Origin of the sequence: Echinicola rosea (assembly GCF_005281475.1) — a bacterium.
In the GTDB taxonomy this organism is placed as follows: domain Bacteria; phylum Bacteroidota; class Bacteroidia; order Cytophagales; family Cyclobacteriaceae; genus Echinicola; species Echinicola rosea.
The window spans coordinates 5,757,399-5,872,741 of the sequence record NZ_CP040106.1; the positions used below are offsets into that span (position 1 = coordinate 5,757,399).

At 41.4% G+C, this 115,343-nt stretch carries 99 protein-coding genes and 4 pseudogenes (2 of these 103 cut by a window edge); 55 read left to right on the forward strand and 48 right to left on the reverse strand.

What is annotated here, in order from left to right; genetic code table 11:
* From FDP09_RS22400 to FDP09_RS22435, 8 genes are all read left to right on the forward strand, one after another.
* Positions 1 to 50, forward strand: the end of a protein-coding gene (locus FDP09_RS22400; protein WP_137404693.1) for an AAA family ATPase. The gene continues 1,429 nt to the left of window position 1, outside the view; only the last 50 of its 1,479 coding nucleotides appear in the window; its start codon lies beyond the left edge, outside the window; its stop codon occupies positions 48 to 50.
* Positions 34 to 660: a retron system putative HNH endonuclease gene (locus FDP09_RS22405; RefSeq protein WP_137404694.1), complete on the forward strand. Its 627-nt coding sequence runs from the start codon at positions 34 to 36 to the stop codon at positions 658 to 660. Before FDP09_RS22400 ends, FDP09_RS22405 begins: the two co-directional genes overlap by 17 nt.
* Positions 661 to 662: 2 nt before the next feature.
* On the forward strand, positions 663 to 1,706 hold the full coding sequence (locus FDP09_RS22410) for a virulence RhuM family protein (protein WP_137404695.1): 1,044 nt from the start codon (positions 663 to 665) through the stop codon (positions 1,704 to 1,706).
* A 114-nt stretch (positions 1,707 to 1,820) separates the two neighbouring features.
* Positions 1,821 to 3,812 carry a Piwi domain-containing protein gene (locus tag FDP09_RS22415; RefSeq protein ID WP_187328752.1) on the forward strand — a complete coding sequence of 664 codons (1,992 nt, stop codon included), beginning with the start codon at positions 1,821 to 1,823 and terminating at the stop codon, positions 3,810 to 3,812.
* Positions 3,812 to 4,222, forward strand: coding sequence for a Fur family transcriptional regulator (locus FDP09_RS22420; protein WP_137404697.1), 411 nt, complete (start codon positions 3,812 to 3,814; stop codon positions 4,220 to 4,222). The genes FDP09_RS22415 and FDP09_RS22420 overlap by 1 nt, the downstream gene beginning before the upstream one ends.
* A gap of 570 nt (positions 4,223 to 4,792) precedes the next feature.
* Complete coding sequence (locus tag FDP09_RS22425; RefSeq protein ID WP_137404698.1) at positions 4,793 to 9,139, forward strand: CusA/CzcA family heavy metal efflux RND transporter; 4,347 nt, start codon at positions 4,793 to 4,795, stop codon at positions 9,137 to 9,139.
* Positions 9,140 to 9,150: 11 nt separating this feature from the next.
* On the forward strand, positions 9,151 to 10,341 hold the full coding sequence (locus tag FDP09_RS22430; RefSeq protein WP_137404699.1) for an efflux RND transporter periplasmic adaptor subunit: 1,191 nt from the start codon (positions 9,151 to 9,153) through the stop codon (positions 10,339 to 10,341).
* A gap of 215 nt (positions 10,342 to 10,556) precedes the next feature.
* Entirely contained in the window at positions 10,557 to 11,354 is a 798-nt protein-coding gene (locus FDP09_RS22435) for a cation transporter (RefSeq protein ID WP_137404700.1), read from the forward strand.
* A gap of 227 nt (positions 11,355 to 11,581) precedes the next feature.
* Here FDP09_RS22435 and FDP09_RS22440 read toward each other — a convergent pair whose 3' ends face one another.
* Positions 11,582 to 12,781, reverse strand: a complete 1,200-nt coding sequence (locus FDP09_RS22440; RefSeq protein ID WP_137404701.1) for an IS256 family transposase — start codon at positions 12,779 to 12,781, stop codon at positions 11,582 to 11,584.
* Positions 12,782 to 13,314: 533 nt separating this feature from the next.
* Between FDP09_RS22440 and FDP09_RS22445 the strand changes: the two genes are divergently transcribed.
* From FDP09_RS22445 to FDP09_RS22635, 38 genes and pseudogenes are all read left to right on the forward strand, one after another.
* Positions 13,315 to 13,686: a metal-sensitive transcriptional regulator gene (locus tag FDP09_RS22445; protein ID WP_014773317.1), complete on the forward strand. Its 372-nt coding sequence runs from the start codon at positions 13,315 to 13,317 to the stop codon at positions 13,684 to 13,686.
* Between the two features lie 132 nt (positions 13,687 to 13,818).
* A complete protein-coding gene (locus tag FDP09_RS22450) occupies positions 13,819 to 14,085 on the forward strand; it encodes a thioredoxin family protein (protein WP_137404702.1) in 267 nt (88 codons plus the stop codon).
* Between the two features lie 447 nt (positions 14,086 to 14,532).
* On the forward strand, positions 14,533 to 14,889 hold the full coding sequence (locus FDP09_RS22460) for a heavy-metal-associated domain-containing protein (protein ID WP_244940520.1): 357 nt from the start codon (positions 14,533 to 14,535) through the stop codon (positions 14,887 to 14,889).
* 83 nt (positions 14,890 to 14,972) lie between these two features.
* Positions 14,973 to 17,369, forward strand: coding sequence for a heavy metal translocating P-type ATPase (locus FDP09_RS22465; protein WP_137404704.1), 2,397 nt, complete (start codon positions 14,973 to 14,975; stop codon positions 17,367 to 17,369).
* 28 nt (positions 17,370 to 17,397) lie between these two features.
* Positions 17,398 to 17,784: a heavy-metal-associated domain-containing protein gene (locus FDP09_RS22470; protein WP_014773322.1), complete on the forward strand. Its 387-nt coding sequence runs from the start codon at positions 17,398 to 17,400 to the stop codon at positions 17,782 to 17,784.
* On the forward strand, positions 17,781 to 18,470 hold the full coding sequence (locus tag FDP09_RS22475; RefSeq protein WP_014773323.1) for a cytochrome c biogenesis CcdA family protein: 690 nt from the start codon (positions 17,781 to 17,783) through the stop codon (positions 18,468 to 18,470). Before FDP09_RS22470 ends, FDP09_RS22475 begins: the two co-directional genes overlap by 4 nt.
* A gap of 901 nt (positions 18,471 to 19,371) precedes the next feature.
* Positions 19,372 to 19,749 (forward strand): ArsR/SmtB family transcription factor, encoded by a 378-nt coding sequence (locus tag FDP09_RS22480; RefSeq protein WP_088161967.1) that lies wholly within the window; start codon positions 19,372 to 19,374, stop codon positions 19,747 to 19,749.
* The gene (merTP, locus tag FDP09_RS22485; RefSeq protein WP_088161966.1) at positions 19,746 to 20,351 is read left to right on the forward strand and encodes a mercuric transport protein MerTP; all 606 of its coding nucleotides are present in this window, start codon (positions 19,746 to 19,748) and stop codon (positions 20,349 to 20,351) included. The genes FDP09_RS22480 and merTP (FDP09_RS22485) overlap by 4 nt, the downstream gene beginning before the upstream one ends.
* Positions 20,352 to 20,398: 47 nt before the next feature.
* Entirely contained in the window at positions 20,399 to 20,746 is a 348-nt protein-coding gene (locus tag FDP09_RS22490) for a heavy-metal-associated domain-containing protein (protein ID WP_088161965.1), read from the forward strand.
* 1 nt (position 20,747) lies between these two features.
* Positions 20,748 to 21,044: a hypothetical protein gene (locus FDP09_RS22495; protein WP_002978236.1), complete on the forward strand. Its 297-nt coding sequence runs from the start codon at positions 20,748 to 20,750 to the stop codon at positions 21,042 to 21,044.
* 19 nt (positions 21,045 to 21,063) lie between these two features.
* On the forward strand, positions 21,064 to 21,675 hold the full coding sequence (merB, locus tag FDP09_RS22500; protein WP_088161964.1) for an organomercurial lyase: 612 nt from the start codon (positions 21,064 to 21,066) through the stop codon (positions 21,673 to 21,675).
* A 30-nt stretch (positions 21,676 to 21,705) separates the two neighbouring features.
* Complete coding sequence (merA, locus tag FDP09_RS22505; RefSeq protein WP_088161963.1) at positions 21,706 to 23,358, forward strand: mercury(II) reductase; 1,653 nt, start codon at positions 21,706 to 21,708, stop codon at positions 23,356 to 23,358.
* Between the two features lie 509 nt (positions 23,359 to 23,867).
* The gene (locus FDP09_RS22510) at positions 23,868 to 24,491 is read left to right on the forward strand and encodes a caspase family protein (protein WP_137404705.1); all 624 of its coding nucleotides are present in this window, start codon (positions 23,868 to 23,870) and stop codon (positions 24,489 to 24,491) included.
* A gap of 224 nt (positions 24,492 to 24,715) precedes the next feature.
* Positions 24,716 to 25,150, forward strand: a complete 435-nt coding sequence (locus tag FDP09_RS22515; protein WP_229683492.1) for a DUF6943 family protein — start codon at positions 24,716 to 24,718, stop codon at positions 25,148 to 25,150.
* A gap of 178 nt (positions 25,151 to 25,328) precedes the next feature.
* A complete protein-coding gene (locus FDP09_RS22520; RefSeq protein WP_137404707.1) occupies positions 25,329 to 25,970 on the forward strand; it encodes a DUF6266 family protein in 642 nt (213 codons plus the stop codon).
* 259 nt (positions 25,971 to 26,229) lie between these two features.
* A complete protein-coding gene (locus FDP09_RS22525; RefSeq protein WP_187328753.1) occupies positions 26,230 to 26,418 on the forward strand; it encodes a hypothetical protein in 189 nt (62 codons plus the stop codon).
* Between the two features lie 221 nt (positions 26,419 to 26,639).
* Entirely contained in the window at positions 26,640 to 27,074 is a 435-nt protein-coding gene (locus FDP09_RS22530; RefSeq protein WP_229683493.1) for an HYC_CC_PP family protein, read from the forward strand.
* A gap of 102 nt (positions 27,075 to 27,176) precedes the next feature.
* Complete coding sequence (locus tag FDP09_RS22535; RefSeq protein ID WP_137404708.1) at positions 27,177 to 31,001, forward strand: efflux RND transporter permease subunit; 3,825 nt, start codon at positions 27,177 to 27,179, stop codon at positions 30,999 to 31,001.
* The gene (locus FDP09_RS22540) at positions 30,998 to 32,230 is read left to right on the forward strand and encodes a TolC family protein (RefSeq protein WP_137404709.1); all 1,233 of its coding nucleotides are present in this window, start codon (positions 30,998 to 31,000) and stop codon (positions 32,228 to 32,230) included. The genes FDP09_RS22535 and FDP09_RS22540 overlap by 4 nt, the downstream gene beginning before the upstream one ends.
* 1 nt (position 32,231) lies before the next feature.
* Positions 32,232 to 34,022: an efflux RND transporter periplasmic adaptor subunit gene (locus tag FDP09_RS22545; RefSeq protein ID WP_137404710.1), complete on the forward strand. Its 1,791-nt coding sequence runs from the start codon at positions 32,232 to 32,234 to the stop codon at positions 34,020 to 34,022.
* Between the two features lie 187 nt (positions 34,023 to 34,209).
* Complete coding sequence (locus FDP09_RS22550) at positions 34,210 to 34,725, forward strand: DUF3347 domain-containing protein (RefSeq protein WP_137404711.1); 516 nt, start codon at positions 34,210 to 34,212, stop codon at positions 34,723 to 34,725.
* A 97-nt stretch (positions 34,726 to 34,822) separates the two neighbouring features.
* The gene (locus FDP09_RS22555) at positions 34,823 to 35,260 is read left to right on the forward strand and encodes a hypothetical protein (protein ID WP_229683494.1); all 438 of its coding nucleotides are present in this window, start codon (positions 34,823 to 34,825) and stop codon (positions 35,258 to 35,260) included.
* Positions 35,261 to 35,284: 24 nt separating this feature from the next.
* Positions 35,285 to 35,983: a hypothetical protein gene (locus FDP09_RS22560; protein ID WP_178371494.1), complete on the forward strand. Its 699-nt coding sequence runs from the start codon at positions 35,285 to 35,287 to the stop codon at positions 35,981 to 35,983.
* 10 nt (positions 35,984 to 35,993) lie between these two features.
* On the forward strand, positions 35,994 to 38,348 hold the full coding sequence (locus FDP09_RS22565) for a multicopper oxidase domain-containing protein (protein ID WP_137404713.1): 2,355 nt from the start codon (positions 35,994 to 35,996) through the stop codon (positions 38,346 to 38,348).
* Positions 38,349 to 38,358: 10 nt separating this feature from the next.
* A complete protein-coding gene (locus tag FDP09_RS22570; protein WP_073094959.1) occupies positions 38,359 to 39,672 on the forward strand; it encodes an APC family permease in 1,314 nt (437 codons plus the stop codon).
* A complete protein-coding gene (locus FDP09_RS22575; RefSeq protein ID WP_137404714.1) occupies positions 39,669 to 40,382 on the forward strand; it encodes a PepSY domain-containing protein in 714 nt (237 codons plus the stop codon). Before FDP09_RS22570 ends, FDP09_RS22575 begins: the two co-directional genes overlap by 4 nt.
* Positions 40,382 to 40,969 (forward strand): annotated as a pseudogene (locus tag FDP09_RS22580) (DUF2911 domain-containing protein). The gene FDP09_RS22575 and the pseudogene FDP09_RS22580 overlap by 1 nt, the downstream one beginning before the upstream one ends.
* An 18-nt stretch (positions 40,970 to 40,987) precedes the next feature.
* The gene (locus tag FDP09_RS22585; RefSeq protein WP_137404715.1) at positions 40,988 to 43,045 is read left to right on the forward strand and encodes a copper-translocating P-type ATPase; all 2,058 of its coding nucleotides are present in this window, start codon (positions 40,988 to 40,990) and stop codon (positions 43,043 to 43,045) included.
* A 108-nt stretch (positions 43,046 to 43,153) separates the two neighbouring features.
* Complete coding sequence (locus tag FDP09_RS22590; RefSeq protein ID WP_041738740.1) at positions 43,154 to 43,354, forward strand: hypothetical protein; 201 nt, start codon at positions 43,154 to 43,156, stop codon at positions 43,352 to 43,354.
* Positions 43,355 to 43,556: 202 nt separating this feature from the next.
* A complete protein-coding gene (locus tag FDP09_RS22595; protein WP_052331439.1) occupies positions 43,557 to 44,243 on the forward strand; it encodes a site-specific integrase in 687 nt (228 codons plus the stop codon).
* 91 nt (positions 44,244 to 44,334) lie between these two features.
* Positions 44,335 to 44,703, forward strand: coding sequence for an ArsR/SmtB family transcription factor (locus FDP09_RS22600; RefSeq protein ID WP_137404716.1), 369 nt, complete (start codon positions 44,335 to 44,337; stop codon positions 44,701 to 44,703).
* Complete coding sequence (locus FDP09_RS22605) at positions 44,700 to 45,089, forward strand: metal-sensitive transcriptional regulator (RefSeq protein ID WP_015266976.1); 390 nt, start codon at positions 44,700 to 44,702, stop codon at positions 45,087 to 45,089. The genes FDP09_RS22600 and FDP09_RS22605 overlap by 4 nt, the downstream gene beginning before the upstream one ends.
* 35 nt (positions 45,090 to 45,124) lie before the next feature.
* Positions 45,125 to 45,328, forward strand: coding sequence for a hypothetical protein (locus FDP09_RS22610; RefSeq protein WP_015266975.1), 204 nt, complete (start codon positions 45,125 to 45,127; stop codon positions 45,326 to 45,328).
* Between the two features lie 44 nt (positions 45,329 to 45,372).
* Positions 45,373 to 45,972, forward strand: a complete 600-nt coding sequence (gene merTP / locus FDP09_RS22615) for a mercuric transport protein MerTP (protein ID WP_221444440.1) — start codon at positions 45,373 to 45,375, stop codon at positions 45,970 to 45,972.
* The gene (locus FDP09_RS24110) at positions 45,973 to 46,185 is read left to right on the forward strand and encodes a GDCCVxC domain-containing (seleno)protein (protein WP_137404718.1); all 213 of its coding nucleotides are present in this window, start codon (positions 45,973 to 45,975) and stop codon (positions 46,183 to 46,185) included.
* Positions 46,186 to 46,335: 150 nt separating this feature from the next.
* Positions 46,336 to 46,725 carry a hypothetical protein gene (locus FDP09_RS22625; RefSeq protein ID WP_041738738.1) on the forward strand — a complete coding sequence of 130 codons (390 nt, stop codon included), beginning with the start codon at positions 46,336 to 46,338 and terminating at the stop codon, positions 46,723 to 46,725.
* Positions 46,726 to 46,911: 186 nt separating this feature from the next.
* Complete coding sequence (locus tag FDP09_RS22630) at positions 46,912 to 47,106, forward strand: DUF4391 domain-containing protein (protein ID WP_041738736.1); 195 nt, start codon at positions 46,912 to 46,914, stop codon at positions 47,104 to 47,106.
* Between the two features lie 84 nt (positions 47,107 to 47,190).
* On the forward strand, positions 47,191 to 48,420 hold the full coding sequence (locus FDP09_RS22635; protein WP_137401357.1) for an IS256 family transposase: 1,230 nt from the start codon (positions 47,191 to 47,193) through the stop codon (positions 48,418 to 48,420).
* Positions 48,421 to 48,619: 199 nt separating this feature from the next.
* On the opposite strand, the gene FDP09_RS22640 is transcribed toward FDP09_RS22635, so the two are convergent.
* The 18 genes from FDP09_RS22640 to nadA form a co-directional block, all read right to left on the reverse strand.
* Entirely contained in the window at positions 48,620 to 49,603 is a 984-nt protein-coding gene (locus FDP09_RS22640) for a GTP pyrophosphokinase (protein ID WP_137404719.1), read from the reverse strand.
* A 404-nt stretch (positions 49,604 to 50,007) separates the two neighbouring features.
* A complete protein-coding gene (locus tag FDP09_RS22645) occupies positions 50,008 to 51,267 on the reverse strand; it encodes a tyrosine-type recombinase/integrase (protein ID WP_187328754.1) in 1,260 nt (419 codons plus the stop codon).
* Positions 51,268 to 51,924: 657 nt separating this feature from the next.
* A complete protein-coding gene (gene ric / locus FDP09_RS22655; RefSeq protein ID WP_137404721.1) occupies positions 51,925 to 52,650 on the reverse strand; it encodes an iron-sulfur cluster repair di-iron protein in 726 nt (241 codons plus the stop codon).
* Positions 52,651 to 52,837: 187 nt separating this feature from the next.
* Positions 52,838 to 53,278, reverse strand: a complete 441-nt coding sequence (locus tag FDP09_RS22660; protein ID WP_137404722.1) for an RrF2 family transcriptional regulator — start codon at positions 53,276 to 53,278, stop codon at positions 52,838 to 52,840.
* A gap of 1 nt (position 53,279) precedes the next feature.
* Positions 53,280 to 55,529 (reverse strand): nitric-oxide reductase large subunit, encoded by a 2,250-nt coding sequence (locus FDP09_RS22665; protein ID WP_137404723.1) that lies wholly within the window; start codon positions 55,527 to 55,529, stop codon positions 53,280 to 53,282.
* Positions 55,530 to 55,565: 36 nt separating this feature from the next.
* Positions 55,566 to 56,051 carry a hypothetical protein gene (locus FDP09_RS22670; RefSeq protein WP_137404724.1) on the reverse strand — a complete coding sequence of 162 codons (486 nt, stop codon included), beginning with the start codon at positions 56,049 to 56,051 and terminating at the stop codon, positions 55,566 to 55,568.
* Positions 56,052 to 56,655: 604 nt separating this feature from the next.
* Complete coding sequence (locus tag FDP09_RS22675; RefSeq protein ID WP_187328755.1) at positions 56,656 to 57,321, reverse strand: ABC transporter permease subunit; 666 nt, start codon at positions 57,319 to 57,321, stop codon at positions 56,656 to 56,658.
* Between the two features lie 94 nt (positions 57,322 to 57,415).
* Positions 57,416 to 58,132: an ABC transporter ATP-binding protein gene (locus FDP09_RS22680; RefSeq protein ID WP_137404726.1), complete on the reverse strand. Its 717-nt coding sequence runs from the start codon at positions 58,130 to 58,132 to the stop codon at positions 57,416 to 57,418.
* Positions 58,125 to 59,369: a nitrous oxide reductase family maturation protein NosD gene (nosD, locus tag FDP09_RS22685; RefSeq protein WP_226333987.1), complete on the reverse strand. Its 1,245-nt coding sequence runs from the start codon at positions 59,367 to 59,369 to the stop codon at positions 58,125 to 58,127. The genes FDP09_RS22680 and nosD overlap by 8 nt, the downstream gene beginning before the upstream one ends.
* A gap of 10 nt (positions 59,370 to 59,379) precedes the next feature.
* Positions 59,380 to 59,799 carry a hypothetical protein gene (locus FDP09_RS22690; RefSeq protein WP_187328756.1) on the reverse strand — a complete coding sequence of 140 codons (420 nt, stop codon included), beginning with the start codon at positions 59,797 to 59,799 and terminating at the stop codon, positions 59,380 to 59,382.
* Between the two features lie 16 nt (positions 59,800 to 59,815).
* Positions 59,816 to 60,403 (reverse strand): hypothetical protein, encoded by a 588-nt coding sequence (locus FDP09_RS22695; RefSeq protein ID WP_226333989.1) that lies wholly within the window; start codon positions 60,401 to 60,403, stop codon positions 59,816 to 59,818.
* 7 nt (positions 60,404 to 60,410) lie between these two features.
* Positions 60,411 to 62,435, reverse strand: a complete 2,025-nt coding sequence (gene nosZ / locus FDP09_RS22700) for a Sec-dependent nitrous-oxide reductase (protein WP_187328757.1) — start codon at positions 62,433 to 62,435, stop codon at positions 60,411 to 60,413.
* A gap of 27 nt (positions 62,436 to 62,462) precedes the next feature.
* The gene (locus FDP09_RS22705; RefSeq protein WP_137404728.1) at positions 62,463 to 62,963 is read right to left on the reverse strand and encodes a c-type cytochrome; all 501 of its coding nucleotides are present in this window, start codon (positions 62,961 to 62,963) and stop codon (positions 62,463 to 62,465) included.
* A gap of 59 nt (positions 62,964 to 63,022) precedes the next feature.
* Complete coding sequence (locus tag FDP09_RS22710) at positions 63,023 to 64,255, reverse strand: hypothetical protein (protein ID WP_137404729.1); 1,233 nt, start codon at positions 64,253 to 64,255, stop codon at positions 63,023 to 63,025.
* A 100-nt stretch (positions 64,256 to 64,355) separates the two neighbouring features.
* Entirely contained in the window at positions 64,356 to 65,045 is a 690-nt protein-coding gene (locus tag FDP09_RS22715) for a hemerythrin domain-containing protein (RefSeq protein ID WP_137404730.1), read from the reverse strand.
* Between the two features lie 204 nt (positions 65,046 to 65,249).
* On the reverse strand, positions 65,250 to 65,666 hold the full coding sequence (locus FDP09_RS22720; protein ID WP_137404731.1) for a 6-pyruvoyl trahydropterin synthase family protein: 417 nt from the start codon (positions 65,664 to 65,666) through the stop codon (positions 65,250 to 65,252).
* Positions 65,650 to 67,185, reverse strand: a complete 1,536-nt coding sequence (locus tag FDP09_RS22725) for an L-aspartate oxidase (protein WP_137404732.1) — start codon at positions 67,183 to 67,185, stop codon at positions 65,650 to 65,652. Before FDP09_RS22725 ends, FDP09_RS22720 begins: the two co-directional genes overlap by 17 nt.
* 2 nt (positions 67,186 to 67,187) lie before the next feature.
* Positions 67,188 to 68,114: a quinolinate synthase NadA gene (gene nadA, locus FDP09_RS22730; protein WP_137404733.1), complete on the reverse strand. Its 927-nt coding sequence runs from the start codon at positions 68,112 to 68,114 to the stop codon at positions 67,188 to 67,190.
* A 283-nt stretch (positions 68,115 to 68,397) separates the two neighbouring features.
* On the opposite strand from nadA, the pseudogene FDP09_RS22735 reads away from it, so the two are divergent.
* Together FDP09_RS22735 and FDP09_RS22745 are read left to right on the forward strand one after the other, a co-directional pair.
* Positions 68,398 to 70,521: pseudogene (locus FDP09_RS22735) on the forward strand (ribonucleoside triphosphate reductase).
* Between the two features lie 143 nt (positions 70,522 to 70,664).
* Complete coding sequence (locus FDP09_RS22745) at positions 70,665 to 71,375, forward strand: anaerobic ribonucleoside-triphosphate reductase activating protein (RefSeq protein ID WP_308421176.1); 711 nt, start codon at positions 70,665 to 70,667, stop codon at positions 71,373 to 71,375.
* Positions 71,376 to 72,337: 962 nt separating this feature from the next.
* On the opposite strand, the gene FDP09_RS22750 is transcribed toward FDP09_RS22745, so the two are convergent.
* The 7 genes from FDP09_RS22750 to ltrA form a co-directional block, all read right to left on the reverse strand.
* Positions 72,338 to 72,760 carry a cytochrome C gene (locus tag FDP09_RS22750; RefSeq protein WP_137404735.1) on the reverse strand — a complete coding sequence of 141 codons (423 nt, stop codon included), beginning with the start codon at positions 72,758 to 72,760 and terminating at the stop codon, positions 72,338 to 72,340.
* Positions 72,747 to 73,031, reverse strand: coding sequence for a hypothetical protein (locus FDP09_RS22755; RefSeq protein WP_222840310.1), 285 nt, complete (start codon positions 73,029 to 73,031; stop codon positions 72,747 to 72,749). The genes FDP09_RS22750 and FDP09_RS22755 overlap by 14 nt, the downstream gene beginning before the upstream one ends.
* Before the next feature lie 4 nt (positions 73,032 to 73,035).
* A complete protein-coding gene (locus FDP09_RS22760; RefSeq protein ID WP_137404736.1) occupies positions 73,036 to 74,028 on the reverse strand; it encodes a cbb3-type cytochrome c oxidase subunit II in 993 nt (330 codons plus the stop codon).
* Positions 74,012 to 75,835, reverse strand: coding sequence for a cbb3-type cytochrome c oxidase subunit I (locus tag FDP09_RS22765; RefSeq protein WP_187328758.1), 1,824 nt, complete (start codon positions 75,833 to 75,835; stop codon positions 74,012 to 74,014). The genes FDP09_RS22760 and FDP09_RS22765 overlap by 17 nt, the downstream gene beginning before the upstream one ends.
* 95 nt (positions 75,836 to 75,930) lie before the next feature.
* Positions 75,931 to 76,368: an RrF2 family transcriptional regulator gene (locus FDP09_RS22770; protein ID WP_137404737.1), complete on the reverse strand. Its 438-nt coding sequence runs from the start codon at positions 76,366 to 76,368 to the stop codon at positions 75,931 to 75,933.
* Between the two features lie 3 nt (positions 76,369 to 76,371).
* Positions 76,372 to 76,857: a hemerythrin domain-containing protein gene (locus FDP09_RS22775; protein ID WP_137404738.1), complete on the reverse strand. Its 486-nt coding sequence runs from the start codon at positions 76,855 to 76,857 to the stop codon at positions 76,372 to 76,374.
* Between the two features lie 365 nt (positions 76,858 to 77,222).
* A complete protein-coding gene (gene ltrA, locus FDP09_RS22780; RefSeq protein ID WP_137404739.1) occupies positions 77,223 to 78,503 on the reverse strand; it encodes a group II intron reverse transcriptase/maturase in 1,281 nt (426 codons plus the stop codon).
* Positions 78,504 to 79,138: 635 nt separating this feature from the next.
* On the opposite strand from ltrA, the pseudogene FDP09_RS24120 reads away from it, so the two are divergent.
* Positions 79,139 to 79,969, forward strand: a pseudogene (locus FDP09_RS24120) (IS1595 family transposase); the annotation flags it as partial.
* A 43-nt stretch (positions 79,970 to 80,012) separates the two neighbouring features.
* Here FDP09_RS24120 and FDP09_RS24125 read toward each other — a convergent pair.
* The 4 genes from FDP09_RS24125 to FDP09_RS22800 form a co-directional block, all read right to left on the reverse strand.
* On the reverse strand, positions 80,013 to 80,606 hold the full coding sequence (locus tag FDP09_RS24125; RefSeq protein ID WP_244940521.1) for a hypothetical protein: 594 nt from the start codon (positions 80,604 to 80,606) through the stop codon (positions 80,013 to 80,015).
* A 339-nt stretch (positions 80,607 to 80,945) separates the two neighbouring features.
* The gene (locus FDP09_RS24130) at positions 80,946 to 81,623 is read right to left on the reverse strand and encodes a recombinase family protein (protein WP_229683542.1); all 678 of its coding nucleotides are present in this window, start codon (positions 81,621 to 81,623) and stop codon (positions 80,946 to 80,948) included.
* Between the two features lie 12 nt (positions 81,624 to 81,635).
* Positions 81,636 to 81,785 (reverse strand): hypothetical protein, encoded by a 150-nt coding sequence (locus FDP09_RS23920; protein WP_187328759.1) that lies wholly within the window; start codon positions 81,783 to 81,785, stop codon positions 81,636 to 81,638.
* Positions 81,786 to 81,983: 198 nt separating this feature from the next.
* Complete coding sequence (locus tag FDP09_RS22800; protein ID WP_137404742.1) at positions 81,984 to 82,454, reverse strand: JAB domain-containing protein; 471 nt, start codon at positions 82,452 to 82,454, stop codon at positions 81,984 to 81,986.
* Positions 82,455 to 82,806: 352 nt separating this feature from the next.
* Between FDP09_RS22800 and FDP09_RS22805 the strand changes: the two genes are divergently transcribed.
* Complete coding sequence (locus FDP09_RS22805; protein ID WP_137404743.1) at positions 82,807 to 83,961, forward strand: IS256 family transposase; 1,155 nt, start codon at positions 82,807 to 82,809, stop codon at positions 83,959 to 83,961.
* A gap of 50 nt (positions 83,962 to 84,011) precedes the next feature.
* On the forward strand, positions 84,012 to 85,241 hold the full coding sequence (locus FDP09_RS22810) for an IS256 family transposase (protein WP_137401357.1): 1,230 nt from the start codon (positions 84,012 to 84,014) through the stop codon (positions 85,239 to 85,241).
* Positions 85,242 to 85,471: 230 nt separating this feature from the next.
* Here FDP09_RS22810 and FDP09_RS22815 read toward each other — a convergent pair whose 3' ends face one another.
* The 3 genes from FDP09_RS22815 to FDP09_RS22825 form a co-directional block, all read right to left on the reverse strand.
* On the reverse strand, positions 85,472 to 85,783 hold the full coding sequence (locus FDP09_RS22815; RefSeq protein WP_137404744.1) for a nucleotidyltransferase family protein: 312 nt from the start codon (positions 85,781 to 85,783) through the stop codon (positions 85,472 to 85,474).
* Entirely contained in the window at positions 85,780 to 86,256 is a 477-nt protein-coding gene (locus FDP09_RS22820) for a nucleotidyltransferase substrate binding protein (protein WP_137404745.1), read from the reverse strand. Before FDP09_RS22820 ends, FDP09_RS22815 begins: the two co-directional genes overlap by 4 nt.
* A gap of 694 nt (positions 86,257 to 86,950) precedes the next feature.
* On the reverse strand, positions 86,951 to 87,286 hold the full coding sequence (locus FDP09_RS22825) for an ATP-binding protein (protein ID WP_222840311.1): 336 nt from the start codon (positions 87,284 to 87,286) through the stop codon (positions 86,951 to 86,953).
* A 505-nt stretch (positions 87,287 to 87,791) separates the two neighbouring features.
* Between FDP09_RS22825 and FDP09_RS24390 the strand changes: the two genes are divergently transcribed.
* The 3 genes and pseudogenes from FDP09_RS24390 to FDP09_RS24135 all read left to right on the forward strand — a co-directional run.
* Positions 87,792 to 88,106 carry a DUF6922 domain-containing protein gene (locus FDP09_RS24390; RefSeq protein ID WP_373289264.1) on the forward strand — a complete coding sequence of 105 codons (315 nt, stop codon included), beginning with the start codon at positions 87,792 to 87,794 and terminating at the stop codon, positions 88,104 to 88,106.
* Positions 88,107 to 88,117: 11 nt separating this feature from the next.
* Positions 88,118 to 88,405, forward strand: a complete 288-nt coding sequence (locus FDP09_RS22830; RefSeq protein ID WP_137404746.1) for a nucleotidyl transferase AbiEii/AbiGii toxin family protein — start codon at positions 88,118 to 88,120, stop codon at positions 88,403 to 88,405.
* Between the two features lie 1,534 nt (positions 88,406 to 89,939).
* Positions 89,940 to 90,137 (forward strand): annotated as a pseudogene (locus FDP09_RS24135) (IS1595 family transposase); the annotation flags it as partial.
* 64 nt (positions 90,138 to 90,201) lie between these two features.
* Here FDP09_RS24135 and FDP09_RS22835 read toward each other — a convergent pair.
* The 12 genes from FDP09_RS22835 to FDP09_RS22890 form a co-directional block, all read right to left on the reverse strand.
* Positions 90,202 to 91,650: a sialate O-acetylesterase gene (locus FDP09_RS22835; RefSeq protein ID WP_137404747.1), complete on the reverse strand. Its 1,449-nt coding sequence runs from the start codon at positions 91,648 to 91,650 to the stop codon at positions 90,202 to 90,204.
* A complete protein-coding gene (locus FDP09_RS22840; protein WP_137404748.1) occupies positions 91,647 to 93,320 on the reverse strand; it encodes a ribulokinase in 1,674 nt (557 codons plus the stop codon). The genes FDP09_RS22835 and FDP09_RS22840 overlap by 4 nt, the downstream gene beginning before the upstream one ends.
* Complete coding sequence (locus tag FDP09_RS22845; protein WP_137404749.1) at positions 93,320 to 94,822, reverse strand: sodium:solute symporter; 1,503 nt, start codon at positions 94,820 to 94,822, stop codon at positions 93,320 to 93,322. Before FDP09_RS22845 ends, FDP09_RS22840 begins: the two co-directional genes overlap by 1 nt.
* Before the next feature lie 67 nt (positions 94,823 to 94,889).
* On the reverse strand, positions 94,890 to 95,819 hold the full coding sequence (locus tag FDP09_RS22850) for a dihydrodipicolinate synthase family protein (protein ID WP_137404750.1): 930 nt from the start codon (positions 95,817 to 95,819) through the stop codon (positions 94,890 to 94,892).
* 2 nt (positions 95,820 to 95,821) lie between these two features.
* Positions 95,822 to 97,159 carry a DUF3748 domain-containing protein gene (locus FDP09_RS22855; protein WP_187328760.1) on the reverse strand — a complete coding sequence of 446 codons (1,338 nt, stop codon included), beginning with the start codon at positions 97,157 to 97,159 and terminating at the stop codon, positions 95,822 to 95,824.
* A gap of 164 nt (positions 97,160 to 97,323) precedes the next feature.
* Positions 97,324 to 99,291 (reverse strand): FG-GAP repeat domain-containing protein, encoded by a 1,968-nt coding sequence (locus tag FDP09_RS22860; protein WP_137404752.1) that lies wholly within the window; start codon positions 99,289 to 99,291, stop codon positions 97,324 to 97,326.
* A gap of 10 nt (positions 99,292 to 99,301) precedes the next feature.
* On the reverse strand, positions 99,302 to 100,792 hold the full coding sequence (locus tag FDP09_RS22865; protein WP_137404753.1) for a sulfatase-like hydrolase/transferase: 1,491 nt from the start codon (positions 100,790 to 100,792) through the stop codon (positions 99,302 to 99,304).
* Between the two features lie 8 nt (positions 100,793 to 100,800).
* Positions 100,801 to 101,982 (reverse strand): exo-alpha-sialidase, encoded by a 1,182-nt coding sequence (locus FDP09_RS22870; RefSeq protein ID WP_137404754.1) that lies wholly within the window; start codon positions 101,980 to 101,982, stop codon positions 100,801 to 100,803.
* A 55-nt stretch (positions 101,983 to 102,037) separates the two neighbouring features.
* Entirely contained in the window at positions 102,038 to 103,531 is a 1,494-nt protein-coding gene (locus FDP09_RS22875) for a sulfatase (RefSeq protein WP_137404755.1), read from the reverse strand.
* A gap of 2 nt (positions 103,532 to 103,533) precedes the next feature.
* Positions 103,534 to 105,006 carry a RagB/SusD family nutrient uptake outer membrane protein gene (locus tag FDP09_RS22880; RefSeq protein ID WP_137404756.1) on the reverse strand — a complete coding sequence of 491 codons (1,473 nt, stop codon included), beginning with the start codon at positions 105,004 to 105,006 and terminating at the stop codon, positions 103,534 to 103,536.
* A gap of 13 nt (positions 105,007 to 105,019) precedes the next feature.
* Positions 105,020 to 108,124, reverse strand: a complete 3,105-nt coding sequence (locus tag FDP09_RS22885; RefSeq protein WP_137404757.1) for a SusC/RagA family TonB-linked outer membrane protein — start codon at positions 108,122 to 108,124, stop codon at positions 105,020 to 105,022.
* Positions 108,125 to 108,151: 27 nt separating this feature from the next.
* On the reverse strand, positions 108,152 to 109,756 hold the full coding sequence (locus tag FDP09_RS22890; protein ID WP_137404758.1) for a fucose isomerase: 1,605 nt from the start codon (positions 109,754 to 109,756) through the stop codon (positions 108,152 to 108,154).
* Positions 109,757 to 109,982: 226 nt separating this feature from the next.
* Between FDP09_RS22890 and FDP09_RS22895 the strand changes: the two genes are divergently transcribed.
* Entirely contained in the window at positions 109,983 to 110,873 is an 891-nt protein-coding gene (locus FDP09_RS22895) for an AraC family transcriptional regulator (protein ID WP_137404759.1), read from the forward strand.
* A 277-nt stretch (positions 110,874 to 111,150) separates the two neighbouring features.
* On the opposite strand, the gene FDP09_RS22900 is transcribed toward FDP09_RS22895, so the two are convergent.
* The 3 genes from FDP09_RS22900 to FDP09_RS22910 all read right to left on the reverse strand — a co-directional run.
* A complete protein-coding gene (locus tag FDP09_RS22900; RefSeq protein WP_137404760.1) occupies positions 111,151 to 112,002 on the reverse strand; it encodes a hypothetical protein in 852 nt (283 codons plus the stop codon).
* 60 nt (positions 112,003 to 112,062) lie between these two features.
* Positions 112,063 to 113,613, reverse strand: coding sequence for a DUF1254 domain-containing protein (locus tag FDP09_RS22905; RefSeq protein ID WP_137404761.1), 1,551 nt, complete (start codon positions 113,611 to 113,613; stop codon positions 112,063 to 112,065).
* A gap of 397 nt (positions 113,614 to 114,010) precedes the next feature.
* On the reverse strand, positions 114,011 to 115,343 hold the 3' portion of the coding sequence (locus tag FDP09_RS22910) for a sulfatase-like hydrolase/transferase (RefSeq protein WP_137404762.1). 350 nt of this gene lie beyond the right edge of the window; 1,333 of the gene's 1,683 nt are visible here — the last part of the coding sequence; its start codon lies beyond the right edge, outside the window; its stop codon occupies positions 114,011 to 114,013.

Genomic DNA, 115,343 nt, shown 5'->3' on the forward strand with positions numbered 1-115,343 from the left:
TAAGACTTGAAATAACAAAAAGGAATAAGCTCAATGAGAAAGATAAATAAAGATTCTCCATTGGCTTCCTTTACTGATTTTAAAGACAAGAACCCTGGAGCCGATTGGAATATTGATTTTAGTAAACCTGGTTGTGCCAGACATCCAACTTATTTGGAGACCAGAGCTACTATCCTAATTAATGAACAGGATTGTCTTTGTGGCTACTCTGAAATCCCCATAGAGGATGAGCGAGACTGTCATATTGATCATTTTCGAAAGCGGAATATGTTCCCTGAGCATACTTTCAACTGGGATAACCTTGTAGCTGCATGTAATGATGAAGATTTTGGTGCAAAATACAAGGATAATAAATCAGGTATACAGAAAACTGATTATGCCAGATTCTTTGATCCTGTTGTAGATTCTGTTCAGGATTATTTCTATTACAATGAGAGAGGAGAAATAGAACCACATCCAACATTATCTGATCCTGTCTTACAGGCAAAAGTTCAAAAAACTATAGAGGTCTTTAATCTACAAGACAAAAGTCTGGTAAATAGACGAAAAACAGTAATAGAGCAAATAAAAGCGTATGCAGATCTTACAGAAGAAGAGATTTTTAAGGCTTTGAAATTTGGTGGGTTCATAAGTTTAATTCAACAATACACGAGTGTTTAAATATGGAAAACAGTCTTACACCAAATCAAAGCGAATTTCTACTCTATGTCTCCCAAAGTGGAGATATTAAGGTAGATGTATTGCTGCATGATGAAACAGTATGGCTCACCCAAAAGGGTATGCAAGAGTTGTTTGAAAAAGCAAAGTCCACCATATCAGAGCATATCAAAAATGTATTTGAAGAAGGGGAATTAAACGAAGAAGTGGTTGTTCGGGATTTCCGAACTACCAGTCCTCATGGTGCCATTGAAGGTAAAACTCAGGAAAATACGGTTAAGTATTACAATCTGGACGTTATTATTTCAGTTGGCTATCGGGTCAAATCGCAACGGGGTACACAGTTCCGTATCTGGGCTACTAAAGTATTGCGGGAATACATTATCAAAGGCTTTGCTATGGACGACCAACGCCTAAAGCAAGGTTCTGCACTCTTTGGCAAAGATTACTTTGATGAATTACTGGAACGTATCAGAGAGATACGAGCCAGTGAAAGACGCTTCTACCAGAAAATAACCGACATCTATGCGCAATGCAGCATAGACTATGATCCCAAAGCTGAGATAACACAGACTTTTTACAAAACTGTACAAAACAAACTCCATTGGGCTATTACTGGCCATACAGCAGCCGAAATTATCAAAGAAAGAGCCAATGCAGCTAAACCTTTTATGGGTTTAACTACATGGAAAAATGCACCACAAGGTAAAATCCTAAAAACAGATGTTTCGGTAGCTAAAAACTACCTCAAAGAAAAGGAACTCCGTGAACTCAACCGGATTGTGACCATGTACCTCGACTTTGCCGAGCTACAGGCTGAAAGGCAGGTTCCGATGAAGATGGCTGATTGGGTAGCTCGTTTAGATGCATTCCTTCAATTCAATGAGTATAATGTATTAAAAGACGCAGGTAAAATTTCAGCCACTATTGCCAAGCAATTAGCTGAAAAGGAATATAATAAATTCAGAGTAGTTCAGGACAAGAATTTTGAATCCGACTTTGATAAGGAAGTAAAGCGAATTACTAAAAAGGGAAAAAACAAAAAATGATGTAAAATGCCTAAACACTGTTTCAACATACTAACATTCAATCACCCGAGCGAATCGCTCACCTTCTATTTTTCCGAGAAGGAGCAAGAAGGAACCACACGAATCCATAAATCATTGGTTCCTGATGAGGTCATTGATAAGTATGGAGAGCAGGAGCATTACTACACATCGTTTTGCCAAGTAAAAGAAGGATTCATTCCGGTCACTAAGCCAACTACACCAACCTTTGAGAAAATCACTACCGAAGAAGGAATTGAGAAAACCGTTCCGGTTTCCAATTCCGCATTGTCTTCATCTATTCTCAAACGCTACTACAATTCATTAATCCATAACCATTTCAAAACTAAGGGCTGTTTGGTCAAACCTAATTTTGTAAGCGATACAGAAGTTTGGTTGCCAAGCGATACACAAGACAAGGAGGGGATATACAAAACGTTTGACCGTTTTTCTTTAAAAGTGCAGTTCAGGACAGTTTCCAGCAGCCTTGAATTGTTGGTCACATTTGAAGGCAAGTCAAAGATTTTCAAAACACCTGTCTCAGAATTATTTGAAGAAGTACCAGTAAGGGCATTCAATTGGGTAGTATATGAAAAAGGGTTATACCGCTTTGATGAATTGCCGGATGATGGAAAAAGAAATTACGACAAGGTTTATCCTGTTTGGAATTTTGAAATCAGGGATGCTTTGCATCAGGAGACAGAAGCACCGGACAAGACGAACAAATACAAGAAGTTCAAAACGGCCATTGATAAATTCTACAGGGAGCAGCTTAATACTGACGAGTTCAAAACTATCATTCCGCTTTCATCTAAAGGGTTTATTCCAGTAGATGAAGTCCGCATCGGCTCAATAGAAAAGTCCAGCAACAAACTCGTATTTGGAAACCAAAAGCTTCATCACGTACCGTATTATGGCATTACTGAAAATGGCCCTTTCGAGTTAAGCCCATCATCTAAGATTCATTTCTTCTTTATTCTCCATGAGGATGATAAAGAGGTAGCAACAAAGATTCACAACTACTTTAATGGCAAACTCAACGGCTTTAGAGGGCTATCAAAGTTCATTCATACACCATACCACCCAGATAAAGACCTTGCAATTTATTTCAAAAAAAGAGATGATCCCTGGTCAGATATATATGAACAAATCATTAATAAAGATTTTGACACAGACACACAATACCTAGCAATCTATATTAGCCCTATTAGCAAAAACATTCCTGATAAGTCCCGCAGACTTGTTTACTACAAGCTGAAAGAGCTTCTGTTAAAAAAAGGAGTTTCATCTCAAGTAATAGACCCCGAAAAAGTGATTTCCAATGACAAGTATCATTTCAGCTTGCCAAACATAGCGATTGCCATTCTCGCAAAGCTCAATGGCACTCCGTGGAGGTTGGACACAAAGCTGAAGAATGAATTGATTGTTGGAGTTGGAGCATTCAAGCACACAGAAGTTGACATTCAATATATCGGTAGCGCATTCAGTTTCTCCAATACAGGGAAATTCAACCGCTTTGAATGTTTTCAGAAAGACCAAACAAAAGAGTTGGCAGGTTCAATCCTAAGAGCGGTTAAAGACTATGTGAATGTAAATACAGGAATCCGAAGGCTTGTAATTCACTTCTACAAAGACATGAGTAGAGAAGAAGTAGAACCGATTGAGAACGGCCTAAAAGAATTAGAATTGAACATTCCGGTCTTTATCGTCACCATCAACAAAACGGAATCATCCGATATTGTTGCCTTTGATTTGGACTGGAAAGATTTGATGCCTGTAAGTGGAACATTCATCAAATTGGGTTACAACAGATTTTTACTATTCAACAATACCAGGTATTCAGCATCAGAGTTCAATTTCAATGATGGATTTTCATTTCCGGTAAAGCTCAAAATTAATTGCTCCAATCCTGAATTGGTGGATGATTACAAAACAGTCAAAGAGCTTATCGATCAAGTGTATCAATTCAGTCGCATGTACTGGAAATCAGTAAGACAACAAAATTTGCCCGTAACAATCAAGTACCCTGAAATGGTGGCAGAAATGCTCCCCTACTTTGAAGGCAACGAGATTCCTGATTACGGTAAAAACAATCTTTGGTTCTTATAATGGATAGAGTGGAAGAAATATTTCGAATAAAGAAGGTAAAGCCCACAGCGGTGAGAGTTGTAGTATTGCGCCATCTGTTGGAGCAGAACCAGGCACAATCACTTAAAGAAATAGAAGAATCACTAATTCAAACCGATAGAAGCTCCATATTTCGTACGTTAAAAACCTTTGAAGAACATAAAGTAATCCATAGTATCGAAGATGGTTCCGGCATGACAAAATATGCAGTATGTGTTGAAGGTTGTAATTGTGACCCGGAAGATCTCCACTATCACTTTTATTGCACATCATGCAATCTTACCTACTGCCTTTTGGATTATCCTATTCAGACTGTGAACCTTCCAAAAAATTTCAAAATGGAACAAGCTAATATGGTAATCAAAGGTCTGTGTGATAAGTGCAATCGTTAACCTTTGCAACCCGGTTGCACTCCCTTTTGGGTAGGTTTGCGGCTGATGAAATTATTTACCTGCATATTAGTTGTAATTATCTTGATTTTATCAATTACTCCCATAGTAGGTGTTCATTGTAATGTTTCAAATTGGACAACTAATATTGAGATAAATTCAGATCAAGAAGATAATGAAACTGAAGGGGACGAAACTTGCCCCCTCCTTTGCGGTTGCCAATGTGGCCATAGATACCTCATTTCTATTACCAGCAGCAGAATGGTTAGCAATCCGGTTCTAGTTAATAACATAAAGTTGCCAGAAACTTACAGGGAGGGCATTTCTTTTGACTTAATTCATTCTATCTGGCATCCCCCAAAAATTTCTTAACAAGTTATTGATATGCTTTAACCATAGGCTATTAACCGATATGGTTTAACAGCTATTGGTTATCGAACTACAATATCAATAATCATTGATCTCAAACCTTATTATATATCACAGAAGGTCAGGTCATTCATTCAACTAACATTTACCGATATTAAAAGCATTGAAGCTTTTTCATTCAAAAAGCCTGATAAAAAGTAAAATATGATCAATCAGATAATATCATTCTCAATAAAGAATAAGCTAATTATAGGCATGCTTACCATTGCCCTCATTGCTGGAGGAATATGGAGCATGACCCAGGTACCGCTTGATGCCGTGCCTGACATTACCAATAACCAGGTACAGGTTATCACACAAGCACCCAATTTGGGTACCGAGGATATAGAACAGTTTGTTACTTACCCAATAGAAGTGGCCGTATCTAATCTGCCTGGGGTCATAGAAATTAGATCCGTATCCAGGTTCGGCCTTTCAGTAGTGACCATTGTCTTTGAAGACGACATGGGAACCTATTTGCCGCGACAGCTGGTGAGTGAAAAACTCACTGAAGTAAAAGAAGAAATACCCGAAGGATTCGGGGAAACCTCTATGGGCCCCATTACTACCGGTTTAGGAGAAGTATATCAATATACCTTAAAAGTTGATTCCGCCTTTAAGGACAAATACAGCATTAGCGACCTGCGCACCATGCAAGATTGGATTGTACAAAGACAGATGGCAATGGTGCCCGGAGTAATAGAGGTTAATGCCATAGGAGGGACTATAAAGCAATATGAAGTGGCGGTCAATCCCGATGAACTTAAAGCCATTGACTTAACGATTACAGACATATTTGAAGCGTTGGAGCTCAATAATGAGAATACAGGCGGAGCCTATATTGAGAAAAACCACCAAGCCAATTTTATCCGTGGAGAGGGATTAGCCCGAAGCCTCTCGGATATTGAAAAAATTGTTGTAAAGACGGTAGATGGTATTCCCATTCAAATTAAGGATGTGGCTAAAGTCCAGTATGGATCAGCCGTTCGATATGGTGCACTAACACAGGACGGAGAAGGAGAAGTGGCTGGAGGCCTTGTAATGATGCTCAAAGGTGCAAATTCCAATGAAGTGGTTGAAAATGTAAAGGAGCGAATGACACAAATTCAGCAGTCATTACCTGAAGGGGTTGTTATAGAACCGATCCTTGACAGAAGCGAGTTAATTTCTGAGACAACTGGTACAGTAGCCACTAACCTTATTGAAGGAGCGCTGATTGTAATATTTGTGTTGGTTTTCCTGCTTGGCAACTGGCGTGGTGGATTGATTGTGGCTTCAACTATTCCATTGTCCTTGCTCTTTGCCTTCATTCTTATGAATGTTTTTGACGTATGGGCCAATCTGATGAGCCTTGGGGCAATTGACTTTGGTATAATAGTCGATGGAGCGGTGATCATTGTAGAGGGCACGGTTTTCTTCCTATATCAGCGGATGCGAAAGGGAAAGGAGATCAACGCCAAAGAGCGTGACGAGACTACTTACACAGCTTCAAGCAAAATGATGAATGCTGCCTTTTTCGGCCAACTCATCATTCTCATTGTTTTCATACCCATACTCTTTCTGGAAGGTGTAGAAGGTAAAATGTTTAAACCCATGGCTTTCACATTCATGTTTGCCATGATGGGTGCCATGATCCTTTGCCTTACTTATGTGCCTATGATTTCCAGTCTTTTTATTCGAGTCCCCCAAAAAGAGAAAAAATCATGGGGCGATAAGATTGTTATTTGGCTGGAAGATAAATATGAAAAAGCACTGGGTGGTGTCCTAAAAAGAACCGCAATTATCATCGGCTCTTCGGTAGTCCTTTTTGCCCTGGCTATTTTTACTTTTACCCGAATGGGTGGTGAGTTCATCCCACAGCTCGATGAAGGGGATATTGCTTTTCATGCTATCCTTAAACCCGGCAGTTCCCTTTCAGAAACTATCGAAACTACTACCAAAATAGAGCGGATCGTAAAATCCAATTTCCCGGAGGTAGAAAAAATCGTGAGCCGAATTGGAGTTGCAGAAGTCCCAACCGACCCCATGCCTTTTGACTTTGCAGATGTTTTTGTGATTCTTAAACCTGAAGATGAATGGAGCTCTGCTAGTTCAAAAGAGGAGCTTGTTGAAAAAATGAAGGAAAAGGTCAGCCTGATTCCTGGTGTAAATTTTGAATTTACACAGCCCATAGAAATGCGCTTTAATGAATTGCTCGAAGGCGTCCGGGAAGATGTAGCCATTAAATTGTATGGGGAGGACATAAATATACTGGCAGAAAAAGCACAGGAAGTTTCTGAAATAATAGAAGGAACTCAGGGCATCGGGGACATGCGTGTGGAGGCGACAACCGGTCTCCCACAGATAACAATTAAGTATGAAAGAGACGAACTTGCGCAGTATGGAATGAATATAAATTATATCAACAACCTAATCCAAACTGCTTTTGCGGGCGGCAAAGCCGGAGTTATCTTTGAAGGTGAAAAACGTTTTGATCTGGTGGTACGCCTGGATTCGGCACATCGTACCAATATAGATGATCTCAAGAACCTATACATTAACACACCTGATGGCACACAAATACCTTTAAGAGAAGTAGCCAATATCAGCTATGAACCCGGTCCAATGCAGATCAGCCGGGACAATACGAACAGGAGGATTTATGTGGGAGTAAACGTACGTGGCAGGGACGTAAAGTCATTGGTACAGGAAATTCAGCAAAAGCTAAACAATCAGTTAGAGCTGCCTGCAGGATATTACATCAGGTATGGAGGGGCTTTCGAAAACCTTGAAAGGGCAACCGCCCGCTTGAAGGTTGTAGTACCTATTGCTTTGGCATTGATCTTCATCCTGATCTTTTTCGCATTGCGCTCTTTTATGCAAACGACCATGATCTACATGGCCATTCCCTTAGCAGCCATTGGTGGTGTATTTTCACTTTGGCTCAGGGACATGCCTTTCAGTATATCGGCAGGGATTGGGTTTATTGTACTTTTTGGGGTAGCTGTTCTTAATGGATTGGTATTGATTAGTGGATGGAATGAACTTAAAGAAGAAGGGGTAACTGACTTAAACGAGCGGATTAGGCAGGGCGCCAGGCGAAGGATTAGGCCTATTTTGCTGACTGCATTAACAGATGTACTTGGTTTTTTACCAATGGCCATTTCCACTTCTGCAGGTGCTGAAGTACAACGCCCGCTGGCAACAGTTGTTATAGGAGGAATGATAACGGCAACTTTACTTACGCTTTTTGTTTTGCCAATTCTGTACCGGTGGACAGAAACCCGGTCTTTCCGTCCATCGTTTGGTAAAGGTGCGGTTGCTATTATTGTATTTGGCCTCTGTGCTTTTGCTTCAACGCCATCACATGCACAGCAAACAGATAGCCTGCCTGCTATTACAATGGAAGAAGCGGTAAATAAGGCCATAGCCAATTATCCAAAAATAAAGTCCGCAAGATTGAAGATAGAGCAGCAGGAGACCCTTAAAAAAACAGCTTGGAACTTAGGCAACACACAGATATTTACTGCTGGCGAAGAGATCGGAAAAAGCGGCCAGGGAGTTTATACCACCATTGGTATACAGCAGCAGAACATAGATATTTTTAGTATAGCTCCCAAGTTAAAGGTACAAAAGCAAAAAGTGGTTTTAGCGGAAGCAGCTTTGAACCTCAGTGAACTTGAGCTAATGCAACAGGTAAAACAAGCTTACGCTGCAGCTTACATTGCAAGAAAGAACCTGGAACTATATAATCAATTAGATTCGGTTTACCAGGAATTTCAAAAGGCAGCGCAGATCCGCTATGAAGTGGAAGAAACCTCCAGGCTCGCTTATTTGGCAGCAAGCAATCAGGTGAAACAGGTAACCCTGCAAAAAGAACAGATGGAATATGATTACATCACTGCTGTGGGCAAGCTTAACCTTTGGCTGGTGAGTGATACCTTATACACTGTTACCTCTTCCGGACAAGAGTCTTTAACTATGCCTCTCCTGTTAAATGATTCGATAAGTACCCATCCCATTCTTCAAATAGCATCACAACAGATCAAGGTGGCGGATGCGGAAAGAAAGGCTGCTGCGGCAGGTCTCCTGCCAAAGTTAAACGCTCAGTATGGAGCTCAGGAGGTAGAAATGCAATCCGGATTTTATCAGTTCCAGATTGGTGTTTCCATTCCTTTGTTCTTTTTACCACAACAAGGCAGGCTACAATCTGCTAAAATCCAACAGCAGATCGCAGAGCAGGAATACCGACAGACACAGTTTGAGTTGCAGGCAGGATACCAATCGCTGCTACAGCAATATTGGAAATGGCTGGCCTCCTGGCGTTTTTATGAAGATGAAGCCTTGCCACTGGCCCGTGAGCAAAGGCAGGGAGCTGTTCTGGCTTACAAAGAAGGGGCGATTGATTATGTCTCTTTTATTCAAAATCTGAAGGAAGCAGTTCAGGTAGAAGTAAAGGCACAGGAAGCCCTGAATCAATACCTGGAATCAAAGTTTCAATTGGAGTACTATCTCAATACATCTAACAAATAAAAAGCATAAAAATGAAATTTAATATAACGCAATTTATAATAGTCCTCGCTGCAGTTGCTTTCACGGTGGCCTGTGGTGGAAAAGAAGAATCAGGTGAAAAAGAAGCCGCCCATCACGAACACGAAGAAGGTAGTGAAATTGTAGAACTGTCCGCTGAGCAATTTGAAGCGCTGGATATGAAGGTAGACACACTGCCACTTAAAAATCTCTCCTCAATAGTGCAGGCCAATGGCCAACTGGAAGTGCCGCCTCAAAATGAAGCTACCGTAACGGCCATTATCGGGGCCAATGTTTCTTCCATAAAAGTGATCGAGGGAGATGAGGTAAAGAAAGGGCAGGTATTGGCTTATCTCACGCATCCAAACCTCACCCGCTTGCAAGGCGATTATTTGGAAGCCTGGAACAACCTCCAATTCCTGGAGCAGGATTATCAGCGACAGAAAAGGCTTTATGAAGAAGAAGTGGGCTCAGGCAAAGCTTTTCAACAAACACAGGCCGACTATCGCTCCACCCAGGGAATGGTAAAAAGCCTGGAATCCCAATTGCGCCAGTTCGGGATGAATCCTGTCCGCATCAAGGAAGGCAATTTTTATGACCAGGTGCCGGTAATAAGCCCAATTGCTGGTTCAATAGTAAGCGTAGAAGTTAAAACGGGTCAGTTTGTACAGCCTGAAAAAGTTCTTTTTGAAATTGTAAACATTGACCACATCCATGCAGACCTTATGATCTTTGAAAAAGATGTGCACAAGGTAAAAGAAGGTCAACGGGTAAGGTTTACCGTAGAGACTTTACCGGGAAAAGAACTGTACGCTGAGATATACTCCGTAGGCAAAAAATTTGAGCAAGATCCCAAGGCGGTACACGTACATGCAGAGATTGAAAACAAGAGCGGGAATCTAATACCCGGCATGTATATCAAAGGTCAGGTACTAACTGACAGCGCGGAAACGTATGCGCTGCCTGAAAGTGCAATCATACGTGAAGGGGATCAATTCCTCGCTTTCCTGGCCGAACGGGAAACAGAAGGCGAAAGCGGGCACTGGATGTTTACCCCAATAGAAGTAGTAACAGGCGTCTCAAACAATGGGTGGATAGCAGTGAAGTTCCTTCAGGAAATTCCGGACGGGGCATTGTTTGCTATGAACAATGCCTATTACCTGATTTCCGAAATGAAGAAGGGGGAAACAGGAGATGACGACTGATAGCTTAAAAGGTAGTACAACATTAAAGTAAAAATCAAAAGAAAGAATAATCAAGATACTTCAATTAAGATGGCACAAATACTAGAACAAACTAAAAGTAATATCAAAGTGCAGGTTACAAATGCAATTCCTGTGTATTCATTTAATTGGTAAGTGTAAATACCGGGAAAATATAGAATAAACTATAACTATTGACAATTAAACGTTTGTAAGACATGTTTAAAACTATTTTTAAAATATCTAAAATGGACTGCGCTTCCGAAGAACAGCTAATTCGAATGAAACTGGATGGCAGGAATGAGATTAAAAATCTTGATTTCGACATACCCAATAGAAAATTAACGATTGTTCATACCGGAGAAAGCAACGAGATTAATAATCTCCTGAGAGAATTAAATCTTGGATCAGAACTTGTTTCCAATACAGAAACAGATGAACCTGTCAATATAATCCAAACCAATAAAAAGGAAAGAAAAATGCTTTGGACAGTTTTAATTATCAACATTTCTTTTTTCGTCATTGAAATAATAACAGGTTTCATTACCAATTCAATGGGTTTGGTAGCCGACAGTTTGGATATGCTTGCAGATGGTATCGTTTACGGACTTGCCTTACTTGCAGTGGGTGGAACAGTTGCAAGAAAAAAGAACATTGCAAAGTTTGCAGGGTATTTTCAAATCGTTCTTGCTCTTATCGGATTTACGGAAGTAGTCAGACGGTTTATCGGCATAGAAAAAATGCCTGACTTTCAGACAATGATTATCGTTTCAATTTTCGCTTTGATTGCGAATGTAATTTGCTTGTTTTTGCTGCAAAAAGGCAAGAGCAAAGAAGCACATATGCAAGCAAGTATGATTTTTACTTCAAATGATGTAATCATTAACACAGGAGTAATAACAGCAGGACTTTTAGTGAATTGGCTCAATTCATCCTATCCTGACTTAATCATAGGAGCAATTGTATTTATCATTGTAGCAAGGGGAGCATACAGAATATTACAACTTGCTAAATAGCCAACCCTCATAAGCACACCCATTTTGCAGCCACTCAATTCTACCCACGAACCAAAGCTGCATAAAGAGTGTGCTTATTTCCAACCCCAAAAAATTGAATTAAAAAATTTCCTTCCTTTCTGAAAATAAAAAAATACCGAGCAATAGCAGGGCTAAAGTCTAATTTGATTTTACCGACACTATCCCAAAAAGTGTGTAAACTAAAATTTCAATTAGTGGGGTCAGGTTTAGTTTAGCCTGACCCTTTTTCCAAATATAAGCAGAAAACTATTAAGGATTATTCCCCAGTCCCTGATCGGCATTGTCCATTTTTTGGTGGCTTCGCGCAGGGCAAGGAATACCGATTTGATAACTGCCTCATCAGTTGGGAAGGACAGCTTGTTTTTGGTGTATTTTCTGACCTTTCCATTGAGGTTTTCTATCAGGTTGGTGGTATAAATGATCTTCCTTATTTCCACGGGATAGTCAAAGAAAACGGTCAGTTCATCCCAGTTGTCTCTCCAGCTTTTAATGGCATATGAGTATTTGCTTTCCCATTTTTCGGCAAAATCTTCCAGGGCGGCCCCGGCAGCTTCCTTATTTGGAGCGGTATAGACCTCTTTCATATCCTTGGTGAAGGCCTTTTTGTCTTTCCATACCACATATCTACAGGCGTTCCTGATCTGGTGTACTACACATATCTGGGTGACCGATTCGGGGAAGGAGGCCTTGATCGTATCGGTAAAGCCGTTAAGGTTATCGGTGGCCGTGATCAGGATGTCCTCGACACCCCGTGCCTTCATATCGGTGAGTACGCCCATCCAAAAGGCCGCTGATTCGTTTTTTCCCAGCCAGAGCCCCAGGACCTCTTTTAATCCGTTGGTCTTTAGCCCTACCGCAATGTAAACGGTCTTGTTGACCACCTTGGAGTTCTCCCGTACCTTGAAGGATATCCCGTCCATCCATACGATCAGATAGACCGGGTCGAGCGGACGATTCCGCCAGGCCACAATATCCTCGGACACCGCATCGGTAACCCTGGATATGGTAGATGCCGATACGTTGATGTCATAGAGCTCTCTGATCTGTTCTCCTATGTCATGGTTGGACATCCCTTTGGCATACATGGAGATGATCACGTTCTCCACACCTTCTGCCATGCTTTTCCTTTTGGGTACCAGTGCCGGCTCAAAACTGCCGTCCCTGTCCCTGGGGACATTGATATGTGACTCCCCAAAACTGCTCTTTATCTTTTTGGAAGTGTGTCCGTTGCGTGAGTTGGGATTGTCTGACTGTTCGTTTTTTCGGTATCCAAGATGGCTGTCCAGTTCTCCTTCTAGCATCTTTTCCACTGCCCGCTTTTGGAGCTCACCTAAAAAAGTTTGCAGTTCTTCTCCGTTCTTGAACTGCTTTAGGAAATCGTCGTTTAAAAGGTCTTCTTTTTTCATCTTCAATCAATGTGCGTTTAAAGTTAAACATTTATTCACACACTGATCGGTATAGTGCCTGCCGCAGGCTCCTCAAAATATCAGTGCGATTGTACCAATCACACTGATATTTTCGAGGTCTATCCTTTTACTGGTAAGCCCGATTTGTGGACTTACACAGTTTATGAGATACTCCCATTTTACCTCTCCACCCTTTTGCCATTGGTGGTATTGTTTTCGCCTTCGTAATGCGAGGAGCAGTCAGGATTTTGAAATTTGCGTATTAGATTTTCCATAACCCTCCCTGCACCCATGTGCTTCCAGTAGGTTCATTCCGTTCGTTCGTGCCTCACTCTCTTCATTCACCCACTTCCAGCACCGCACAGCAAGAGTAGCCCGTTATTCCATTCCGCTACGCTACATTCCATACCGTGCCACACTTGCCGTTTCCAACGCAGGCCCCGATGAAAATTATGAAACTGGACAAGATATTAATGTTTGCCTACCACCCTGCTTTGGAGGTAAATTTGTAACGTATAAACAAAAAGAATGAAATGAACCTACCGAAAGACTTAACAAAGGACATTATCACCAGGCTCAAGAGCATTGAAGGCCAAACCCGTGGATTGATAGCCATGCTGGAAGAGGATAAAGACCCTGAAAAGATACTAACACAATTTAAAGCCATTCAGAAGGCTTTGGACAAATCCCACTTTTTACTGCTTGACGAGGCATATAGAAAGGCCCTGGCTATAAAAATTGTTGAGACAATGGACGCTTGTCCCGGAAATTGTGGTAACGAAGACCGGATTGAATTCATCAGAAAGCAGTTTCCTAACCTGGAAATGGACGATCTCACCGAAAAGATGAAGGAGATAGCAGAACTCAAGAAGCGTATTGATGCTCGCAATGAGCAGAGTTCTTAACCCGCTCATACGTTCCTACAAAAAATCTTCAATTTTCTTTTGGAGACCACCCCCGTCCCACCCCTACTTTTGAATTGTTCTTTTCCGGATAAGAACCTAAACAATTTAATAAACAATAAAAGAAGGAATATTATGAAACGCCAAATAGAAATATTTACTGCCAATTGTCCTGTTTGCGATCCTGTCGTTCAAATGGTAAATGACTTGGTTTGTGATAACTGTGAAGTTACCACTTACGATTTAGTGAAACAATGCGAAGACAAAACCTGCCTGAGCAAAGTAGAAGAATATGGTGTAAAGAGATTGCCCGCAATAGCCGTGAACGGAAAATTGCTGGATTGCTGCCAAATCAGTGCCCCTACGAAAGAAAGTTTGGTTGCAGCAGGGATTGGTAAATAGAATACCATGCGAGGTATGGCTTGTTTAAATAAATTCCCTCCTGCCATACCAGGTGGGGATAATCATTAAAAAATACTTGCTATGAAATCTTTAAATTCAGAATTACAAGCGTGTATTGACAACTGTAATGAATGTATCACCGCTGCCCGTATTTGCCTTGACAAACATTTGGGCGAACCAGACATGAAGAAGTGCCATCAGCTTTGCCTGGATTGCACTACACTTTGTGCGGCCTGTGTCCAAATGATGGCATCACAGTCAGACTATTCAAGCCGCGTTTGTGCTATTTGTGCCGAACTATGCAATGCTTGCGCAGATGAATGTGATAAATTCGATAGCGAGGCCTGCAAGCAATGTGCAGAAAAATGCCGCCAATGTGCGGAAACATGTAAAAAAATGGCTGCTTAAGCCGATAAAAAGGTTTTACAAAACAAAACTATGAATTCCATGATAAAAAAATCAAAGGCTGTCCTCCTAATATGTTTCGGCTTCGGCATACTGCTGATAAATTTTGAAGTAAGAGCACAGTCACAGGAGAAACAAAATTCACCAAAAATGGAAAATACAGAAGCTAAAACAGAGGTCCTTCAATTAACAGTGGAAGGAATGAGTTGCCAGGAAGGATGCGCCAATGGCATTGATAATATGCTCAGGCAGCAGGATGGCATTATTAAAAGCAAAACGATGTTTGATTCCAGTTCATCTGAAATCCATTATGATAAAAGTAAAATTTCAGAAAAGCAGGTAATAGCCCTTATTGAAAAAAGAGGCTTCAAAGTAAAAACAAAAGAAGATAGTAAATAAATGGCTGGTATTCCTGCTATAATCGTAGTTGTATAAAGCTCTTCCTTATATAGGTTAAGTCCTAAACTATTAATAACAAAAAAATGGCAACTGAAACAGTTCAAATGAAAGTTTCCGGGCTGATGTGCTCATTTTGTACAATGAGTGTGGAGAAAGCTTTAAAAAGATATCCGGCGGTGAATAACGTACTCGTAAATCTCGTTCATGGCATTGTGCTGGTGGAGGCAGATACGGCACGAATGAGCCGCGAAGAACTTGCGCAGGCAGTTGAGAAATTGGGCTATAGTGTGTCGGCCACAGAAGTGCAGCAATACAAAACGGATGAAGATGTCTTTCAACTGGTAAAGCAAAGAGGAACCATCGGTATGATCCTTTCTGTCATTGTCCTTTTGGTGGACCCGTTGAATATATTTGGCTTGCCAGCTATTTACACGATCTGGTTCAGTTTCGCAGTGGCAACAGTAGTACTTTTATGGGTCGGGTACCCTATTTTGCGTAAGACACTGATGGCTATTCGTCAGCGGGTGATTAATGCCAACGTGTTACTATCGGCCGGAGCATGGGGTTCGTTTATTATTGGCACGCTTTCTCTCTTTTATCCTGCCTGGCCAAACTTCCTGCCCGTTGCATCCTGGCTAATGTCATTGCACCTTTTCTTTGCCTATTTTAAACTGGACACCCGTAAGAAAGCATCAGAAGCTGTTCGAAAGCTCCTTTCTCTTCAACCACCAAAAACAAGAGTAATTCGGGGCGGGCAGTATATTGAAGTGTTAACCAAAGATGTTTCTGTCGGAGAAATGGTGGAAATTCGCCCTGGAGAACGTCTACCACTTGACGGAGAAGTAGTGGAAGGGATTGCCAGTGTAGATGAATCCAGCTTTACGGGAGAATCCTCTCCCGTTACAAAAGAGAATGGCTCCTCTGTTATTGGCGGTACGCTGAATTTAGATGGTGCCCTCCAGGTTCGGGTGACAAAAATAGGGCAGGATAGTTTTCTTAACCAGATTGTCCGGCTTATGAGCCAAATATCAGAACGTAAGCCTCCTATTGAACTTTTGGCTGATCGCTTGATGAATTATTATGGTCCAGTTGTTTTTATAGTGGCAGGGATGGCCTTTGCAGGCTGGGCACTTCTAACAGGAGATTTCACAGCAGCCACTCTGGTTTTGCTCACCACGATAATCATGGGTTACCCTTGCGCTTTGGGCATAACCACTCCTATGTTGGCAGCTATTGCAGGCGGGAAAGGTATATCCATTGGGCTCTTGGTAAAAGCAAGTGAAGTATTTTATGGGCTCTCCAAAATAGATACTATAGTTTTTGATAAAACCGGTACACTCACCTATGGCAGGCCTACCGTTACAGATGTGGAAGCCTTTAATGCATCGTATGTAGAAGTTCTTACTCTGGCCGCCACTGTTGAAAGCCAGTCCGAACATCCTTTAGGACAGGCCATTACTTTTTTTGCCCAACGGGAAGGAGCTGGAAAATTTAAAACACAAAGTTTTCGTGCTGTTCCGGGTAAAGGAATAATAGCCTCCGTTAAAGATAAAGAGGTATTGATTGGCAAACCTTCATTTATTGAAGAAAATAATATTAACCTCTCAGATATTGTAAAGGATAAAATAAACAGCCTTGGAAAAGATGGAAAAACTGTTGTTGTACTCAGCAGGCAAAATGAAGTGATTGGCTTAATAGCACTTCAAGACACACCACGTAAGGGTGCCAAAGAAGTAATCACAAAATTAAATCAGCGCAATATAAAATCTGTAATGTTAACAGGCGATTCCCGTCCGGTAGCAGAAGCCATTGGTAAACAGTTGGGTATAGATCAGGTGCAGGCAGAACTCCTTCCTGGCGATAAAGTGTCGGCTATTGAAGCTTTACAAAGAAATGGGCAAAAAGTAGCTATGGTAGGAGATGGTATTAATGATGCTCCGGCACTGGCACAATCAGATGTAGGGATTGCCATTGGAGCAGGTACGGATGTTGCCATAGAATCTGCAGGAGTGATTCTTATTGGTGATAAATTGATGGATGTTCTGAATGCACTTATTCTTGGCAAGGCAAGTTATAGAATAATGACAGGCAATGTGATTGTAGCTGTTTTATTTAATATTGTTGGTATGGGATTGGCCGCTTTTGGGTTTATCACTCCTATGTTTGCTATCATTATTATGATCTTAAGTATTTTTGCAATTCTGCTAAATACATTAAGGATTAGAACCTTGAAACTTGAAACTTCAAAGGAAGAGCATGCTGCTTCAGTTGCAGAGATAACATTTAAAATTCCGAATATGGTCTGTGAGGGTTGTGCAGAAACAATAACATCAGCCCTCAAAGGTTTGCCGGGTATACAAGAGGTTAAGCCAAAAGTACTTCAAAAACAGGTGTATGTACGCTATGAATCCGGAAAACTACAGCAGCAGGAGATGAAGGATGCTATCGGTAATGCAGGTTTTACTGCCGTAGAAGTTTAATAGTGGATTAAAATTAACCTTTATTATTATGTATAAAATTAACGACCTAAAAGCAAAGAAAATCAATCGGTTTATCCATTTACTTTTCTTTTGTTCTTTGTTTGTTCTCCTTGCTTCTGCCTGTAACTCGCAAAACGAAAAAAAGCAGGAACAGACTGAGCAAAAAAGTTCTGTCCAAAACCTTACTAAAACGACTATCCCTATTGAAGGTATGACCTGCAATGCTTGTGTTGCAAGTATAAAAAAGAAGCTTAATTCCATGGAAGACCTAGAGGAAGTGGAAGTAAGCCTTGAGCATCGAAATGCCACTGTTTTTTATGAGGAAGGTAAAATTTCTCCCCAACAAATTCGGGATGCTATCAATGAAATTGGGTATAAAGCAGGTGAACCAATAACTGAAAAGGATACGAAATGACACTGGAAAGTTTTTTTGAAAATTTTGGAGGAGATCTTTCTGAAGTATCTTTATTAAGCTTTACCATTGCTTTTTTGGCAGGAATCGTGTCCAGTGGGGTTTGTCCCTGTACGCTACCTGTAGGATTGGGCATGGCAGGTTTAGTTAGCAGCAATTCCGAAAAAAGAGCTAGCTATGGTTTTTTAATTGCAGGTGCTTTTTTCTTTGGAATTGTACTAAGCCTGACTTTATTAGGTGCTTTGGCAGGCAGGTTTGGAGTTATATTATCCGAAACCTTTGGACTCTATTGGGCTTTAGCTATGGTTATTATTTCCATTATCGCAGCTATTGCCGCTTTCTATGGCCCCCGATTAAATGTGACAAAACTGGCATCGATTCGAAAGCCAGGAATAGGAGGTTCCGTGTTATATGGCTTTATTTTTAGCCTCGGTACTTCTGCTGCTCCGTTACTACTGTTGTTATCCGTTGCTGCCGCTACCGCAGATCCTTTTTATGGGCTTACCCTCGCTTTTTCTTTCGGCTTGGGAAGAGGCTTACCATTTTTATTAGTTGGATTGTTTGCCGGTGCAGTATCACGTCTGGCTCAGCTTACATGGCTCAGACGCAGCATTCAAATTATCAGTGGAAGTGCTTTATTGTTTGTTGCTTTTTATTACGGAAGGGTTTTTATAGAACTGATGCCCTAAAAACCCCTCCTGCTAATCCCATGTGCTTCCAGTAGGTTCATTCCGTTCGTTCGTGCCTCACTCTCTTCATTCACCCACTTCCAGCACCGCACAGCAAGAGTAGCCCGTTATTCCATTCCGCTACGCTGCATTCCATAACGTGCCACACTTGCTTTTCCCAACGCACCCCCCAACGCAGGTAAAGCGGTGTTCGTCAGTCGTTCCGTTTTGCTTCACACACTCTCTCCTTCCTCACTCGCAGCTATTTCAGCCCCCCAAACTCCTTCTAAGGTGTTCGCTACACTCACAATATTTTTAATTGGGGGTCTGCCGCTGCTTATTGTTTTTGCTCGCCTGCGGGTCGCTGCGGGCTGATCGGGCTGTCATGTTTTTTGCTTTCCCCAATGTGCTTTCAGTCGCTTCGTTTCAGTCATTCGTTCCTCATTCCTTCAACTCAGCCACTTTCAGCACCGCTCACAAGAATAGCTCTTTCACTTCACTACACGAGCCAACGCACCGTCATTCCGCAATCTGCCTGCAATCCCCCTCCAATGGGTTTGTACTGCAATCAAAAAATACAAACCCTACCAAAACTATTGCAGGCAGTTATTGCTCCATTCCTTTCCAACAATCATTTCGTTCCGTTCAGTCGCTACCCTTGCCTTTGCCGACCCTGATGCAAAAAAACACGCCAGCCCTGCCGTAAACGGTAGGCGTCTGCCGCCCTCATTCTTCGGGCTTTTGCAGCCACCACCCTTGCTCCGCTCGCAGGCGGCTCGCAGAAATGGCTTCGCCTTGGTTTACCTGCGTTTCCACTCCACCCCATACAAACTGAGTCTCTTGGTTTAATTATTAAGTATTTGCTTAAATAAGAAAACTATTTGTATTTTTGCTGCGTTATTAAATCCTAAACAAGGAAATTATGGAAAACAATCAATCGTGTATCCGTGTGTTTGCCGACAAGGTTCAAATAGACAATTGTAGAGTAATACTTCAAACCAACGACAAGGCATTCAGTCAACTGAGTGGACTTTTAGCATTGGCAGGAAACGAAGTAAGGTTAAAAATCTTATTTCTCTTAGAAGAAGAAAACGAACTTTGTCCTTGCGACCTTTCAGACATTCTCGGAATGAGCATCCCTGCCGTTTCGCAACACCTCAGAAAACTAAAAGACGGAAACATCATTGAAGGTAGAAGAGAAGGACAAACCATTTTCTACTCTTTGAAACAGGAGCAACTTACTTTACTTCGTCCATTTTTTAAACACATCATAAACAATTCAAAAAAGGAAACAGTATGAACAAGAAAAACAACAGACTTGTCGGAGCGGGAGTGCTTTCGGCAGTAGCAGCATCACTTTGCTGCATTACACCAGTATTGGCTCTTATTTCAGGAGCTTCAGGAGTGGCATCTATCTTTTCATGGATGGAACCAGCAAGACCTTATCTAATCGGTATCACCGTTTTGGTATTGGGCTTTGCTTGGTATCAGAAACTCAAACCACGAACAGCCGAAGAAATCCAATGTGATTGCGAAGAAGACGAAAAAAAACCCTTTATGCAGACCAAAACATTCTTGGGAATTGTAACCGTGTTTGCAGCCTTGATGCTCGCTTTTCCAAACTATGCACACATTTTCTATCCTTCAAACGACAACAAGGAAGTTGTAATCGTCAATGCTTCTGACATCCAAACGGTAACTTTTGATGTAAAAGGAATGACTTGCAATGGTTGTGCTTCACAAGTAGAAAATGATGTGAACAAATTGCCAGGCATTGTTAAGGTAGATGCGATTTATGAAGAAGCGACTGCCAAAGTAGAATTTGACCAAACCAAAGTGAGTCTTGCTCAAATTGAAGAAGCCATCAACGGTACAGGTTACAAAGTGGTTGGCAAGAAATAGTATTTTTTTGCCCCTCGTATTTAAGAACTTAATTAAATAATTATACTATGAAAAAGAATTTAATTCTATTGAGTGCTTTGTTCCTAATTGGAATTGCTCAGCTTAATGCTCAATGTTGCAAACCGAATGACAGTAAAGCACAAACAGCAAATACAAACCAGCAAGAAGGTAAAACCCTGAAATTGAAAATAACGGGAATGACTTGTGCAGGTTGCTCCAACCACATTTCAAATGCCCTCAAAGAAGTGGACGGCATTATTGAACACAAAGTGGAATATCCAGGCGATTTGGCAACTATCCAGTACGACCCAAGCAAAAAAAATCCTGAAGCTATCAAAAAAGTAATTGAAAAAACAGGTTATAAAGCCGAAATCATTAAAGAAAATTCTAAATAATATGAAAACTGTAAAATTAATTTTAGGCATTGTTACTATCGGGATGATAGTAGCTAGTTGTAATAAAGAAGTACAGGAACCGGAAGTAAAACCAACAAATTCTTCAACTCCCGGTACTAATTCTTCCACCCCAACAGGTACTTCGACCATTTCTTACACAGATTTGAGTGCGGAACAAAGCACCATTGCAATTGGGGCAACCACAAAAGTAACAGCTACAGCAACAGGAGATGGTCTTTCTTATATCTGGAGTGCATCAGATGGCGATATTATAGGAAGTAAAGCATGTTTGCAGTAAAACCCCAAATAGAAAACTTATGAAAAATCAACGAAAATATATTGACGGTCAATTAAACGACATTCTTTTTTCTGAATTTAAGATAAAGAATAGCGATTTTATTTTACGAATATTTCAAGAATTGATGCTAGGCAGTTCTATATCTAAAAACAGATTTTATAAACTAATAAAAGTGTCCAAAGATAAAGCGGACGCTATTTTGAATAAACTGGGCGAAACCGATGTACAAGGAAATATTATTGCATTTTCTGGTCTATCTACAGTTCCTACCAAACATCGCTTTATTGTAAATGGTAAGATGTTATACACATGGTGTGTAGTAGATGCCATTCTGTTTGCTGAATGGTTAGATGTGGAAGTCAATGTTCATTCGTCCGACCCAATTGATAGTTCTCTCATAGAATTACAAATAAACGGAGGTCAGCTATTATGGACAACTCCTTATCCTTTATTTATTTCTTGGGTAGAATCTGTTGACACCTGCAATATTAAAGGGTCGCTATGTAATCACGTTTCATTTTTTGCAAGCGAAAGAACAGCAAAACAATGGTTAAAAAATAATCCTGATGGAAAAATATTGACGCTTGAGGATTTCTTTGAGCCTAAAAACATAGGAATGAAATGTTGTTAAGTATAGTCCTAAATAAATTAAAAAAATAAGATGAAAGAAGAAAAAATAAAATTGGAAATTGCAGGTATGACCTGCGACCATTGTGCCACAGGAATAAAAAAAATGCTTTCACAAAATGAGGGTGTTAAAGAAGCCAATGTGAGCTACCCAAAAGCTACTTGTGAATGTTCTTTTGACCCTACCAAAACAAGTAAAGAAGAAATCATCAATACCATTAACGGCACAAAAAACTATCGTGTAAAAAGTGAAATTTCTGAAAATGGAAATAGTAGGAATAATCAATTTGATTTAATCATTATCGGTGGTGGTTCGGCTGCATTTTCGGCAGCTATCAAAGCCGAAAGTTTAGGTTTATCGACCTTAATGGTAAACGGTGGTTTGGACTTTGGCGGTACTTGTGTCAACGTGGGTTGTGTGCCTTCTAAAAATCTTATTCGTGCAGGCGAGTCGGCTTATCACGCTACACATTCCAACTTTGAAGGCATCAAGCCAAAAGGAGTTGATATTGATTTCGCTCAAATCATCAAAGACAAGAAAAAATTAGTAGCCACACTTCAAGAGAAAAAATATATGGATGTGGTAAGCGATTTTGAAAACCTGACTATGCTAAAAGGTTGGGCAAAATTCAAAGACAACAAAACCATTTTGGTTGATGGCAAGGAATACAAAGCCTTCAAATTTTTAATTGCTGCGGGAGCTACGACCAACATTCCGACTATTGAAGGATTGGACAAAATTGACTACTTGACCAACGTTTCCCTTTTCGACTTGGAAGAAAAACCCGAAAGCTTGACCATTATGGGAGCAGGTTACATAGGTTTGGAAATTGCAATGGCGTACAATCGTTTAGGCGTTAAAGTCCGAATCATTGAATTTACCGACCGTGTTCTACGGACACAAACCCCAGACATCAGTGAAGCATTGGAAACCCAAATGCGAAAAGAAGGCATTGAAATCTTACCTAATTTCAGAGCCGTGAAATTCGAGAAACAAGCGAATGAAACCATCATTCACTGTAAATGTCCTGACGGTTCATTTACGCAAATTATAGAAAAAGGTAAGGTAGTAATTGCCACAGGCACAAAAGCCAATACAAGCCAATTAGGGTTAGATAACATTGGTTTGGAACTCACCAAAAGCGGACATATCGCTGTAAATGAAAAAATGGAAACCAATCTACCTAACATTTACGCAGCAGGTGACGTAACCAACACCCCTGCATTTGTTTATACAGCCGCTTTTGAAGGTAAAATTGCCGTTGAAAATGCGTTCTCAGGAACAGATAATAAAGCCGATTATTCTTCTTTACCTTGGGTGGTGTTTACTGACCCACAAATTGCAGGGGCAGGTTTAGATGAAGCACAGGCAGAATCAAAAGGCATTCCGTTTGAAGTGTCAAAATTGGAATTGAAAGACGTACCGAGAGCCATAGCAGCCAACGACACAAGGGGTTTCATCAAACTCATTCGTAACTCGGAAACTGACAAACTTATAGGTGCAAGAGTAGTCGCACCCGAAGGTGGAGAACTCATACAACAATTAAGTATGGCAATCAAATACGGAATAATGGTGAAAGACTTAGCAGACAGTTTCTACCCTTATTTGACTTTGGGAGAAGGTATAAAATTAGCAGCAATAACTTTCGGAAAAGACGTATCAAAATTAAGTTGTTGTGCAAGCTAAATCAAATTCCTTCAATTCTATGTTTTCGATTCCCATTCATGCATTGCCTAGCTATTCAAATAGTACTGGTTCATAGAATTGGCATTTAATAGCCATAAATAGTCAATAATCACTCAAACATAAAGCAAAGTTACAGGCATGCGGATGCGAGAGCTGCAAGGGTTCGCTACGCCTGTTAGGAAAAAAAATCTCCACCCTACGGGTAGTATTTTTTTCCCACAGCCCTTGCTGCAATCGCACCGTCCTGTAGTGTGAGGGCATTATGTTTAAGTTATTATTCAGAGTCCGTTTCGGCAGCCGGTGGTTGTTGGCGGGCGTTCGCACCTCAGGCCTTCCGTTCCATGCAGGCATTCAGCGTTGTGGTATCACAGATTATACGCTGCGTGTTTTTTGGTTCGAGTTGTGCCTTTCAGAGCTTCCCTTTTAGGGGGGCTCATTTTTTTTTGAAAAATTATTCTAAAAAATCAGATTTTACTTTTTTTCAAAGTATTTATAAGAAAACATATAATATGATTGACTACAAAAAACTCGATGTAGAATACGACCAGATAATAATCCTCGACCTGCTATCTGAAAATGAAAGAACTGATTGGAAAATTACAGAAGAATTGAGAGACGTTCTAAAAGGTGAAAGATTCTCAGTACATCCAATTTACCTATCCAACAAACAAGAATTGCTTGATGCTCTGGAACAACTTACTACACAAGCCAAAGCAGGTAAAAGATACATGCTTCATTTCGTAGGTCATGGCAACAGTGATTGTATCGGGTTCAAACACAACCATGAATTGATTCCTTGGTCTCAGTTAGAAGTACCACTTCAAAATCTCAACAAAGTTTCTGATGAAACCCTTGTCTTGAACATGACTACTTGTAAAGGGCTAAATGTAATTAAAGCAGTTGACCACATGAAAGTTGAAAAACCCTTCTTTGGTATAATCGGATACAGTGCAGATCTCGATTACTGTGTTGGTATATCAGCTAACAAAATTTTCTACCTATCCATGTCTAATGGTATACAAATCAACAAGGCAATCGAGAAAGTTAAAAAAGAAACGGGGGATGATAATTTCCATTGCATTACGGCACAGGGCTACTCTGCAATTAAAAATAAAATAGAGCAGCAAAGATAGGCGGGTTCGCACATGGCCAACGCTCATTCGGACAGTCAAGGTCAAGCCCTTCGGGTTTTGAAAAAAATCTCCACCCTGCAGGTAGTATTTTTTCCAAAAACCTTGACAGCCGACCTCCACCCGCCTTATTCAAAGCTTTCTCTTTTCTTTTTTCCCTTTTTTTCTTTTCTCTTTTGAAAAAATGTATGCGAAGCGCAGCGAGCAAAATTCTAATGGCTCACTGTATGAAATCGTTTCGCATCAAAACCCATCGACCGGAAAACAGCTACAATCAGCCGCACTTCTTCATCCTGAACAGAGGACTAAACAGCGGAAAACCGCTCAACCTACCTTGCCCGAATTGCTTTGTTTGTCTTACCGACAACCTTGAGGACAGGGAATTTCTCTACTGGCTCTGCTTCGGATTGTGGAAGTCAAAATCCTTCTATCATTTTCTGAAAGGTTCCGTAATTCCATTCGTGACAATTGATGAAACCCGAAAGCTGATCCGGGAAAGTTCAACTAAGGCAAGCTGTAAAGCCCAGGCATTTCAAAAGGCTATTCATGCCCTACGACTACTCGACACCAATGAGCAAAAAATCAAGGTTGCTTTAAAGACGATTGATACTGCCCGACAAGCCATATTTTATGACTTGATGAAAGATTCAGGCGCAGGATAAATCCTTGACCTGCCAAAAGAACAGGGCAACAAAAGCAAAATAAAGCACATAAACGCAACAACACCAAAGAGAGAACTACCGCCTAATTCTTGAAGTAATTTAGTTGGCGAAGGGCAAATCCATGGTAAGTCCGTGTCAAGTCCAAGCAAATGTTTAACCCCTAAAAAATCGTAAAGAGATGGGAAAAATTAATCAGGGTATTCTCGGTGGTGTATCAGGCCAGGTAGGGAATGTAATCGGTGGAACTTGGAAGGGCATCGATTACCTGCGCATCAAACCTTCCAGTGTAGCGAACCCAAGAACTGAAGGTCAAGTTGACCAGCGTTCTAAGTTCTCAACCGTCTTGCAGTTCTTGCAACCTATGACAGACTTCCTGAGAGTCGGTTTCAAGTTGTATGCTAACAAAATGACCCAGTTCAATGCGGCCATGTCTTACAACCTGAACAATGCGATTACCGGAGCTTATCCAAACTTCATGATTGACTATGCAAATGCATTAGTTACTCGCGGTAATCTAACCGGAGCGTCAAACGGTGCTGCCAGTTCTCCAAGTGCTGGAAACGTGGAAGCAACCTGGACAGACAATTCAGGAAGTGGTAGTGCATTGGCAACAGACAAAGCTCTGATTGCTCTTTTGAATACTACCAGAGGAGAAGCAGTGTTCACCACTGCGGGACCAGCAAGGTCTGCCGGATCAGCGACCATTCCAGTGCCTCCTGAGTACTCAGGAGAAGACGTTGAAGTCTTCTTAGGGTTTATATCAGAAGACGGAACTAAAGTCGCTAACAGCGTTTATTTAGGCTCTGTAACAGTTGCGTAAAGCGATTGGTGTTTTCGATAAAAACCGCTTCCTTTGTGGAGCGGTTTTTTTATGTCCGCTCCACTCTAATTTTCCTTTCTTATCCCTTATTTTGCTAATACTCAGCATTTTTTGTTGCTAATTCGTTTCTACTACTTTAGTAACACACTGAAATACAGTATGTTAAAAGCAATTCAAATATTTTGCATCGGTATTGTACCGGTTTGGAGCTGATGAGCGTTTCTATCTTGGGGGCAGATACAATACAGTGAGTGGCAAGATGCGTGAAAGTGCATCAGAGAACCTCGATATCAGCCGGATCAACTTTGGTGGAGGCTGGTATTTTTCAAAGAACGTTTTAACAAAAGTTGAGTACATGAAGCAGCAATATGAAGGCAGTGCCTGGACAGGGCGTTTTGCCGGGGCTGAGTTCAGTGGAGTCGTGGTTGAAGCGGTGATTAGTTTCTGACGGAACTCCCGTGTGGGTGACTCATCCACACGGGATTCTTTTTACTGCTGTGTAAAAGATAATGACTACAAAAATAAGTGTCAGGAGACTAAGATTTTTCAAGGGAAATACAGCATGAAAATTCACATATTGAAGTATTTGAAATACAAACCGTCAATTTTGATGTTAAAATCGAACATTCTGAACTAAATTTCGTAAATTCGTACTAGACTTTCTCCAAAGTGCAACGTTTTAGAAAAATATCGGCCATCCTGCTTTCCATCCTGGTGCTGCTCAGTTCCACGAGCTACACCTTTGGTATGCATTTTTGCATGGGACAGTTGGAGAGCATTGCACTTTTTTCCGGGGCTGAGCCCTGCGAAATGGCCACTCAAAAATCACCTTGTGCCAATGATAAGCATGATCCGGATTGCGAACACCAGCAGGTGACTAAAAAAGGTTGCTGTGAAGACCAGACTTTAGTAATTGAGGGTCATGAAGACCTTACGCAAGTGACCAAAGTTGCGGTTCCTGATTTTCAAATGATCGCAGTTATCTACGTTGTGGTTTCGTTTCTTTTTAGTGACACTACCGTTGATCACTATACGTTTAACGACTATTCCCCCCCACTGATTGAACGTGATATACCAGTACTCGTTCAATCCTTCCTTATTTAAGCATTTCATTCAATTGATCGTGATCAAGGCTTAGCTCTTTAGAGCCTTGGGGCATTATTGCTATGCCTTTTTAAATCAATTCAAAAGTTGAATGTAAATAACATGCTTAATAAAATCATTAAATACTTTCTTGAGAACAAGTTAGTTACCGTTCTCATCTTAATTGGCTTCATTGCCTGGGGCATTGTGACCGCCCCTTTCGGTTGGCAGATAGGTGCGTTACCTTCTGATCCCGTTCCGGTAGATGCTATTCCGGATATAGGAGAAAACCAACAGATTGTCTTTACCCAGTGGCAGGGCCGATCACCACAAGACATAGAAGACCAAATTTCCTATCCGCTGACTACCTATTTATTAGGTATTCCGGGCGTAAAATCTATACGGAGTTCTTCTATATTTGGCTTTTCCAGTATCTTCATCATTTTCAGTGAAGATGTAGAGTTTTACTGGTCACGTTCACGTATCCTTGAGAAACTAAGTTCCTTGCCTTCCGGCTTATTACCGGAAGGGGTTCAGCCCGCACTCGGGCCTGATGCCACTGCGCTGGGCCAGGTGTATTGGTATACCATTGAGGGCAGAGATAAGGATGGAAACCCTACGGGAGGATGGGATTTACACGAAATCCGTACCGTACAAGACTTCTACGTCAAATATGGATTAAACGCAACAGAAGGCGTTTCGGAAGTGGCTTCTATTGGTGGCTTTGTACAGGAATATCAGATTGATGTGAACCCTGATGCCCTTAAAGCCTATGATATCCCATTGCATAAAGTAATGCAGGCGGTACAGAAATCAAATAAAGACGTAGGGGCTAAAACCATTGAGATCAACCAGGCAGAATATCTGGTGCGTGGTTTGGGCTACATCAAAAAAGTAGAAGACATTGAAAAGGCCGTGGTGGCCGTTCAGGAAAATGTTCCCGTCCGTATTAAAGACATTGGTGTAGTCACCCTGGGGCCATCCACCCGTAGAGGTCTGTTGGATAAAGACGGTGCTGAAGTGGTAGGTGGAGTAGTGGTGGCGCGCTATGGGGCCAATCCCTTGCAGGTCATTAACAACGTCAAGGATAAGATCAAAGAAATAGCCCCGGGACTGCCGAAAAAAACGTTGGCAGATGGAAGGGAAAGCCAGCTGACCATTGTTCCGTTTTATGATCGTTCCGAGCTTATTTATGAAACATTGGGAACCCTGGAAGAAGCCATTTCGCTTCAGGTGCTCATTACCATTTTAGTAGTGATCGTGATGGTGTATAATCTCAGGGCTTCATTTCTCATTTCAAGTATCCTGCCGATTGCGGTATTAATGGTGTTTATCGCCATGCGCTATTTTGGTGTGGATGCCAATATAGTGGCCTTGTCTGGAATTGCCATTGCCATTGGTACGATGGTGGACTTGGGAGTTATACTTTCCGAAAATATTATCAAGCATATAGATGAAGCTCCTCCCGGTCAAAAACTGATAGATACCATTTATAATGGAGCTTCAGAAGTGGGTACCGCTATTCTCACCGCTGTTTCTACCACCATTGTCAGCTTCATTCCGGTCTTTACCATGCAAGCTGCTGAAGGAAAGCTCTTTGGACCTTTGGCATTCACCAAGACCTTTGCCCTGGTAGCTGCGCTGTTGGTGAGTCTATTGATCATGCCTACCTTGGCACATTGGTTCTTTGGATTCAAAATCAATAATAAGTTTCTTAAGAAATATGGTGGCTATGCATTAGTACTATTTGGAATTATAGGGCTCTTTACCGGTCAGGTATGGGGTGGAGTACTGCTGGTACTATTTGGTGCAATCGGAATTGTAAAGAATTTTTTTGACACTAAAAAGGAACGCTTTTCCAAGCCTGTATTATTTCTCTTCAATTATGCCGAGTTGATCATTGTACTTATTGGGGTAACCTGGCTTTTAGCTAAATATTGGCTACCACTAGGAGCTTCAAAGTCTCTGCTACTCAACTTTATTTTTGTGACCTTATTGGTAGGATTTATCCTGGGGTCGTTCACGCTTTTAGAATATTACTACAAATCTATATTAAAATGGTGCCTGGATAATAAAGTAACTTTTTTATTGATACCTACTTTCTTGATTTTGCTTGGCGCTAATGTTTGGTTGGGTTTTAATAGCATTTTCGGGTTTATTCCTAAAGCATTGGACAATCTCGGCTGGGATGTCCGGACAACTACAGTTTGGTCAGGCCTGACCCATACTTTTCCAGGTGTGGGGAAAGAATTTATGCCGTCCCTAGATGAAGGAAGTTTTTTGCTCATGCCAACATCCATGCCACATTCCGGTATTGAGTTCAACCGTAAAGTAGTTGGTCAGTTGGATATGCTCTTGACTAACATCCCGGAAGTAGAATTAACGGTAGGCAAATTAGGACGGGTAGAGTCTGCCCTTGATCCGGCACCTATTTCCATGTATGAAAACATCATCAACTATAAAACGGAGTACATGCTCAGTGAAAAAGGGCACAGGCTAAGGTTCAAAGTTGATAAGGAAGATCGCTTTATACTCAATAGCGGTGATAGCCTTTCTAATGAAGAAGCCATTAACCGAGGTGTTGTTTTGGAGGAACTCATCCCTGATGATAACGGGAATTATTTCCGCAACTGGCGGCCGCAAATTGAATCTCCAGATGATATCTGGAATGAAATTGTTAAGGTCACCAAAATACCGGGAGTAACTTCAGCACCTAAGCTGCAGCCTATTGAAACCCGCTTGGTGATGCTACAAACAGGTATGCGAGCCCCCATGGGTATCAAAGTATATGGTCCGGATCTGAAAACGATAGAAGACTTTGGGCTGCAACTGGAGGAAGTGCTTAAAAATGTTCCTTCGGTAAAAGCGGAAGCCGTGTTTGCCGACAGAATTGTAGGTAAGCCCTATCTTCATCTTAACATCAACAGGGATGAGATTTCACGCTATGGGCTGAATGTGGAAGATGTACAGCAGACCATTGAAACTGCCATTGGAGGAATGAAAATTACTTCTACCGTGGAAGGACGCGAACGTTTTCCGGTGAGGGTACGTTACCCTCGTGAACTTAGGGACGATCCCGAAGCATTGGGCAAAATATTATTGCCCACCCCAACGGGTGCACAGATACCGATCAGCCAGGTGGTGGACTTTGAGTATATACGTGGCCCACAGGCGATCAAAAGTGAGGAGACTTTTTTGGTAGGTTATGTATTATTTGACAAAAGGGACGGATACTCAGAAGTGGGAGTGGTCAATGACGCACAGGCGGCTATCGAGGCCAGGATAGATGCTGGGGATTTAATTGTTCCTGCCGGTATCAGCTACAAGTTCTCCGGCAGTTATGAGAATCAGGTAAGGGCTGAAAAAAGGCTTGCTATTATCGTTCCATTGGTTCTGGGGATTGTCTTTTTGATACTCTACTTCCAGTTTAAATCAGTAGCCACTTCATTGATGGTATTTACTGGTATTGCCATGGCCTTTAGTGGAGGTTTTATCATGCTATGGTTGTATGGACAAACCTGGTTTGCTGACTTCTCCCTATTCGGTACTAATTTCCGAGATCTTTTCCAAATACAAACGATTAATCTAAGTGTGGCTGTGTGGGTCGGGTTTATTGCCTTGTTTGGTATAGCCACGGATGATGGAGTATTAATGGCTACTTATTTAGACCAAAGTTTTAATCGTAATAAAACAGACAATCTGAAAGGAATAAGAGCAGCGACAGTGGAAGCTGGTCAACGAAGAATAAAACCTGCCGTAATGACCTCTGCCACCACTATCATTGCCTTGCTACCGATTCTTACCTCAACGGGTCGTGGGGCAGACATTATGATCCCTATGGCAATTCCAGCCTTTGGAGGTATGCTCTTCGCTGCAGTCACCTACTTTATAGTACCGGTTTTATATGCTATGAGAGAGGAAAGAAAACTTAAAAAGACACTATTATGAAGATCATTATAAATATTGTAATACTCGTTTTTCTCGGAACTAGCCTGAGTCAGGCGCAGACTCTGGATGACTATTTTAAAATAGCAGCAGAAAACAATCCGGGATTACAGGCGAAATATCGGGAATTTGAAGCGGCCATACAGAAAGTGGAGCAGGTAAATACTTTACCGGACCCTAATTTCTCTTTTGGTTATTTCATTTCACCGGTGGAAACGAGGGTAGGGCCACAAAAGGCAAGGTTTTCCCTGACCCAGATGTTTCCCTGGTTTGGGACGCTACGGGCACAGGGAAATGCCGCAGCTTTAATGGCAGAGGCAAAATATCAAGCCTTCTTAGACGCTCGGAATAGGTTATACTACCAGGTGGCAGCGGCCTATTATCCGCTTTATGAACTTAATCAATGGAAAGAGATTGAGCGCGAGAATATTGAAATACTGGAATCTTATAAAACCATTGCCAATAAGAAGTTTGAAAATGGAGCGGGTACTATGGTGGACGTCTTGCGCGTAGATATTATGTTGAAGGATGCCACAACCAACCTTTCCATTCTGAACGATAAGGAAGCGCCTCTGCTGACCCGGTTTAATAAACTGCTCAACAGAGAGGAAAACGCATTGGTAATCGTAGAGGATTCTCTCGTTGCTCAAGCCTTGCCTGATAATTTCAGAAAGGACTCTTTGCTTACGAACAACCCTGTACTGGAAGAACTGGACTTAAAAATAGCCTCCAGTGAGGCAAGTGAGGAGGTCGCTTACAAACAAGGGCTTCCAAAATTTGGTGTAGGATTGGATTATGCTATTGTGGGAAACAGACCTGAAGTGGAACTTCCCGACAATGGTCAGGACATTCTAATGCCTATGGTTTCTGTCAGCATTCCCATTTTCAGGAGTAAATATAAAGCCGCTGTTAAAGAAGCACAGCTCATGCAGGAAAGCTATTCACTCCAAAAAAAGGACTTTGCCAATACCCTAACGTCAAACTACGAAATGGCCTGGTTTGAAATTCAACAACAGCAAGAATTGATTGAGCTATACGATCAACAAATTCAGGAATCCAATCAGGCTTTAAATCTATTATTTACGGCTTACAGTAATTCAGGAAATGAATTTGAAGAGGTACTGCGTATGCAACAGCAGCTCTTAAAATATGAAAAGATGAAGGCAACGGCCGCAACGCAGTACCAAATTGCCCTGGCCAAACTCAATTACTTAACTGCAAAAACATATTAAGATGAACACGAATAAAAAAATAGTAATCGTAGCACTGTCAACACTGGCAATAGGTTTATTGCTGGGTTGGTTGATTTTTGGTGGTTCATCATCCGAAAGTAAAATGGATGATGAGCACCAGCACACTACAGAAATAGCTGGCGAGACCGTGTGGACTTGCTCAATGCATCCTCAGATCCGTCAGAGTGAACCCGGAGACTGCCCTATCTGTGGCATGGACCTTATTCCTTTGGAGGATGATCAGAATGAAGTACTTGACCCTATGGCAGTAAGTATGTCGCCTACCGCCATGCAACTGGCTGATATCAGAACGGCTGCTGTAGGAACCATGGATCCGGTTAAGTCGGTTAGGCTGAACGGAAAGGTACAGGAAGATGAGCGACTGGTTTTTTCTCAGTCTTCCCATATACCGGGCAGGATAGAAAAGCTGATGGTCAATTTCACAGGTGAGTTCGTAAGGAAAGGGCAGGCCATTGCTTATATATACTCTCCAGATTTGGTTACTGCACAGGAGGAATTATTTGAAGCACAAAAAATTAAAGATACACAGCCGCAATTGTTTAATTCCGCCAAAGAAAAGCTCAAAAATTGGAAACTTTCCGACAGTCAGGTAGAGCAAATTCTCAAAGTGGGGACACCGAAAGAGGAATTTGCTGTTCAAGCTGATGTTTCGGGTTATGTAACTGAGAAAATGGTAAATCTGGGTGATTACATCCGAAAGGGAGAGGCTATTTATGAGATTGCAGACCTTTCAAAGGTATGGGTATTGTTTGATGTTTATGAATCGGATATGCCCTGGATCAAAAAAGGTGATAAGGTAAACTTTACAGTGGCCTCTCTACCGGGAGAGACATTTGAAGGTAAGATAACCTTCCTGGATCCTGTTATTGATCCTAAGACAAGAGTAGCAAAAGCAAGGGTAGAAGTGCCCAACAAAGACAATCAGCTAAAACCTGAAATGTTTGCATCCGGTACGGTAGAAGCTACATTGCCGAAAAAGTCAAATAACATAGTGGTTCCCAAAACTGCTGTTATGTGGACAGGCAAGCGTTCGGTAGTTTATGTAAAAAATACCACTAGTAGTGGAGTAAGTTTCATGATGCGTGATGTGACGCTTGGGCCGGGTTTAGGTGACAGCTTTATTGTGGAGAGTGGCCTTGAAGAAGGTGAAGAGATAGCAGTCAATGGCACCTTCAGCATTGATGCAGCAGCACAACTAAGCGGAAAGGCAAGCATGATGAATCCTGAAGGAGGCCCGGCAATGACAGGGCATAACCACGGGGGTATGGATACGCCAGCTTCGTCAGGCCAGGTCAAGAAAAAAGAGACTAAGCCAGTGTCAATTAGTCAGAAGGCGAAAGAAGCATTGCGGCCCCTTTATACTGAATACCTCAAATTTAAGGATGCCTTAACGGCTGATGAATTTGATCAGGCTCAAAAAGCCGCTTCCGATCTCAAAACAACACTGGATAAGGTGAATATGTCTGCTTTTACCGGTGAGTCACACAATGCCTGGATGAGCTATAGCAGTGACCTGAAAAATGCATTGCAACATGTTCAGCACCTTAAAACGATAGCCGAACTACGCACTACATTTCAGCAGGTATCTGAAGGAATGATTGCCATGACCAAAGCCTTTAATCCATTGGATCAGACACTGTACGTTCAGTTTTGCCCAATGGCAGATAATAACAAAGGAGCTAACTGGCTAAGCACCGAAGAGGAGATCCGCAATCCCTACTTCGGGGAATCTATGCTCACTTGTGGGGAGGTAGAGGAAAATATCAAGTAAAATGAAAGAATGCTGTAAAACAGGGGATGAAAAAGCCCCTTCAAAATTAAAAATGTGGACTGGACGAATCGTCTGGGGTATAGTAATTCTTATTGTGATTTGGATAGCCACCATACAAATTTTGAATCTTTAATATTAATGTTTAACCCGGCCTGTCGGTTGACAGGCTATCAAATTGAAAACAAAAATGAAAAACACAATTCTAATAGTTTCAATGGCTTTAGTAAGCTTTGGAGTATTTGCGCAACACGATCACGGTAGTCATGATGAAAAAAAGGAAATGAGCCAAAAGATGGAGCCTATGTTCAAAGACAAAAAATTGGGTATTGCTTACGGCCATTATATCCACTTGAAAGAAGCCCTGGTCGCTTCACAGATGAATGAGGCCAAAAAGGCTGCAACCAAACTGGAAGCGTCTTTAGGCTCCGAAGATAACTGGCAGGAAGCTAAGGCGGAGGCGGCAAAGGTGGTTTCAGCTACTACTTTGGATGGCCAGCGCAAAGCTTTTGCTTCGTTGAGTAATGAAATGGCCTCTTTAGTAAAAAGTGGTGAACTTTCTATGGGTGAAGTGTACCTGGAGTATTGCCCCATGGCAAATAACAATGCCGGTGCCTATTGGCTATCCAATCAAAAGGAAATCAAAAACCCATACTTCGGTGACAAAATGCTGAAGTGCGGGAGTGTAAAAGAGACAATAAACTAATAACTAATATAAGCCCTGTTGGAGAGTGGCCCTTGTGCAGGTTGTCATGCATACAATCCTGCCGCCACTCTTCCATCAGGCACCAAACGGAAAAGTCATGAAGAAGAAAAGCAAAAAGGACAACCCTAAGACATCTACCCGGAATCTGGTCTATGCCTACCTGACCATTGCGGCATTAGTAGTGACAGCCACAGCATTGGTGTACTGGATTAACTATCAGCAGCTAAAGCCTTCTGTCAGCTATATCCAGGATGAATTTGAGCGACCCGTTGAACCAAGCCTGATATGCATGGTGAATGACGCCTACATGGGCAAGCCGCAAATCCCGGTACCGGTCAATGACAAAACCTATTATGGTTGCTGTGAAATGTGCGTGGATAAGCTTAACAACCTGGAAAGCGCAAAGATCGCGATTGACCCCTATAGTGGTAATCCTGTAGATAAATCAGAAGCATTTATAGTAGTGACTAACCAACAAGGTGCAGTTGCCTACTTTGAATCAGAGGCCAATTACAACGCATTGAAGAAAAACTAAAAACAATCCTGTAACCCCAAATCTATGAAATTGACAATGAAAAACATTCTAAAAGCAGTTGTATTGGTACTTTTCACTTCAGCAACCGCATTGGCCCATGACGGCCACAAAAGCAAACAAGACAGCACCGCCCAACAAGCGGATACTGTGATGACCACCCCCACCAGCGAGGCAGATCAAAGTGAACATGAACATACCAGTGAGGCAGTGAGCCACGATGCGCATGAGAAAGATGCACACCACGAAAAAAAGGTCACGGCTGATTTGGCAGATTTCCCCACAATCCATCCACTGATTGTCCATTTCGCTATCGTATTACTGATTGTGGGGGCCATTCTGGCGGTTGTCAACATCTATTTCATCAAAAAGGAATTGGCGTGGACAGCCTTTGCCCTGGTGCTGGTAGGTTTTGTAGCTGCGTACTTGGCCGGCAGAAACTTCCATCCGCATACGCACGGCCTCACTGAACATGCCAGGCTCGTATTGGAACAACACGACTTCTGGGCTGACTGGACAATCAATCTTGGGTTTATCGGCCTGCTATTGCAAGGAATCAACCTATTCATTTTCAAATCGAAAAGGTGGGCAATGGCTATTGTGGCAGTGGTGTTATTGGGTGCAGCTTATGCTGTGGCACAGGCAGGACATTACGGAGCACAATTAGTACACATAGAAGGTGTAGGACCGCAAGGTGATTTTTTGGAACTGGAGCATGAACATTAAACATCAGATAATGAAAAAATTCCCTAATATAATTTTAGCAATTTTCGCATTTGCCTTGTCTTTTTTATTATCAGGGCTAACTAATGCGCAAAACCTCACTGAAAAATCAGTCGAAGGCAACACTGATAATCTTCCTGTAAGAGAATATGCCATTTCCATAAATGAGCTGGCAGTGAACAAGGCAGGCAAAGAAGTCATGGGAATGGCCATTAATGGCAGTGTCCCGGGACCCACACTTACTTTTACTGAAGGTGAATATGCCGTAATATATGTAAAAAACGAGATGGATGAAGAAACTTCCATTCACTGGCACGGTTTGTTGTTGCCAAATTTTTATGACGGGGTTCCTTACCTCACCACTCCGCCCATCGCGCCTGGGGAAACACAGAAGTACGAATTTCCCCTGAAACAAGCCGGTACCTATTGGTATCATTCACATACCATGCTGCAAGAGCAGAGTGGTGTTTTTGGCTCTATCGTCATCCATCCTAGAAAAGAAAACCTGGCCTATGACAAAGAGCTCGTTATAATACTTTCGGACTGGACGAATGAAAAGCCTATGAACGTACTCCGTTTTCTGAAACGAGGAACCGAATGGTACAACTGGCGAAAAGGTACGGCCACACCCCTCAACCGCGTTATTGCCAGAGGTGCAATGGGAGCCCAGTTAAATTTCTGGAGGCAGAGAATGGAAAGTGCAGACATTGCCGATATATATTACCCGACCTTTTTAGTTAATGGTGAACAAGTTCAGGAATATTCCAATTTCAAACCCGGAGAAAAGGTTAGGCTTAGAATTATTAACGGGGCAGCTTCTACCTCGTTTTGGATGACGTTTGGTGGTGAAATGCCGACCTTAGTTGCGGCCGATGGACTAAATGTTGAGCCGGTCAAGCGCAATAAAACATTTATTGCCATTGCGGAGACCTACGATTTTATTGTAAGTATTCCGGAAAGTGGAAAGATGGAATTTCGGGCCACCGCTCAGGATGGTTCGGGAACAGCCTCTGCTTTTTTGGGCCAAGGTGAAGTTTTAGCAGCCGAAGATGTTCCCCGCCCTGATAAAATAGGGATGATGATGCAAATGGCAAAAATGGACATGCGCATGGGGGCTCCTGCCCTAAAATTTAATCCTAAAAAGGACGATCCCCAAAAAATGATGGAGAACTGGGGAATGCAAATGAAAGGCGACAAAAACCCGGATAATGATATGCCGGGTATGAATATGGCCGGAAATAAGGAAGAGGTCTCCCAAATGGATCATTCCTCAATGGATATATCTGATGATAAAAACTCCAAAATGGATCCGCCAAGTGCTCCCATGGCTGAAATGCCCGGGATGGAAAACATGGATATGTTTTCAGAATACAATTACAATTATCTGAAATCACCTGAAAAAACGGTTTATGGTAAGGATGTTCCAGTCAATGAAATCCTCCTCAATCTTACAGGGAATATGAACCGCTACATCTGGAGCATGAATGGTATTCCCCTATCTGAAACAGATAAAATAAAAATCAAAGAGCGGCAAATTACCCGAATCACACTTAACAACCTGACGATGATGCACCATCCCATGCACCTGCATGGTCATTTTTTCCGTGTCATCAACGAAAGCGGTGATTACTCGCCCCTGAAGCATACGGTGAATGTGCCACCCATGCAAAAAGTAACCATTGAGTTTTACGGGAACGAATATGGAGATTGGTTCTTTCATTGCCATATTCTCTATCATATGATGGGAGGTATGGCACGGGTAGTCAGCTATGATACACCGGAAGACCCTAGAATGAAACCCTTTCCAATTTCCAAACTGATTCACGAAACCAACCGCTTCTATAGTTGGGGAATGGCAGATGTTGCCTCACATAATACAACAGTCAATCTGACCACTTCAAACATTCGCAATCAATTCAATTTATCAATGGAATACGGATGGAATCAGAACCTGGAAGCTGAATTTTCTTATGAGTATTATCTGTACGATTATTTGAGGGTTTTTGGAGGTATTAATGTTGAGAATACCACCAGGAATAGTTTGGATGATATGAAGACAATTGCCGTGGCTGGTATCCGGTGGTTTACACCTTATATGTTCAATGTTGACCTAAGGATAGATAATGAGCTTCGGCCTAGAATTGGAATCGGTCGATCGCTGATGATATTTCCGAAGTTATCAATTTTTGGCTATTACGAATATCAAATTGATGCAGGATTGGTAAACGGTCTGGAGGCCGGCCAAAATTACAAAGAAGAAATTGTATGGAGTGCCGGTGCACAATACATGCTTTCTAAGAATTTTTCACTGATGACAAGCTATGACAACCGCTTCGGAGCAGGGGGCGGATTATCTGTCATGTTTTAATTAGGAAGTTATGGAAGAAAGTTATAAAAAAGGAAGTTTAAGTTTATTAGGATCAATTGCTTTAGGCACTGGTGTAATGATCGGTGCAGGAATCTTTGCATTATTGGGCCAGGTGGCTGAACTGTCAGGGACCTGGTTTCCTTACATTTTCGTTTTGGGAGCTCTCATTTCAGCATTTAGTGCTTACTCCTACATCAAAGTTTCAAATACGTATCCTTCGGCTGGGGGGATAGCCATGATTTTGAAAAAAGCTTATGGTAAATCAACAATAACAGCTTCTGCATCATTATTAATGGCACTATCCATGGTAATCAACGAAAGCCTGGTTGCCAGAACTTTTGGCTCTTATACCCTACAACTGTTCGAAGTTGAAAACAAGGAACTTTGGATTCCCATATTGGGTGTTGCTCTTTTGGTTAGCGCTTTTTTGATTAACATATCTGGCAACAAGCTGATAGGAAAGTCATCACAGTTCATGTCATTTATCAAAATTATCGGAATTCTGATTTTTGCCATAGGAGCTCTCTGGGCAGTGGGTTTTTCTCTGGAAGGGTTGATACCAAAAGCCATCAAAAACACTGATTATTCAGCAACCAGTTATATTGGGGCTTTAGCACTTTCCATTTTGGCCTACAAAGGATTCACTACAATAACTAATAGTGGTGGCGAAATTACAGAACCTCAAAAAAATGTTGGCCTGTCTATTATTATTTCTTTGTTGATATGCACAGTGGTGTATTTTCTGGTTGCTTTCGCTGTAAACTCAAGCCTTACAATCTCTGAAATTATTCAAGCCAAAGATTACTCCCTTGCTGAAGCTGCCAGACCTGCTTTTGGAGATTTTGGTCTTCATTTTACCGTTGCTATTGCCATAATAGCTACTATTTCGGGAGTGATTGCCAGCATTTTTGCAGTCTCTCGTATGACGGCTATGCTTACAGATATGGAACTTATTCCACATAGTCATTTGGGCATGTCAGGCCGAATACAGAAGCATATGTTGGTGTATGTGGTGTTTATCGCTATCATCCTGACTATTTTCTTTGATCTGTCCAGAATTGCTTCCATAGGAGCCATTTTTTATTTGGTGATGGACATCATTATTCATTGGGGTGTATATAAGTATTTGAGGAAAGAGGTGAAAGCCAATGGAACAATTGTACTCACAGCGATGGTGTTGGATTTCATCGTATTGGCAGCTTTCTTATGGATCAAGGCATCATCTGACCTTTTGGTTCTTATTGTTTCTGCATCTGTGATGCTAATAGTTTTTGCAGGTGAAAAATGGTTCTTAAGTCGAGCAGATAAATCTACCCAAAAATGAAACGAAACAGAAACTACTACATCCGAAAAACACACCGGTATCTGGGGATTTTTATAGGCATTCAGTTTATTGGGTGGACGGTCAGCGGCCTCTATTTCAGTTGGACGGATATTGACGAAATCCATGGAGACCAGTTCCACCATGAGCATGTCACGACCCATTCACCCCGGAACCTGATCAGTCCGGCACAATTGGATTCAACGCGTGGTATTTCATCCCTTGAGCTTCGCTACATCAATCACCAACCGCATTATTGGGTCAACGATAGTCTGCTCTACAATGCCCAGACCGGACAAATCAAAAAGGGCATAACCGAAACGGAGGCGGTCGAAATCGCACAGAACCATCTTGTAAAAAACCTGGAAATCCTGAAAACAGAATGGATTACTGAAACCGACAACCATCATGAATACCGTGGCAGGCCGCTACCAGCCTGGGCTGTCCACTTTGATCATCCCGAAAAACTGGTAGCGTACATTGATGCCTCCAATGGCCGCTTTGAGCGGGTAAGGCACAACAGTTGGCGTTGGTTCGATTTTCTCTGGATGTTTCACACCATGGATTATGCCGGGCGGGACAACTTTAACAATTGGCTGCTCAGGGCATTTTCAGTCTTTGGCCTTTTTACAGTGCTATCAGGCTTTACACTTTACGCAGTATCCTCTAAAACTTTCTTAAAAACCACTTCAAAACTTAAAAAGAATAAATGATGAACAAACTAATTTACACACTTGCACTGGGATTGCTGATCGTATCCTGCCAAAACAAAAAAGGTGAAAATGGTGGTCACGAACACCATCAGCCGGAAGCCGCAACCTCTACGGTCGACCAATCGGATAATTCGAAAAAGAGCATCCCTCAGGAAGCGCATGGCAATGTGGGTGATGCCCACGTTTCTGTGTACTACCACTCACCTGCGGTTCGAAGTAGGGTCATTTGGGGCGGCCTGGTACCTTTTGACGAAGTTTGGGTTGCGGGTGCCCACAGTGCCACCAGCATAGAATTTTCCAAAGCAATCGAGATAGAAGGTACGACCATACCCAAAGGGAAATATGCATTCTTTACTATCCCCGGACAGGAACGCTGGACGTTGATCCTAAACAAAAACTAGGAGCAGCACCTTGCTGATGATTACGATCAGGCAGAGGATATTATCAGGATCGAGGTAACACCTGAAACAGAAATGCCGCTATCAGAACGGCTTACTTATACCATTGAAGACAAAAGAGAGGGTTCGGGCGCTATCCGCATGTCTTGGGAAAAGCTAAGTGTTTCCCTTCCATTTAAAACAGATTAACCACTAAAATTTTTACTCATGGAAAAGCATAATCACGAACATCACAAGCACCATCACCACGATGATGACCACCAAAAGAGCCAATCATCAGATGATCAAACCGTCAACAAATCAGACCATCAGCATGGACACCACGACCATCATGCCATGATGATCGATGATTTCAAGAAGCGTTTTTGGATTTCTCTGGTGCTCACGGTACCGATCCTGGCATTATCTCACATGATCCAGCAATTACTGGGATTTGAGCTGACCTTTTTTGGTGATCAGTACTTCCTTTTTGGGCTTTCCACTATTGTCTTCTTTTATGGGGGCTGGCCTTTTCTCAAAGGACTTTGGGATGAGCTGAAAGACAAAAACCCGGGCATGATGACCTTGATTGCAGTGGCCATTACCGTGGCTTACGTATACAGCTCGGCCGTGGTGTTTGGTTTGGAAGGGATGGACTTCTTCTGGGAGCTGGTCACACTGATTGTCATCATGCTGCTGGGGCACTGGATCGAAATGAAATCGGTAATGGGAGCATCAAGGGCACTTGAATTGCTGGTGCAAATGATGCCTTCCGAAGCGCACCTGGTACATGGAGACCAAATCAAGGACATCAAAGTGGATGAACTGAAAAAAGAAGACATCATCCTAATAAAAGCCAATGAGAAAATACCTGCGGACGGCACAGTGGTGGATGGAGAAAGTCATCTGGACGAAAGCATGCTCACCGGTGAAAGCAAGCCGGTGAAAAAATCCAAAGGAGACCAGGTAATTGGCGGATCGGTGAATGGCAGTCAATCCATCAAGGTAAAGGTGTCCAAAACCGGCAAAGAGAGCTACCTAAACAAAGTGATCACCTTGGTGGAAGAGGCTCAGAAAGCCAAATCCAAAACCCAAAATCTGGCCAACATTGCCGCTAGATGGCTCACGTTCATTGCCATTGGTGCCGGCACGATTACACTAGTAACCTGGATCAGTCTGGGCAAACCGTTGGACTTTGCCCTGGAGCGGATGGTGACCGTCATGGTCATTTCATGTCCACACGCACTGGGTTTGGCCATACCACTAGTTGTAGCCATTTCCACTGCTGTTTCAGCAGGAAAAGGCTTGCTGATCCGCAACCGTACTGCTTTTGAAAATGCCCGGAAGATTACCGCAATGGTGTTTGACAAAACAGGCACGTTGACCGAAGGCAAATTTGGTGTCTCACGATATGAGAGCCTTTCTGATGATATGAACAAAAATGAACTGCTGTCCTTTGCCGCTTCGCTGGAGCAGCAATCGGAGCACCCAATTGCACAAGGCATTGTGAAAGCAGCGAAAGAGGCAGGCCTGGCATTGAAAAAGGTAGAAAATTTTGAATCATTAACGGCCAAGGGCATTCAAGGCAAGATCGAGGGACAAAATTGGAAAGTAGTCAGCCCCGGCTACCTGAAAGAAAACGACATAAATATCCCCGATCAGGCAGGATCTGATGAGGCAGAAACCATCGTGTATGTGCTGCAAGAGAATCTAATAATAGGCTTCATAGCCTTGTCCGACCAAATCAGGGAAGAAAGCCCTAAAGCCATCGAAACGCTTCGGGAAAAAGGCATGAAGCTATACATGGCTACCGGGGACAATGAGAAAACCGCCAAGGCAGTCAGTGAAAAACTCGGGCTGGATGGCTACTACAGTGAGGTACTGCCCCATCAAAAAGTGGAAATCATCAAGAAACTCCAAAAAGAAGGCCACTTTGTAGCCATGACGGGTGATGGTGTGAATGACGCCCCTGCACTGGCACAGGCTAATGTGGGTATTGCAGTAGGTTCCGGTACCGATGTGGCTGCTGAGACAGCCGACATCATATTGGTCAACAGCAACCCAAAGGACATTGCCAATCTGGTACTATTTGGCAGAGCCACCTACAACAAGATGATCCAGAACCTCGCCTGGGCAACAGGCTATAACGCTATCGCATTGCCACTGGCCACAGGCTTTATTCCAGGCCTGGTGATCAGTCCTGCTATAGGCGCAGTATTCATGAGCCTGAGTACGGTCATAGTGGCCATCAATGCGCAATTGCTGAAACGAAAAATTAAGAACTGACTACCCCTGCTCAGATTTGGGAAGACCAGGTAAAATCTGCTGTGTTGATTATTTGAACCAGTTCATGCAGTAAATAGACACTATGAAAATGAAAAACTCACTTTTTAAATGCCTGAAAATTATAACCAACAATATGAAGATTTAGAGGACAAACTTAGAATGATCGATCTGGAGGAAGATAACCTCCTCAAAAAATCAGAGCTGAGCTTTCAAAGGGTTCTAATTGCCATTAACAGGTTACAGAATGTCTTAACTAAAAACCTTGTAGATTCTCAAGCCGGTGAAATACTCTTCTTTAAGGAGATTTAACCCAAATACGCCTGCAAACTCATTTACAATCTCAACGTGTTCAATTTTGGAACTAACAAGCCCAATAGGGATTAAGATTAGGCGCAAGTATTATCAAAACGAATTAGATAAGCTCACAGGCTTCTTTGACAATATCTTGGAGTTTTACCTACGCAATTAAAAACCCAAAGACCACCAAAAGCCGCTTGGAAACAATGGAGTGATGAGGCACCTAGAGAGGTTCTGGAAGATGGTGACCATGGCTGTAAAAATGGAATGGGTAAGCCGGGATCCCTTTGAAAAGTATCTGCTCAAATTTCATCGAGTTGATAGGGATTTCCTTAATCACGAAGAGTTGGAGGCAGTAGAAAACAAGGACTTCAAGATTGTGCGTTTGCAGTGGGTCAGGGATCTGTTTGTGTTCAGTTGCTATACCGGACTGGCCTACATCGATGCGATGAACCTGACACCATCCAACATCACGATTGGCATTGATGGGGAGTACTGGCTTTCCACCTGCCGCCAGAAAACCGACCAACCTGTCAGGGTTCCCATCCTTCCCAAGGCCTGGGAGATTATTGAGAAATACAGAACCCACCCAAGGGCTTTGCAAAAAGGATCTGTATTCCCTATGATCTCTAATCAAAAGCTTAACTCTTATCTGAAAGAAATAGCCGACCTGTGCGGGATTGAAAAGAACCTCACCTTTCACCTGGCCAGGCATACATTTGCCACCACCGTTACTCTTTGCAATGGTGTCCCGTTGGAGACTGTGAGCAAGATGCTGGGTCATTCAAAAATCACCACTACTCAGGTTTACGCTAAAGTGGTGGAGAAGAAGGTAAGGGAAGACATGCACACTCTCCGGGAGAAGCTGGCAGCACCAAAATTGATGAGAAGGGCGAAGTAGCCCTTCGAAGTAGCCCTTTTTTGTATTTAAGTGATTACTTAAATACATTTAATTCCTTAGCTTTGTTAAGCAAATGCTTAAATACGAAGTTATGAATACATGTATCCGTGTCTTTGCCGATAGCGACCAGATCAATAGGTGCAGGGAAGACTTGAAGAGTAAAGAAGAAGGCTTTTTAGAACTGGCAGATGTACTGAACCTGGCTGGTAATGCGGTTCGCCTCAAAATCCTGTATCTCTTGAAACAGGAAAATGAACTTTGTCCGTGCGACTTGTCAGACATCCTAGGCATGACAGTGCCGGCCATTTCCCAACATCTGAAAAAGCTGAAGGATGCAGGAATCGTGACAACCAAAAAATCCGGACAAACCATCTTCTATTCAGTAGAAGCGCACAGTCAGCGGATCATTTCATCAGTGCTCGATTTGTTTAATCTCCCAAATACAATTCCTGCCCTATGATACCCAGTGATCTTACCCAAAGCATAAAGGTTTCCTTAAAAACTGCTACCGGGCAGTTGGGATATATCCTCAGTAAAATTGACGATGAGGACCAGGTGGAAAACATACTTCTCCAGTTGAAGGCGGTACAATCCACCCTTACCAAGACTACTTATGAATTATTGGATGATACCTACAGAAAAGCATTAGCAGAAAGAATCTCGTCAGCTTACCAGAACTGCCCCGGTAACTGTGGTAATGAAGAAACAATAGAAAAGCTGAGAACACTATTTCCAGAGCTTAAACTCGAAGAAGTGCCTGAAAAACTAAGGGAAGCCCGGACGGTGGAAGAAGAATTGAAGAAATTTTTATCCGAACGTTTGGACACCCCCTCCCCCCGTGACTGAACTTTGGAGAGATGTTTCAATAAAATAGTATTGATATGAAAAGTAAACTCATGATTTTGGCCACAGCGGGTATTCTCGCCATTGGTGGCCTTGCTTACGGGATCAACTCATCCCCAAAAGCTTGTCCTTTGGAAGGTACTCCAGATTGTCCAAAAGTTAGCTGCCCTTTGGCAGGCACTCCGGAATGTCCTTATGATTTGAAAGTGGCGGAAATACCCGCCTGCTGCAAGAAAAAGTAACCGGGAGGGCGCAGAGCCCTTCTTTTTTTGAAATGAAAAAGTATATGAAAAATTCGCTTTTAACCAGCGGTATTATGGCTGCACTCTTAAGTTCACTTTGCTGCATCACCCCGGTGCTTGCACTAGTGGCCGGTGCAAGCGGGATTGCCTCCACTTTTTCCTGGCTGGATCCTGCACGGCCCTTTTTTGTGGGCATTACGGTTGTAGTGTTGGGTTTTGCCTGGTACCAAAAACTTAAACCAAAGGCCAAAGGTGAAATAGAATGTGCGTGTGAGGAGGACCTACAGCCCTCCTTTTGGAAAACAAGGAAATTCCTTGGGATAGTCACCGTTTTTGCGACCCTGATGCTCACATTCCCGCTTTATGCTCACATTTTCTACCCTAAATCTGAAAAGCAAGTGATCATCGTTGATAAGTCAGACATTCAGACCGTAAATTTTCAAATCAAAGGCATGACTTGCCAGGGTTGCGCAGATCATGTTGAACATGAGGTAAATAAGCTCAGCGGTATCCTTAAAGTAACCGCATCCTACGAACAGGGCAATGCCATTGTAGAATTTGACAATACCAAAACAGGCATCCTTGAAATTGAGCAAGCTATCAACTCGACCGGATATTCCGTGACCAATAAAACAGAGAAATAAATGGAAATCATATTAGAATCAACCATCACCTGCCCGGAATGCGGGCATCAAAAAGAAGAAACCATGCCCACTGACGCCTGTCAGTATTTTTACGAATGTGAAAATTGCCACCAGGTACTAAAACCGAAGGAAGGGGATTGCTGCGTGTATTGCAGCTATGGCTCAGCACCTTGTCCACCAGTACAATTGGATTCTGATCAAGCATGTTGCTAGCGTAGACAATGCTTTATCTGACATACATCATGTTTTAACATGTACAATGTCATAGCACCCTCAATAACCGTTGCGTACTTTTGAGTCATATTGAAGGGAATACCAAATAGATGCCCCTTCAATGGATGGCATTTTACATCAAAAAGGCTCATGAAGCGCAACTTATATATAGTCCTGCTCATTGCAATGCTCCTCCCTGGCAAAGGGATGGCAGTGTTTCAGCACTTTTGTGGGGGCGAACTGATCAGTTTCGAGCTTTTTCTAAAACACCACGAACCATGCTGTGACGATCACAGCAACCCTTGTGATGGCTGTGAGGACCAGGAAACCATCTTCTCTCTTGATGATTTCAGAGCACCTCATTCTGACATTCCGGTCATTGCTTTTTCACCTGCGGCATTGGCTCAGCCATCTTTCCATTTGCCTTCTACACAATTTTTCGAATCAAGAACATACACAAATCCTAAAAAGGCTCCCCCGGCTGGTCAGGGCGGTATCGCTCTATCCTGTTCCAGTCATTTCTTATTTAGATACATCTGATTATCAGTTAGTTGCCTGGGTTACGAAACCTTCGAGCAATGTCGGAAATGGTTCTGTAAAATATAGCTGTTCCGGGATATTCGAACAGCATTAGAACACGATCTATCCGACAAAACTATCATCAAGTTTCTTTAATCAGACTTTCAATAAAATAATTTCTGCGTGCAATTGTCCGGCAATCGCTCCATGCAAATCAAACCTCTACCGGATCTGGTTGCTTATCGAAAAAAAATAACAGCATTGGAAAAGGAAATTTCAAAGTTAAAATCGGCCATAGCCAAGAGCAAACAGTTCAATCAAAAAGTGGAATTGAACCAACAGCTAAAAGCCGCTGAAAAGGAGCTGGAGTGGCTATTTGCAGATGGGAAAGGATCAAATTGATGGAGTTCGGAATTCCGAAGAGACTGTAATCTAAACTCTGTCTGAGACTTTGAAAATCAATTAAAGTTTATAAGATAGAGTGTTATGAGCGAAGAACAAGAATCAGCATTTAAGAAGAAAGTACTTGACCAGTTTTTATCAGGAGAGTCCCTGTTCGGCAAGAACGGTGCGCTGTCTCCGATGTTGAAGGAGTTTTTGGAGGAAGCCCTCCAGGCTGAGATGGACGAGCACCTTCGGGATGAAGATGCAGGCCACAGTGCAGGCAACAAACGTAACGGCAAGGGCAGCAAGCGTGTGAAGAGCAACTTGGGAGAAGTGGAGATCGAGACGCCCCAGGACCGTCACAGCAGCTTTGAACCTAAAATCGTCGAGAAGCGCCAGCGTATCCTTGCCGATAACCTTGAGAAGCAGATCATAGGGATGTACGGGCTTGGCAGTAGCTTACGTGACATCTCCGGGTACATCAAGGAAATGTACGATACGGAGGTCTCCACGCAGGTGATAAGCGATATTACCGACCGTGTCGTCCCGAAAGTCAAGGAGTGGCAGAACAGGCCGTTGGAAGAGGTCTATTGCATTGTATGGCTTGATGCCATGCACTTCAAGGTACGTGAGGAAGGGAAGGTACGCCATAAGGCCCTATACAATGTATTAGGGATCAACCGTGAGGGGAAGAAGGAGGTACTGGGCATGTACCTTTCCGAAAGCGAGGGGGCGAACTTCTGGCTACAGGTACTCAGCGATCTACAGCACCGTGGAGTACAGGATATCCTGATCGCCTGTACCGATAACCTTAAGGGCTTTCCCGAGGCGATCGGGTCGATTTTCCCGAAAACAGAGATCCAGCTCTGCGTGGTCCACCAGATCCGGAACAGCCTGAAGTACGTGGCCAGCAAAAACCAAAAGGAGTTTGCCGGTGACCTGAAGAAGATCTATAAGGCCGAGACAAAGGACCTGGCCGAATCGGCATTGTTGGAACTGGAAGAAAAGTGGGGGAAGAAATACCCCATAGTGATCCGTTCCTGGAACGACAACTGGGAGAGGCTGAGTGCCTTCTTTGCCTATACACCGCCCATCAGGAAGCTGATCTATACCACCAATGCGGTGGAAGGCTTCCATCGGCAGGTAAGAAAGGTGACCAAGACCAAAGGGGCATTTACCAGTGACATGGCACTTCTAAAGCTGGTCTATCTGGCCACGCAGCGGATCGAGAAAAAATGGACGACCCCTTTACAGAACTGGAGCTTGACAGTCCAGCAGTTGGCCATTAAATTTGAGGGGAGGCTCCGGTTGGACATCAATACGGAAACCTAATTATTTAGTGAGAATTTTTTCCCTTCCCGGGGGCTAGCCCCCGGGAAGGGAAAGGACAGAGTTGAGATAACACTCCCATTCCGAAAGTTAGTCATGAAAAGATAACTGGTTTGAAGTTCATTTTAAGACATCCGCTTTTCCCTCCATTTATTATGCCTTTCAATAAATAGATTTTTAACCGTCATTTTTCATAAGACATTTAATCTAAGGTATCAAAAATACCTTGTTGGTGTTCAGATAAAATTGTTTTAAATTTTTCAATATTGGACTTATATAAACAATAGCGGATTTTAGTATAAGGATTCAAATGCTGATTTATACTTTTTTCAATAGTATCCACATGAGACAGGTTTTCTTGCAAAGCTTTGTTCAAAGCACCTTCTGTAAAATCACTTTTCAATAATAGAATTTCTTGAACAAAACCATCAACCTTAAATTCTGAAAAATCATAATTTGGAAAGTATTTCAATGCAACAAATAAGAACCTGAATACATCCAGTGTTTTAAGTGTTTCTATTCGCCCTCCTTTTTTTAGTCTATAATTTATCTTATTTTCTTCTTTTAAAATTTCTTTTTGAATGTTTGAAAATTCTTCATCTGCTATTTCAAAAAGGGCTGAAAGTCTGTTAATTCTTCGTTTCAAACCTTGTGGTATGCTTTTTTTATATTTTATTTTATGATCTAAAACACTCCATGCATCCTGGATAACTGTTCGAACCTGCAGCTCAATTTGAATATTATTAAACTTACCTGCATTATCAATACCCTTCAGTCCCCGTTTCAAGACCAATTTCAGATGTAAACTTTTGTAGCCAAATTTATCTTCTGTCTTTTCTAGTTGGCTTGATTTATCCGTTATTTCTAGCTCTTTGAAATACTTCCTCAGACCACGTCTTATTTCATACACCTCTTCAGCATAAAAACAAACAGCCCGAATACCAATCAAATCGGTTAGGTAATTACTGATTATTACCTCCTTTTCCTTTTTGTCAATATAGGGTAAATACTTTCTTGTGAATTTACTGATGCATTCCTCATAACTTTTTGTTCTTCCTTTAACCAATTCAACTTTAGGTATAGCACCAATTAGTTGGCAAAAGAAGTTGACTGCCGCATTATGATGTGGTAATTCGTTTTCATACCAAATCTTGAATTCTTGTATATTCTTATCAATCTCGTTCATGGGACCACATATGCAAAGATTATTTTTTACGTTAAATCACAATTCAGGATCAAGCGCATGAAATATCAACATCACCAAGGTAGGTAAATTTATCGTAAGCCTTAGATCCTAAAAAATCTCCCTTAATTAATCCACCTATTATAATACCTCTAACAAAATTTAAATCTATCTAAAAAACGGCTTTGTTCTACCTTAAAACAAACACTTCAACTCCACATTTTAGTACTCAAATGAAGCAATATTAATTAATGGTAAGTATGGTTCAAAAACTTAGCCAACAAACTTCTTGGCCACGCTCTATGATCCTAAATAAACCTAAGCAGTCAATTTCCCGCTTACAAGCGGCCAATACCTTAACTAGAGAATATCATTTCCATTTATCATACGAGCATGTTGTTTTTTAATTAATCAAAATCCATCATCCCATCAATCAGTTTCTGGTCACTTTCTTCATCCAGAATACTATCAATATATGATTTAGTTGTCCGAATATCCGAATGCCCTAATGATTCACCTACATATTCAATGGAAGCATTTTTCCTGATGGCCATAGTGGCAAAGCTGTGTCTGGCCCAATAAGTGCTTATTTCCTCTTCGAAACCCACATGATTGGCAAACCGCCTCATATGCTGGTTGATCAACCTCGTAAAATTTTGCTTGGCTTTAAATTTTTCTTCCTCGTTCATAGTATGATTGAGAACAGGAAACACAAAATCGTCTTTGCCTTTTTGCTCACTTCCATATTTATTGATCACATGCTTAGAAAATGTTGATAGTGGAACACGGATAACAATTTGGTCATCAGTAGTATCTTTCGTCTTTTCCCGGATAAATTCCAGACATTTGGGTTTGACTTGGCTCCATTTTAAATACAGAATATCCTTCATATTCATCCCTTTACAGAGATAAGAGAAGAACCAAAAGTCTTTCGCTTTTTCTTGGAACTCGTTCTCAGGCGGTGTCTCAAATAGGATCTTTAGCCCTTCCTTATTGATAGCCTTTTTCTTGTTTCTACCTTTTGGGATGCTATACCCATCTTTGCTGAATGGATAATTAGAGGGTTTTGCTATATTGAAAATATGTCTTAATGGTCTAAGATAAATGCCGACGGTTGATCTTGAATTTCCTTTATCGATCATCCATTGTTCATAGCCTTTTAGAAACCTTGGTGTAACTTCAGAAAAGTACAATCGCTTTGGCCCACGTGACTTGTTCTCTGATAAAAATTGCTTTATAGATTTTAAGCTGCAGTTATAATTGGACTTGGTGCCAATCTTTTTCTGGAGGTCCAGTTCCTCAATTTTCATTTTATATTGATAAAAGATATCCTGAGATTCCCCTTTGGGCTTAAACAGTTTTTCTTCAAAAGTATCAAAGGTAAAATCATCAATGTCCTGAGCAATGGCCTTGTATTCTAATAGAAGGGCTTCTACCTCTTCCCTTATCTCTCTTTCCCTTCTTTTGGGCTTAGAAGATTCAAAAACCTTCTTATAGGTCGATAAATCCATATCATATCCAGTGCCATAGTACCTGTTCTTTTGGGTAGCGGTATTATAAATTCGAATCTTTGAGGGGTATAATCCATTGGATTTTTTTCGCCTATTATCTAAATCCAGAGACAAAATAACCTGCTTTTCTGATTTAACTCTCTTACTGTCTAACATATACATTTTTAAAATTTGCAAAATATTTGCAAAAAAAATGCAAAATTAAGTACTAAAATACGTAAATAAACTAGTGATTTAATTTATTTAAACCACTGAAATACAATGATTTAAAAATAAACAATAAATATAAAAGATGCCAAGATCAGACTGTTAATCAGAGGGTCCTTGGTTCGAGCCCAAGTGGGCCACCCGATATACTTACTTGAAAAAGGAAAAATCTCAAGGAAAGAGGCTAGTAACTTATTAGGATTGAAAAACACCAAAACTTACGAAATTCTCACTGAAATGGTGGACCAAGATCTTATCAAAAAACAGGGCAAAGGGAGAGCCACTTACTACAAACTATAGTGGCTCCTCTCCAGACTTCCCCAAAACTATAAGCTTCTCTATCATTTCCATTTCTTCTAAAAAAGAGTTCGATCCACGTATCGCCAGCTCCACCTGACGGCACAAATCCTCATTTTGAGATTTTGTGCCGTTCTTATCAATAATTAAACCATTATCTATCGAGTGGACAAGACTAATCTTTTATTACCCTTATCATTAAGAATCTTTTAGTTCTTAATCGTTTATTTAATTTCACCACCTTTGATATCCCAGCTATCATTTTCAGAAATACCCTTAATGGAATTCTGAGGGTATAGTGCCCTAAAATTATGAAATGTCCACTGATTGTTCAAAATCTATGGATTTTGGAAAAAGGATATTATTCTCCAAATGAATATGCCTGTGCAGATCTTTTTCAAATTCATCAAGCAAAGAGTAGGTTACTTTATATGTATTACATGCATCCAATGGGGCCTTGTAGTTATTTGAAAGTTTTGAAATTTTTTCAAACCTATCTCCCTCAGCTTCATGCTCCTCCATCATCATCATCACTGGATTACTAACGCTTTTGAAATGTGGAGCCGGCAAAGACTCTTTTTCTTTCGACAATTTTATCATTTTCCTCACATAAGGAAATAGAATCAACTCTTCTTTCTTCATATGTGCAGTAAGCTCTCCAGCTGAAATTTGAAATAAATGATGTATCTCAAACAATTCGGGATGGGCTTTACCATGTACTTTACAGAGTTTCTCTAGATATTGTAAAAGCAGGGGTATCCTCTCTTCCACATACCGATGATGGTGCTTTTCAATATAATCAGCCAATGAATCCAATGGCCAATTTTTAAAATCTTCCTGCTTTTCACCTGAATTTCGAACGACTTTATCCAAAGCGGATATTACTTTATCAGGATCTAGGCCCTTGGCAAGGCATGCTTCCTCTATGGTACGCCCCCCTTTACAGCAAAAGTCTATTTTAAATGACTCAAAAACAGGCGCTGTCCGATAATCATCAGCTACGACTTCCCCGATTATATTTTTTTTCTCCAACATATTACTTTGATTTTAAGATCCTTTTATCTTTTATTTTATCGCACCACTTGTACTTTTGTTTTATACAAAGATATAACAAAAACAATAAAAGACAAAATTGTCCTTTATTGTTTTTGTGTCTCTAATACCTACTACAGAGCGATACGAGTACTAGGATGGATGAAGGAAAGGACGATTTAACAAAACCTTATTTTATTATTCTTTTTAGAGTAGCCCTTCCATCCGATACCTCCTTAGCAAGATCCTTAACACTCTTATTGACCAACATTTTAAATAAATTCTCACGTAGTCTTTTAAACTCGTGATGTATCGGGCAAGGATTTTCATTAGAACACTCTTTAAGACCAAGGCCACAGCCAACAAACCATTCTGCGCCGTCAATGGCATTAACTAAGTCAATAAGTTTAATCTCAGCTTGATTATTATCAAGATAAAACCCACCATTTGGCCCTTTTGAAGAATTAATGATTCCTAGCTTGGATAACGACTGCAAGACTTTGGCAGTAAAATTCTCCGGAGCATCAGTTTCTTCACAAATCTTTTTGATCCCTATTTTTTTTCCATCCTTACTAAGAATCCAAATGCAGATAACTGCTCTTATTCCATATTCACATGCTTTGGAAAACATATCATGATGGCTTACTATTTTGTCTATGGTAAAGTAATCCAAACACAAAGCCGAAAAGCCCTAAAGTGCCCAATGCAAAAACAGTATCTCCAACCACCCTTAACCAGCGAAAAGTCCCCATTAGAGGTTGTTGCAGAAATTCCGCTGACCGTGCATACCACATTCCTTCATTAACACTTGCCACAGTTTGCATCAGACCAACCGGTAAAAGACTCAATAACGCCATCAGTAACAAACCTATATTGATAGACCAAAATGAAAAACCTATCAGACGGTCATTCCACACCTGATCGCGGTATAGACTACGTAACACAAATAGCATTAGGCCAATTCCTAGCATGCCATATACTCCAAATAAGGCCGTATGGCCATGAAGCGGTGTGGTATTTAAGCCTTGCATATAGTAAAGGGCAATAGGGGGATTGATCAGGAATCCAAAAATCCCTGCGCCAAGAAAATTCCAGAATGCCACAGCAATTAGGCAATAAATTGGCCACTTATAATCTCTAAGCCAAACGGTCAGTTTGCTCAGACGATAGTTATGAAAAGCCTCAAATCCAATAAGTACCAAAGGAACTACCTCAAGAGCACTGAAGGTAGCCCCCAAAGCCATAACGGCCTTAGGCGTACCTGTAAAGTACAGGTGGTGAAAAGTACCCAATATCCCACCTGCCAGAAAAATAACTGTAGCAAAAATCACCGCTGAACTGGCTGATTTAATTTTAAGCAGCCCCATTCTTGTAAAAAGAAAGGCTGCTACCACAGTAGCAAATACCTCAAAGAAACCTTCTACCCAAAGGTGAACTACCCACCACCTCCAGTATTCTGCTATAGCTAGATTAGTTTGTCTACCCCACATCAACCCCGCCCCGAAAAAAAGCGCAATAGCAGCACATGAAATAAGAAACATGGTCAAGAGGTGTTTTTCCTGGGTCCTTTTTTGGAATACAGGCACCATAGGGCGAACCATTAAAGCCAGCCAAATAAACAGACCAATTAGCAAGAAGGCCTGCCAAAACCTTCCTAGCCCCACATATTCATATCCTTGGTGTCCAAACCAGAAATTGTTAACATAGCCTAGTTTTTGCATGATCCCCATCCACTGACCGGCCAGGGAGCCTAAAACTATCACTAAAAGTGCAATAAAAAGGAAATTCACACCTGCCCTTTGGAATTTGGGGTCCTTTCCTGTTAATGAAGGGGCAATATACAAGCCAGTGGCTAGCCAAGCTGTTGCAATCCAATAAATGGCCAACTGAACATGCCAGGTTCTGGATGCTGCATAGGGTAAAATTTCAGCAAGAGGAAAGCCATACAACAGATTTCCCTCTACCCCATAATGGGCAGTAATAACCCCCATCAGGACTTGAATGAGGATTAACAGGTTGACCACCCAAAAATACTTTTCAACTGCCCGCATTGAAGGAGTGATACGCTGTCGCATTAAAGGGTCCTCTTGGGGAGCACTGACCTCCTCTTCTTTATTCTTGGCATGATAAAATACCAGTATTCCTGTTCCCATTAGTAACATGATCACACTAAAACCTGTCCACAGGATCAAATCTCCAGTAGCTTTATTTCCAACCAATTCCTCTGCAGGCCAATTGTGCGTATATGTCACATTACTGTTTGGCCTTTCTGTAACACATGCCCAACTTGCCCAGAAGAAAAAAGCATTCATTTCTGCCATACGCTGGGTATCCTTAATCGCATTTTTGGGAATGGAATAATAATTTCTAAGTTCTTCCAGCTCACTCTCCTCGCTTCCCATAAACAGTTTCGAATAATAGGAGCTGAGTGCAGTAAACGCTTCATACCTTTTGGCAGAAATGGTAATGCGACCACTCTCTTGATTATAGGTATTTTCACGAAGTTCTTGTTGAATCTTTGCTTGCAATGCAGCCTGTAAAGGCCTATCCGCGTCATTGTAACTAGCAAACCCCTCCTGACGTGCCAGGTCATCCAGTAGGTACATAGCTTCACGATGGAGCCAATCTGCTGTCCAGTCCGGTGCCAAATAGGCCCCATGCCCCCAAATAGAACCAACTTCTTGCCCTCCCATTGTTTGCCAGGCATTTTGGCCATTTTTGATATCTTGACCAGAAAACAACAGATTACCATGTTCGTCTACTACCTGATCAGGTATGGGAGGTGCTTTTTGATATATTTCATAGCCGTAATAGCCCAATACAGCAAATGAAATCCCAACTACAAGCCCAAAGGCTATCCAAAGTTTTCTTTCTGTTTTCATAATGATAATTTTAAGATTTTAACACCTTTTTATCTTTTATTTAATTAAATAATTCGTTTCTTTCATTCTCCTGACTTTTGCAACCAAGCCAACCAATAGCATAATAAACATAAGCAGTATAACCAAGCCATTGATTACAACAAAAACCTTCCTCAATGGAGGAATCTCCAATATGCTGGCTACCATCCTCGAGGCCAAACTAAATTCAAACACCATTATTCCCCACCAAAGCTTGTCATAAAAAACAGTTCCTCTTAGGTTTAAAAACAAAGGTAAAAGCTTTGGGGCATGCCCCCAAATCATTGAAAATGCAAAGCCAAGAAAAAAGGTATGTAGCAGTACATCGTAAAAATAAGGATGGCTGCTCCCGATCAACAACCATATACCATGACCTATCAACCAAGTATAGCCTAATAAAATAGCCAATTTGCAAAACCGATTTTCAGAACTGTTGGAAAGGACACCTTCATGTAAATCACTTACCAAAAACCATGTTCCTATCCCAACAATTGCGTATCCCATGAATATGGTCCCATTTCCATGAAAGGGAAGAAACATCCCAAAAAAGAAAATACCAAATAGGACCAATAGCACTGCCAAGTACCTGTTTGCCCAAGAACGCTCACTGCTCAATTGCAACCTTTCCCCCAAAATGGTCAAAAGTATGAAAGCCTCCCACCACGAACTTCCCATAGCTATCATATTACTTTTATATACCAATAAGTTGCCAGTAAGCCAGCACAATGCCCCTATTAGCATCATCCATTTTCCTGCTTTAGGATGATTCATTGACTGAAAATAGACCATAGCGATCAAGCCTATACTAGAAAGGATTAGAAGGACTAGGCCTACTGTCAATTCGCCTAAAATAAAAAAAACAGCTGAACTCATACTCAGAACAGGGACAATTGCCCACCCTTTCTGCTTCATCTCCAAGTTTCGTTCCATACTGATCAAGCTCCCCATAAAACCTCCGGTCATCAAGAGTCCATGAGCCATACTTATTCCTTGGCCAGGAAAAACAAAACAACCAGTTCGTAAAAATCCACCTGTAATCCCAGACACCAGCACCAAAAGAATGATCGGGAGCCCCCAGCCACCTTTTAATAATCGATTGATCATATTTTTAAAGGTTTTTATGACGAAACAACCTTAGTGATAGTAATAATGGCAAAATCACCCACACCAACAAAGCCATAAGGGCCACTATTGTACTCCAAGTAGACTCAAAAAAGTGTTTAAAAACCGCTCCACTATATCCCATTAGCGCCGCTGCTTCTGTACGCATCAACACCAAAACCCTCCCCAAATCCACAGGATTCAAAAAAGTTATCATCAAGACAACCTTTTCTATTGGGTAATCACTAAAATTATACATCAATAGCAAAACCACCCCATCAAATACCAGAATAAAGTAAGCCCAAATCAATAAAGACAAGCCCATACCTCTAGCTTTATCTTTAGCAACAACGCCAGCAAATATTGCCATTGACACAAAAACCCAAACCAAAGCCAATGCAACCAATAGCAGGCTCCAAGCTGCAGAACTCCAATGCAACCACCACAAAGCATATCCTAGCCCAATGGCTACTACCAAACTAAAAACAAGTCCCAAACCGATCAACAGGCTTCCCAAAACCTGCCCCCTTTGAACTGGCTGCGCCAACATCAGAGATACAAAGTCGGACATATTATAATAATATATGGTAGAGAAAATCATCACCAGCATAGGAACTACCAGCAAAACAAGACTCAACACACTCACCAAAGCCTTATCTTCCTGCCCTTCCAAACTAAATATCCCCATTATCACAAATAAGAAAAACAGGGCAAAAAGATGAATTATCCAATTTTGGAGGAGGTCTGTCAGAATAAATTTCGTCAGTTTATACATAAGCTTCTTTTGGGTTTAGCAAACAGGCCATTATTCGATTCAATCGCTGCTCGCTGGTTGTAGCTTTTAACTCTTCTATACTTTTATAAAACCTGACCCTTCCATCCATTAGATACAAAACATCAGAAGTTATTTCATCCAAGTCATTTAATATGTGAGAAGATATCAAAATCAGTTTTCCCTCTCTTCTGCTGGATTTAAGCTTTGAAATAAGAATTTCATTGGACAAAGGATCTAAGCCCGCCGTAGGTTCATCCATAATCAAAATTTCGGGACGGAAAAGGAAGCACAGTGCAGCACTGACCTTTTGACGCATTCCTCCAGAAAGTGCTCCCAAACGCTTTTTGCCCATCTCCTCCAATCCAAAATCGTGATAAAGTTCTTCATCGTAACCCTTTACTCCACTCCTGACAGACTTTACAAGAGCAAACAATTGGTCAACCCGCATATGTTCGGGAAACTGGTTTATCTGTGGCATATATCCTATTTGCTCCCGGTACCTATATTGACCATGAATATTTTTCCCATTGATCAGTACCCTTCCTGAATTGGGGATGACCAAACCCAGGAGTATCTTTATCAATGTCGTTTTCCCTGATCCATTTGGGCCGATAAGTGCTAGACATTGTCCCTTTTCAAATTTTATATCAATATGGTCAAGTACCGATAGCTTACCATATTTTTTCGTCAGGCCTTCAATACTAATCATAACTTATTGGTTTCATCATTGGTTTTTCATCCTGTAGTTGTTCCGGTATAATTTGCGGGAACAGTTTTTCTGCCAATTCCAGGCTTTTTACAATCAAACTATGTAACAACATCGATGCAGATGGAATCCGGTGGGTAATAATTGCAAATAGGTTTACGGGACGATAGGGCACATCCCCTATTCCATCTTTATCCAAATCATAGCCATGGTACTGGGACCAATAATTTCCTTCAAAATGATTTAGACTGGACTTGGAGTTAGTTAGAACCTCAAAAGTATTTCCAATGAAATTGTTTTGATGAATATTATTATCCACGCAATTGCCTTTAATATCCATTGCTTTCCCATTATGCGAAAATTCATTGAACCTGATATTTAACCTATTAGCACCCTCTGCATAAACTCCAACTGTATTATGTTGAAAATCATTCCTATGAATCAGTCCGTCAGAAATTTCCTTTAGTAAAATACCATAAGATGCCCCTCCCCAATTATTGCGAAAAACATTGCTGACCATTCTAATGTGTTTACTAAACATCACTGCTACACCTGCACCGTTCCGTTGAAAGATATTATTCTCATAGGTATCGTAGTTAGAAAACATGAAATGCAAACCATAACGCAGATTATCCTCACTGATATTCCCATAAATCCTGCTTTGGTCGACAAACTCGAGATATATTCCATCTCTATGTCCACTTACTATATTATTTTCAATAGCGATCTTTCTACATTTCCAAAGGTGAATGGCATTGCCCGCATAAGCTTCTTGGTCTGCCATACCGCTTATTTTATTGTTACGGATCTTGCATTCCTGTGCATTTTGCAGGTAAATCCCGAAAAAGGTGTTTATCAATTCATTTCCCTCTATGACCACCTGACTTACCTCTACAAGGCGAATAGCGGCTCTATCTTCAAGAAAATCTTCTCCTACATTCTTGAAAACCAATCCTTTTATCTGCACATTATTTGAAAAAACCTTTATAATCTCTCCTTTGAATCCCCCATCAATCACTGCATTGCCCTGGCCAATTATCGAAAGAGGTTTGGTCACCTGCAGGCCATACTCTTCATAGATTCCTGAATGGACAAACAGAGTATCATGGGCTTGAGAGTTCTCCAAAGCTTCTTTGATAGGCCTACTTCCATCACCAGGTCGAATATGCCAAACAGTAGCTTCAACCTCATAGGCCAAAAACAGGGCAAGAACCATCATCAATAGAACAATGCTTTTCATCAATCAAATTTTATGGCTTACTACTGACTAATTCTTCCCAGCTCATTAATTTTCCCTTTGGGGCAGCTTGGGGTAGAAATGCCGCGATGTTTCTTCCCATAGGACTCTTATACTCCTGAGAAACGGCAAATACCAGTGATGCCACCGGTTTCAATGTTCCAGTACCATCATAGGGTAAAGCCAGTATTTGTTGATAATCATTTGGCTGCTCCTGAATAAAGTCCATCAAACATTCCAAAGCATCAAACTTATACACCCTGTGTTTATCTGTAATCAATTCAGCACCAAAGCGCTTATCCACAATTCCCATCTTACAATAATGGCAGTAGTCTTCTCCAAACAGAATGGGCTCGGGACCTGAACTGCAACCAAATCCGATTATAACAAGCCAAACTATCATCAATTTAGCGGACACCAGTTTGCACATCATCAAAGTCTATTTTTGTTTACACATAAACCCTTTTTCCTTTTAAATAAAAGGCCCCTGCCCCTAACAAAATGGCCAAGCCAAGAAACACTCCTCCCCAGTTAGGATAAGACCGGACATAAAAATTAAGAAGGTCTTTTTCACCAAATAAAGGAGGCATATAATTCATATTGGCAATTTTTATAGGAGCATTAGGGTCTAGATTATGCCCATAATCGTACAGCCAAAGATAAAAGTCATAAATACCCAATGCTCCAAGTCCAATCATTACCAACACCCAGGATAAATAAAACCAAGGCCTATTGACTCCTATACAGATCAATCCAAAAGCCATCATTCCTATTACTACCCATGGAAAATATCTCAATTCAGGAATGGCATCGGGATGGATCGGCTTCATACCGATATAATGGTTCAGAATATTGATGTTTTGGATGATATGTTTATCATTTCCGGATATTTTATTGATCCAGATATACAAGTCTAGACCACCGGGAAATTGGGCTGCCTCTAAGGTAATTTTCCAAAGTGGCTGAAGAAACAATATTCCTAAACACAAGACTGCACCTAGCATTAGAAATTGGGCAATATGACTTTTACCATTCACGGTTCAATTATTTAGACTTGTTTTCCAATTGTTCATAAAACTTTTCCGCTTGTTCCTGGTTTTCCCTTAAAGTTTCATTCAATCCCCATTTCAAAGGAACATCTGCTCCTTTTGCTGAAACACGGGCGTAACCGGACATCTCTTGGTGCAACGCAGAGCAGAAATCCGTACAGTAAAAAGCATATACTCCCACTTTCTTAGGTTCCCAAAGTAAGGTTTTCGTCTGGCCAGGCATCACCAACAGTTCTGCGTTAGTTGCCCCTTGTATCGCAAATCCATGGGGCACATCCCAGTCCTGCTCCAAATTAGTCACATGGAAAAACACCTTGTCCCCCACTTTGAAGCCTTCAATATTGTCCGGGGCCAAGTGACTGCGCATAGCTGTCATATAAACATGAACCTCATCACCTTCTCTTACCACCTTAGTTTTACTTTCTCCCAAGGTCGCATAAGGGTGGGCGTTTTCTTCAATATTGTAAAACTTCTTGGAGTTTGGTTTGACTTTATCCGCCCTTATGGCCTGTGCATAATGCGGTTCCCCTTTCGTTGGGAAATCCAGTAAGAGTTTCATTTTATCTCCACTTATGTCAAAGAGCTGGGCTGAATGTGCAAGTTCTGGTCCTGTAGGTAAATAACGGTCCTTGGTAATCTTATTCATTGCCACCAAATATTTCCCTTCTGGTTTCCTGGTTTCTCCTCCTGGAATGACCAAGTGACCCGGAGAATAAAATGTAGCTTCCCTATCCAATATCTCAAGATTGTCCACATTCCATTTGACCACTTCAGAGGAAATAAAAAAGGTTGTATAAGCATTTCCACGTTCATCAAATTCGGTATGCAAAGGACCTAGCCCTGGTTTTTGAAGTATTCCATGAAGCCCTGCATCGTAATTGATGACTGGAATCCCTTCTATTTCCCCATCAAAGTTCTTTTCTTCAATAGCTTTCATGATTTTACTAAAAGAATATACCGACATGTCTGCTGATAATTTACCATTACCCACAATATATTCCCCTGAAGGGTCCACATCACAGCCATGTGGGGATTTGGGAACAGGAATGAAATAGACCATTTCAGGACAGTCCTCAGGCTTCAAAATCCTTGTCATCTTCATTTCTTGGGAATGGGCAATCCCTGTACTCTCATCCATAAGATTATGGTAATAGGAAGTAGGTCTTTCTGTAAATTTACCAGCAGCAACATACTCTTCTGCTTTCTTCCAGTTGATAATTGCCATAAGGTCTTTATCTTTTTGGGAAGCATTCACTTCCAAAAGGGAATGCGCTTGCTCAGAATTATAGGTGGTCAGAAAACTCCAACCATGGGATACTGCTTTTCCATTTCTTGCCAGATCATAGTTGAACCCTGGCATTTCTATCTGAAATGCCAGTTCCATGGTTCCATGATCTTGATCCAAGGACACATAGTTGATCAACCCCTTGAAATTTTCTTTATAGGTATCGATAGGGACATCCTTTTGTGGAATAGGAATGCTAAACCGTGTTCCGGAAACCAAATACTCCGAGTTTTCCGTGATAAATGGCGCACAATGAAGGCCGGCGACATCGGGAATTTCAAGTATTTCGACCGTTTCGAATGTACTAAGATCCACCCGGGCAATGCGAGGGGTGTTGTTCCCGTTCACAAACAGCCATCTTCCGTCAAACTCTCCATTTTGTTGGGAAAGCTCTATGTGATGGGAATCATCCCAAGGAACAAAGCCATAGGAGGTATTGAACATAGGCTTACTCTCTTCACTATAACCATAGCCGTTTTCTGGATATTGGGAAAAAACAGGCACCTCACGCAACAACCTTCCGGATGGCAATCCATAAACAGTAATCTGCCCACTAAATCCCCCTGAGAGAAAGGCATAGAATTCATCATACTCACCAGGAGCTATATACACCTGCTCCGCGGCATCTCCTTCGATAACCGTCGTTGCATTTCTTTGCCCGCAGGCAACCACAAGGGCCATCCCCCCCATAATGGTTACCAAACTTATGATCATATTTACTTTTCTAGTTCTCATTTTCTTATTCTGTTTAAAAACACTAAATCAAATGGCTCCATCTTTTTCTCCGGTCTTGTCCAGATCGTTTCGACGTAAAAATTCAAGAATATCCCGGGCATCCTTCTCTTTTACATTTTGGTTAGGCATACGCGTTAGGCACTCCTCCAAAAGTTTTTGAGCCTCGGGATCCTTGTCCAACATCACATCGGTATTAGTAATCATGTTCATGATCCATTCGGGTTTTCTACGATTGGTAACCCCCTGAAATCCGGGCCCCACTACACGCTGGTCTGTAAGTTTATGACATGAGGCGCATTTCATGTCATAAATAGCCTGTCCTTCAGCCACCATGGCAGCATTAGGCTCATCTGAGAGCTCCACATCAGTGATGCCACCTACCCCTTTTCCTTCTTGAATAGAACTGGGCAGTTCACTCTTTATTTCTGTTCCCGTATCAGTTTTCTTTTCTTCGCCCCCTCCCCCTGATCCACAGGAACTGATCAGTGATGTGACCAATAGAATTAATGGTAAGATTCGTTTTTTCATCGTAAGCTGGATTTTTGGTCAAGATTTATTTTTACAATTTTATAAATGGATATTGTTGTTCATGTAAATGGCAGCAATTGCTTATTAAGAAGAACCCGTTTGTTAAATAACAGATAAACCAACTGTCCTGCTACCCCCAATACTAATAAACACGATGCTGCCCAGAGTATCTCATGATAGGCTGGCATAGCCCCCAAACGAAAAGCATACATTCCACCTTGGACAAAAAGCAGTGCTTCTGTTCCTAAAAAACCAAGCAACCAGCAAGCCAAGGCCCAAACCGGATAATCCACCTTAAGCCAATGGTATAGCATTAAAAGCCCCCAAGCACTCACTGCACCTATCATAAACAAATGAATATAACCAACTATTAGGGGCCGGACAGTAGTGGACATTTCTACGGCAAAAGGTGTAACGAGTGCTATCTGAAGCAAAACTTTCAAACTCAGAGAAAACAATCCGAAATAAAATAGGTACTTTGCTATTTTCTCAAGCCCGTCAATAGTTACTTTAATTGATTTCCAAAACATTCCTATCCACATACCCACAGCAATCGCCTGAAAGAGCACTCCTGCTGAATTGAGCAGGTAAAAAACCGAATGCCCATAAGCCCAAAATAGTATATGAAAATAGGTCAATAAAATACTTGCCACGTACAAGCCCAAAAAAAGCCGAAATTTATTGCCAGTATCTTTAAATTTTCGCTGACCTATGAAAATCATCAACAAACCTATGGCCACCGTCAAAAACCAACCGTTAAATTGAAAATGAAGGTAAAACTGAATAGCCGCTTGGTATAGCATAGAACCTTTGCCAATCAAAGCCATAATGGGGCCAATTGCCAAGACGCCGAGGGTAGAAATTACCATACAGCACAATCCCATCCGAAACCAATAGTTGAGACTTTGATCCCCTGTCCTCATATCTCTCCAGATCCCATAAACAAAGAAGTAACTACCTACTATATGGATTGTTGAAAAACTGATAGAAACAGGACCATATCCCTCTATGGGGAAGCTGACCATCATTCCAAGTACAGAAAGCTGGGTGATATAAAACAGCCTTTGATAATAAGAGGCATTTTGTTTGCCTTTCGGAACCAACCTATCTACCATCAAAGCATAAGACAACAAATAAGCCCAGCCCAATAAAGCCACATGGGAATGCCCATGAAGCCAATTTCGGTAATCTATCCAAGAAATTTCCCAAATAAATACCATCCGCAACAACAGGCCCATTACGGCGGCCACCAAAAAATTAAATAGTACCACTTTAGTCCATGATCTTCTCATATGACATCTTGTTTCCTTTAATATAACACTCTTCTCAAGAATTAACAAATATTATTCCGCACAAATGAATATTTACGTTATTTAATTTGTGTAATAAATATTATATCCGATTTATATTGCTTTCAAAAGCAATCGCTTTTGGAAATAGAATAGCACTTTCAAGGAAAATATGTAAATGAAGCTCTTTCTCAAACTCATTTAGTAATGCGAATGCCACCTTGTAAGTCTTGCAGGCATCCTTTGGTGGACAATAATCAGATGTCAAGTTTCTAATCTGTTTGAAATCATCCACATCCAATTCATGCTCTCTCATCATTTGCAACACATGGTATTTGACCGATCTAAACCTAGGATCATCCAAACTACTTCCCTCATTTGCCAATTGGACCATTTTTCTGATATAAGGAAAAAGTATTAATTCTTCTTTCAATAAGTGGCTATTAAGCTCACTAGCTACCTTACAAAAACCTCTATAAATATCCAGCAATTCTGTATGATCATCTCCGTGTAACCGGCACAGCTTATTCAGCATATCCAAAAGCACGGGAACCCTTTGCTCTATATAACTATGGTGCTTCTTTTCAATATAATCTGCCAATAAGTCTATGGGCCAAGTGAAAAATTCCTCTAAGGAAAAGCTCTCTTCCGACTGTATTAATCCCAAAGCCTTCATTAGATTACCTGGCTCCAATCGAAAACCCGTACAGTCTTTTTTAAAGGCCTTAAAGATAGCCGCATTAAGATTTTCAGACACCAACTCATCATTTGGTTTATTGTTAAAAGTCATCATAAAGCTCACTATTAAGATTAAAACACCTTTTTATCTTTTATATACTTAAAATATAATCATCCCCAGATCTTCTTAATATTAATTGTCAATCTTTTATTAATACTGACCCGTCCGAATTTTCAGAAACAAGAGACATCTTCCCCACATATTTCTATCTATAAAGTTAAGTTTTATTTGAATAAAAGACAAATTTGTCTTTTATTATTATCTATCATTAATCCATTCTACAAAACAGGTATTAGTTTCTGATAGTTTTAACCGGTACAGTTCTATATTTTTTGGTAGACCAATGGCTATTTTTTCCTTTATCCAAAGTATCAATCTCTCAGCAGTTGGCTCAAATGGTAACCATAAAACATCCTCTCCACTAATGGCAAATCGCTTAATATTTTGATGGTTGTCTTTCAGTACCAGTCGATGGTCCAGTAAAATGATCACTTCCTTTTCTACCAGCTCCTTGATCACATTGAAGTCAACAAGCATATCTGTGCCTTCTGCCAATTCCCCTGTGATACTTACTTCCAACTTATAACTATGTCCATGCAAAAAAGAACATTTACCCTTATAATCAGAAAGCAAATGGGCCATTTCAAATTCAAATCGTTTAGTTATGCTCAGCATGCTCTTCTAATTGATCTTTAAAGGATTTGCACATAACTTCAGCTACATCCAATAAATTCTGAAGTTCTATACCGGATTTGCTGGCTTGTTTGCGTTCAATGATGATTTTCCATTTTTCAACCTTACTACTTACCTGATTTATTAATGTTATTTGATCTTTACTGAAAATCAACTTGTTCATTTCTTTTTGAAGAGATGTCCTAATTTCCAAAAATTGAGGAACTTCCTCTAAGGAACATTTACCCATTTCCTTAAGACCTTCACTTATATTCAATGGCGGATTAGATATTTCGAATTTCACAAGTTCCTTTGCCAATTTCCGGGCAAATACCACTCCTTCTGTCAATGAATTGGATGCCAATCTGTTTTTACCGTGCAGTCCTGTGGATGCACATTCTCCCAAAGCATAAAGCCCTTCCAAACTGCTCCTTCCCAGTAAATCAACTACTATACCTCCACACTGGTAATGTGCTGCTGGTAATATGGGCAACAGATCTTCAGCAGGATGAAAGCCCAAACCAAGGCAATTTCCCACTACTTGTGGAAAATTCTTCTTCAAACATACACTTCCCAAATGACGGGCATCCAAATAGAGATAGTCTACTCCCTTACTGGTCATTTCATTTTCCATCAAAGCACAGATGATATCTCTCGTCGCCAGCTCCCCCCTCTTGTCCCCTTTCCATAAAAACCGTTCACCCTGATCATTGACTATATGTGCTCCTGCACCTCGCAAGGCTTCAGTGAGCAGTAATGCCCTTCCGTTCTGCCTATCATATAATGCGGTGGGATGGAATTGGTAGTAGTGCATATCCCTGAGCTCCACTCCCGCCCTACTGGCCATGGCCACTCCATCCCCTGTCGCGATTTCAGCATTGGTCGTCCTGGCAAACAATCGCCCACAGCCACCGGTCGCCAGAATGGTAATGTCTGAATGGATGATCACAGGATTCCCATTGGAAAGGTCAAAGCCTTTAATGCCGCAACATTTCTCGAGTTTTCCTCCATATTCAAAAGAAATCCCCCATAAATCCTTGGCCAGATAACCGGACAAAACCTTTATCCGATCATGGATAATGACACAATTCCATAGCACTGAGAGCACTTCTTTTCCTGTCCAATCCTTTTGATGGACTATTCTAGGATGGGCATGTCCTCCTTCCATGCCTAATTGATAATCTCCGAGGGTTTCTTTGTCAAATTTCACTCCCAATGTTTCCAACCAGTGTATCGCCTCAGGTGCTTTCCTTACAAAATAATCCACTACGGCTGCTTGATTTACCCACCTACCTGCTCTAAGGGTATCATTGAAATGAGATTGGAAGCTATCATGATCTGGACTCATCACGGCGGCCATTCCTCCTTGAGCATGCTGACTGTTACTGTTTCTGTCAAAACTTTTATCCAACAGGGTAATTCGATATTCGGGATATAAATGAGCCATTTCCAAAGCACAGGATAAACCCGCTATCCCAGTACCTACAATCAGTACATCCGTATGAATCAGGGTCTCTTTCATTTTCAATCTAAGCTCAACATGCGTTCAATAGGCCTAAGAGCGGATTTCATAAGGCTTTCGTCCAACTGTATTTCCGGTTTTCCATGCAGCAGGCATTCATATATTTTTTCCATCGTATTCATTTTCATGAAGGCACATTCGCTGCAAGCACAACTATTATTGTCCTTTGACGGGGCAGGAATCTGCAGCTTCTCAGGAGCCCGTCTTTGCATTTCATGAAGTATGCCGTGCTCAGTGGCTACTATGAAAGTGTCCTTATCGGAGTCTTGCACATAGTTTAACAAGGCAGAGGTAGAACCTATAAATTCAGCCACTCGAATTACATGATCTTCAGATTCTGGATGGGCTATCAATCTTGCAGCGGGGTATTGTTGCCAAAGTTTCATGAGCTTCTCCATTGAAAAAGCCTTATGAACCATACACTCTCCGTTCCAAAGCACCATATTCCTACCTGTTTCCTTGATCAGGTAATTCCCCAAGTTCTTATCAGGAGCAAATAGTATCTGCTTATCTTCAGGAATAGCCTGGATCACTTTTAGTGCGTTTGCCGAAGTGCATACCCAATCACTCTCTGCTTTGACCTCTGCAGAACAATTAATATAGGTCACTGAAATGTGATCAGGATATTGCATCTTCCATTCCTTAAAGGCCTTTCCGGTACAGGAGTCTGCCAACGAGCATCCGGCATCCAAGTCAGGCAACAAAACCTTTTTGGACGGATTGAGTATTTTGGCTGTTTCTGCCATAAAATGCACCCCAGCAAAGACAATCACTTCCGCATCACTGTCTCTGGCCTTTCTGGACAAATCCAAGCTGTCCCCTACAAAGTCCGCCAAGTCTTGAATGGCTGGATCTTGGTAATAATGTGCCAGGATTACCGCCTTATAATGCTGTTTTAATTGATGTATCTTTTCTAATAATTCTTCCATGAATACACTTACTAATGTTCTTCCGAAACCAAAACAAAGTGAAACAATTGATCGACTGATCCCTATTTCTCCATTTTTTCCGCAATAAAAACCGTCCTGCTTTTATCTTCAGAATTGGAAGGCAAAGCTATAATACAAGTCTAATAGGCACTAATTATCAAGCATTTAATTTCGGACAAAAAGGTATGATTTTAATCATAAGTATCTATGACTTTTTCACTATTTTCCACTTATAGCAATTGATATCTTTGAAAGGTTTCAAATAATTTTCAACCCATCATTTATGGAACATTACGTCATCAAAAGGAATGGAAACTATGAACCCTTTCGGGCCTTCAAAATTGAGGATGCTCTAAAAAAAAGCTTCAAGAGCATTTCTGCCTCCTATAACCCTACTATCTATAAAGAGGTTATTAATCTGCTACAATCCCGAACCACTTGGGCTGTAGAGGAAATTCAGGATATAATTGAAAAATCCCTATTTAAAAATGGGGACTTCGATGCCATGCGCTCCTTTATGCTCTATCGACACACAAGAAAGCTTCAACGTGAACATATCCAAGGACTAAATGAGGACACAACCTATATCGATAGCACCCAAACCATCGAGGAATACATTAGCAGAACGGACTGGAGAATAAAGGCCAATGCGAATACTTCCTATTCCAATGCAGGACTGGTCAATAATGTGGCAGGAAAGATTATCGCTAACTTTTGGCTAGACAAAGTATATTCTAAGGAAGAGGGATATGCCCACCGCAATGGGGACATCCATATACATGATTTGGACTGTCTTACTGGATATTGTGCAGGATGGAGCCTGAGGGTGCTCTTGAATGAAGGATTCAATGGTGTCCGAAGCCGAGTAGAAAGCCGTCCCCCCTCACATTTCAGGGAAGCCCTGGGACAGATGTCTAACTTTTTGGGCATACTACAAAGCGAATGGGCCGGTGCTCAGGCCTTCAGTTCTTTTGACACCTATTTAGCTCCTTATATCTTTAAGGACCAGCTAGAATATGAAGATATTCTAAAAGCCATCCGAAGCTTTGTCTATAACCTCAATGTCCCTGCCCGGTGGGGACAATCCCCTTTTACCAATATTACCCTGGACTGGGAAGTTCCTGATGATTTGAAAGATCAAATACCAACTAAAAACAACCAGCACCTATTCAAGGGACTGACACCTGATAGGCTATTGGAAAAGGCCCGTAATCGGGGGGTAAAATCATTAGAAGAACTAAAATACAGTCACTTTAAGCCCGAAATGGACTTAATCAATAAGGCTTATTATACAGTAATGACAGAAGGTGATGCTAATGGTCAGCCCTTCACCTTTCCCATCCCTACGGTCAATATTACCGAGGACTTTGATTGGCACGGACCAAACACTGACTTGCTATTTGAAAATACCGCAAAGATCGGTTCTTCCTACTTCCAGAATTTCATAGGAAGTCAGTATATCATTGATGAAAAAGGGGAGAAAACTGAAAACCCTAATGCTTATAAGCCCAATGCCGTCCGAAGTATGTGTTGCAGGCTTCAGTTGGATTTACGTGAGCTCCTAAAAAGAGGCAATGGATTATTTGGCAGTGCAGAAATGACTGGAAGTATCGGAGTGGTAACCATTAATATGGCCCGTTTAGGCTATCAATATGCAGGTAATGAACCTGAATTATACTAAAGACTTACTCAGCTATTGGACATGGCCAAATCTACTTTGGAGAAAAAAAGGAAGTTTATCCAAGAAATGTATGACCGTGGACTTTATCCCTATACCAAAAGATATCTAAGCCATTTTCGCAACCATTTTTCCACTATTGGGGTAAACGGGATGAATGAAATGGTACGCAATTTCACCATTGATCAGGAAGACCTTACCGGAAATTTCGGGAAAAATATGACTTCAGAAATGCTTGATTTCATCCGAAAAAAAATGAGGGAATTCCAGGAAGAAACAGGGAACCTATACAACCTTGAAGCTACCCCTGCGGAAGGGACTACCTATCGCTTCGCCAAAGAAGACAAAAAGAGATTCCCGGACATTATACAGGCAGGACACGAACCAAACATATATTACACCAATAGTTCACAAATTCCAGTCCACTTTACTGACGATCCTTTTGAAGCCTTACTGCTACAGGATGAGTTGCAGTGCAAGTATACGGGAGGAACGGTACTCCATCTTTATATGAGGGAAAAAATCTCCTCTGCAGAAGCATGTCGGTCCTTGGTTCGTAAAGTTATTTCTAATTTCCAACTTCCTTATGTAACAATTACACCTGTATTCAGTATTTGTCCAGTCCATGGCTACCTCCAAGGGGAACATGAATACTGCCCAAAATGTGATGAACAACTGTTTATTGAAAAGCTTCAAAAAGAATCAAACGAGAATAATTATTCAAATTAAAAATGAAAAAACCATGAAAAATCAAAATACACAAAAAAGGGAAAATCAATTAAAAAACATTTCCAATCGTACCAAATGCATGGTATACACCAGAGTCATGGGATATCACAGACCAGTAGAGAGTTTTAACTTAGGAAAAAAAGGTGAACATACAGAGCGCACACATTTTATTGAAGGGAATTCCTAGGCCAATATATAACATCACTCCATTTACGTTATTGGATTACCCAGACAAGACAGCCTGCATTATTTGGTTCGCAGGCTGCAATATGCGTTGTGGATATTGTTATAACCCGGAAATCGTCCGTGGAAAAGGGAAACTAAATATAAACCAAGCCTTAGAATTCATTTATTCCAGAAGAAAGTTATTGGATGGAATAGTATTTAGTGGTGGTGAATGCACTTTACATCCTGAGCTATACCCATTGATCAAGACCTGTAAAAAGCTAGGCTTCAAAGTAAAGCTAGACACCAATGGAAGTTTGCCAAAAAGGCTAAAACCATTACTTGACGAAGGCCTTATAGACTATGTAGCCATGGATTTCAAAGCGCTTCCCGACCAATATAAGAAAATCACAGGATCAAATCTTTATCAAGAATTCGAACAAAGCCTACATCTGTTACAAAAAACTGGGATTGACTTTGAGATAAGGACTACCGTACATTCAAAGCTTATTGCCCATGACAGCCTCAAAAAAATGGTTAACCATTTGGAAATGCTCGACTATAAAGGGAATTATTATATCCAGCCATTTTTGAACAATACACCAACTTTGGTCCCCCTCCCCAAATCAAAAGGCATTCAAAACCTTTCCTCATTATCCACTTCAAAAATAAATGTGGTTTTGCGTTAAGTAAATAAAATTATATGATTATCCGTTATTACACTAGTAAACTTATTTCTCACAGCCTGTCCCGGTTTATCGGGAGATTCCACAGATTTACACAGAATAAAATATCGTTTCTTTGGACTTTTATGTTCTTACTGAAAGAATAGCTTATTTACAAAAAGCTACTGGTGTCTTTGCGGATATACAGATAAAATTATATGATTCCCATTTTCAAACCAGCAGTTTTATTCCTCACAGATTTTCAATAACTTAATTAATTATTTCCGTGAAACAGGTGTCATTTTTGAGAAAATGTTTTGAAGGCTAATACTTACTAGTGGAATAGCGAATATACAGATAAAATTATTAATTCAACAATATAATCAAAAAGAGCCAAGGCGATTGCTTTTGCAGATTGAGTACTTTTTCCATGGATTTTCATCAAATCTGGCATCAAGGGTCGTGTGTCAATCAAATTATATTTTGTCGGCTCATCTTTCGACCAGTCCCTATTTGATTATAGGGATGGTATTGAATTTTTCCATCCTGTTTCCTGTACTTTTACGGGACATTCCTGAATATATGCAAGGTACAAGAAACAGTGCCGAATGTTTTTAGTAGTTCCAGTAATTCCAGACAATGCTTATAATTTTGCTAACACCTTACCTATGGCTATTGATGTATTCCCATATTTCACGACCTTGATCCTGATCCTCTTTCACTCAGCTTATACTTTTACAATACTTTTTAATTCAATGGTTATTGCCATAGGTGGTTGAATTTGATGATCTACCAAGATTCGATTATCATTATCTTGCTGTTGTCATTTTCGAAATTGTATCCTCATATGGAGGAGTAAATAAGTTCAAACAGTTTTTCAACCTTATCTAAAGGATGGCTAATTGCTTTTGATGATTTTTTGGGTTATTGCGATTTTCAAAAAGATTTACATCAACCAAATCGTCAATGTTTCCTTTTGATTTTCATTAGAAAAAACTGATATAATTATCATCTGTCCAAAATCTCAACAAATAATACATCCCCCAACCAATGAATCCAATCAAAATGGCCCATACCCATGATGGGATGCCCTTGGGAGTTTCTGATCCGGTCACAACAAATAAGTCCTTTCGCTCACTACCGTATGCATTAATAGTAAGGGTCACATTTTCGTCCACAATATCATTTTCTTTGAGGCCTACCAGATCGATTGCGGGACCATTCCGAACTTCAAAGTTAACTTCTCTGACCCCTTCAATACCATCAGTGGATTTGGCCACAATTTTCAATTTGTGCTTACCATCAGGAATCTTGGTAGTATCCAACATAAACTTTACAGGAGGATGAAATTCACCAAATGGAACCTGATCATCATCCAGAAATACTTTTACCTTTCTATGATTTTCCATTGTATTCATCTTCTAAGATTAAATTTTTAATGTGTTTTTCGGATTTTTCTCCGGGCTTGATGAGGAATTTAAGGCTAAATGCCAATGCCAGAATTACCAAAATCAGGGCCACTGCAGTAATGATATAATCCACCTGTCCCTGGGGACCAACACCATGCGTGATATTTTCAAGCATTATGGGCTGCTGCTTCCGGCACACTTCACAGGCCATGGAAGTCAATGGCATGAATATCCACACCACAGGGAATAATCTAAATACTTTTTTCATCATGATCCTATTTTTGTGTTTTGTTAACCATTTCTCTAATCTGTCTTACCAGATCTGTACTTACTTTGGGGGCATTATTTCCCCAACTACTTCTTTCGTGATTAACCAGTACAGCGATTTCCTCATCTGTCAACAAATCTGCAAACGGGGGCATTTGTCCATAATCAGGCCGTGCATCATAGCCCTGCAAAATAATCTGGATCATCACTTGGGGATCTTCATCGTTGACAATAGAGCTACCTGCCAAAGGTGGAAAAGCTCCTGCTACCCCCTCACCGTTCCCCTGATGACATGCTGCACAGTTATTGGCATAGACCATTGCCCCATCAGGAAGCAGTTCATCAGTTTCTCCCTTCCTTTGATCCTTCCCCACTGCAGGGATAAAGGTCGTTTCCAGCACCGGTATACTTGTCTGCTTAAGGGATTTCAGGTAAGCTACTAGATCCAGTACTTCCTGTGTGGCCACAACTTTTCCTGGACCGGCCTTAAAGCTCTTGGGTACTTCCAGTACAATCTGTCCCTCCCTTACATTGTCCACATGGTCGAACAGCCAAGGATAGGATGGCATGATTGATCCTTCCACGACTGATCTGGGATTGTACAGATGCAGCAGGTGCCATTGATCTCCAGGCTGCCTTTGTCCAACATTGGTGAGATCCGGACCTGTCCGTTCACTTCCGAGAAGGGACGGGGATTGTCTCCAGAAATCCATGCGCTTTTTTGAATAGTAATAGTCCGACGGCATTGAAGGTCTTTGTCCCCATATTTTATCCATTTCTATCCCCCGAACCTGTTGGGTATGACAAGCCACACATCCTTCACTTATAAAAAGGTGCATTCCTCTTAATTCTTCCGAAGTCATTGGCTGTTCCGCTGGTAGTGGAGCATTGTTTTCCTGCAATTGAAAAGCTGGAAAAACAGCAATAAACAAACTTAGCACAACAAATATCGTCAAAATTGTCACCAATAATAGTTGGTGGTTTTTATGAAAATCTAGCATATTCATCTTTTTTAACCTTAACTATTTTAGTATTCCTCTTTCTGCCGATTCGATACCCATTTACCATTTGGTAAAGGTTATAGCCAAATACCAAATGGGAAATGAACATTAATGAACCACCGACAGCCCTCCAAAGCCAGTAAGGGGCCATCAACCTTACCGAGTCAATGAACGGTTGTCCATCAACCCAACTCATTCCTTTTTCAGTCCCACCGATCATTAGAGAGAACATATAAATCACAAGACCTATGAAAGCGAACCAGAAATGCATTCCTACGGCCAGTTGGTTGGGCTCCTTTCGGGTAAGCTTTGGAAGAAGGGAATACATCCCTCCCCAAAGAAAAAAGCAGATGATTCCGTACATGGTCATATGGGAATGGGCCACATTAAAATCCGTAAAATGCCATATGTAATTAGTAAATCGAAATGCCTGAAAACTACCTTGGGTGGAACCAACAAAGTAAAAAATTACCCCTACCAACATAAAGGGAAGGACATAGGAATCTTCTATCGCCTTTCGGCTACCTTTCATGGTCATCATGAAATTGGTGGTACCCGCCAGTACAGGAATAAACATCCCTGCACTGAACACGATTGCAACGGTCTGTAACCACCAGGGCAATGGACTGAACACAAAGTGGTGGGTACCGATCAACGTATAAAACAGCATTTGGGTCCAAAACGCCAGTACACCTAAGCTGTATGAATAAATTGGCTTGTTGAGCGAAGCGGGAAGATAATAATAAACCAATCCCAATGTAAAGGTCATGAACCACATCCCCACTCCTTGATGCATATAATATCCTTGGATAACTGTCTCTCCTAAACCTTCCTGATAAAACGGGAGGTACCCTATAATGGCCAGCACCGTTGTCCATGTCAATGCCGCTAGTATAAACCAGTTGGAAATATAGATTTCAACCGTATTTCTTAAGGAAATGGTCTTATAAATATTAATTAGGGCCAATATCAGACCAATTGCAAATAGCAACATGACTGGCCAGATGTATTCCCGATACTCTCCCCCACCATTATTGAGCCCGTTCATCAGCGCAATATTGCCCAGGACCACACAAGCATTAATCAAGTAAAATGTCCACCAGCCTAATTTATAACTGAAGATCGATCTGTTGGAGGTACGGCTTACGACAAAATATCCCAATCCTAACATCCCTAAGGATGCCCAGCCCCAGAAAACTGTATTGGTATGTACCGGCCTTAACCTACCGAAGGACAACCAAGGCTGTTGGTCCATTTCAGGCCACACAAATTTCATTCCCAAATATTGCCCAATCAGGGTCCCGAATATCAGCCAAAAAGCTGCAGCTACTACATATGCTATTATCAGGCGGATTAATCTATCATCTGTCTCTACTTTCAACTTCCCTGACTTTTTATCATCCACCAAGGGGTTATGAGGGCTTTTCGTGATTTTCCTGATAAGCCCCTTTTCATCTTTAAAGTTGAGCTCACCTCCTATTTCATTTCCCCTCAAACGATACAAGCCGGCCTTCTTTCTTCGTTCTAGCAGTTCATCAACTTCCTCTCGTTCCAGATTGATGAGATCAGACTTAAGGTCCTCCCTTTCATTTGTCCATTTCACCTTTTCGGAGACATTCATTAGCTTATTTAGCCTGACCACCATCAGATAAGCTAATACCACAAGTACTAAAACTGACAATAATACCGTCCCGATTACTCCCGGTTGTGTAGACCATGTGGAAGTATCAATTTCTACTTTTCCCTGGGCAATGACGGTTCCAGTCATGACCATTGTTCCTGCCAGCCATACCAATATTTTAAACATATCCTATTAATGATTTTATTTTAACACATTAAGACCTTTTTATCTTTTATTAAGATTTTCCAAGATCATCAAAATCCTTTGATCAGTTTTTCGAATTATATTAACCTAGATAAGGTAGCGCTCCCCTGTGACACTTCTTCGGCAAGCTCCTTGAGTGTCATTTTTGTGAGCATATTGGTCAGCTTGTCCCTTACGGTTTTAAACTCATGGTGTATAGGACAAGGATTAGCTGCTGAGCATTGCTTCAGTCCCAGTCCACATCCACTAAAAATACTATCACCATCTATGGCAATCACCAAATCGATCAATCGTAGATTTTCTTGGGCAGTGTTGATAAAAAAACCACCATTTGGTCCTTTAGTAGAGCTTATCATATCCTTTTTTGCCAAAGACTGTAACACCTTAGCAGTGAAATATTCCGGTGCATCTATTTCCTTACAGATATCCCTGACACCCAATTTCCCTCCATCCTTACTTTGGGACCAGATATAAATCATCGCCCGAATTCCGTACTCACATGCTTTTGAAAACATATATTAAACCTTTGATTTTCCCCAAAACTCATCTAGCCATTCCTCCTCTACTTTGCGGTGTACTTCATAAACCTTTTCGCTCATCTTCCTAAAATCCTCATCTAACAATTCAACCTGCATATATTGGAATAACTTCCTCTCCTCAAATCGAATATGTGCCTCCAGTTCATCTGCAAACCGAGAAAGCTGATCCACATCAACCCCTAATTGGATAATTTTTTTGTAATTCTCCCTGATTGATCTGTGCTGTTCCTCCGCCTCTTTTCGCATTAGGTCATTTTTAGCTAAAAAAGAAAAGAGCAGTTCTTCTTCTATTTGAAAATGAGATTCCAGATGGTTAGTAACGAAATAATCAAGGTAATCTACAATCCTTTGAATTTCCACTTTTTTCATTAGTCCTTGACGTATCTTCCACACCAATAACAGACCAAAATGATGGTCCTGTGAGAGAGGGATCAAAGCAGTATGACGTTTTAATGGCTTGGGCATAAATTAGTAGTATTATTACAAAATCTTACTTAAGTCAATTCATCAACCTATAAATTAATTACTCACCATTCCCCTCGATTACATTAATTGAGAAACCCGCTTCTCTGTTAGTCCTTTTTCCCGTATCACATATAATTAAAATCTTATTGGTACTATTTAAATTTCTCCCTGATTTTTATCAATTTAAGGTCCAACAAATATCCTATTATATTTAACCCAAATGTAAAACGCAAAAGCTGTAAATAAAAGACATTTTTATCTTTTATTTACAGCTTTTGCATATTCTTTACTCTAAATATTTTGTCGAGTAGGTAAGGGGAATTTCACCCCAAACCTCTCACAGCACCGTGCGTGATAGTCTCCCATCACACGGCGCTTCCAAAGTTAGGCCTCCTGTTCTTGCCAAGGGTTGGGGGTACTAATTGCCAGTGGGCGAACAGGTTTGGCTTTCCACGGTAGACTGTTTCCAGCCACCTGATTGCCTTTCGTTTCCCAATCCTCCTTTTCTGGGCCATCTTCCATTCTATCAGTTTCTTGTTCAGCCAGAACCATAATCCCACTGTTGTCCATTTATGGAACTTACAGTAATAATTGATCCAGCCTTTTATCATGACATTGATAGCTGACGACAGTCCTTGAATATTGCCTCGGTATTTCCTTATGGAAAACTTCCTGACCTTATCCCTGATCGATGTTTTGGAAGATTCGCTCATACATGCAGCGGTGATCAGTTTCAGCCCGTCTTTTGTCGGACAATAGCGCGGTTTGAACGTATAACCCAGAAAGTCAAAGGAGCATGCCGTCTCAGGGTTTTCCCTGTTTCGGTCATTTCGGCAGTAGACAATCTTTGTCTTTGCTTCGTTCATTGACAGTCCGCATTCGTTCATCCTTTCCGCTATTCGGGTTTTCATGAATGCTGCCTGTTTGTTGCTAACACAGTGAACTATGATGTCATCCGAGTATCTTTCAAACTGCATTTTCGGACAGTATTTCTCTATCCACCTATCGAAGGTGAAGTGGAGAAACATATTCGCCAGCAGTCCGCTGATAACCCCTCCCTGAGGAGTACCCTTCTCCCGTCCTTCAGTCAATCCTGTTTCCTGCTTCACAACATCAGCTTTCAGCCAGCGATCTATGTACATCGAAACCCATTTCTCCTTGGTATAATGTTCTACCGCCTTCAGCATTAGATCGTGGGGTATGTTATCGAAGAATCCACTGATATCGATATCCAGTACCCAACCGATTTTACTGCATCGCCTGATTGCTGACTGAATGGCCATGTGGGCATTACGTCCTGGCCGATATCCGTAGCTGTCGGGATGAAAAGTCGGTTCCACTATACGTTCCAGATACGCCTTGACTACCTGCTGACATACCCTGTCAGATACCGTTGGGATCCCAAGACTACGGGTTCCCCCTGATTTCTTGGGAATCAACACTTCTTTGATCGCCGAAGGGTGATAGCTTCCTGAGCTCATGCGGTTCCAGAGTTTGTAAACATTCCTATTTAGTTCTTTCTCGAAGTCGCTGATACTCTGTCCGTCTATTCCTCCGCTTCCTCCACTGATCTTGACCTTCTTGAAGGCCTCCAGTACCATTACCCTGCTTACAGGATGTTCCTTTGTTTCATAATAATCAATCATCCCCTGTTACAAGTTGTTGTTAATATGGAAACCAACTCTGGTTCCACCCTTTGCTCCTCTCTACTTTCGCAGAGTATCACCACTACTACGATGAAATCCGCCCCCTTTCAGCATTTCGGTATTCGCCTTACAGGTTCGCTGCTTGTGCTTTCCCTTAGCACTGCTGAAAGAGTTCCCTTGTTCCGTTGAAAAGCCTGTAACGGGTTCCTGCCTCCTTTACACCGCATACTGTCCGGCCGGTAAACAGCTTACTTCTGCCGGACTTGTTCCTGAGGACACATATACCCCCTCAGTTTCAGTATGGTCTATGGATATATCGATGTTTTAACATGGAGGTTCACTCTCGTTCAGCTCCCCGTTACCCACCTGACAGATGACCTCTGCCTTTTCTTTATCGCTCAGTACGAATACCTTTCGGTGAGTCGCACCATAAAGTGGTTTGTGAAGTCTGGCTGACAGCCTACACGATGGGCCGACCATCATCTTTTCAACAGCATGCGGAGAACTTATTCCTCCGCTTCAAGGCACACATATGTGTATCCGTAAGAGAGCACGTAATAAAATGTGACAATACGTGTCATTAAATTTCAAGGAGGGAGAATAGTTGTTTTCATGCATAAAAAACAAGAAAAGCTATGAACCTGATAGAATTCACGGGGCATTTTCCCGACGAGGAGAGTTATGAACAGTACACCAAAAAATACAGGGAGAAAAGAGGGATACAGTGTACAAAGCTACCAAGAGATAACCCGTCACTATTGGTTTGCCAACGGCAGGTTTTTCGAATGCAGCAGTTGCCGGAAGCGCTCTTCCCTGAAATCGGGAACGGTAACGGAAAACAGTAAGCTACCGCTCCGGATCTGGCTATTGGCCAGGCTGTTTATGTCGGCGACCAAGAAAGGGTTTTCCTGCCTTGAGCTCCAGCGACAATTGGGCCTCAGCAGATATGAGACCACTTTCCGGCTAATACACAGGATCAGGTTGGCGATGGGGCAACGGGATGAAATCTATACCCTTAGTGATATGATCGAATATGATGAATGCTACATGGAAACCGTACAGGAGAAACAGATCGAGGTGCAGCTAAAACGGGGAAGGGCCGTCAGAGGCAGATAGCAGTGGCCATGGCTGCCGAATCCTTCCTGTTGGAAGACCTGGATTCTGGACTGATCAAAAAACGCAGTGGCTATTTCAAAATGAGGGTCATGTACAAAGTGGACAGCGCGAGTGTCAATGCCTTTCCGGGCCAACACCAGGGCGATGTGGTACTGTTTACCGACAAGAACAAGGCCTACTCGAAAATAGAGGAAGTGGTGACCTCCCATTTGTCTGTCCCATCTGGAAAGGAGTCCGTAAACGACACCTTGAAATAGGGCCACAAAGCCATCAGTAACCTTAAAAGAAACCTGTTGGGGGTATATCACATGATAACTTATAAATATTTACAGAACTATTTGATTGAGTTTGAAATGTGTTCGATCCACGTACCGTCAACTCCAGCTGACGGGATCACAAACAATTATTCTTGGTATTAATTTCATCAGAAAGTTTCAAAATTATTCCCAAATCCTCCACAAAACGGTTCGAAATAAGTACTGAGGGGTCAACAACTCGGTCCAAAGTTGATTTTTTCGACTTTGGACTTATTTTATTATAGGTTATCATACTGTTAATCTGATAGATATCCTGAAAGAGTTCTTTCACCCTGGCGGTTCGATGTTGCTTACCGTCAAAGACGATATTTTCTGGGAAGATCGAACCAATTATCTTTCTTTTAATACCCAAATCAGCTGTATCAAAAAATAATTCAAGCCTCTCTGTCATTTCAAGGGCCTTTTTGACTTTCTCTGGAATATCTTGCATAATAATTATACCGATTTTTGTCCCTTTGGCTTCCAAGCGTTCTATCTCCTCTTCACAACTTCTTTTTATCGATCGATAATCCTCAATATCCAGCTTCTCATCAATGAACAAATCCCTGGATATGGAAATCTTTTGTTCCAGTTTTTCTATGGCTGATTTCAACTTTCTTTTTTCACTCAGGTCGATTTTATTTTCACCTAAAAACGCTTGATTAAAGACCATTTCAAATAATTCCAACATACCCTTTTTGGGCTTGAATTTCGACAGGAATTTTCTGAAAGAAGTATTTACATCCTTGGCCTTAAACCTCACTCCACATTTTGATGTACAGTGATAATAACAATATTGATTCCTACCTTTTGAAGCGCTTGCCGTAAGGTTCCTACTGCATTTCGGACATTTCAAAAAACCTATTAAAAAAATGACTTCCGGACTTACTATTTCAGTTCTCCGCTTTCTTTATTTTACCTGCAAAGCATCCTGTACACGACAAAACAGTTCTTCTGAAATCAAGGGTTCATGTTGGGTCCTAACAAAGTGTCCCTTTTCTTCATTGAATTCCGGAACATAAAGCTTCCCTCAATAGAAAGGATTCCTAACAATCCTCCAAAACTTATTTTTATGCAGTTTGGTCCCTCTCCCTCTGGCATGTAGTATAACTTGCTCTGAGGAGTAATTGGCAGCTGCCAGGTTTTCAAAAATCCATTTTACATGTGCCGCCTCTTCCTCCTCTATCTCAATGACAGGACGTTTAAAATTATCCCTTGCGTTTCCATAACCATAGGGAGCCATCCAAAGCCACCTCCCCTCCTTCAGGCCTCTCCTCATGCCATGGAATATATTTAAGCTTCCACGGTCATTTTCCACCTCAGGTGCGGCCAGATAAAAGGCCAACATCATTTTATTCTCAGGGATTGATAGGTCCAATGGCTGTTCGATGGCCTGAGGTTCTACCCCTAATTTTCTGAGGGTATTGATCATCATATAGGCATCTCCTGCATTTCGACTAAAGCGATCCCATTTGGTAAAGAGTACGAGGTTGCTCTTATTCCCTCTCTCTTTCAGTTGCCCAAGAAGCCTTGACCATTCGGGACGAAAAAATGTCTTGGCAGAAAAATCTTCATATATCACCCGGTTGACGGTAATCCCATGATTGTTACAATACCGAACCAATACCTCTTCCTGGTTTCGTTGTGAGTATCCTTTGTCAGCTTGTTCGTCAGTACTCACCCTTACATACAAATCAGCCGTTTCCATCTATTATTTTATTTATTCCATTTCCTTCCGCAATACTGCCTTGACAATACCAATTGCCAACTCTTCCATAAAATGGAGCAGATGACTTGCTTCTGATGAGGAAATGGTGTGTCCATGTTTCTCCAATATTTTTTGCGCTAGCTCTGGTGTTATTTTCTGCATAAAATGGATATGGTTTGGTCAACCGTATAAAGTCCATTGTTTGCTTGGAAATTATTTCACCAGTTAAACCCCAGTAAGGTCAGATATTTTCATTCCTTTAAAAAATCAAAAAGGCACGAATACAAGATGGTTCGGCAAAAAGTACATCATCTTGATCAAGATAAAACTAAAAAATTATCAGCAATAAAAAAAAGGGCCTTACAGCCCTCCTTCATCTGCGAAGGAATAATACCCTTCTGATGTTACAATGATGTGGTCTAGTATGGGCAACTCCATCAGCTTTCCCAATTTAACTACCCTTTCGGTAAGCTTACTATCAGCATGGCTAGGGATTCTATTTCCAGAAGGGTGATTATGCCTTAAGATGATTGCTGAACTATTGGTCTTTAAAGCACTAGCAAATATCAACTTGGGATCAGCCACTGTTCCAGAAATACCTCCAGTGGAAATATCCACGATTCCCAGGACTTTATTAGCTCGGTTCAACAACATCACCTTAAACTGTTCGATAAATTGCAATTTGGATTGATCCCAATTTCCGATCAATAGCTCATAGGCTTCTTTGGATGAAGTGATTTTTGGTAAATCGGACAATTTGATTTTCGGCTGATAGCTCAGGGTGATTTCAGCTACTTGGTTGGAAACGATGTCTTTGTTCTTGGTATCCATAACATTTCGATTTAATGGTTAGAAATTAATTATGGACACCTCCAAGCTTGAGGGCAAACAAGGCCAAGTGGCAACGGAATAAAGGAAGGGACTGTGGGGAGAACTGTGTTTATGCCGTAAGCTCATGGCAGCCCTGCGGCCCGAAAGCTAAATTGTGACATGATTAATGAAATAAGGGAGTATCTCATAATCTGTGTAAGTCCGCAAAGCGGGCTTACGAGTAAAAAGGAAAGACCTCGAAAATATCAGTGTGATTGGAACAATCGCATTGATATTTTGAGGAGCCCGCGGCAGGCGCCATTCCAATCAGTGTGTGAATAAATGTTTAACTTTAAAAACACATTGATTGAAGATGAAAAAAGAAGACCTTTTAAACGACGATTTCCTAAAGCAGTTCAAGAACGGAGAAGAACTGCAAACATTTTTAGGGGAGCTCCAAAAGCGGGCAGTGGAAAGGATGCTCGAAGGAGAACTGGACAGCCATCTTGGATACCGAAAAAACGAACAGTCGGACAATCCCAACTCACGCAACGGGCACACTTCCAAAAAGATAAAGAGCAGTTTTGGGGAGTCACATATCAATGTCCCCAGGGACAGGGATGGCAGTTTTGAGCCGGCACTGGTACCCAAAAGGAAAAGCATGGCAGAAGGTGTGGAGAACGTGATCATCTCCATGTATGCAAAAGGGATGTCCAACCATGACATAGGGGAACAGATCAGAGAGCTCTATGACATCAACGTATCGGCATCCACCATATCCAGGGTTACCGATGCGGTGTCCGAGGATATTGTCGCTTGGCGGAACCGTCCGCTCGACCCGGTCTATCTGATCGTATGGATGGACGGGATATCCTTCAAGGTACGGGAAAGTTCCAAGGTGGTCAACAAGACCGTTTACATTGCCGTAGGATTAAAGACCAACGGGTTAAAAGAGGTCTTGGGGCTCTGGCTGGGGAAAAACGAATCAGCGGCCTTTTGGATGGGCGTACTCACCGATATGAAGGCTCGGGGTGTCGAGGACATCCTGATCACGGCCACCGATAACCTTAACGGCTTTACTGATACGATCAAGGCCTCTTTCCCCGAATCGGTTACCCAGATATGTGTAGTGCACCAGATCAGGAACGCCTGTAGATATGTGGTCTGGAAAGACAAAAAGGCCTTCACCAAGGATATGAAAGAGGTCTATACCGCCCCAAATAAGGAAGCTGCAGCGGCCGCCCTGGAAGATTTTGCCGAAAAATGGGAAGGAAAATACTCATATGCCATTAAAAGCTGGAGAGACAACTGGGATGAACTGACCGTTTTCTTTGACTATCCCGTGGAAATAAGGAAGATCATTTATACCACCAACCTGATAGAAAACCTCAATGGAAAGGTCAGAAAATACACCAAAAACAAGCTGTCCTTCCCAACTGATGAGGCAGTAATCAAATCGGTATTCCTTGCCCTGCGCGAAGCCACCAAAAAATGGACAATGCCGATCAGGGACGAGACTGTAATCTAAACTCTGTCTGAGACTTTGAAAATCAATTAAAGTTTATAAGATAGAGTGTTATGAGCGAAGAACAAGAATCAGCATTTAAGAAGAAAGTACTTGACCAGTTTTTATCAGGAGAGTCCCTGTTCGGCAAGAACGGTGCGCTGTCTCCGATGTTGAAGGAGTTTTTGGAGGAAGCCCTCCAGGCTGAGATGGACGAGCACCTTCGGGATGAAGATGCAGGCCACAGTGCAGGCAACAAACGTAACGGCAAGGGCAGCAAGCGTGTGAAGAGCAACTTGGGAGAAGTGGAGATCGAGACGCCCCAGGACCGTCACAGCAGCTTTGAACCTAAAATCGTCGAGAAGCGCCAGCGTATCCTTGCCGATAACCTTGAGAAGCAGATCATAGGGATGTACGGGCTTGGCAGTAGCTTACGTGACATCTCCGGGTACATCAAGGAAATGTACGATACGGAGGTCTCCACGCAGGTGATAAGCGATATTACCGACCGTGTCGTCCCGAAAGTCAAGGAGTGGCAGAACAGGCCGTTGGAAGAGGTCTATTGCATTGTATGGCTTGATGCCATGCACTTCAAGGTACGTGAGGAAGGGAAGGTACGCCATAAGGCCCTATACAATGTATTAGGGATCAACCGTGAGGGGAAGAAGGAGGTACTGGGCATGTACCTTTCCGAAAGCGAGGGGGCGAACTTCTGGCTACAGGTACTCAGCGATCTACAGCACCGTGGAGTACAGGATATCCTGATCGCCTGTACCGATAACCTTAAGGGCTTTCCCGAGGCGATCGGGTCGATTTTCCCGAAAACAGAGATCCAGCTCTGCGTGGTCCACCAGATCCGGAACAGCCTGAAGTACGTGGCCAGCAAAAACCAAAAGGAGTTTGCCGGTGACCTGAAGAAGATCTATAAGGCCGAGACAAAGGACCTGGCCGAATCGGCATTGTTGGAACTGGAAGAAAAGTGGGGGAAGAAATACCCCATAGTGATCCGTTCCTGGAACGACAACTGGGAGAGGCTGAGTGCCTTCTTTGCCTATACACCGCCCATCAGGAAGCTGATCTATACCACCAATGCGGTGGAAGGCTTCCATCGGCAGGTAAGAAAGGTGACCAAGACCAAAGGGGCATTTACCAGTGACATGGCACTTCTAAAGCTGGTCTATCTGGCCACGCAGCGGATCGAGAAAAAATGGACGACCCCTTTACAGAACTGGAGCTTGACAGTCCAGCAGTTGGCCATTAAATTTGAGGGGAGGCTCCGGTTGGACATCAATACGGAAACCTAATTATTTAGTGAGAATTTTTTCCCTTCCCGGGGGCTAGCCCCCGGGAAGGGAAAGGACAGAGTTGAGATAACACTCCCTCAGGGACTGGGGAATAATCCTTAATAGTTTTCTGCTTATATTTGGAAAAAGGGTCAGGCTAAACTAAACCTGACCCCAATAATTGAAATTTTAGTTTACACACTTTTTGGGATAGTGTCTGAAATAATATTCAACGCATTATCCCTTTTCTTCTAAGCATTATTTCTTATGTAAAAACTTTTCCCTACCCTATTGATATGATCTAATAGTTCCTGATTATTAATATGTTTCTTTATGGACAAATCGATCTTATAAGGTAAAAGCATATCATCCAATCTGTTTTCTAGGTCAAACAGGTCACTAAGATCAAAACCTTCGGCTTCAATTGTCAAATCGATATCCGACGCTGGACGATAATTTCCCTTGGCACGGGAACCGTATAGAATAACTTTAGATATTGCTGGGTACTCGGAAAATATCTTGTTAATAGATGCTATTTCCTCTTTTAAAAGGCCAAATTTCATCCTTCAAAAATATCTTTTTGCTCCCCACTACGTTTATTTTCCATTATTATTTTAAAAGTTAAAAACTCAGGATAATACTCCTCTAATATTTTTGAAAAAATTTCCTGAGCAGTATCTTCATTATAAGTATGGGAAGTTTTATTCCTACTTTGGATCATTTCCATCCATACTTTTCCTTTAGTAATCAAACCAGTACTAAAAGCTTCTCTTGTAGCATCCTTGGATCCATATATCTCAATGTTCCCTTTTTCTTTTAGGAAGTCCTTCATTACATTCCAAGCCAATTCATGGGTATATTCAAATCGTTGGATCAAACCTTCTTTAACAATATCTTCTCCCTTTTCGAATAGTAGCTCATCATATTCACCATTGGTAAAATAATTCTCCCTAATATACTTCACTGCTTCTTCAAGCTTAAGGAGGGCTTTATTATAGTTAGAAAACCTTTGCTCCCATCTAATATCTTTTGACATATTCAAATAATTATCTATTGGTCCATCAATTCAAAAGTAGAACCTTTTTTTTAATCATAAAAGAATCGGAATTAATGCATTCCTCCTCTCAAAAAAAATCATGCTGTTCGGATAAAAACCTAAATTTGCTTGAAAAGATCATCCTTGAACATTATGATGTGCCGATTCAAACAGCTTTCTATAGCACATGAGATAAACAGAGATAAAATTTGAACGTTCCCACTACGCCTCCTCTATGGCCCCCATTGTCCTGTCAGCTGGGCTACGCCACGGCGCACAGTTGCAGGACCACCTAAATTTGAGTCTCTGACTCAACTACTTATTTCCATCTCAAGACGCATTACTCCTGGCTAAAACCCCATCTCTGCCCCCATCTCCATAGCATCTTTCTACCATATACCTTGGGGATGTCTTGGGGATACGTTGCCTTCAGGTAAATTAATTATTGGAAATATTATATTTTTTTTAACAACCTAGAGACAACTTTAAAATCCGGAAACTGGAATTACAAATTCCTTGAATATTTGGGAGAAGAAGCATTCTTCTCCCAGCCGGGGTCCATAATCATTAAAGAGGAACTGTAGTTCTATTCTTACAGATAAAACATGTCCTTTTTTGGTTCGTCGTGACCTATCTCTGATACAATTGGCTATTTCGATCTGACCATGCCAGTGATTTCGGTCAAACCGTGCCACTAAGAAAGGTCATTTTTATTCATTTTTAAGATTCCCTTTCTCAAAGGTTCTCCCTTGAGGTCTATTCTATAGGAAGAGTTTACGGGTCTGTCCAATATGGCATCTACGATGGCCCCTTCGCCAATTATATCATACCAGGTGGATACTGGCAATTGGTAGGATACTGTGGTTGATTTTTCTGTAAACCTGTCATCCATTATATCCAGTACTATTTCCCTTGCCGTCACATCAAAAATCTCTAGACCAAAGATATCGAGGATGAGCACGTAAGTATTCTGAAGTTTTCTCACCTCCCTGAGATTGGTTCCTGTAATGGCTGTAACCGATGTCGACAATAGATGCTTTCTGTTTAAAGGCCGCCTTTTTAATCAACCGGGCCATTTTCTTTTGCTGCCGATCTTCCCATTCCTGGTCTGCCAGCAGGGCAATGTATTAATCGGCGGTAAAGTCGGCGAACCACATAACGCCAGCTTTAGCTGACGAGATTACAAACAATTATTCTTTGTATTAATTTCATCAGAAAGATTCAATATTATTTCCAAATCCCCCACAAAGCGATTCGAAACAAGTACCGAAAAGTCAACTAACAACAAAAACTGCATTTAACAATGCGGTTTTTGTTGTTTTAAATCTATCCAGTTATTCAGTTTGCTTTAAACACCATCAATACCCATATTCTTTTAATACCCCTTCATTTTAGCTCGAATTATTTCACTTAATAGCGTCCCAATATTTGAATGCTTAACTTTTTTTGAATTAGATCGTTTATCTGACCAATGATTCAATTCTTTCCAGAATAATTTTTGTTACTTACATTAAGTGCATTAATACAGACTTCAAGTGAAACCCATAAAATCAAATACAACATATCCAAACCTACCTCAAAGGTTGTTCTGGGATTTCGATTTCAATAAACTGGATTGGGATAAAAGCTATAGGACAGTCATTGAAAGGATAATTGAGCGGGGTACTAAAACTGAATGGACTGAAATGACCAGGTATTATGGTAAAAACTTAATTAAGTCAACTTTAAAAAACGAGATCAATTATCTTCCTGAATATGCCATTGACTTGGTTGAACAAAATTTTGGATTAAAAAGAACCCAACTTAAATGCTACAAAAAGACACAGTCTCGGCATCGACATTGGCTTTGATTAAGCTGTAAATGAAAGATCAGAAAATCCAGGATTTTTATTTAGCGGGAGGCACTGCTCTGGCTTTGCAGCTTGGAGATCGAAAATCAATTGATATTGATCTTTTCATAGGATCAGGATTTGATAGCAACATACTTGTAGAGCACCTAAAGGCAGCGTATAAATTCGAAATTACCTACTCAGGAGGAAATACTATTTTGGGTTTTATTGGGGATGTCAAGGTCGATCTTATTGCCCACCAATATCCCATGATAAACGATGTTGGCTCAATAGAAGGTGTAAGGCTAGCCCCTCCTTAAAAGACATTGCCGCAATGAAGTTTAATGCTATCGTCCAAAATGGATCAAGACTTAAAGATTATGTCGATATTTCCTGCCTGTTTTCTTTATTGTCCCTCCAAAAACTAATAGCGGCCTACGAACAAAATACCCAGACATAGGTGGTGATTAGCTCAAAAAGCGCTAGTTTACTTTGAAGATATAGATTTCTCAGTTCCTCTTGAGTACATGCCAAAATTTAACCACAAGTGGTCAGAAATTAAAAGTCAGCTTGAAAAAGCAGTACGACAACCCAACCACACTATCTTAATAAATAAGAATTCCCCATCTAAAGGGCTTAAACTCAAATAATCAAGTAGATTTCTTTTCTTTTTTACCTTCGTATTCCTCTAATCATTAAACTCAAAACACTTCTTTTTTCAATCTTTCCAACCGGCAAAGTCACCAAAAATCTCTAACACCATCTCCAAATCCCCAACAAAACGGTTCGAAAAAAGCACCAAATAGTCAACAACTAGGCCCAAAGTTGATATTTTCGGGAGTGTATCAAGGTAGATAATGGGCCAGTGACCTTTATTTTAAACACTGCTCACGGCCCTTTGCTCGACTATGGGGTTGTGCCTTGTCAGCCAAGTGTTTCAAAACATTCCACAAAACCTTTTATTCCGACCAAAACAATGCCTTTTTTTTCCCAATCCATCTTTGAAAGGACCAATCTGTTGTTGAATCTAAAAAAGAACCGCTGCCCATAATGCTTTGGATCTGAGGTTTTGCAAATCATGGGAATAAATCTCTATACTGTTACTCTGCTCAGGCTCACCTTCGGCATATTGCAACATTGAATATTTCTGTTTTGTATTTTCTCAAAACGCGCTTCCGTCACCTTTTGGTCGGGATGTTTTTGTTTTGATTAAAATATTCCCAAACCACAAAATGGATTTTCATAATTTCCTCCAGTTCTTCGGGTGATGTGTCCAGTCGATGCCCCAACAAAACAGCCAGGAAAATGGTTATTGTATGAATATCTCTTCTGAAATTTCATTGACGTATCTCGCATCTATGTTGTCTATTTTGGTCAGGAACCCGATAATACTGTTGCTTCTTTAAAATCCTGTGGAGTGGTTTTCATTTTCAAATTGTCTTCGAATTATGGTCTGGAAGTATCCTTCACTTTATGCACATTCAGCTTTTCTATCCATACCCTTCAGCATATTGTCCAAATCTGGATATAGTTCCAATCAATCAAAAGAATGAATCCCTAAATCTAATTAATCCGCTAAAAACAAATTAAACTCCCCAATCAACCCCACCCCAAAAAGCAGCACAGTTACTAAGAATTTAGCCACAGGAAAAAATATCCACTACCAGGAGGTGGAGTACCCCGTCTGCAAGGCAGGAACTCCTGATTAATGAGATGACCCCTCCAAAACAGCCAAATAAAATTTAGACGTTCCCTATTCTACGCTGACAAAATATTCCTTGTCAATTATTTTATGGAGAGGCACCTTCAGGGCAGGAATTTATTGAATTAGAGGGGTATTGAAAGACTCCGGGAATATCCTCATCGACAGAGGGGAAATTCAACATGTAATGGGCACATATAGCCAATAGCAACCTAAAAAGCTATCAGAGGGTCTATCATATGGTCTCTGAAAGGAAGCATCAGAACTATCCGGACGAGTTCCACTATAAATTGAACAGAAGATACTTCGGCCAAAAATCATTTGACAGACTGGTCATTACGGCAATTTAACCTTACCGGCACAGTATCGTATAATTATATTGAAAAGACATGGTTCCAAGAGGTTTATTCAAATTTAATCCTTTATCTCCAATCTAAAAGAAGGGGCAGGCAAGCCTCCGGAACTGTACAATACGCCCTTGGTATAATTTTCAAAACCGTACTGAACAGACAGGGGATTATCCACCTCATCACAACCAAGGAAAACTTTATTTCCTTTTACCCTTGCATTTGCCCTATAAAAAACACTGTCTCTCGATGAAATATAAAAACTTGATTCATTTTCTACATTTTTCTTTATGATCAATCCATTTGGCGCATTTTCAAATTCAACTATTAGGTTATTCCCGGACTGGGACAATTTACTTGGTACAGGACTGGTATGTTCAAATCCCTGTAAATTATATGTCTTTGCCAATGCTTGATAGGCCAAACGTAAACCCACTTCCTTTTTCTTTTTAGGATGGATATTATTCTCTTCACCAACATCCAGTAACACAGCCATCCCTGAATCAGGAATCCTATAACTCGCCTTCAACTGGGCCTCACGAAGGAATGCTCCATTATGTTCTCCCACTAGCTCTCCATAGATATATCGTTTATAGCCATATGGAGCAATTTGGGTATAGTAAAAGTCCATTTTTTCTTGCCCCCACTCCTTTCTCCACGATTTGACCAACTGAACCATTAGGTCCTCATAATTAAAGGGGTTGACCACATTTGATTCACCTTGATACCACAAAACACCCTTTATTCCATAACCTATGATTGGTCGCAGCATGGCATTATAAAGCAATGTAGCTTCCCTGTTTGGAGTTTTTATGCCCGCTATACTTTCTGGAATTGAAATCTCATTAAAATCCGATAACATCTGCTTTGACATCCAAGATTGGATATTGGACCCTCCATAAGCAGAGACAATCACACCTACAGGAACATTTAATGATTTGTTTAAATAGTTGGCAAAATACCAAGCAACGGCGCTGAATTCGGCAACTGTTTTGGAGGTTGATTTTTCCCAGCTTCCCTCAAAATCCCCAAGCGGTTCCAAGCTGGCGTTCCTTGGGACTTTAATTAGCCTTATCAATGGATTATTTGACATTAACATTTCCTCATTGGCTCCTTCTACGGGTTGGGAAGTATATCCCTTCATGGGCATCTCCATATTGGATTGTCCGGAACAAAGCCAAACCTCACCAATGAGTACATCTTTAATTTCCAATTTATCACCATCATCAAAGCTCAGGGTAAATGGGCCACCGGATGCTGGGGTTTGGACGTCCACTCTCCATTTTCCATTGGAATCCGATTTTATTTTGATTTCCTCCTTTAACCATGGTACTGAGACACGAACTGTCCTATCAGGGTCTGCCCATCCCCAAATGGGAACTTCGGCATCTCGCTGTAAGACCATCTGATCTGAAAATATGGCCGGCAACACCACCTTGGCATTGGAGGGAATATAGACTACTAAAATCACGGCCAACGTGGCCATAATAATTTTGATTGATTTTTTCAGTTTCATTGTGTGGTTAAATTAAGGTTTTCAACTACCGCCCCCTCTTTCTCATACATTTTATACTTTTCAATATATACTTGCTGATTTTGAAGGTTAGGGGAATAAAAATTTTGAAATGAAGGCACCATTTTGGCAACCGCCTGATCCATTGATGAATACACATTACTCGCTACGGCCGCATAGATTGCTGAACCCAATGCTGGAGCTTCTTTGGATGCAGATATTTTTATGGGCTTTCCAATTATATCGGCCATAGTCTGCATCACCAATGGAGACTTATTGGCTACACCCCCAATTGCTATAATTTCTTCAACTGACAAGCCTTTTCCTTCAATATGGTCTATTATCTTTTTAGAGCCAAAGCAAAGAGCTTCAACCATTGCCCTGAACATATGGGATGTTTTTGTCCCAATATGGAGATTTAGAAAAGCGCCCTTTAGTGTTTCTTTTGCGAAAGGTGATCGTCTCCCATTTATCCAATCCAAAGCACTTGCATCATTTAAGATAGGTTCCAAATCCAAAGCTTCGCGGGATAATTCATCTAAAATGGAATCCTCAAGTTCTTCTATAAGTTTTTGTTTAATCATTGCATCTAACTGTGTACTGCGTTGGATAATTTGCTTTGATGGTTCTAATATGACTCCAGCAAACCATGCCAATACATCACCGAATCCTGCTTGCCCAGCTTCAAAGCCTATTGTCCCTGGTAAAACAGCATCCTCAACTTGTCCACAAATTCCTTCAATAGGATCAATTTCTGAATTAGTAGGAGACCCTACTAAAATATCACATGTTGATGTACCAATAACTTTAACCAACGTATTTGGGGAAATTCCTGCTCCCACAGCGCCAGCATGCGCATCCAGTGTACCCACCGCAACGGCAGTATCTACGGACAATCCAAGCTTATCAGCCCACTTTAAACATAATGTGCCTGCTTTTTCGGATGCATGATAAGTTTCTTCATATAATTTTTCTCTTAGGTCGCCCAATTCAGGTCTAATCCCGTACCAAAATGATGCTGGCGGAAGTCCGGACCATTTTTTGTTCCACATGGCCTTATGACCTGCGGCAGTCCTACTTCTCTTTAATTTCAAAGGGCTTTTTCCAGTTAACTGGCCAACGATAAAATCGCAATGTTCCATCCAAGTGTAGGTATGACGGGCAACGTCTATATCCTTTTTATAAACCGAGAGAACCTTGGCCCAAAACCATTCGCTAGAATAGCTTCCACCTGAAAAAGCAGTATAGTCAACCTCTTCATTTTTTGCTGCTTTGGTAATTTCTTCCGCTTCAGCAACAGCTGTATGGTCTTTCCAAAGAACCACCATAGCATTTGGGTTATTTGAAAACCTGGATGACATGGATAGTGCATCACCATTTTCATCAACTGGAATCGGAGACGATCCCGTGGTATCAACACCTATTCCTTTCACGCTGCCGGGATCGATTCCTGAATCCTGAATGATGGCAGAAACGGTATGCTCCAAGCCTTCTAAATGATCCAATGGATGCTGCCTAAACTGATGGGAACCGGCATCACAATATAATTTCCTTGACCATCTGGGATACCAATAAACGGCACTTTTCACTATTTTCCCATCCAATGTATCCACCAGAATACTCCGTACCGAGTCAGTACCGAAATCGGCACCTATCACAAAATTTTTTGACATTATTTTTCTTCGATTTTAAGTTTAAGGGAAACTAGATTTGAAGCCACGAATCCGACAACAAAAATTGTAACGGTACCCAACACAATCGTCAGGTTTGTATGCAATGTGTTTTGGTAATCCTCCATTCCAGTACCTGTTAATAACCATGGAGACAAGCTCATCCATGAAATTACCAAGACCCCGACAAGGACCCCTATTCCAGCCATTTTCCCTGACACATGTTTTGCTATAAGTCCCAATAGAAATAAGCCCAAAATCCCCCCGCTAAAAATGGATGAAAGGGCCCACCAAGCATCCAAGGCACTGGACACTCCATTAAATGCCAAACCAACAACAATGCTTGCGCCTCCCATCACAAACGAAGTCAGGAAAAGTACTCCCATGGCCTGTTTGTCACTTGCACTTTTATTGATGTATTTTTTGTAAAAATCAGATAAAAGTACTGTGGCGGAACTGTTGACACTTGTTGACACTGTGCTCATCCCAGCTGCAAAAATAGATGCAATCAATAAACCGGTAACCCCCTTAGGCAATCCCGTTACAATAAAATAAGGAAATACCTTATCTGCACTGGCACCAACCTTTAAATCCTCAGGAAGAAGCTCTGGATAGACTTGATAATACGAAAACAATGCAGTTCCTATAAAAAAGAAAAGTAAAGAAACTGGAACATACAACAAGCTTCCAAACCAAGTCGACCTGACGGCTTCTCTTTCATTTTTTGCGCTTAAATACCTTTGGACATAACTTTGGTCGATTCCGAAATTCTGTAAATTAATGAATAGGCCATAAACAAGGATCATCCAGAAAGTCGATGAGGTAAAATCAAAATTAAAACTTCCCAAACTAAACTTATTGGCCTCATTTGCTACTTTTATCACTTGCTGAGGACCTTCAGGCATGGAAAAAAGAACTACCGATACGCAAACCAATGCTCCGGTAATCAATACTATTCCCTGAATGGCATCTGTCCATACAACGGCTTCTATTCCACCCAACATCGCATAAATAATTACACTTACCCCTGTACAGATAATTATCGTGGATATGTCCCAACCAAAAAGTGCATTCATTGGTAGTGCCAGCAAATACAAAATTGCCCCCATTCTAGCAAGTTGTGTAAACAAATAACAAATAGAGGCATAGGTCCTGGCCCATGGGCCAAAACGAGTTTCCAAATAATAGTAAGCGGATTCGCTTTTGATTTTCCTGTAAAGGGGAACAAAGTATTTCACTGCAACCCATGCAGCTATGGGGATAGACAAACTGAATACAAAGCCATTCCAATTGGACAGATAGGCATTACCCGGTAGGGCCAAAAAACTTATGCTGCTCACAAAGGTAGCAAAAATGGACATACCGATTGCCCATGAAGGTAATCTTCCACCACCAGTTGTATAATCTTTAGGTGTCCTTTTCCTGAAGGAAAAGGACACTCCAAATGCAATAATAGCGGTCATGTAGACCACAAAGACCACAAGGTCCGTAATAGGTAAATCCATGTAAATTGATAAGGTTAATTTGGTTTTATAGTTCAGTCAAAGCTCATATATGGGAATATAGAATATGTCACTCAAGGATCATAGAGGCTATTTTACTGAACCTAACTTTAAGCTCTTCTTCTTCATTTGGATCATAAGGGAACAATGGTGGGGCAAATTGAGCTTGAATAATTCCTAAAAATGACAAGGCGGTCTTTAGCCCTTTTAGGTAACTGGATTTATAACCACCATGTTGATAAATTTTTTGGCTAATACTCATCACCAGCTTCTGAAGCCGAATAATTTCAACAATGTTATTATCGTTTGCTGCTTGATATAGTTTGACATAGAGCCTAGGAAACAAATTGGCACCTCCACAAACACCTCCATATCCACCCATTAACACCGTTTCAGCTAACATTTCCTCTGGCCCAACCATCAAAACAAAATCTGGTTGATCTCTAAAACAATACTGTAAGGACTGGAAATAACTTCCATTAGCTGAACTATCCTTAAGCCCAATTATATTTCTATGTTTGGACAGTGCAACTGCAGTTTGTACATCAATGGAAACTTTGGTATGTGATGGCATATTATACAGGAATAATGGCAATGGAATATTATCTGCCAATTGCCCATAAAAAAGACATAGCTCTTCTTGGTCAATTCCCATATAGTAAGGAGGTGCGGCCACCACTGCGTATGCTCCCGAACTTTCGGCAAATTTGGAAAGCGCAATACATCCCTTTAGACAAACATCGGTAACACCTACCAAAACAGGGATCCTACCATCCACAAATTTACAGGTTGCTGCTATAAGTTCCTTTTTCTGTGCGATATCTAAACTGGAAAACTCTCCTGTAGTTCCAAGGATAAATATCCCATGGACTCCTCCAGAAATCAAATGCTCAACAAGTTTTTCAACGCCCTGAATGTCCACCCTACCTTCAGTATCGAAAGGTGTCACCATTGGAGGGATTATTCCTTTTAATGGTGTATTTTGATCTAAAATTTGCATTGTTAATATTGTTTTTTTATAAGTTTTGAAAGGTCCAATAGAAAAATTTGGTAAAAGCGACCCGCTTCATTCAAAACCTTCCGATTGTAAACTATTTGATAACCATTGTTTGACCAATTAATATTGGATAATCCGATATTGGAGGAGTCTTCAGAATCAGACAATACCCTATGAGTTTTCCCATTTGATACATCCGTAATAAAAATCCCCTCCTCGTAGCCATAGGCAAGGTAATTGCCATCACTGCTCAATGAAAAAGAAGTATCCAAACTAAAAGAATTGTTGGTAACCTGACCAATTTCACCTGAATCAGGAGCTACTTTATAAATTTGAACCTCCCCTTGATTATCCTGCATACAGAAATAAACCGCCTTTCCATCTGGAGAACTGCGCAACCACTGCCGTGGTCCCTGCACACCTGGATATTTTCTGTTTTGGGTAAAAGTCAATCTTTTCTGGGTCACTCCTGCAGGTACGGACGGGAGTAAAAACTCGGTCCCTGCATCAGTGGAAGTGATCATTTGGTTGACCTGGGGAGGTAATTGACTGATAAATACTTCAGTAGATCTTTCCATTTTTTTATTGATAATATCCCCGAGATATGCCAAAGCATAAGGAATATTTGAATTTGGGCCCAAACTATCCCTACCCTGGGGAATCCAACATTCTTCGTAAGCCTTCATTATCTCACTAGAACCTGGTTGTGGGTCCTTGGTCACTCTTGCAAGAATAAATGCGACCCGCTCTCCTTTAAAGTTTTTTTCATTTTGTTTTCCCTTTATATCCACAGAATCACCAATCCATAATGCCCCAACAGTTCTGAGGTCTGCTATATCGTGATTTGTCTCTTCCTCACGTCTAAGGATATCATCATTATATGTAAAACTCACCCATTTGCCATCTGGACTATAGGAATAGGCATGGGAACCTCCTCGAAGTGCACCTTTCGTATAGGGGAACTTTACATCTCTTGATTCCATCGGCCTAAAAACATGATCTCCTGCTTTATTAATTTGAACTTTCATGGCAAACCTTCGCGTAAAATCATATGGATTCTCCCGGGAGGCATCTTTTAATCCATGGATAAACACCACCTCTTCCATTTTAGGGTGATAACTTACCGCTCCCATCCCCGGTCCATATTTGGACTGCTGATCATAGGAATAAATTGTTTCAATTTTTCCATTTTCGATATTGAGCCGTTGAATTGATCCGTTTTCACCAATTTTCCCATCATCATTTCTGTTATCAAAGACCACATGGACATCATCGGGAGAAAATACCTGCCTTTGATTGAGAAAATGTCCCTTGCGGTCGAAGGTTAATTGTTTTTCTTTCAATCCTATTTCAATTATTTCATCATTAGTTTTAACAGACCCAAATGACCCTGTTCGACAACTATGCACCATAAGCGAAGCCAATCCAATTAAAAGCAATTTATTTATATCGATTCCCTGCTTATGGTAAGCAGGAGTTCGGTTACCCATTTCCATTTTTCAGAAGATCACCTTTCCATATGGTAAAAATGACCATCCTCTGCACCAACCAACACATCCCAAACACCATTATTGTTCCAATCCACAAAAGTTGGGCTGGTGGTATGCCCTGCCAAAACCTTTTCTGAAATGGTTCCATGATGCTTTAAAACCACCTTTTCACTATCCTGGCGGATGTTTTCAAAAAGGGACACATTAGTGCTATTTACCAGTAAGTCCAAATCTCCGTCATTGTCCCAATCAAAAAAGGAGATTTTTCTCCTGCCACTTCCTCCTGCCTCAGCGTTATTCAATCTCAATGGCCCACCTTCCTGATTTATAGCCTTATCTTTGTTTGAATATACAGAGGCATCTTTTCCATAAAATAATCTACGCCCGGGTTTTACCCCTACTTCCCCCTTTATATTGCTCCCCTTATAAAATGAAAGAAAACCTTCATGATCTAACATCACCAAATCCATTGTTCCATCATTGTTCCAATCTATGGCAAATGGTGTAGTCCTCCATTGGGTGACCAATTCATTATTGGAGGGTTTCCACCAGTTCCAGTCAGGAGATGGAATTTCTTTATCACTATCCAACCGAATCGGACGGGGCTTTTCAAGTGACTTTCCGTTATTCCTTATCCACTGAATTTTACCCCAAATTGAATTGAATATGATGTCCTTGTTTCCATCTCCGTCCCAATCTGCTACCGAAAGCGTCGTATATCCCCATTTGGCTTCTGCAGGTCCTTGAATGGACCCTGCCCCACCTGCTTGTATCCTTAGCGTTTGGCCATCGACTTCCAAAAGTTTGGGTTCTGCCCATTTAGGTGATGCTTTACCATTTAAATTTTCTATAAAAGCAATATATCCAGCTGAATTACCAGCAATAATATCTTCATCTCCATCATTATCCCAATCAACCCCCACTGGGGTGGCCAAGGCTCCGAATTTTAAATTATCAGCTTTCTGTCTGAAATATTTTGGTGATTCAAACAGTGGTGCTCCATCTTGCGTTTTTCCTGTATGCCTGATCAGTGCGACCCTACCATCTTCATCTCCTACGACCAAATCCACATTTCCGTCTTTATCCCAATCTACTGCCACAGGAATAATCATTTCAAGGTCCATCTTGATGATCCCCCCAGGATTCTTCAAAAACTCCCCTTCTCTGTACTTGGGCTTAATACGGGTTCCTATATTTTCAAAATATGTTAATCGGTCCAAAAATTCTCCACAGATAAGATCCAGATCTCCATCACCATCGAAATCCGCAAAATTAGGAGTAGGGGCCCCGTAAACATCCAACGTTTTACCGCCAGCCATTAACTTTCCTCTGTTGATATAATCGCCCTCCTTGTTTTCCAAAAGAAAAACATATCCGTGTAAAGGCCCATTGGTCCATTCCCCTTTTTTATTGAAGGCATTATCCCACCCGTAATCCGCCCAATCATCGATACCAACCACAACATCCAAATCACCATCCCCATCATAATCAACCATTTTCCATTGATTAAAACGTACTTTTTCCAATCCCTTTTTTAAACTATCGGCATCATACAATCTTTTTTGAACTTCAGCCAACTTATTTCTGAAATCCGTAAGCTCGGCACCTGGCACATTTACCCTTACCCCTTTATCAGTGTGGGACACCTGAATGTTCCTTATGGCCTCACCCAACCTAACTGGGGGGGCAAAATCAGGAAATTCTTCACCTGAAGTATTCTCAAAATAATATATGCCATTAAAGGGTTTATCCGGGCAGGAAACCAACATATCCATATCACCATCCCCATCATAATCCATAGGAAGTGGCCAAGCCCATAAACCTACCCCTAAAAATGGAGTAGCTTTAGGGTTGTTATATTTGACGATCTTAAATTCGGACTGTGCTACAGGGGAACTGTTATCAATTGAGTCCTTGGCTTCTGAGCAGGAGAACAACATCAGTGCACTGGCCGCTAATCCTGTATAGAAAAGATTCTTTATCATAGCTTGTTTATCATTTGGTTATTGAGTCCAACAGGGGATCGTTGATCTCTTCCATTTTACTTAATATTTTATATGTAAGGTGCTTAATTACATCCCTGATTTCACCCCGCTTCTCTTTTACCAGATTATTTTTCTCATCAGGATCCGTTTCAAGATGATATAGTTCATCCCTTCTCGGATCCTGAAAATCCTTGACCAGTTTCCATTTTTTGGTTCTATACGAGCGCATATGGGCAGTGCTATAGTTGACCATGCTATATTCTGTATAAAGGTCATTATCCCAGTCATCCACCAATTCCCCTTTAAGGACAGGCACAATGCTTCTTCCCCGTAAAATCTTATCCTCAGGGACAGGTATATTCGCCATTTCGAGTAAGGTTGGGAACCAATCCAAATTAGAGAATGTCTTTTTTATTTTTAGTTCAGGCTGTATGACCCTTGGCCATCTGATCAGCACAGGAACATGGAGTGATTGGTCATATAAGTTGGGCCTGGAATTTTTCGTCAGATTCTCTGTGGCCGGATGGTCACCCTCTGTAATCCAATATCCGTTACCTTTATGTTCTATCCCGTTATGTCCCATATTATATCCATGATCCGAAGTAAAGATCACGATCGTATTTTCATACAATCCTAATTCATTCAATTTCTTCATTAGCCTTCCTACATTTCTATCTATCCCGGAAGCACTGGCCAAATATTCCTTCATTCTGGATTTAACCCTATCTGTGTCCAGATCAGGATAGTCTGGATGAGGCACCCTCATTTCCATGTTTTCATATGGGGCCCAGTCCTCATCGGCTACAGGCAACCATTTGCTGTGAGGAGACCTATAGTGAACACTAAGCAAAAAAGGGGTGTTTTGATGATCATCGATAAATTTCAAAGCGCTGTTGGTCAGGATATCAACAGTCAATCCTTTCATTTGGTGGATTTCACCGTTTTTTTCCAGATTAGGATCCACTGGTGACTCCCCTCCTCCTGTAAGTCCCATAAAGTACCCATAACCGTGATTGGTTGGATGAAACTTCCTATCCATCCCGGATTCTGTCCAGTCTCCCAAATGCCATTTTCCAATCAAACCGGTTCGATAACCATTGTCCCGTAATACCTCTGCAAAAGTGATATTTGCAGGATCTAGCCCAGTTGCTTTTCCAGGGTGATAGAGCTTATGCCCTGGCTGGGGGATAAAATCCAAAATACCCAATTCCGAAGCATATTGACCGGTCATCAATGTCGCTCTCGAAGGACTGCATACGGGGGTGGTTACGAATGCATTTTCAAAGAAGGCCCCTTCTGAAGCCAACTTGTCCAAATTTGGACTATAAGCCTGGTCATTGCCCGATGTCCTCAAAGTCCAGTGAGCTTGATCATCGGTAAGGACAAACAGGATATTGGGCTTTATTATTTCACCGTTGGGCTCATTTGAATAAGAACTTACACAAATGGACCAAAGCGAAATTGTCAAGGAAACAACCAGGCGGTTCTTGAATACTTTCATAGAATTGATTAAAGTGTTTTCCTGAAATTCCTTATACGGTGGAAGGTAAGGTAGTTGGCATCATGGTTGTTTCTAGCTCCCACTCCTCCATCATCATATGCCGTCCGTGAAACGAAAATGATATCCTTTCCCTCAAAAAGAAAATCAACATATTGAAACCCATGTTTAGCAACATCCTCATGCTCCAATAAGACTTTTTCCATTGTCCAATTTTTAAGGTCCCTAGAAGAAAAAAGTGCCTGTGTATTTCTAATACCTGCTGGATTCTTTCCCAAATTCTCTTCTTTGACCTTTTCTGGAATATGATTGGCTATGGTCCAATAATGCTGGCTTATGGAATCATACAAGATGGTGAACTTCTTACTACCACCATCAAATGGAACAAACCCCTGGTCATCATTGAAGCTTGCTTCCCTTCCATTGGAGGTGATTTTAACCATGGCAGCCTTTTCAGCGGTAGTCGACCGATCATCCACTCTTAATATATCCCAAAGCTGACCACTTTGATCTACAACTGCATTTCCTTCCAACCAGCCTCCGAAATTTCCATCCAAATAAGTAGAATCATAATAAAGGACATTACTTGCGGTCCAGGAGTCAGCCTTTAATAGATCTGCGTCAACGGGAACTGACAGCATCATGGCCCCATATCTTTTGCCCCATTTTTTCACAGGTCCCATGGCGCTCTCCATTGCCCTCCACAATTTACCGTTGAACTCTATTACTGGCATCGGTGCACAATGGTATTCCCCTTCTAAAAGCAATCCATTGCTGCTATCAGTTGGCGTGGTCCACGTACTGCCCATATTCGTTGACTTCCGAATAATCGTGTTGCCGTGATGTCTATCGGTCCCCATGAAATATACATGGCCTTTATGTGTAAAAAGTTTGGACCAAAAAGCTCCCTTTATGGAAGCCACTTGCTTCCACCTCTTCCCCTTATTAGTGGACCTATAGATATGGGAAGTAGCCTTGACATGTTCATTGGATTCCGGCCCAAAAAAATCATGGGACGCCAAATAGCTTCCGTCCGGAAGCACTGTTATACTAGGCGACCCTATATACTTTCCACTGGATTGCGGGCTATAGGCTATAATTCTGCCCGGCACCTTCGAATGATTTCCTTTTTGCGATAACACTTCGGTTACGGAAAATAGGGCCAGCGCGACAGTTAAGAACAAATATTTCATGGTTGTCAGTGTTTTAAATAATCATTATAGGAGTAGTGGGAAGGATATCTTGAAATCACCTCTCTTTCCTCTTGGGAATCCTTGCATGGACCTGACTCAAATGCCTCTGCAAGTTTTTGAGAAGTCCGTTTTTTATTTGGGGCCTTTCACTGCCGATTTCATTTGATTCTGATGGATCGTCTCTCAGATTATAAAGTTCTGCCCTGTCATCCTCATAGAAATATATTAGTTTAAAATCACCTTCCCTCCATGCTGAATGGGGTCTGGTCTGACTTATGAAACCATCTCCTGTACCAATACCTGAAGGCGATTTAAAGAAGTTTTCCCCTTCGGGATGATAATATGGAAAATGCCAAGACAAGGGCCTGGATGTTTTATACGATCCCTTCCCTGTCAAAAGGGGCATTAAGGACACTCCGTCCCAATCTTTTGATTTATTTCCGGAAGCTGTCAAATCCATAAATGTTGGCATAAAGTCAAGTTGCGAAACGATTTGATCACATACTGAACCTTCTTGGATATGAGCTGGCCAGGACATGATCATCGGCACCCTTATTCCTCCTTCATAAAGGTTCCATTTGCTACCTCTGAAGGGGCCATTATCGGCAATTTCCGGATGTCCCCCATTATCAGAAGTAAAGATGACGATGGTGTTTTTACTTTTGCCTGTACGTTCCAGAGCCTTTATGATCCTACCTACATAATGATCCATTATATTGATATTAACAGCATAATGAATCACCTCTTCACGAGTTCCTGAGGGATATTTCCCTTTATATTTTTTGTAGAGCCATGGAATGTTTTTTTTCAATGGTGTATGGACAAAGTAGAAACTCGACATTAGAAAAAAAGGTGAGTCATGCTCTTCGTTGATAAACTCAATGGATTTTTCGGTCAGTTCATCTACTGGATATCCACCATCCGGCACCCTCTCCCCACCAACCTTGGCGTATGGATGCGCTCCAAAGGTTTCAGCTGTAAAGTCAAATCCCTGTTGTTTGGGACCATGTGTCAAGCTCCATCCTTTATAAACTTCATTATGGGCTGCCACATGCCATTTCCCTACTAAGCCCGTCCTGTACCCCTGGCTTTTAAGTGCTTCTGCCAGCGTAATTTCCTTCAATGGAAGGTTAAGCGTGTAGGGAGGAGGAACCAAGGGTAATCCCTTGAATTTATCCAACCACTTGGGATCATCCCATGTAAATTCGTCTTCCGGGTATTTCGTTACAAACTCGAATCTGACCCTGGCAACATCTTTTCCGGTCAACAAAGCCGCCCGGGACGGCGAACAAAGTGGCGCAGGTGCATAGGCCTGGGTAAAGGTCATCCCATGTTTTGACAAAATGTCCAAGTTAGGGGTTTCGACCATTGTATTTCCATAAGGCCCTGTGTCTCCATAACCCAGATCATCTACATAAATAAGCAAAATATTAGGGGGGCTTGGATCAGGTTTTCCCTGATCATAGGCCCAAACGTTTATTTGCAACAAACCTATGCAAAAGTACGCCGACAAAGTCCCCAAAATCATTTTATCATTCGGTATCCTCATTATCAATAGCCATCATTTTGTTCAAGAAGAGGATTGGCATCCATAGTAGCGAATGGAATGGGATACCTCACATGGTGCGGCTGGGCATTGGTAATCCCTCTTTCTTGGGCATTGGAGATCAATTTCCCCATACGGATCAGGTCCAACCTTCTTTTACCTTCAGAATAAAACTCCCACCCCCTTTCTTTCAAAATATGGTCCCGAAGTGCATCTTTAGAAGTAAACTGACTTAAGGACAACCCCTCCAGACCGGCCCTTTCCCGTACTTGGTCAATCAGGTCAAGGGCTTGCTGGGAAGGTCCATTCAGTTCATTCAAAGCTTCTGCCCTACTTAATAAAATATCAGCGTACCTGATTTCAGGTATATCATTACCAAAGGACGCATTGATACCCTCCGGATCAGGCCAGTATTTAAAGGACCTGGTATTGTCGTTATCATCCAATAAGTTGACCAATTCCCCATCGTTATTGATGTATTCTGTCAAAATCAGGTCTTTCCTTTTATCATCACTTTCAAATGAATAATAGAATTGATCCCGGATCCTGGACTCATTGGGCCAATTTCTCCATGCATTCGAAAATTCCAATCCAGTACGCGGATCCTTGGCAAATCCCTCGGGAAAAGCCGTATTCATCCAGGAGTTGGAAGCTCTTCTATCCGCACTTGTCTTGGCAGGCCTTACCCAAATCAATTCTTCATTTTGCTCATTTTCTACTTTGAACAAATCTTCATATTCAGGAAACAGGCTGTAATTCCACTGGTCTATAACCATTCCGGCCATATCAGCAGCCTGTTGCCATTTTTTTGTATTTAGATAGTAAATCACCAACCAGCCTTGGGCCGCTGCTTTATGGGCCCTTCCGTATGTGGCTTCATCCCCTGGTTCTGGCAAATTGGGTATGGTGGCCAACAGCTCGGATTCCATAAAAGAAGTTATCTCTTCCTCGGTTGCCCTTGGCAATTGGAGATCTTGGGCGGTAGATGTTCGCAATGGAACGGGACCAAACTTAAAATAAAGTTTAAGGTAACATGTTGCCCTCAAAAACCTTGCTTCAGCTTCATATAAGGACTTATCAGCATCACTGGCCTCCAAATTCTCCAGGGATTCCAATACCTGATTGGCATTCCTGATAGCCCTGTAAGGGTAATCCCAATTTTGTCCCTGCAGCAGACCAACGGTAGGATCCCAGGTGTAGTTCATATATTGCAGTGCCGTGGCGTGTACCCCATCTCCGGATTGACAGGCAATATCGGTAATCCATTCATCTTGGGCGAAGGTATAAATGGAATTATTTGAAATCATATTGGAGGCAGAAGCATAGGTTGCCCCCAACAAAGATTCTATCCCTTCCCTGGTCTTGAGAAAATTTTCTGGGGCCAATTGGGAATAGGGTTCTTCCATCAAATAGTCTTCGCAACTGGCGAAGATAAATGTGAACAATGCTATCGCTATATTATTGATTTTATATTTCATGATATTATTTGGCTTAAAAGGTTAGACTAATTCCCCCTGTAAAGGTCCTTGCCACAGGATAGGCATTCCAATCGATTCTAAAGTTCGCTGAGCCATTGGGGTTAATGGCAGGATCCATACCTGAATAGTCGGTAATGGTGAAAAGGTTCTGGCCTGTAATATAAAATTGCATGGACCTAAAAGTCTTACCGTTGAATGGCAGGCTGTAACTTAACCTAACGGTACTTAACCTCAAATATGATGCATCTTCCACGGTCTTGGAATTCACCCGTTTCTCCCCTTGGGCACTGGTCCTTACAAAAGACGGGAACTCATTGGTCGGATTTTCAGGGGTCCACCTGTTCAAAAGTGGTTCTGCATACCGGTTTCTGCGGACACCAGCGGGGAAATAAGTATCTATAAGCCCATTATTGAGCATTTTTGCCCCCTGGACCCCTTCTAAAAACACATATAGTTCTAAGCTTTTGTGCTTAAACGTATTGCCTATGGACCAGATTAAATCGGGAAATGAATTTCCAAGAACGACCCTGTCGTCGGCATTGACCACACCATCGCCATTTACATCTTTATATTTGATATCTCCGGGCTGAACCGGATCCTCAGTGGCACCGTAATCATCCCCCTCCTGCCATATACCAAGAACTTCATATCCATAAAATGATTCCAAAGGAAGTCCTTCTTCAATGATGGCTATTTGACTGGTTGCTCCTGCACTTCCGGTAATGATCCTGTTTATTCCACCCAAATCCGTCACCTTGTTTTTTACGGTGGTCAAAGCAATATTGGTCACCCAGGAAAACCTTTGCTTTGTTATGTTCCTTGAGGTGAGGCCGAACTCCCATCCTGAATTCTGGATCCCTCCTATATTGGTCAGCTGGGAAGTGAATCCACTTGACCTGGGTATTGGAAGGGAAAGCAACATATCAGATGTGTTTTTCACATACCAATCCACACTTCCATACAGCCGATCATCCCATAGACCATAGTCCAAGCCAAAATTAATTTGCTCTGTAGTCTCCCATTTTAAATCTGGATTTGCAATTCTTGCCGGCTGGGTCGTGGTATATTGTTGATCGTCATATACCACCACCGGACCATTGCCAAATGTCGATATGGACCTATAATTTCCAATTTCCTGGTTACCTGTCCTACCCCAACTGGCCCTGAACTTCAATGTACTGAACAACGGTTCAAGCGGTTTGAAAAACTCCTCTTGGTTAACTTTCCAGCCAAATGCAAAACTTGGAAAATAACCGAATTTGTTGTTTTGGCCAAAACGGGAAGAACCATCTGCTCTTATCGATGCAGTCAACAGGTATCTATTCCTCAGGGAATAATTTGCCCTTGCCAAATAGGACAATAAGGTATTGTCCACCTTGGAGCTAGAAACCACGTTCAGTGACGGATTACCCAACCCCAGGTTGTAGGTTTCTGTTGCATCCGAAGGAAAGCCCCTTCCTTCTGCAGAAAAACGTGAAATGATAAACTTCTGCGTCGTTACCCCAACCACGGCGCTAAAAGAATCCTGGCCGATATCCTTTGTATAGTTAAGCAGGCCTTCGACCAAATAATTGGAGGAGGTGCCTTGAAGTTGGGAAGCTATTCCTCCCGCAGCATTACCGTCCAACGTGGACCGGTCGATATAAAACTCCCTTACCTGGTTGGATACATCTCCGCCAATATTCAATTTGGCACTTAGCCCGGGCAAAATTTTATACTCACCATAAATGGTCCCAAATGTCCTGTAGGTATTTCCTATTCCCCGTTTACCGTTTGCCAATGCCACAGGATTATCGATATTGATATGGGAGGAGATAACATAATCCCCGTTATCGTTCTTTATGGGCAGGGTAGGATCCATGTGCATCGCTGCAAATACGACCCCGGCATGCTCATTGAGCTGAAAACCTCCGGGAGTAAATTCATCCCTGGAATAATTGGAACTCATGTTAAGTCCCATCTTAAACCTTTCCGAGGCCTTGTGGTCCAAGTTAAGCCTTATGCCATATCGTTTAAAGCCCGAATTGATAATTAATCCTTTTTGGTCAAAATAATTGAGGGAAACCATATAGTTGGTTGATTCATTGCCTCCGGACATTGATAGGTTATGGCTCTGGATTCCCGCATTGGGTTGGTAAACTTCCCCTAACCAATCTGTACCTGTACCATTAAAATCTTCCACGCGGTCCTGTTCACTTCCCCCTCCTTCATCAATAATGGCATTTATCACCTCGTAATACTCACGTCCAGAGAGCAATTCGATCTTATTGGCCACGTTTTGCACTCCGGCATATCCATCATAATTTATGGACATCTTACCTTTTTTTCCATTTTTGGTGGTTACAAGGATAACGCCATTGGCTCCTCTCGCTCCATATATGGCTGTTGCACTTGCATCTTTAAGCACTTCAATGGATTCAATATCTGCCGGATTAATGGAAGATAATGGAGATCGTTGGGTCCTTGGAGCTCCGAATCTATCCCCTACACCGGTTACAGCAGAGGAATTGCTGAACGGCAATCCATCAATGACATATAAGGGACTGTTTCCTGAATTGACCGATCCGACCCCCCTGATATTTACCGAAATACCACCACCTGGTTCTGCGCTGTTTTGCACAACTTGTACACCGGGCATTTTACCAGCAATTAACTGTTCTGCAGAAGTAATGACACCTGGATTGAAATCTTCTTTTTTCAATGCAGCTACAGATCCAGTAAGATCACTTTTCTTAACTGTCCCATAGCCCACTACTACAACTTCGTCCAAAGCGGAAATATCCTCTGATAAGGTAATATTTAATTGATTGCTATTACCCACAGTGGCTTCCTGCTTTTCGAACCCTATCATTGAAAAAACCAGAACTATATTATCCCCCCCTGGAACACTGATAGAATAATTCCCATTAATGTCTGTAATTGTTCCTGTCTGGCTTCCTTTCAGTAGGACATTGACCCCGGGCAGACCGAGCTCATCGGTACCTGATACAACCGTTCCTGAAACCGTACGATCTTGAAATCCATATGCACGCTGATCCAACAGTATCCAAAAGGTGCATAGCATGCTCATAAAGCCAAGGAGATATTTTCTTGGCATCAAGTAAATTTTGTTTTTCATAGTTATTAATGGGTTAGTTAATTATTTTTATATTTCTCCGCAAAAGCGGACCTTAATACCAAGAGCATCCAGCGCTGATGCCTTAAGGTAAGCAGCTTCAACAGTCGATTCATAAGATTCACCATAAGCGACTTGAATATGATTGGCCTGGTGCTTTGCCATCATTTGATCTCTGGAAACCCCAGGTAATACTACATTCATTATGGGCCACTGGGGAGTGGTGTTATCCCATCTTCGTTGGGTTTCGCCCAGTGGTAATTCCACTACTTCCCCTATTCCAATATCACAAAAAAGCGACTCATCTTCCATGTATATCCGGCTCCAAACTATATATCCGGGTTTACTGATGCCTTTTAGACTTCCCCCCCCATTCTGAAAGTACATTGGAGGCTGCCTTTCGCTTGAAGCTCCCTTGAATCCATCGATGAAATGGGCAGGGGGTGCTGCACCTGAAATTAGAAAGACCCATACAAATTCCCTTCTCCCTCCAAATTCAACTTCTTCTCCCCATCTTATATCATGTAAGGTATTCTCAGGTGGTAAGCCCAATATTTCCCAAAGTCTCGTAGTGATCAACCCATCTAGTCCGGCGCATTCATCCACTTCATTAAAATGAGGGATGGATTTGCCTTTATAAAGTTCCTCTCCATTTTTACCATAAACCGGAGGTCTTACCACGTTATTGAGCAATCCTTCAGCCAAGTCACTTGCAGCAACCAAATCCTTTAAACCTTGCTGATATTGTATACCTATTGTATCACAACCAAATTCATCCGCTATTCTAACTGCAGCAATATACATCTTACATTGCTCCAGGGTCTGTTCCTTGGTCAGTTCCGTTAGTGGGTTTTCACCCCATTCAAAATGCATTCCTTCATCTTCAAGCCATGTCAATATCCTATAAGCGTCATCATCAACTACCCTCCTCATCTCTGCATATAATGCCGATTGACTTAATCTTTCCTTAAAAACACCTAGTTCATGTAAATAGATATCCGGTATAATTGCATTGAACATTCCCATACATCCCTCATCAAAGACCCCCATGATAGCCATCTCTTGTTTGAATTTTTGGGCAAAGGATCTTCCTTTATAAGCTAGTTCAGCGGAAATTTGGATTTCACCGAAACTTTTAACGTGACTATTATCATGGACAATATTTCCAGTTTCGAGCCACTGTTTCAATTTTTCAATAAAAAATGAATCCGTAAAATCCTTGCTCCATAGGCAACTATGTGCAATCCCGGCCTTTGTTAAAGATCCTTTTAAATTAAGGGCTCCAACCAGTCCACTAGACTTCCCATCCCAGTTCGCCAACACTAAAATCGGTGCATTATGACTATATAGACCTGGTAGGACATGATGAGTATACTGCCAAACACTTTCTGCGACGATGATGGGAGTAGTTGGATCCAGGGTCTTAAAAACCTCTATCCCCATCCTCTGAGAATCAATAAACCCATGCTGCTTTTCTTGATTATATGCGTGCCCCCTTTCGACTTCCCACCCCAGATCTTTCAGTACACCTGAAAGAAGTTCTTCCATCTTACCCTGGAACGCCCAACCTTCTTGGTTAGCAGATAATCTTAGATCACCACTAGCCACCACATATACTCTTTTTGCTGACTTCATGTATGTTATTTTGAGTTCGATAAATATTCTATACAAAGGTCAATAAATGGAAGGGACAGATTTTGGTTATTCTTATCTAAAAATTATACTATATTAGCATAAATTAAAATTCCGACTTTTGATAAATCAACAACACCATATCCAACTTTTTTATCAATAAAACAATAATAACTAACATAAATTAACACTAATTCAAAACAAACCGCCAAACTCATAAAAATTAAAAATGAAGCCTTACTTTCACAAAGTCCCTATAACCAATTCTGATTCTTTTAGTATTCGACATGATATTAAAGCCAATTTTGGGACACTTTGGCATTATCATCCAGAATTAGAGCTACACTATATTGTTAAAGGCGAAGGCATTCAGTATATAGGTGATAACATTAGTTCATTTTCCAGTGGCGATATGATATTTCTTGGCCAAAACCTCCCACACACTTGGAGATGTCATGAAGACTACTTTGTTTCAGGCTCCGGAAAAAATATTGAAGCCTATATTCTTCAATTTCATCCGAATTGTTTTGGAAAGGATTTTTTTCAACTGCCAGAAACTTATGCAATTCCTAAATTATATGAAAAAGCTAAACATGGATTAAATATAACCGGTAAAACTAAAAGAAAATTGGAAAGGTATATGAAACTTGCTGTTAGAGCAGATAATATAGATAGGTTAATACACCTATTGCAAATTATAAAAACCTTATGTGAGACAAATGAGTATGAAACCATTGCTCCAGGATATGCTTTTAGCCACCTATCAAACCTTTCTGAAATGGCCCGGTTGGAAAAGATATATACTTATGTAATGGCACATTATAAAGAAGAAATCCCCCTAGATCAAATAGCCTCCATTGCTCATTTAAGCAAGACTTCCTTTTGTAGATACTTTAAAACCATGACCAACAAAACATTCTATGATTTCCTCATAGAAATAAGAATTTCCAACTCTTGTAAATTACTTATTGATGATAGGTTTCCGATAGAGATAATCTGTTATGAATGTGGATTCAATAATGTTTCTAATTTCTACAGGCATTTTAAAAAAGTCACAAAACTTACTCCAAATCAGTATCGTAATAAGTATTTACCCTCCAAACAAAGTACTGGTAGCTAAAAACATTCCCTCTTATCCCCGTAAAGTAATCACAGATTTGCAATATCTCTTCCAAATCCTCCACAAACCTGTTCGAAATAAGAACCGAGTGGTCAACACAAACAAAAACCGCATTATAAAATGCGGTTTTTTATTTTAAGCCAACCAGTTTTTCAGTTTGCTTTAAATACCGGATCAAGTAATATTTCTGGGAATTGAAATTCACCTTCAAAAGGCAGTACAAATCCCCGTAAATAAGCTATAACAAAAGTATCATTTTGGACTTATTGGTATATACCTAGAAAATAATTTGAAATTGTGCTACAGCCTCCCATTTTCCAATTAAAGTGGGACGGACGGTATTGTAAAACATTTGTATTGTCGCACAATAGAATAAATTGGATTTACCGATTTGAAAGGTCTTGCCGGCTCCACCTCCCAGCGGAAGTAGTAACCGCTCCCTTTCCTCAGCCAGCCAATTACTGATTATCGTAGTATTGCTTTCGAGGAACCAACCTTTTCGCAAGTTGTAATAGGTATAATATTGCAGGTTAAAGGTGTTTACTTTATTGGCTCCTTCACCTCCGAATGACCAGTAGTTTTGCACTACGAATCCACCGGAAAACTTGTCGCCGGAATGGTTGAACATGAAAGAGGGGCCCATGCTCACCCTGTCGCTTCCCAATGTCGCATCGATCCGGGTAGGCAACTGTACAGCTGGGCCTATTCCCCAACTGACCTTGCCTTTTTTCTTTATGGAAGAAAAATAGCCATTGAACAGCACATTGCCTAAACCGGACGCCTTTTGTACCTGGTCTCCTTGTGGAGGTACAGGGTGGATGGGCACATGAGAAACACCATCTGCACCCGGTATGGTTTGGAAAGGAATGATCGTGTAGGTAATCAATTTTAAGTTTTTCCCTAAACGAAGAGGCCAGACTGGCTGTACGGAAAATGATTGTCCCACGCCATCACCTACTGGTAAAAGCACTTCCTGCAGATAGATACTGCGAAGGCCTGCTACCGGATCTTGTCGCCTCCTGTTCATTTCTTCTACCGAAAGGGTCTGGACACTATCCTCTTGTGCCAATACGGATACGGATAATAAAGAGAAGAATAAAACGAAAAAATAGCGTGATAGAATTTTCATAAGATAAGAAGAAAACATTCCTCCAGGAATATAGTCCCTGGAGGAATTATCAATATGAATTTAATTCACTTTCTCAAAATCGCCCAATTTGTAAGAGCGGTCAAAGAAAGCTTGCTCCGGCCCGTAATAACGGAACAAACTAAACCATCCCCTTCCGGGAACAGTCTTAATCCAGTTGACATCGCCTTCAGGTTTTTCGGGTGCCATGTAAATGGTAATTGAACCATCTTCATTTTTCACCACATCATTCATCCCATTTAAAGATGGGTACACCTGCCCTTCGGCATCTACCCCAGCGGCTGTTTCCGCATCATAGGCTGTTAGTGACCAGAATAATTTTGCTGGTGGATTTGGAGGGAAGGTTATCTTATAGGTATTTTCACCCATCAGGTAATTCCCCTCACTATCTTTGTAAGCACCTCCATATTTGGCACCCAGACCTACGATAGATGACATCATCCCCGTACTGATCGAATAATGATTTATGTACATATGCGCCTTGGCGTTTACATCAGTATGGCCTGTTTCTCGGTCTCTGAATTCTTCGTCCAATAAGGTGTGCATAAAGTCGTCCAGATCAGTATGCGCATGGGCTACCCACTTACGGTCCGAATACCACAGACCATCCTTTTCCTCATCAAAATTAGCAGCTATGTTTTTCGCCATTCTCCAAGCTGTTTGAGCTGCTTGATCGAGCAATTCCTTCTCTCGTGCTGATGGATTAAAGTCCTCTCCTTTCTTAATGCCAATAGCAGCCATCACCCCATGCATGTAGGGATCGATATCATCCACCTTATCACTCTGGATGAAGCGGTTGAGCATCTCAAAATAGCTGAAGTCATGGGCAAAAAGTGCATAAGAATCCACATCTGAGGCATGCTGGAAATCCATCGGTTTGGCCTCTCCCTCCAGCGGATATATTTTTATACCTTCGACTGCATCTACTCCTGGCTGAAGGTTATCTACGGACTGAAAAAAGCCTCTTTGGAAAATAAATACTCCATTGGTCTTGCTGGTGTAGCGGTAGTAACCGTCAGGCACATCGCCTTCGTATCCTTCAGGTACGATAAGGTATTTACCACCTTTTCCGTGATCAGGACCAGGAAAGCCAATATCTCCCAAAAAGTGCGTTCCGTCCGGCTTTTCTGGTCCTACCAAAGGCCTGTGCCAAAAATCGTCCAATAGGCCTTGCAGCATCGGCGGCACATCCAGTACGAGTGGCCCGGTCTTGCTAAGGTCAGCAAAGCCCAGCGCGTAAATCACATCAGAATTAGGTGTGGTAATGATCGTCCTGGGCTTTAGCCTTTTTTCAAAAACCGACACTACATTGTAACCTTCACCAAATGTTTTACTTAGCCCTTCCTTCATCGCGAACATGTTCACCGCCGGGAGAGCCCATAGATAAGTCTGCGTCGCTCTTTGGAAGTACAGTTCTTCATCCAGCGTACGGCTGGCTTCCTCGCTTGGATACCCGCCATCTAGCGGCAGATTGGCCAAGGTTTCGTAGCGGCTTGTTTCGTTTGCGTCAGCTGACGGCTGTTTTTCTTGCGGCTGGCAAGCCGTGAACCATACTGCTGCCGCCAAGGATAAGTTCAAAATTCGCCTATTCATTTAAAACTATATTATTGTTACAAATCAAGGATACGGGATATTATTTGTCGTTATATAGGGTCTCAAAATAACATCCCAGCTTACACTAAACTTCCCTATATCCCCGATACCCATTTCTCATGCTTTTACTCGGAATTAATCCCGTTCAGCTGGCGTGTATCTGATAATATAGGACCTATATTTTTTCTTTAATGGGTTTATTTCTGGTTAGATGTAAAGAGCTAATTCTTTTACCTTTGTCACTTTTTTTCAGGTCACAAAAGTAACTTAAACTTGTCCATCCGTGGTGGAAATCCCACTCCCAAGCATCTATTGGCCAGAAATCAAAATCCTCCCTCAAACTGGATAAGCTCCTTGAACGAAAGGGCTTTGCTTGAGGGTTTAATCATGGCATTAACTATTTCGAGCCGGGCATTGCAACTTTGATGTTCGGTGGATACTTTGCAAGAACCTTTGCATATCGGGCTACTTCTGCGCCCATCTGTGTAACGATAGGCAGATATCGATTACCGATTCCCAGATTTTCCTGCGGGTTCGTGTATAGATTCACCATCACCGATCCTCCGGTTTCTGGAATGACAGCACCGCTAAATCCACCCTTAAGACCCTGTGAGAAAATTGCATCTTGCAGCTGAACGACCATGTGATACTTGAACTCATCTATGCGGACTGCTGCCAAGTGTTGATTCATCGTATAAATAATGCTTTTTCGTGCTGACTGACCCTCATCAGCCAAAAAGAAGGCTGTTTGGTCTATACCATCTACATAACGGTCTTCTGGAATAAATTTGTTGACTTCGGTACCTGATGCCCCTGCCAACGACAAGGCTGTGTTAAACAAGTCAGCATAAAAGAATAACCCTTCAGATTTTCGGGGTTCAATCATACCCTTCCAGTACACGAACGTAGGGACACGAGTACCACCTTCCCAAGTGGATCCTTTGCCGCCTCGAAAAGGTGTCCTACCATAAGGAGCTACCTCTTGCTCAGGTCCGTTATCGGAACCGACAAAAATAAATGTATTCTCCAGTTGTCCAGTTGCTTCGAGCTTTGCTATCAAACGCCCAAAAGTGTCGTCTATCTCAACAATAGCATCCGAATAGCTGTTTCGCGCCCGAGATTTTCCAGCAAAATCCTCGTTGGGGTAGTTGTCGAAATGGGCTCCTCGGGTATTGTGATACAAAAACCAAGGTTGGTCACTGTTTTCATTTGACTCAATAAACTCCTCCGAATATCTTGTCCAATCTTGATCGAGATTTTTAATAGACTCTAAATCAATCTCGTAAACTTCCTCCACTCCCTTTTCAGGAGTCACGTGGACATTGTAATGGTTAAAGTTTAGCTCGGCCAGCATTTTGGTACGCTCGGGACTCAGTGCTATTTCTGGATTGAAATAGACATCCCGCCATTCGGTGTACATGTCGGACACGCCAAGAAAACCGTAAAAGTCATCGAAACCGACGTCTTGAGGTACAGACCCCTCTACTTCCCCCATGTGCCATTTGCCAACGCCCTGTGTTTTATAGCCAAGCTTTTTAAGAATCGAGGCGACCGTTTCCGCACCTCCCAAACCACCAGGTTCGCCATACATGGGCGGACGCAAAAGTCCGTGGTGTAATGGATTCTGCCCCGTCATTACCGTGGCACGCGTGGGAGTACAAGAAGGCGTAGAGTATGCAGAAGTTAGGATCAAGCCTTCAGCTGCAAGGCGATCAAGATTTGGTGTTGCG

What these genes read in the sequence shown, in the direction of transcription:
- FDP09_RS22405 (WP_137404694.1), top strand. Translation starts at nt 34, where the DNA reads ATGAGAAAGATAAATAAAGATTCTCCATTGGCTTCCTTTACTGATTTT.
- FDP09_RS22410 (WP_137404695.1), top strand. Translation starts at nt 663, where the DNA reads ATGGAAAACAGTCTTACACCAAATCAAAGCGAATTTCTACTCTATGTC.
- FDP09_RS22420 (WP_137404697.1), top strand. Translation starts at nt 3,812, where the DNA reads ATGGATAGAGTGGAAGAAATATTTCGAATAAAGAAGGTAAAGCCCACA.
- FDP09_RS22425 (WP_137404698.1), top strand. Translation starts at nt 4,793, where the DNA reads ATGATCAATCAGATAATATCATTCTCAATAAAGAATAAGCTAATTATA.
- FDP09_RS22430 (WP_137404699.1), top strand. Translation starts at nt 9,151, where the DNA reads ATGAAATTTAATATAACGCAATTTATAATAGTCCTCGCTGCAGTTGCT.
- FDP09_RS22435 (WP_137404700.1), top strand. Translation starts at nt 10,557, where the DNA reads ATGTTTAAAACTATTTTTAAAATATCTAAAATGGACTGCGCTTCCGAA.
- FDP09_RS22440 (WP_137404701.1), bottom strand. Translation starts at nt 12,781, where the DNA reads ATGAAAAAAGAAGACCTTTTAAACGACGATTTCCTAAAGCAGTTCAAG.
- FDP09_RS22445 (WP_014773317.1), top strand. Translation starts at nt 13,315, where the DNA reads ATGAACCTACCGAAAGACTTAACAAAGGACATTATCACCAGGCTCAAG.
- FDP09_RS22450 (WP_137404702.1), top strand. Translation starts at nt 13,819, where the DNA reads ATGAAACGCCAAATAGAAATATTTACTGCCAATTGTCCTGTTTGCGAT.
- FDP09_RS22460 (WP_244940520.1), top strand. Translation starts at nt 14,533, where the DNA reads ATGATAAAAAAATCAAAGGCTGTCCTCCTAATATGTTTCGGCTTCGGC.
- FDP09_RS22465 (WP_137404704.1), top strand. Translation starts at nt 14,973, where the DNA reads ATGGCAACTGAAACAGTTCAAATGAAAGTTTCCGGGCTGATGTGCTCA.
- FDP09_RS22470 (WP_014773322.1), top strand. Translation starts at nt 17,398, where the DNA reads ATGTATAAAATTAACGACCTAAAAGCAAAGAAAATCAATCGGTTTATC.
- FDP09_RS22475 (WP_014773323.1), top strand. Translation starts at nt 17,781, where the DNA reads ATGACACTGGAAAGTTTTTTTGAAAATTTTGGAGGAGATCTTTCTGAA.
- FDP09_RS22480 (WP_088161967.1), top strand. Translation starts at nt 19,372, where the DNA reads ATGGAAAACAATCAATCGTGTATCCGTGTGTTTGCCGACAAGGTTCAA.
- merTP (WP_088161966.1), top strand. Translation starts at nt 19,746, where the DNA reads ATGAACAAGAAAAACAACAGACTTGTCGGAGCGGGAGTGCTTTCGGCA.
- FDP09_RS22490 (WP_088161965.1), top strand. Translation starts at nt 20,399, where the DNA reads ATGAAAAAGAATTTAATTCTATTGAGTGCTTTGTTCCTAATTGGAATT.
- FDP09_RS22495 (WP_002978236.1), top strand. Translation starts at nt 20,748, where the DNA reads ATGAAAACTGTAAAATTAATTTTAGGCATTGTTACTATCGGGATGATA.
- merB (WP_088161964.1), top strand. Translation starts at nt 21,064, where the DNA reads ATGAAAAATCAACGAAAATATATTGACGGTCAATTAAACGACATTCTT.
- merA (WP_088161963.1), top strand. Translation starts at nt 21,706, where the DNA reads ATGAAAGAAGAAAAAATAAAATTGGAAATTGCAGGTATGACCTGCGAC.
- FDP09_RS22510 (WP_137404705.1), top strand. Translation starts at nt 23,868, where the DNA reads ATGATTGACTACAAAAAACTCGATGTAGAATACGACCAGATAATAATC.
- FDP09_RS22515 (WP_229683492.1), top strand. Translation starts at nt 24,716, where the DNA reads ATGAAATCGTTTCGCATCAAAACCCATCGACCGGAAAACAGCTACAAT.
- FDP09_RS22520 (WP_137404707.1), top strand. Translation starts at nt 25,329, where the DNA reads ATGGGAAAAATTAATCAGGGTATTCTCGGTGGTGTATCAGGCCAGGTA.
- FDP09_RS22525 (WP_187328753.1), top strand. Translation starts at nt 26,230, where the DNA reads ATGCGTGAAAGTGCATCAGAGAACCTCGATATCAGCCGGATCAACTTT.
- FDP09_RS22535 (WP_137404708.1), top strand. Translation starts at nt 27,177, where the DNA reads ATGCTTAATAAAATCATTAAATACTTTCTTGAGAACAAGTTAGTTACC.
- FDP09_RS22540 (WP_137404709.1), top strand. Translation starts at nt 30,998, where the DNA reads ATGAAGATCATTATAAATATTGTAATACTCGTTTTTCTCGGAACTAGC.
- FDP09_RS22545 (WP_137404710.1), top strand. Translation starts at nt 32,232, where the DNA reads ATGAACACGAATAAAAAAATAGTAATCGTAGCACTGTCAACACTGGCA.
- FDP09_RS22550 (WP_137404711.1), top strand. Translation starts at nt 34,210, where the DNA reads ATGAAAAACACAATTCTAATAGTTTCAATGGCTTTAGTAAGCTTTGGA.
- FDP09_RS22555 (WP_229683494.1), top strand. Translation starts at nt 34,823, where the DNA reads ATGAAGAAGAAAAGCAAAAAGGACAACCCTAAGACATCTACCCGGAAT.
- FDP09_RS22560 (WP_178371494.1), top strand. Translation starts at nt 35,285, where the DNA reads ATGAAATTGACAATGAAAAACATTCTAAAAGCAGTTGTATTGGTACTT.
- FDP09_RS22565 (WP_137404713.1), top strand. Translation starts at nt 35,994, where the DNA reads ATGAAAAAATTCCCTAATATAATTTTAGCAATTTTCGCATTTGCCTTG.
- FDP09_RS22570 (WP_073094959.1), top strand. Translation starts at nt 38,359, where the DNA reads ATGGAAGAAAGTTATAAAAAAGGAAGTTTAAGTTTATTAGGATCAATT.
- FDP09_RS22575 (WP_137404714.1), top strand. Translation starts at nt 39,669, where the DNA reads ATGAAACGAAACAGAAACTACTACATCCGAAAAACACACCGGTATCTG.
- FDP09_RS22585 (WP_137404715.1), top strand. Translation starts at nt 40,988, where the DNA reads ATGGAAAAGCATAATCACGAACATCACAAGCACCATCACCACGATGAT.
- FDP09_RS22590 (WP_041738740.1), top strand. Translation starts at nt 43,154, where the DNA reads ATGCCTGAAAATTATAACCAACAATATGAAGATTTAGAGGACAAACTT.
- FDP09_RS22595 (WP_052331439.1), top strand. Translation starts at nt 43,557, where the DNA reads ATGAGGCACCTAGAGAGGTTCTGGAAGATGGTGACCATGGCTGTAAAA.
- FDP09_RS22600 (WP_137404716.1), top strand. Translation starts at nt 44,335, where the DNA reads ATGAATACATGTATCCGTGTCTTTGCCGATAGCGACCAGATCAATAGG.
- FDP09_RS22605 (WP_015266976.1), top strand. Translation starts at nt 44,700, where the DNA reads ATGATACCCAGTGATCTTACCCAAAGCATAAAGGTTTCCTTAAAAACT.
- FDP09_RS22610 (WP_015266975.1), top strand. Translation starts at nt 45,125, where the DNA reads ATGAAAAGTAAACTCATGATTTTGGCCACAGCGGGTATTCTCGCCATT.
- merTP (WP_221444440.1), top strand. Translation starts at nt 45,373, where the DNA reads ATGAAAAATTCGCTTTTAACCAGCGGTATTATGGCTGCACTCTTAAGT.
- FDP09_RS24110 (WP_137404718.1), top strand. Translation starts at nt 45,973, where the DNA reads ATGGAAATCATATTAGAATCAACCATCACCTGCCCGGAATGCGGGCAT.
- FDP09_RS22625 (WP_041738738.1), top strand. Translation starts at nt 46,336, where the DNA reads ATGAAGCGCAACTTATATATAGTCCTGCTCATTGCAATGCTCCTCCCT.
- FDP09_RS22630 (WP_041738736.1), top strand. Translation starts at nt 46,912, where the DNA reads ATGCAAATCAAACCTCTACCGGATCTGGTTGCTTATCGAAAAAAAATA.
- FDP09_RS22635 (WP_137401357.1), top strand. Translation starts at nt 47,191, where the DNA reads ATGAGCGAAGAACAAGAATCAGCATTTAAGAAGAAAGTACTTGACCAG.
- FDP09_RS22640 (WP_137404719.1), bottom strand. Translation starts at nt 49,603, where the DNA reads ATGAACGAGATTGATAAGAATATACAAGAATTCAAGATTTGGTATGAA.
- FDP09_RS22645 (WP_187328754.1), bottom strand. Translation starts at nt 51,267, where the DNA reads ATGTTAGACAGTAAGAGAGTTAAATCAGAAAAGCAGGTTATTTTGTCT.
- ric (WP_137404721.1), bottom strand. Translation starts at nt 52,650, where the DNA reads ATGTTGGAGAAAAAAAATATAATCGGGGAAGTCGTAGCTGATGATTAT.
- FDP09_RS22660 (WP_137404722.1), bottom strand. Translation starts at nt 53,278, where the DNA reads ATGTTTTCCAAAGCATGTGAATATGGAATAAGAGCAGTTATCTGCATT.
- FDP09_RS22665 (WP_137404723.1), bottom strand. Translation starts at nt 55,529, where the DNA reads ATGAAAACAGAAAGAAAACTTTGGATAGCCTTTGGGCTTGTAGTTGGG.
- FDP09_RS22670 (WP_137404724.1), bottom strand. Translation starts at nt 56,051, where the DNA reads ATGGGATACGCAATTGTTGGGATAGGAACATGGTTTTTGGTAAGTGAT.
- FDP09_RS22680 (WP_137404726.1), bottom strand. Translation starts at nt 58,132, where the DNA reads ATGATTAGTATTGAAGGCCTGACGAAAAAATATGGTAAGCTATCGGTA.
- nosD (WP_226333987.1), bottom strand. Translation starts at nt 59,369, where the DNA reads ATGAAAAGCATTGTTCTATTGATGATGGTTCTTGCCCTGTTTTTGGCC.
- FDP09_RS22690 (WP_187328756.1), bottom strand. Translation starts at nt 59,799, where the DNA reads ATGATGTGCAAACTGGTGTCCGCTAAATTGATGATAGTTTGGCTTGTT.
- nosZ (WP_187328757.1), bottom strand. Translation starts at nt 62,435, where the DNA reads ATGAGAACTAGAAAAGTAAATATGATCATAAGTTTGGTAACCATTATG.
- FDP09_RS22705 (WP_137404728.1), bottom strand. Translation starts at nt 62,963, where the DNA reads ATGAAAAAACGAATCTTACCATTAATTCTATTGGTCACATCACTGATC.
- FDP09_RS22710 (WP_137404729.1), bottom strand. Translation starts at nt 64,255, where the DNA reads ATGAGAAGATCATGGACTAAAGTGGTACTATTTAATTTTTTGGTGGCC.
- FDP09_RS22715 (WP_137404730.1), bottom strand. Translation starts at nt 65,045, where the DNA reads ATGATGACTTTTAACAATAAACCAAATGATGAGTTGGTGTCTGAAAAT.
- FDP09_RS22720 (WP_137404731.1), bottom strand. Translation starts at nt 65,666, where the DNA reads ATGCTGAGCATAACTAAACGATTTGAATTTGAAATGGCCCATTTGCTT.
- FDP09_RS22725 (WP_137404732.1), bottom strand. Translation starts at nt 67,185, where the DNA reads ATGAAAGAGACCCTGATTCATACGGATGTACTGATTGTAGGTACTGGG.
- nadA (WP_137404733.1), bottom strand. Translation starts at nt 68,114, where the DNA reads ATGGAAGAATTATTAGAAAAGATACATCAATTAAAACAGCATTATAAG.
- FDP09_RS22750 (WP_137404735.1), bottom strand. Translation starts at nt 72,760, where the DNA reads ATGGAAAATCATAGAAAGGTAAAAGTATTTCTGGATGATGATCAGGTT.
- FDP09_RS22755 (WP_222840310.1), bottom strand. Translation starts at nt 73,031, where the DNA reads ATGATGAAAAAAGTATTTAGATTATTCCCTGTGGTGTGGATATTCATG.
- FDP09_RS22760 (WP_137404736.1), bottom strand. Translation starts at nt 74,028, where the DNA reads ATGCTAGATTTTCATAAAAACCACCAACTATTATTGGTGACAATTTTG.
- FDP09_RS22765 (WP_187328758.1), bottom strand. Translation starts at nt 75,835, where the DNA reads ATGTTTAAAATATTGGTATGGCTGGCAGGAACAATGGTCATGACTGGA.
- FDP09_RS22770 (WP_137404737.1), bottom strand. Translation starts at nt 76,368, where the DNA reads ATGTTTTCAAAAGCATGTGAGTACGGAATTCGGGCGATGATTTATATC.
- FDP09_RS22775 (WP_137404738.1), bottom strand. Translation starts at nt 76,857, where the DNA reads ATGCCCAAGCCATTAAAACGTCATACTGCTTTGATCCCTCTCTCACAG.
- ltrA (WP_137404739.1), bottom strand. Translation starts at nt 78,503, where the DNA reads ATGATTGATTATTATGAAACAAAGGAACATCCTGTAAGCAGGGTAATG.
- FDP09_RS24125 (WP_244940521.1), bottom strand. Translation starts at nt 80,606, where the DNA reads ATGTTGGAATTATTTGAAATGGTCTTTAATCAAGCGTTTTTAGGTGAA.
- FDP09_RS24130 (WP_229683542.1), bottom strand. Translation starts at nt 81,623, where the DNA reads ATGGAAACGGCTGATTTGTATGTAAGGGTGAGTACTGACGAACAAGCT.
- FDP09_RS23920 (WP_187328759.1), bottom strand. Translation starts at nt 81,785, where the DNA reads ATGCAGAAAATAACACCAGAGCTAGCGCAAAAAATATTGGAGAAACAT.
- FDP09_RS22800 (WP_137404742.1), bottom strand. Translation starts at nt 82,454, where the DNA reads ATGGATACCAAGAACAAAGACATCGTTTCCAACCAAGTAGCTGAAATC.
- FDP09_RS22805 (WP_137404743.1), top strand. Translation starts at nt 82,807, where the DNA reads ATGAAAAAAGAAGACCTTTTAAACGACGATTTCCTAAAGCAGTTCAAG.
- FDP09_RS22810 (WP_137401357.1), top strand. Translation starts at nt 84,012, where the DNA reads ATGAGCGAAGAACAAGAATCAGCATTTAAGAAGAAAGTACTTGACCAG.
- FDP09_RS22815 (WP_137404744.1), bottom strand. Translation starts at nt 85,783, where the DNA reads ATGAAATTTGGCCTTTTAAAAGAGGAAATAGCATCTATTAACAAGATA.
- FDP09_RS22820 (WP_137404745.1), bottom strand. Translation starts at nt 86,256, where the DNA reads ATGTCAAAAGATATTAGATGGGAGCAAAGGTTTTCTAACTATAATAAA.
- FDP09_RS22830 (WP_137404746.1), top strand. Translation starts at nt 88,118, where the DNA reads ATGAAAGATCAGAAAATCCAGGATTTTTATTTAGCGGGAGGCACTGCT.
- FDP09_RS22835 (WP_137404747.1), bottom strand. Translation starts at nt 91,650, where the DNA reads ATGAAACTGAAAAAATCAATCAAAATTATTATGGCCACGTTGGCCGTG.
- FDP09_RS22840 (WP_137404748.1), bottom strand. Translation starts at nt 93,320, where the DNA reads ATGTCAAAAAATTTTGTGATAGGTGCCGATTTCGGTACTGACTCGGTA.
- FDP09_RS22845 (WP_137404749.1), bottom strand. Translation starts at nt 94,822, where the DNA reads ATGGATTTACCTATTACGGACCTTGTGGTCTTTGTGGTCTACATGACC.
- FDP09_RS22850 (WP_137404750.1), bottom strand. Translation starts at nt 95,819, where the DNA reads ATGCAAATTTTAGATCAAAATACACCATTAAAAGGAATAATCCCTCCA.
- FDP09_RS22860 (WP_137404752.1), bottom strand. Translation starts at nt 99,291, where the DNA reads ATGATAAAGAATCTTTTCTATACAGGATTAGCGGCCAGTGCACTGATG.
- FDP09_RS22865 (WP_137404753.1), bottom strand. Translation starts at nt 100,792, where the DNA reads ATGAAAGTATTCAAGAACCGCCTGGTTGTTTCCTTGACAATTTCGCTT.
- FDP09_RS22870 (WP_137404754.1), bottom strand. Translation starts at nt 101,982, where the DNA reads ATGAAATATTTGTTCTTAACTGTCGCGCTGGCCCTATTTTCCGTAACC.
- FDP09_RS22875 (WP_137404755.1), bottom strand. Translation starts at nt 103,531, where the DNA reads ATGAGGATACCGAATGATAAAATGATTTTGGGGACTTTGTCGGCGTAC.
- FDP09_RS22880 (WP_137404756.1), bottom strand. Translation starts at nt 105,006, where the DNA reads ATGAAATATAAAATCAATAATATAGCGATAGCATTGTTCACATTTATC.
- FDP09_RS22885 (WP_137404757.1), bottom strand. Translation starts at nt 108,124, where the DNA reads ATGAAAAACAAAATTTACTTGATGCCAAGAAAATATCTCCTTGGCTTT.
- FDP09_RS22890 (WP_137404758.1), bottom strand. Translation starts at nt 109,756, where the DNA reads ATGAAGTCAGCAAAAAGAGTATATGTGGTGGCTAGTGGTGATCTAAGA.
- FDP09_RS22895 (WP_137404759.1), top strand. Translation starts at nt 109,983, where the DNA reads ATGAAGCCTTACTTTCACAAAGTCCCTATAACCAATTCTGATTCTTTT.
- FDP09_RS22900 (WP_137404760.1), bottom strand. Translation starts at nt 112,002, where the DNA reads ATGAAAATTCTATCACGCTATTTTTTCGTTTTATTCTTCTCTTTATTA.
- FDP09_RS22905 (WP_137404761.1), bottom strand. Translation starts at nt 113,613, where the DNA reads ATGAATAGGCGAATTTTGAACTTATCCTTGGCGGCAGCAGTATGGTTC.